This window comes from Prosthecobacter sp. (genome assembly GCF_044222565.1).
GTDB lineage: Bacteria > Verrucomicrobiota > Verrucomicrobiia > Verrucomicrobiales > Verrucomicrobiaceae > Prosthecobacter.
Genome location: NZ_JBGANA010000012.1, coordinates 1 through 115,343, shown reverse-complemented (window position 1 = coordinate 115,343; position 115,343 = coordinate 1). Strand labels below are relative to the sequence as shown.

General features: G+C 61.0%; 84 protein-coding genes and 1 tRNA gene. 31 read left to right on the top strand and 54 right to left on the bottom strand.

The window, feature by feature from the left end; translation table 11 throughout:
- Nucleotides 1–527 precede the first annotated feature (527 nt).
- From ACILSR_RS18360 to ACILSR_RS18325, 8 genes are all read right to left on the bottom strand, one after another.
- Nucleotides 528–4,217 carry a protein kinase domain-containing protein gene (locus ACILSR_RS18360; protein WP_395751253.1) on the bottom strand — a complete coding sequence of 1,230 codons (3,690 nt, stop codon included), beginning with the start codon at nt 4,215–4,217 and terminating at the stop codon, nt 528–530.
- Between the two features lie 190 nt (nt 4,218–4,407).
- Nucleotides 4,408–5,577 carry a transposase gene (locus ACILSR_RS18355; RefSeq protein WP_395751252.1) on the bottom strand — a complete coding sequence of 390 codons (1,170 nt, stop codon included), beginning with the start codon at nt 5,575–5,577 and terminating at the stop codon, nt 4,408–4,410.
- A gap of 96 nt (nt 5,578–5,673) precedes the next feature.
- Complete coding sequence (locus tag ACILSR_RS18350; protein ID WP_395751251.1) at nt 5,674–7,878, bottom strand: copper-transporting P-type ATPase; 2,205 nt, start codon at nt 7,876–7,878, stop codon at nt 5,674–5,676.
- A gap of 744 nt (nt 7,879–8,622) precedes the next feature.
- Nucleotides 8,623–11,778: a DUF1553 domain-containing protein gene (locus tag ACILSR_RS18345; protein ID WP_395751250.1), complete on the bottom strand. Its 3,156-nt coding sequence runs from the start codon at nt 11,776–11,778 to the stop codon at nt 8,623–8,625.
- 357 nt (nt 11,779–12,135) lie between these two features.
- On the bottom strand, nt 12,136–12,465 hold the full coding sequence (locus ACILSR_RS18340) for a hypothetical protein (RefSeq protein WP_395751249.1): 330 nt from the start codon (nt 12,463–12,465) through the stop codon (nt 12,136–12,138).
- A 39-nt stretch (nt 12,466–12,504) separates the two neighbouring features.
- Nucleotides 12,505–13,353 carry a pantoate--beta-alanine ligase gene (gene panC / locus ACILSR_RS18335; protein ID WP_395751248.1) on the bottom strand — a complete coding sequence of 283 codons (849 nt, stop codon included), beginning with the start codon at nt 13,351–13,353 and terminating at the stop codon, nt 12,505–12,507.
- Nucleotides 13,350–14,195, bottom strand: a complete 846-nt coding sequence (locus tag ACILSR_RS18330; protein ID WP_395751247.1) for an ABC transporter permease — start codon at nt 14,193–14,195, stop codon at nt 13,350–13,352. The genes panC and ACILSR_RS18330 overlap by 4 nt, the downstream gene beginning before the upstream one ends.
- A complete protein-coding gene (locus ACILSR_RS18325; RefSeq protein ID WP_395751246.1) occupies nt 14,192–15,085 on the bottom strand; it encodes an ABC transporter ATP-binding protein in 894 nt (297 codons plus the stop codon). The genes ACILSR_RS18330 and ACILSR_RS18325 overlap by 4 nt, the downstream gene beginning before the upstream one ends.
- Before the next feature lie 139 nt (nt 15,086–15,224).
- On the opposite strand from ACILSR_RS18325, the gene ACILSR_RS18320 reads away from it, so the two are divergent.
- The 3 genes from ACILSR_RS18320 (at nt 15,225) to ACILSR_RS18310 (ending at nt 17,681) form a co-directional block, all read left to right on the top strand.
- Complete coding sequence (locus tag ACILSR_RS18320; protein WP_395751245.1) at nt 15,225–15,947, top strand: sensor histidine kinase; 723 nt, start codon at nt 15,225–15,227, stop codon at nt 15,945–15,947.
- 134 nt (nt 15,948–16,081) lie between these two features.
- Entirely contained in the window at nt 16,082–16,867 is a 786-nt protein-coding gene (locus tag ACILSR_RS18315) for a hypothetical protein (RefSeq protein ID WP_395751244.1), read from the top strand.
- A gap of 73 nt (nt 16,868–16,940) precedes the next feature.
- The gene (locus ACILSR_RS18310; protein WP_395751243.1) at nt 16,941–17,681 is read left to right on the top strand and encodes a hypothetical protein; all 741 of its coding nucleotides are present in this window, start codon (nt 16,941–16,943) and stop codon (nt 17,679–17,681) included.
- A gap of 259 nt (nt 17,682–17,940) precedes the next feature.
- On the opposite strand, the gene rpmB is transcribed toward ACILSR_RS18310, so the two are convergent.
- From rpmB to ACILSR_RS18250, 12 genes are all read right to left on the bottom strand, one after another.
- A complete protein-coding gene (gene rpmB / locus ACILSR_RS18305) occupies nt 17,941–18,204 on the bottom strand; it encodes a 50S ribosomal protein L28 (RefSeq protein WP_395751242.1) in 264 nt (87 codons plus the stop codon).
- An 83-nt stretch (nt 18,205–18,287) separates the two neighbouring features.
- Nucleotides 18,288–19,532 (bottom strand): hypothetical protein, encoded by a 1,245-nt coding sequence (locus ACILSR_RS18300; protein WP_395751241.1) that lies wholly within the window; start codon nt 19,530–19,532, stop codon nt 18,288–18,290.
- Nucleotides 19,533–20,195: 663 nt separating this feature from the next.
- On the bottom strand, nt 20,196–21,245 hold the full coding sequence (locus ACILSR_RS18295) for an agmatine/peptidylarginine deiminase (protein WP_395751240.1): 1,050 nt from the start codon (nt 21,243–21,245) through the stop codon (nt 20,196–20,198).
- Nucleotides 21,238–22,104, bottom strand: coding sequence for a carbon-nitrogen hydrolase (locus tag ACILSR_RS18290; protein WP_395751239.1), 867 nt, complete (start codon nt 22,102–22,104; stop codon nt 21,238–21,240). Before ACILSR_RS18290 ends, ACILSR_RS18295 begins: the two co-directional genes overlap by 8 nt.
- A 284-nt stretch (nt 22,105–22,388) precedes the next feature.
- On the bottom strand, nt 22,389–22,811 hold the full coding sequence (locus tag ACILSR_RS18285) for a DoxX family protein (RefSeq protein ID WP_395751238.1): 423 nt from the start codon (nt 22,809–22,811) through the stop codon (nt 22,389–22,391).
- 338 nt (nt 22,812–23,149) lie between these two features.
- The gene (locus tag ACILSR_RS18280) at nt 23,150–25,996 is read right to left on the bottom strand and encodes a valine--tRNA ligase (protein ID WP_395751237.1); all 2,847 of its coding nucleotides are present in this window, start codon (nt 25,994–25,996) and stop codon (nt 23,150–23,152) included.
- Between the two features lie 219 nt (nt 25,997–26,215).
- Entirely contained in the window at nt 26,216–26,419 is a 204-nt protein-coding gene (locus ACILSR_RS18275; RefSeq protein ID WP_395751236.1) for a hypothetical protein, read from the bottom strand.
- Nucleotides 26,420–26,457: 38 nt separating this feature from the next.
- Nucleotides 26,458–26,928 (bottom strand): hypothetical protein, encoded by a 471-nt coding sequence (locus ACILSR_RS18270; RefSeq protein WP_395751235.1) that lies wholly within the window; start codon nt 26,926–26,928, stop codon nt 26,458–26,460.
- Between the two features lie 42 nt (nt 26,929–26,970).
- Nucleotides 26,971–27,843, bottom strand: coding sequence for an ABC transporter ATP-binding protein (locus tag ACILSR_RS18265; protein WP_395751234.1), 873 nt, complete (start codon nt 27,841–27,843; stop codon nt 26,971–26,973).
- 5 nt (nt 27,844–27,848) lie between these two features.
- Nucleotides 27,849–29,162, bottom strand: a complete 1,314-nt coding sequence (locus ACILSR_RS18260; protein ID WP_395751233.1) for a hypothetical protein — start codon at nt 29,160–29,162, stop codon at nt 27,849–27,851.
- Nucleotides 29,159–31,258: an ABC transporter substrate-binding protein gene (locus tag ACILSR_RS18255; RefSeq protein WP_395751232.1), complete on the bottom strand. Its 2,100-nt coding sequence runs from the start codon at nt 31,256–31,258 to the stop codon at nt 29,159–29,161. Before ACILSR_RS18255 ends, ACILSR_RS18260 begins: the two co-directional genes overlap by 4 nt.
- 46 nt (nt 31,259–31,304) lie before the next feature.
- The gene (locus ACILSR_RS18250) at nt 31,305–32,921 is read right to left on the bottom strand and encodes a formate--tetrahydrofolate ligase (RefSeq protein WP_395751231.1); all 1,617 of its coding nucleotides are present in this window, start codon (nt 32,919–32,921) and stop codon (nt 31,305–31,307) included.
- Between the two features lie 95 nt (nt 32,922–33,016).
- Here ACILSR_RS18250 and ACILSR_RS18245 point away from each other — a divergent pair, with 95 nt between their 5' ends.
- Complete coding sequence (locus tag ACILSR_RS18245; RefSeq protein WP_395751230.1) at nt 33,017–33,799, top strand: hypothetical protein; 783 nt, start codon at nt 33,017–33,019, stop codon at nt 33,797–33,799.
- Here the strand turns inward: ACILSR_RS18245 and ACILSR_RS18240 are convergent.
- From ACILSR_RS18240 to ACILSR_RS18230, 3 genes are read right to left on the bottom strand one after another with little or no spacing between them, the layout of a single operon-like run.
- Nucleotides 33,783–34,769, bottom strand: a complete 987-nt coding sequence (locus ACILSR_RS18240; protein ID WP_395751229.1) for an isoaspartyl peptidase/L-asparaginase family protein — start codon at nt 34,767–34,769, stop codon at nt 33,783–33,785. The two genes, ACILSR_RS18245 and ACILSR_RS18240, sit on opposite strands and share 17 nt — an antisense overlap.
- A gap of 5 nt (nt 34,770–34,774) precedes the next feature.
- Nucleotides 34,775–35,443, bottom strand: a complete 669-nt coding sequence (locus tag ACILSR_RS18235; protein ID WP_395751228.1) for a response regulator — start codon at nt 35,441–35,443, stop codon at nt 34,775–34,777.
- Nucleotides 35,444–35,457: 14 nt separating this feature from the next.
- A complete protein-coding gene (locus ACILSR_RS18230; RefSeq protein ID WP_395751227.1) occupies nt 35,458–37,422 on the bottom strand; it encodes a sensor histidine kinase in 1,965 nt (654 codons plus the stop codon).
- 93 nt (nt 37,423–37,515) lie between these two features.
- Here ACILSR_RS18230 and ACILSR_RS18225 point away from each other — a divergent pair, with 93 nt between their 5' ends.
- The 7 genes from ACILSR_RS18225 (at nt 37,516) to ACILSR_RS18195 (ending at nt 47,062) form a co-directional block, all read left to right on the top strand.
- Entirely contained in the window at nt 37,516–39,498 is a 1,983-nt protein-coding gene (locus ACILSR_RS18225; RefSeq protein ID WP_395751226.1) for a CapA family protein, read from the top strand.
- A 61-nt stretch (nt 39,499–39,559) separates the two neighbouring features.
- A complete protein-coding gene (locus ACILSR_RS18220) occupies nt 39,560–40,651 on the top strand; it encodes a hypothetical protein (protein ID WP_395751225.1) in 1,092 nt (363 codons plus the stop codon).
- A 54-nt stretch (nt 40,652–40,705) separates the two neighbouring features.
- Nucleotides 40,706–42,490 carry a hypothetical protein gene (locus tag ACILSR_RS18215; protein WP_395751224.1) on the top strand — a complete coding sequence of 595 codons (1,785 nt, stop codon included), beginning with the start codon at nt 40,706–40,708 and terminating at the stop codon, nt 42,488–42,490.
- A gap of 26 nt (nt 42,491–42,516) precedes the next feature.
- The gene (locus tag ACILSR_RS18210) at nt 42,517–43,422 is read left to right on the top strand and encodes a hypothetical protein (RefSeq protein ID WP_395751223.1); all 906 of its coding nucleotides are present in this window, start codon (nt 42,517–42,519) and stop codon (nt 43,420–43,422) included.
- Nucleotides 43,423–43,427: 5 nt separating this feature from the next.
- Nucleotides 43,428–44,357 carry an alpha/beta hydrolase gene (locus ACILSR_RS18205; RefSeq protein WP_395751222.1) on the top strand — a complete coding sequence of 310 codons (930 nt, stop codon included), beginning with the start codon at nt 43,428–43,430 and terminating at the stop codon, nt 44,355–44,357.
- A 39-nt stretch (nt 44,358–44,396) separates the two neighbouring features.
- Nucleotides 44,397–45,941, top strand: a complete 1,545-nt coding sequence (locus ACILSR_RS18200; protein ID WP_395751221.1) for a serine hydrolase domain-containing protein — start codon at nt 44,397–44,399, stop codon at nt 45,939–45,941.
- A 44-nt stretch (nt 45,942–45,985) separates the two neighbouring features.
- Complete coding sequence (locus tag ACILSR_RS18195) at nt 45,986–47,062, top strand: putative zinc-binding metallopeptidase (RefSeq protein ID WP_395751220.1); 1,077 nt, start codon at nt 45,986–45,988, stop codon at nt 47,060–47,062.
- An 11-nt stretch (nt 47,063–47,073) separates the two neighbouring features.
- Here ACILSR_RS18195 and ACILSR_RS18190 read toward each other — a convergent pair whose 3' ends face one another.
- The 4 genes from ACILSR_RS18190 to ACILSR_RS18175 all read right to left on the bottom strand — a co-directional run bounded on the left by ACILSR_RS18190 (nt 47,074) and on the right by ACILSR_RS18175 (nt 55,029).
- Nucleotides 47,074–50,169 (bottom strand): PAS domain S-box protein, encoded by a 3,096-nt coding sequence (locus ACILSR_RS18190; RefSeq protein WP_395751219.1) that lies wholly within the window; start codon nt 50,167–50,169, stop codon nt 47,074–47,076.
- 1 nt (nt 50,170) lies between these two features.
- Complete coding sequence (locus ACILSR_RS18185) at nt 50,171–50,623, bottom strand: response regulator (RefSeq protein ID WP_395751218.1); 453 nt, start codon at nt 50,621–50,623, stop codon at nt 50,171–50,173.
- On the bottom strand, nt 50,620–53,886 hold the full coding sequence (locus ACILSR_RS18180; protein WP_395751217.1) for a PAS domain-containing protein: 3,267 nt from the start codon (nt 53,884–53,886) through the stop codon (nt 50,620–50,622). Before ACILSR_RS18180 ends, ACILSR_RS18185 begins: the two co-directional genes overlap by 4 nt.
- A 336-nt stretch (nt 53,887–54,222) precedes the next feature.
- Nucleotides 54,223–55,029, bottom strand: a complete 807-nt coding sequence (locus ACILSR_RS18175) for a transglutaminase domain-containing protein (protein WP_395751216.1) — start codon at nt 55,027–55,029, stop codon at nt 54,223–54,225.
- Between the two features lie 146 nt (nt 55,030–55,175).
- Between ACILSR_RS18175 and ACILSR_RS18170 the strand changes: the two genes are divergently transcribed.
- Both ACILSR_RS18170 and ACILSR_RS18165 read left to right on the top strand, forming a co-directional pair.
- Nucleotides 55,176–56,708, top strand: a complete 1,533-nt coding sequence (locus tag ACILSR_RS18170) for a hypothetical protein (protein ID WP_395751215.1) — start codon at nt 55,176–55,178, stop codon at nt 56,706–56,708.
- Nucleotides 56,709–56,735: 27 nt separating this feature from the next.
- Entirely contained in the window at nt 56,736–59,480 is a 2,745-nt protein-coding gene (locus ACILSR_RS18165; protein ID WP_395751214.1) for a toll/interleukin-1 receptor domain-containing protein, read from the top strand.
- A gap of 12 nt (nt 59,481–59,492) precedes the next feature.
- Here ACILSR_RS18165 and ACILSR_RS18160 read toward each other — a convergent pair whose 3' ends face one another.
- Together ACILSR_RS18160 and ahcY are read right to left on the bottom strand one after the other, a co-directional pair.
- On the bottom strand, nt 59,493–60,596 hold the full coding sequence (locus tag ACILSR_RS18160) for a patatin-like phospholipase family protein (protein WP_395751213.1): 1,104 nt from the start codon (nt 60,594–60,596) through the stop codon (nt 59,493–59,495).
- Between the two features lie 863 nt (nt 60,597–61,459).
- A complete protein-coding gene (ahcY, locus tag ACILSR_RS18155) occupies nt 61,460–62,863 on the bottom strand; it encodes an adenosylhomocysteinase (RefSeq protein WP_395751212.1) in 1,404 nt (467 codons plus the stop codon).
- Between the two features lie 140 nt (nt 62,864–63,003).
- Here ahcY and ACILSR_RS18150 point away from each other — a divergent pair, with 140 nt between their 5' ends.
- Together ACILSR_RS18150 and ACILSR_RS18145 are read left to right on the top strand one after the other, a co-directional pair.
- Nucleotides 63,004–63,648 (top strand): DUF1080 domain-containing protein, encoded by a 645-nt coding sequence (locus ACILSR_RS18150; RefSeq protein ID WP_395751211.1) that lies wholly within the window; start codon nt 63,004–63,006, stop codon nt 63,646–63,648.
- 36 nt (nt 63,649–63,684) lie between these two features.
- A complete protein-coding gene (locus ACILSR_RS18145) occupies nt 63,685–65,151 on the top strand; it encodes a sulfatase (protein WP_395751210.1) in 1,467 nt (488 codons plus the stop codon).
- Nucleotides 65,152–65,166: 15 nt separating this feature from the next.
- On the opposite strand, the gene ACILSR_RS18140 is transcribed toward ACILSR_RS18145, so the two are convergent.
- Both ACILSR_RS18140 and ACILSR_RS18135 read right to left on the bottom strand, forming a co-directional pair.
- Nucleotides 65,167–65,295, bottom strand: coding sequence for a hypothetical protein (locus tag ACILSR_RS18140; RefSeq protein ID WP_395751209.1), 129 nt, complete (start codon nt 65,293–65,295; stop codon nt 65,167–65,169).
- A 73-nt stretch (nt 65,296–65,368) separates the two neighbouring features.
- Nucleotides 65,369–65,605, bottom strand: coding sequence for a hypothetical protein (locus tag ACILSR_RS18135; RefSeq protein ID WP_395751208.1), 237 nt, complete (start codon nt 65,603–65,605; stop codon nt 65,369–65,371).
- Nucleotides 65,606–65,753: 148 nt separating this feature from the next.
- Here ACILSR_RS18135 and ACILSR_RS18130 point away from each other — a divergent pair, with 148 nt between their 5' ends.
- Complete coding sequence (locus tag ACILSR_RS18130) at nt 65,754–67,157, top strand: sulfatase (RefSeq protein WP_395751207.1); 1,404 nt, start codon at nt 65,754–65,756, stop codon at nt 67,155–67,157.
- Here ACILSR_RS18130 and ACILSR_RS18125 read toward each other — a convergent pair whose 3' ends face one another.
- Nucleotides 67,158–67,760: a lysophospholipid acyltransferase family protein gene (locus ACILSR_RS18125; protein ID WP_395751206.1), complete on the bottom strand. Its 603-nt coding sequence runs from the start codon at nt 67,758–67,760 to the stop codon at nt 67,158–67,160.
- 71 nt (nt 67,761–67,831) lie between these two features.
- On the opposite strand from ACILSR_RS18125, the gene ACILSR_RS18120 reads away from it, so the two are divergent.
- From ACILSR_RS18120 to ACILSR_RS18105, 4 genes are all read left to right on the top strand, one after another.
- A complete protein-coding gene (locus ACILSR_RS18120) occupies nt 67,832–70,084 on the top strand; it encodes a heavy metal translocating P-type ATPase (protein WP_395751205.1) in 2,253 nt (750 codons plus the stop codon).
- A gap of 82 nt (nt 70,085–70,166) precedes the next feature.
- Nucleotides 70,167–70,328 (top strand): hypothetical protein, encoded by a 162-nt coding sequence (locus ACILSR_RS18115; RefSeq protein ID WP_395740516.1) that lies wholly within the window; start codon nt 70,167–70,169, stop codon nt 70,326–70,328.
- A gap of 45 nt (nt 70,329–70,373) precedes the next feature.
- Entirely contained in the window at nt 70,374–71,741 is a 1,368-nt protein-coding gene (locus ACILSR_RS18110; protein ID WP_395751204.1) for a tetratricopeptide repeat protein, read from the top strand.
- A 119-nt stretch (nt 71,742–71,860) separates the two neighbouring features.
- Nucleotides 71,861–72,763 (top strand): DUF475 domain-containing protein, encoded by a 903-nt coding sequence (locus ACILSR_RS18105; RefSeq protein WP_395751203.1) that lies wholly within the window; start codon nt 71,861–71,863, stop codon nt 72,761–72,763.
- A gap of 83 nt (nt 72,764–72,846) precedes the next feature.
- Here ACILSR_RS18105 and ACILSR_RS18100 read toward each other — a convergent pair whose 3' ends face one another.
- Nucleotides 72,847–74,409 (bottom strand): sialate O-acetylesterase, encoded by a 1,563-nt coding sequence (locus tag ACILSR_RS18100; RefSeq protein ID WP_395751202.1) that lies wholly within the window; start codon nt 74,407–74,409, stop codon nt 72,847–72,849.
- Nucleotides 74,410–74,566: 157 nt separating this feature from the next.
- Between ACILSR_RS18100 and ACILSR_RS18095 the strand changes: the two genes are divergently transcribed.
- Together ACILSR_RS18095 and ACILSR_RS18090 are read left to right on the top strand one after the other, a co-directional pair.
- Nucleotides 74,567–75,262 carry a succinylglutamate desuccinylase/aspartoacylase family protein gene (locus ACILSR_RS18095; RefSeq protein ID WP_395751201.1) on the top strand — a complete coding sequence of 232 codons (696 nt, stop codon included), beginning with the start codon at nt 74,567–74,569 and terminating at the stop codon, nt 75,260–75,262.
- Between the two features lie 111 nt (nt 75,263–75,373).
- Nucleotides 75,374–76,138 carry a hypothetical protein gene (locus ACILSR_RS18090; protein ID WP_395751200.1) on the top strand — a complete coding sequence of 255 codons (765 nt, stop codon included), beginning with the start codon at nt 75,374–75,376 and terminating at the stop codon, nt 76,136–76,138.
- Nucleotides 76,139–76,177: 39 nt separating this feature from the next.
- Here ACILSR_RS18090 and ACILSR_RS18085 read toward each other — a convergent pair whose 3' ends face one another.
- Nucleotides 76,178–77,335: a pyridoxal phosphate-dependent aminotransferase gene (locus ACILSR_RS18085; RefSeq protein ID WP_395751199.1), complete on the bottom strand. Its 1,158-nt coding sequence runs from the start codon at nt 77,333–77,335 to the stop codon at nt 76,178–76,180.
- A gap of 29 nt (nt 77,336–77,364) precedes the next feature.
- On the opposite strand from ACILSR_RS18085, the gene ACILSR_RS18080 reads away from it, so the two are divergent.
- Genes ACILSR_RS18080 through ACILSR_RS18065 form a run of 4 tightly spaced genes read left to right on the top strand, consistent with a single transcriptional unit; the run spans nt 77,365 to nt 81,818 of the window.
- Nucleotides 77,365–78,036: a DUF1080 domain-containing protein gene (locus ACILSR_RS18080; protein WP_395751198.1), complete on the top strand. Its 672-nt coding sequence runs from the start codon at nt 77,365–77,367 to the stop codon at nt 78,034–78,036.
- Nucleotides 78,033–79,160: a hypothetical protein gene (locus tag ACILSR_RS18075; RefSeq protein ID WP_395751197.1), complete on the top strand. Its 1,128-nt coding sequence runs from the start codon at nt 78,033–78,035 to the stop codon at nt 79,158–79,160. Before ACILSR_RS18080 ends, ACILSR_RS18075 begins: the two co-directional genes overlap by 4 nt.
- Nucleotides 79,161–79,165: 5 nt before the next feature.
- Nucleotides 79,166–80,692, top strand: coding sequence for a PQQ-dependent sugar dehydrogenase (locus ACILSR_RS18070; RefSeq protein ID WP_395751196.1), 1,527 nt, complete (start codon nt 79,166–79,168; stop codon nt 80,690–80,692).
- A gap of 28 nt (nt 80,693–80,720) precedes the next feature.
- Nucleotides 80,721–81,818 carry a DNA alkylation repair protein gene (locus tag ACILSR_RS18065; RefSeq protein WP_395751195.1) on the top strand — a complete coding sequence of 366 codons (1,098 nt, stop codon included), beginning with the start codon at nt 80,721–80,723 and terminating at the stop codon, nt 81,816–81,818.
- Between the two features lie 61 nt (nt 81,819–81,879).
- On the opposite strand, the gene ACILSR_RS18060 is transcribed toward ACILSR_RS18065, so the two are convergent.
- The gene (locus ACILSR_RS18060; protein ID WP_395751194.1) at nt 81,880–82,446 is read right to left on the bottom strand and encodes a c-type cytochrome domain-containing protein; all 567 of its coding nucleotides are present in this window, start codon (nt 82,444–82,446) and stop codon (nt 81,880–81,882) included.
- A 66-nt stretch (nt 82,447–82,512) separates the two neighbouring features.
- On the bottom strand, nt 82,513–83,397 hold the full coding sequence (locus tag ACILSR_RS18055) for a hypothetical protein (protein ID WP_395751193.1): 885 nt from the start codon (nt 83,395–83,397) through the stop codon (nt 82,513–82,515).
- Nucleotides 83,398–83,534: 137 nt separating this feature from the next.
- Here ACILSR_RS18055 and ACILSR_RS18050 point away from each other — a divergent pair, with 137 nt between their 5' ends.
- The 3 genes from ACILSR_RS18050 to ACILSR_RS18040 all read left to right on the top strand — a co-directional run bounded on the left by ACILSR_RS18050 (nt 83,535) and on the right by ACILSR_RS18040 (nt 90,765).
- Nucleotides 83,535–85,325, top strand: a complete 1,791-nt coding sequence (locus ACILSR_RS18050) for an NADPH-dependent assimilatory sulfite reductase hemoprotein subunit (RefSeq protein ID WP_395751192.1) — start codon at nt 83,535–83,537, stop codon at nt 85,323–85,325.
- Nucleotides 85,326–85,472: 147 nt separating this feature from the next.
- A complete protein-coding gene (locus ACILSR_RS18045) occupies nt 85,473–90,233 on the top strand; it encodes a PQQ-binding-like beta-propeller repeat protein (RefSeq protein WP_395751191.1) in 4,761 nt (1,586 codons plus the stop codon).
- A gap of 169 nt (nt 90,234–90,402) precedes the next feature.
- The gene (locus ACILSR_RS18040) at nt 90,403–90,765 is read left to right on the top strand and encodes a hypothetical protein (protein WP_395751190.1); all 363 of its coding nucleotides are present in this window, start codon (nt 90,403–90,405) and stop codon (nt 90,763–90,765) included.
- 431 nt (nt 90,766–91,196) lie between these two features.
- On the opposite strand, the gene ACILSR_RS18035 is transcribed toward ACILSR_RS18040, so the two are convergent.
- From ACILSR_RS18035 to ACILSR_RS18015, 5 genes are all read right to left on the bottom strand, one after another.
- Nucleotides 91,197–92,483 (bottom strand): DUF1552 domain-containing protein, encoded by a 1,287-nt coding sequence (locus tag ACILSR_RS18035; RefSeq protein ID WP_395751189.1) that lies wholly within the window; start codon nt 92,481–92,483, stop codon nt 91,197–91,199.
- Nucleotides 92,484–92,538: 55 nt separating this feature from the next.
- Nucleotides 92,539–93,993, bottom strand: coding sequence for an alkaline phosphatase D family protein (locus ACILSR_RS18030; protein ID WP_395751188.1), 1,455 nt, complete (start codon nt 93,991–93,993; stop codon nt 92,539–92,541).
- A 282-nt stretch (nt 93,994–94,275) separates the two neighbouring features.
- Entirely contained in the window at nt 94,276–95,148 is an 873-nt protein-coding gene (locus ACILSR_RS18025; RefSeq protein WP_395751187.1) for a hypothetical protein, read from the bottom strand.
- 49 nt (nt 95,149–95,197) lie between these two features.
- On the bottom strand, nt 95,198–96,634 hold the full coding sequence (locus tag ACILSR_RS18020) for a UTP--glucose-1-phosphate uridylyltransferase (protein WP_395751186.1): 1,437 nt from the start codon (nt 96,632–96,634) through the stop codon (nt 95,198–95,200).
- A 94-nt stretch (nt 96,635–96,728) separates the two neighbouring features.
- Nucleotides 96,729–97,454, bottom strand: a complete 726-nt coding sequence (locus ACILSR_RS18015; protein WP_395751185.1) for a c-type cytochrome — start codon at nt 97,452–97,454, stop codon at nt 96,729–96,731.
- A gap of 174 nt (nt 97,455–97,628) precedes the next feature.
- Here ACILSR_RS18015 and ilvD point away from each other — a divergent pair, with 174 nt between their 5' ends.
- Nucleotides 97,629–99,350, top strand: coding sequence for a dihydroxy-acid dehydratase (ilvD, locus tag ACILSR_RS18010; protein WP_395751184.1), 1,722 nt, complete (start codon nt 97,629–97,631; stop codon nt 99,348–99,350).
- A gap of 528 nt (nt 99,351–99,878) precedes the next feature.
- Here the strand turns inward: ilvD and ACILSR_RS18005 are convergent.
- From ACILSR_RS18005 to ACILSR_RS17950, 12 genes are all read right to left on the bottom strand, one after another.
- A complete protein-coding gene (locus ACILSR_RS18005) occupies nt 99,879–101,156 on the bottom strand; it encodes an SGNH/GDSL hydrolase family protein (RefSeq protein ID WP_395751183.1) in 1,278 nt (425 codons plus the stop codon).
- 214 nt (nt 101,157–101,370) lie between these two features.
- Nucleotides 101,371–101,937, bottom strand: coding sequence for a polysaccharide biosynthesis/export family protein (locus ACILSR_RS18000; protein ID WP_395751182.1), 567 nt, complete (start codon nt 101,935–101,937; stop codon nt 101,371–101,373).
- A gap of 26 nt (nt 101,938–101,963) precedes the next feature.
- Complete coding sequence (locus tag ACILSR_RS17995; protein ID WP_395751181.1) at nt 101,964–102,524, bottom strand: polysaccharide biosynthesis/export family protein; 561 nt, start codon at nt 102,522–102,524, stop codon at nt 101,964–101,966.
- Between the two features lie 22 nt (nt 102,525–102,546).
- The gene (locus ACILSR_RS17990) at nt 102,547–104,745 is read right to left on the bottom strand and encodes a GumC family protein (protein WP_395751180.1); all 2,199 of its coding nucleotides are present in this window, start codon (nt 104,743–104,745) and stop codon (nt 102,547–102,549) included.
- Between the two features lie 117 nt (nt 104,746–104,862).
- Nucleotides 104,863–106,068 carry an outer membrane beta-barrel protein gene (locus ACILSR_RS17985; protein ID WP_395751179.1) on the bottom strand — a complete coding sequence of 402 codons (1,206 nt, stop codon included), beginning with the start codon at nt 106,066–106,068 and terminating at the stop codon, nt 104,863–104,865.
- A 67-nt stretch (nt 106,069–106,135) separates the two neighbouring features.
- Nucleotides 106,136–106,660, bottom strand: coding sequence for a hypothetical protein (locus ACILSR_RS17980; protein ID WP_395751178.1), 525 nt, complete (start codon nt 106,658–106,660; stop codon nt 106,136–106,138).
- A 96-nt stretch (nt 106,661–106,756) separates the two neighbouring features.
- Nucleotides 106,757–106,827: transfer RNA gene (locus ACILSR_RS17975), tRNA-Gly, on the bottom strand.
- A 248-nt stretch (nt 106,828–107,075) separates the two neighbouring features.
- Nucleotides 107,076–108,521 (bottom strand): sulfatase-like hydrolase/transferase, encoded by a 1,446-nt coding sequence (locus ACILSR_RS17970; RefSeq protein WP_395751177.1) that lies wholly within the window; start codon nt 108,519–108,521, stop codon nt 107,076–107,078.
- Between the two features lie 44 nt (nt 108,522–108,565).
- The gene (locus ACILSR_RS17965) at nt 108,566–109,051 is read right to left on the bottom strand and encodes an 8-oxo-dGTP diphosphatase (RefSeq protein ID WP_395751176.1); all 486 of its coding nucleotides are present in this window, start codon (nt 109,049–109,051) and stop codon (nt 108,566–108,568) included.
- Nucleotides 109,052–109,061: 10 nt separating this feature from the next.
- Complete coding sequence (locus tag ACILSR_RS17960; RefSeq protein WP_395751175.1) at nt 109,062–109,958, bottom strand: DUF502 domain-containing protein; 897 nt, start codon at nt 109,956–109,958, stop codon at nt 109,062–109,064.
- Nucleotides 109,959–110,255: 297 nt separating this feature from the next.
- The gene (gene sucB, locus ACILSR_RS17955) at nt 110,256–111,365 is read right to left on the bottom strand and encodes a dihydrolipoyllysine-residue succinyltransferase (protein WP_395751174.1); all 1,110 of its coding nucleotides are present in this window, start codon (nt 111,363–111,365) and stop codon (nt 110,256–110,258) included.
- Between the two features lie 48 nt (nt 111,366–111,413).
- The gene (locus ACILSR_RS17950; protein ID WP_395751173.1) at nt 111,414–114,182 is read right to left on the bottom strand and encodes a 2-oxoglutarate dehydrogenase E1 component; all 2,769 of its coding nucleotides are present in this window, start codon (nt 114,180–114,182) and stop codon (nt 111,414–111,416) included.
- A 223-nt stretch (nt 114,183–114,405) separates the two neighbouring features.
- Between ACILSR_RS17950 and ACILSR_RS17945 the strand changes: the two genes are divergently transcribed.
- Nucleotides 114,406–114,624, top strand: a complete 219-nt coding sequence (locus ACILSR_RS17945; protein ID WP_395751172.1) for a DUF1016 N-terminal domain-containing protein — start codon at nt 114,406–114,408, stop codon at nt 114,622–114,624.
- A 309-nt stretch (nt 114,625–114,933) separates the two neighbouring features.
- On the opposite strand, the gene ACILSR_RS17940 is transcribed toward ACILSR_RS17945, so the two are convergent.
- The coding region (locus tag ACILSR_RS17940) for a hypothetical protein (RefSeq protein ID WP_395751171.1) at nt 114,934–115,343 on the bottom strand (410 nt) is incomplete at its 5' end.

Genomic DNA, 115,343 nt, shown 5'->3' with positions numbered 1-115,343 from the left:
GTTGTTGGCGATGGTTTGCCGGAGGCTGGGGGAGGTATGGGGTGGTAGGTGTGGCGGAGGGTTGAGGAGCAGGATGCTCCCTCTCCTGGGGTGGCGTGGGGGATGGGAGGCGCTGGGGTGTGGGAGAGGGGTGGGGGACTGAGAACTGGGAACTGAAAATTGGAAATTGGTCGGAGGGGCGGAGGGTGTTAGCGGGCGAGGTGTGAAGTTTCGAGGAAGGTGGGGACGCGCGCTGACTTGGGGGGAGGAAAATTCGTTTAAGATGATGGGGTCCAATGACTTGCGAGAACTTCGCTACAAAATGCCTGGCATTATTACTTTATTAATCCGCGGCGTTGTGGACCCGGGACGGCGGGGCCTGCCAGCCGTGCGGCACGCGCCCCGGCGTGGGGACGTGGTTTCAAATGCGCTTGGGATGAGTGCCGGAAACCGCACTCGGAGAGTGCGGACCACTTCACTGGCGGTCTTTCGGGAGACTCATGAGCGCATGATCGGTTCCCGGGCCAGTTGCGGCAAAACTGGGGTGCTTATTTGGGCAGGGAGGGGACGAGGAGCTTGGAGCGGTCGGCGGCGTCTTTGTCTTTGGGGCGGTAGCGGAGGAGCTCGCGGGCGGCGGCGGGGGAGCCGTTGTCTTTGAGGGACTTGAGGTAGTCTTCAAAGGGCAGCTTTTGAAGCGGGGAGATCGGCCGGGTCGATGGTGGGGCGAGGAGCCAGGTGGCCCAGCTGAGGGCGGTCTCTTCGCCTTTGGCGGGCTTTTTGGGAATGGAGGCGACGGCGCTTTCGTAGTCCTCAAGCGAGACGTCCTTGATGTTGCCCTCGGCGGTGAGGTGCCTGCGGGCGAGTCCTTCGGCGAGCCGGAGGAACCACTCGGGAAGGGAGACGTTCTGAGGGGGCATGTCGGCACTGAAGAAGCCGTGGCCGGAGACGCGGAAGAGAACGCTGCGGCCATCGTCTGAAACGCGGGCGACGACGATGCCTTGTTCATCGCTGTTGGCACGGGGAGTGTCGCGGATGCCGGGGGTGAGGCATTCGCCGGTGCGGATTTCCCAGACGCGGAGCTCGCCGTCATCGCTGACAGTGACGAGGCGCTGGTCGTCGGGGCTGAGGGCGATGACGGGGACGGTGATTTTGTGGGACAGGGTCTGAATGTTTTGACGGGTGGCGATGTCCCAGATGCGCACGGCGCGATCGCGACCGGAGGTGATGAGGAGTTTTTCGTCCTGCGTGATGGTGACAGCGCCGACTGCGGGCGGGTGGAGGATGGGCTTGCCGATGGGCTTGAGGGTTTTGGCGTCGTAGATGTAAACGGTGCCGTCGGGATCGGCGGCCGCGTAGAGTGACTTCTGGCGATTGGCGCCGCCGGCTTCGGAGTCGCGCAATTGCTGCGGTGAGTTGTCGGGGCCTTTGATGCGGGTGATGAGGTTTTTGTCGAGGATGTCGACGAATTTACGGCCGGCCATGCGCTCGTGAATGTCCCAGACCTGGACGAACGGGCTGCCGAGGGGAGCGAGGGCGAGGAAGGAGCCGTCGCGGGTGATTTTGGCGTCTTTTACGGCGTAGTCGATGTGGGAGGAGAGGAGGGCGCCGGTTTGAATGTCGAAGACGCTGACATCGCCATGGCGTGAGACGGTGGCGATGAGGCTGGTGTCCACGGCGGGCATGGCGGTGAGGATTTCGCCATCATGAGGGCGGGTGGGGAAGCGGAGCTTGCCGTCGCTGAGATTCCAGATGTGGACGTAGCCACCGCCATCGCCCACGACGATGGAGCGGCTGTCTGCGGTGAAGGCGAGCGAGGTGATGGCGGAGGGGTGAGCGATGGGAGTGAGGACTTCGCCGCCGTTGCGGAAGCTGCCGACGAAGACTTCGCCTTTCTGGGTGCCGAGGGCGACGAGCTCCTGGGTGGGCTCGATGGCGACATGCAGGAGGCCTTTGTCCACCTCGATGGGATCGCCAACGGCCTGGCCGAGGCGGAGGTCCCAGGTGGTGGCGGTGCCATCGGGGCCTTCGGGATCGATGGGGTCGCCGCTGTAGATGGAGGTGGCGAAGACGCCGTCATTGTCGACGGCGATCTCGCCGACGACGCCTTTTTGCTTCATGACGACGGCAGGGTCCTGGGGCTTGCGCAGGTCCCAGAGATGGATGGAGCCCATGCCTGCGGCATCGATCTCGCTGCCGGCGAGGAGTTTGGTGCCGTTGCCGGAGAAGGCGATGCATGAGACGAGGCTGGGCATGCGAGGCTGGAGGGTGCGGCGCTTGCCGTCGTTGAGGGTCCAGAGTTCGACGTTGCCATCGTCGCGCGCGATGACGGCCTGCTGACCGTCTGGGGTGATGTCGAGGCAGGTGATCTCGACGCCGGGGGGAACGGGGTGATCGGTGCGCTCGCCGGTTTTGATGTTCCAGGTGGAAATGACCTGACGGCGCTCCGGAGATTCGTCCGCCGAAGCGGCAGGCTTCGTCTTGGGCTGGAGGAAAGAAGCAGCCAAGACGGTGCCGGTCTCGCGGCTGACGGCGACTTTTGCAGCCTCTACAGCGCCCTCAGGCAAACTGAGAGGAGCGGTGTCTGGACGAATGAGATGAACATTGGCCAGCAAGGAGAGGAGGTAGGTGGAGGAGAGCTGGTTCGCGGGATCTGTGCGAAGCGAACGGGCGAGGTAGGCGACGGCGTCATTGTACTGGCCGCGCTCGCTGAACTGGCGTGCCATCTGCTGGTCTGAGTGGCTGAAGGATTTGCGGAGGTCTTCGCGACCAAGCTCGGCCTCTGCGCGATTGCGCTCTGCTTCGAAGTACAAGGCGGTGCTGGTGATGCCACCGGTGAGCACTGCGAGAGAGATGGCGATGGCGGCGGCGACCCCGACACGATGACGGCGGACGAATTTCGTGATGAGATAGCGCCTGCTGGGCGGGCGGGCGGTGATTGGCTCGAAACTGAGATAGCGGGTGATGTCGTCCGCGAGATCGTCGGCGCTGCCGTAGCGGCGATTGGGATCGCGTTCGAGAGCTTTGAGAGCGATCCAGTCGAGGTCTCCCTGAACGGCGGGCTCGATGGTGGAGGGCTTGGGGGGATCCTTTTCCGCGAGATCGCGAAGGAGGACGTGGATGGGCTTTGCCGCGATGTCCGCCGGGGTGATGAGGGCGCGGCCACAGATGAGCTCGAAGAAGACGCCGCCGAGGGCATAGACGTCTGAGCGTGTGTCCACATGCGAGCTGCCGTTTTCGATCTGCTCGGGGCTGATGTAGCCGGGGGTGCCGACGAGTTGATCGACGCCGGTGGCGATGGTGTGGCCGGATCCCTCGCCTTCGAGGACTTTGGCAATGCCGAAGTCGATGACTTTGGGCACGGCTTTGCCAGCCTCGTCCATGACCATGATGTTGCCGGGCTTGATGTCGCGATGGATGATGCCCTTTTGATGGGCATGGTGGACGGCGCGGCAGACGGGAATGAAAAGAGCGAGGCGCTGGCGGAGATCGAGGCTGTTTTGCTTGCAGTAGCTGGTAATGGAACGGCCTTTGACCATTTCCATGACGAAGAAAGGAGCGCCGATGTCCGTCTCGCCTGCATCGAGGATGCGGGCGATGTTTGGATGCTCCATGATGGCAAGCGTGCGCTGCTCGATGGCAAAACGGCCGAGGATGTCCTGGGAGGTGACGCCGGCCTTGACGATCTTGATGGCGACGATGCGGTGAATGGGCTTCACCTGCTCCGCGCGATAAACGACGCCGAAGCCCCCTTCCCCGAGTTTGTCGAGCAGCCGGTAGCGATCTGCGATCCAGCCGTCGTTGCCGGTGAGGGACTCCATGTGGGAGCGCGGCTTGGAGGTGGACCCCATGGAGGCCATGGAGCTGGCAGTGGCTGCGGGGAGCCCGCCGTGGCTAGGAAGGGTGGCGGCACCTGGCAGCGTGGCGGGTTTGCCGGTGGGAATGGCGATGGTTTGATCCTCCGGGCCCAGCGTGATCATGCTGGTGTCCGAGCGCGCGTGGGGCTGGCTCGCGCCCATGGTGGCGGCAGGGAGAGCGCGGCTGGGATTTGGGATGGCGATGGTGGCGTCTTCAGGGCCGAGGGTGACATTGCCGGTGGGAGTCTCCGCGGGAGGGGGATGCATGGCCACCTGGGCGGTGCTGACTTTGTCCCTCTTCTCCTGCTTGATGTTGGGGATGGCGATGGTGACGTCCTCAGGCCCCAGAGTGATCATGCCAGTGGCCGATTCTGCCGGGGGCATGAACTTTTCATCCTCGTGTGACGGGGCTGGTGGTGCTGGCTTGGCCGGATCTGGATTCACAGGAGGAAAAGAGAATTCAGGGTCAATGTTTCAGAGAACGCGGACACGGGCAAGCCTTGTAATGGGAGGGCGGAAGAAAAGATGGGCCGGCTTGGCAAATGAGAACCACCGCGGCGAAAGAACGGTGGAGTTACTCCAGAGGTCTTAGACGAAGCCTGCGAAGAGCATAGAAGGGCTCCGCGGATTCTGGAATGCGCCTGGCCCCCTGCCGGCGTTTTGGGCTGAACAACTCACGCTGGGACTCGAAGATGCCTTCCACAAACGTCTTGCTGCCGAGCACAAGACCATCGGTGAAGTAACGCACGCGGTGGCGCACCATCTCGGCGGGAGTCAATTTTCTGCGTGCTGCCGGGGTGGCGTGGTCTGACCCGGCGCTGAAGGCGGGGTTTGAGACTTGTTCATTTTGCGCGGCTTTGAGATCGTGGATTTGGTTCTCTTTGCAGTCGCGGCCTGTGTCTTCCAGAAGGTTTTGGTAGGCTTCGGCGGCTGCGGCTGTGCGCCAGCCATCCACCGGTTTGCCGAGGGCTTTGCACAAGCCGCGCTGCGCTCTGCGGCTGCCGCTGAGGGCCTCGGCGTAACCGCACCAGCGGTAGTCTTTTGGATTTTTTTCCAGGCCTGCACGGACGGGGTTGAGATCGATGTAGGCGGCCATGGTGCGGAGAGCTTCGCCTTTGCCTTCGACGAGCACGCTTTTGAAGCGATCCATCCATAGGGTGCCACGACGGCCGCGGCGTTTGTTGAACCAGCGGCTGAATCGTTCTTTGATTTCTTTGACGAAAAGGGAGAGATCGCAGAATCGTTTTTTGAGCGTCTCGATGCGCTGGTCGGCGAGTGTGGTCATGCCACGGGCGCGGAGGTCGGTGAGTTCATCGCGAAGGAGGCCGAGATAGGTGCGGCTGTAGAGGATGCTGAGGTGGTCGAAGAGTTTGTCTTCACCGGAGGGGCCGTCGAAGCGCTGCAACCAGGACTGGCGATGAGGGACTTCCGCGAGGAGGTGGAAATGGTTTCCCATGAGGCAGTAGGTGACGATTTTGATGCCGCTGAACTCGGCCATGCGCCAGATGATGCGGCGAAGCGCTTCTTTTTCGACGTTGTCGAAGAAGACCTCGCCGCCGCAGGTGCGTGACATGACGTGGTAGCAGTAGGACTCGAGGGGGCCGCGACCGAGGACACGGAGACGGCCGCCGGACCAGGATCGCGCGCCTGGGTAGAGGCCGGTTTTGGCATTGATGCCGAGAAGCTGGGCTTCGAGGGCCTCCGCCGCAGGGCTTTGAGGATCAGTGGCGTGGGTGGGATTCATGATACGGAAGAGTGGAAAGAGAAGGGTGGAAAATGCAAACTAAATGCCTGGCATTATTTGACTGCCGCTGCCGGGCTCTTGATGGGGGCTGGGGGGTCAGAAGCGGCGGAGGCGGAGGCTGTTGAGGATGACGGAGACGCTGCTGAGGGACATGGCGATGCTGGCGATCATGGGGTTGAGGAGCCAGCCGGTGAAGGGATAGAGAATGCCGGCGGCGAGGGGGATGCCGAGACCGTTGTAGAGGAAGGCGAACATGAGGTTCTGGCGGATGACCTTCATGGTGGCGCGGCTGAGGGCGAAGGCTTGATGGAGGGCGCGGAGGTCTCCCTTCATGAGGGTGACGGCGGCGCTCTGGATGGCGACTTCGGTGCCGGTGCCCATGGCGATGCCAACATCGGCGGCGGCGAGGGCGGGGGCGTCGTTGATGCCGTCTCCGGCAAAGGCGACGTGGCGGTCTTTGCCGCGGGCCTGATAGACGTGGAGGAGTTTTTCTTTGGAGGAGACTTCGGCGGCGACTTCGTCTATGCCGAGGTCTTTGGCGACGCGCTGGGCGGTGGCGAGGGAGTCGCCAGTGATCATCTGGAGTTTTAGACCGAGAGAGTGAAGCGCGGTGATGGCGGATGGCGCGGACTCCTTGATTTTGTCTTTGATGGCGATGAGGCCGAGGGGCTTTTCGTTGAGGACGACGACGACGACGGTGCAGCCTTCGGCCTGCATGCGCATGGACTGGGCGTGGCATTCAGCGCTGATGAAGACGCCGTTTTTCTTGAGGAAGGCCTCCTGACCGATGAAGACTTCACTGTCTCCCACATTGCCGAGGACGCCGCTGCCGGTGATGGACTGGAAGTCGGTGACGGAGGCGAGGGGGATGTTGCGCTCTTTGGCGGCATTGACGATGGCGGTGGCGATGGGGTGCTCGCTCACGGCTTCGACGGCTGCGGCACAGGCGAGGAGGTCGCGGGCGGAGAGGCCAGGAAGGGGGAAGATTTCGGCGACGGAGGGCTTGCCCTCAGTGAGGGTGCCGGTCTTGTCGAGCATGAGGATGTCGATCTCATGGAGGCGCTCGAGGGTTTCGGCGTTTTTGATGAGGACGCCAAGCTGGGCGCCGCGACCTAGCCCGACGGTGACGGCCATGGGAGTGGCGAGGCCGAGGGCGCAGGGGCAGGCGATGATGAGGACGGCGACGGCATTGACGACGGCGAAGGCAAAGGAGGGCTGGGGACCGAACTGCCACCAGAGGAGGAAGGTGAGCAGGGCGATGCCGACGACGGCGGGGACGAACCAGGCGGAGACGCGATCCGCGAGGCGCTGCACGGGAGCGCGGCTGGCCTGGGCTTTGGCGGTCATTTCGACGATTTGACTCAGGACGGTATTTGCGCCGACACGCTCGGCGCGCATGAGAAAGGTGCCGGTGGCATTGACAGTGCCGCCGGTCACTGCGGAGCCGGTTTCTTTCTTCTGCGGCATGGATTCGCCGGTGAGCATGGACTCATCGACGGTGGAACTGCCTTCGGTGACGATGCCATCGACGGGAATGCGAGAGCCTGGCTTGAGGCGGAGGATGTCGCCGACCTGGATGTCATCGACGGGGGTGTCGATTTCGTGACCGTCGCGAACGAGCAGGGCGGTCTTGGGCGCGAGGTTCATGAGCGCGCGAATGGCAGAGCCGGTGGCTTTGCGGGCGCGGAGTTCCAGAAGCTGGCCGAGGAGAACGAGGACGGTGATGACGGCAGCACTTTCAAAGTAGAGCACCATGCCGCCATGCGTGGCGGAGTGTGGCAAGAGGTGCGGTGCCACGAGCGCCAGGGTGCTGTAGGACCATGCGGCGAGGACGCCGAGGCCGATGAGCGTGAACATGTTGAAGCGCAGGGTCACGAGCGACCGGGCAAAGCGTACGAGCAGGGGCCAGCCCACCCAGAAAACGACGGGTGTGGCCCAGACGAACTGCATCCAACCAGAGGCTTCGTGGGGGATGTCACGAACGACGGGGAGGTCCATGCCCATGGAGAGCAGGACGACGGGAAGTGTCATGGCGGTGCTCCAGCGCACGCGCCACCAGAGATCGCGCACTTCGTCATCGCCGCCGTCGCCGCAGCATTCGGGTTCGTTGCGCTGGGCGAGAGGGTTTTTCTCCAAGGCCATGCCGCACTGCGGGCAGGCGCCGGGCTTGTCGGAACTCACGCCGTCGCACATGGGGCAGATGTAGAGAGCGGGGGGAGTCAGGCCTTGCTGCGAAGGAACTGCGGGCTTCTGCTGATCCGAGGAGCAGTGCGGACAGGAGGTCGGTGCGGTGGGTTCCATTGCAGCGGTAAAATAGCCGCACAAAGAACGCCATCACCAGACTATTCTTGGCGAAAGGTGAGTAGGAGCTGGGGTGGGCTGTGATTCTGCGGTGGGTGAATGGTGAGAATGCGCCGGGGGCGCTCTCGGTTCTCTGGTTTGGGAACGATGGGGCAGGCGAAGGTGTGTGGGATCAGGATGATCCCACTCCTGCCGGAACGGCTGCGCGGAGAGGTTTATCCTAAAAAGGGAGATGGCAGCCCACGGAATACACGGAACAAACGGAAAATCAGACAAAGCCCCAACCTTGATGGCTCACCTTTGGAGTGGTCGGCTGGGAAAGCCTTTTCCCCGAGTGTTCCGGGTGTTCGGGAGGCTATCCATTCTCGCCTTTTAGGTTTAGTGGTGAAGACGTGGAGCCGTTCACAAGGAAGGGTGATGCAACGCTGAATGCTGTCCTCGCGGTGCTGACTCGGTATCGGAATACCGAGCTACATCCAATCCTGCGATACGCAGTTCGAAGGCGTGAGAAGTGCTGGCTAGCCAGGAGCGGTTTTGCGCGATGAGCGGACCGCTGGGGTGAAGGTGTTGAAGGGGCTTGGGGTTGCACGACCAGAGCGGCATCGGAGTGCCGCGCTCCCGGCGTCGGAGGGTCCCATTCTTCGCTTTCCGCCCTTCGCTGAAACTTCCTCCTTCGATCTAGGAGCTACGGGGGACAAGACGGAGGACTGGGGAAGATTTGAAGGGCAAGCTTCGCTCGCGGCATCAGCCTTTGGTGATGCACTCGTCGAGATTGAGGATGGCGCTGGCGACGGCGTACCAAGCGGCGAATTCGGCAGGGGGGAGATTGTTGGGGAGTTCGAGGCCGGAGGTAAGTTCTTTCGTAGCCTTGGAGTCTGACTGAGCGGATTCAAACTGGGTTTCCCAGAGGGTTTTGAGGACGGCGAGTTCCTGCGGTTGTGGTGCTCTGGCCAAGGCGAGGCGGAAGGCGTGCTGGAGGCGGGAGTCGAGGTCGGTGCTGGGGGATTCGGTGACGATGCGTTTGGCGAAGGCCTGGGTGGCGGTGACGTAAACGGGATCGTTGAGGAGGGTGAGGGCCTGCAGCGGGGTGTTGCTGCGGGAGCGGCGCACGACGCAGGCCATGCGGGCGCTGGCGTCGAAATTCATGAAGCTGGGATAGGGTGAGCCGCGCTTGAGGACGACGTAGAGGCCGCGGCGGTATTGCTCGGCGCCGGGGCTGACGACGTAGTTGTACTGCTGGCCGCCGACTTTCTGCCAGAGGCCGTCGGGTTGAGGTGGGCGAATGGGGGTGCCGCCTTGCTTGAGATTGAGGAGGCCGGCGATGGCGAGGGCGTTGTCGCGGATGGCTTCGGCATCGAGGCGGAAGCGAGGGAAATGCCAGAGAAGAGTGTTTTGGGGATCGAGAGAGATGGCGGGGTTTAGAGAGGGGGAATTTATGATTTTTGATTTATGATTTATGATTTCCGGAGACGGAGGCGGGGTCTTCGAAGAAGGCGTTGATTGGTTCGGCAAATCGTAAATCGTAAATCGTAAATCATAAATGGAACTGCTCTGCTGGTAAGTGGCGCTCGTGACGATCTTCTTGAGGAGGTGTTTCATGTCCCAGTGGGAATCGGCGAATTCGGTGGCGAGCCAGTCGAGGAGTTCGGGGTGAGTGGGCGGGGCGCCTTTGATGCCGAAGTCTTCGAGGGTGGTGACGATGCCGGAGCCGAAGAGCTCGGCCCACCAGCGGTTCACGGTGACGCGAGCGACGAGAGGATTTTCGCGACTGACGAGCCACCTGGCGAGGGTGATGCGGTTGGGCGGACCTTTGAGCGGAGTGTTGAAAATGGCGGGGACCGCAGGGGTGACGGGATCGGCGGGATCGGTGTAAACGCCGCGTTTGAAGATGGCGCTCATGCGGGGCTGGGGGAGCTCGCGCATGATCTCGGTGGTGGGTGTGGCTGCGGCGGTGATTTGTTTTTGCAACGCGGCTTTCTGCTTTTCAAGCCTGGCGAGTTCGGGGTCTTTGGAGACCGGAGCGGGAGGAGCGGCTTTGCCTTTGCGGCCTTTGGCGGCGACCGGCGGCGCAGGAGAGGGTTCTTCGATTTCGGGCAGACAGGCGGCGACATTGCCGGAGATGCTGGAGATGCGAAGGCAGCCGATGACGAGGCCGTTGCCGAAGTTTTGCGCCATGCGGATGCTGAGCTTGGCGCCGGGGGTGATGGCCATGGGCTGCTTGAGCTCAAAGGCGGCCCAGTGAGGCTCATGGAAGCGCTGGCCGATGGCCCAACCTGCTTTGCCAGTCTTGGTGATCAAACTGGTGACGTTGTAATTTCCCTGCGAGTAGTCGGCGTAAGCGGCCTTGAATGTGAGTGGCTGGGTTTTACCATCGGGAGAGGTGAGGGTGCAGTCGAAGGAGTGGAGGACGAAGTTGGGGCGATTGGCCCCTCCCCTGCCCGGACCGTCTCCGGGGATGGAGGCGTGGGTGAGGGTTTCGAGCATGAGGCCGCTGAGTTCTCCGGCGGCGAGTTCGGTCTCGAAGGTATAAGTGTCTTTGTCGGGCGCGGGGCCGGTGAGGAGCACGCTGCCGTCGGGCTGGAGTTCGGACTCGGCATCGCTCTCGGTGATGAAGGCGGTGGGCTTGAGGGGTTTGACGGCCTCTGAGGTGGCGGCTTTGCTGGCGGCGGGAGTGGTGCTGCTCCTGCCATTGACTGTGGCGAGCTGTTTTTGATGTGCTGCGATCTGGGCATCCAGGGTCTTCATTTGCGCGGCGAGTTGCGCGCGTTTGGCATCGCCAGCGGGGTCGCTGATTTTAAAAGGGGAGCCTTTGAACTGGATGGAGCCGGGGGTGGTGGGATTGGTGCGCTCGGCTTCTTTCTCGGTGTTGTTGTAGTAGGCGAGGAGTGAGTAGTAGTCGCGCTGGCTGAAGGGGTCGTATTTGTGATTGTGGCACTGGGAGCACTCAAGGGTGGTGCCGAGCCAGACGGCGCCGGTGGTGTTGACGCGGTCGATGACCTGATTGATGCGGCTTTCCTCGGGCTCGGTGCCGGCTTCGACGTTGGTGGGGGTGCAGCGATGAAAGCCGGTGGCGATGATTTGTTCTGGCGTGGCGTTGGGCAGGAGATCGCCGGCGATTTGTTCGAGGGTGAACTGATCGAAGGGCATGTTGGCATTGAGCGCATTCACCACCCAGTCGCGCCAGGCCCAGACTTCGCGGAGGTCATCGCGCTGGAAGCCATGGGAGTCGGCGTAGCGGGCGAGATCGAGCCAGGGACGGGCCCAGCGGACGCCGAATTCTTTGGAGGCGAGGAGGCGATCTGCTAGATGCTCGATGCTGGATGCTGGATCCTGGATATAGGCTTTCGAGAATGCTTCGACCTCCGAGGGAGCGGGGGGGAGACCGGTAAGGTCAAGGCTGAGGCGGCGGATGAGAATTTCTGGAGAAGCGGGAGGCGAAGGAGTGAGTTGATTGGCTTCGAGTTTGGCGAGGATGAAGCGGTCGATTTCGTTTTTGGGCCATGCTTGGTTTTTGACGGGTGGCAAGGCGGGGCGCTGGGGGGGGATGTAGCTCCAGTGTTTGAGGGTTTCGAGTTTGTCGGGCCACTTGGCACCGGCGGTGATCCAGTCGCGGAGGTGGGATATTTCGGCGGGGGTGAGGCGGTCGCCGCGCTTGGGCATGGCGTCTTTGTCTTCCTTGGGAAGGGCGACGCGGCGGAGGAGATCGGTGCCGATTTTGAGGTGCTGGGGCGAGGCGGTGTCGAGGCGGAGATCGGCTTTGTGGTGCTCGGGGCCGTGGCATTCGAAGCAGGCGCGCTGAAGGACGGGATAGACGTCCTTGGAGAAGTCAGTGGGGGCGCCTTGGGAAGTGGCTGGGGCTGCTGCTGTGGTAAGCAGGGCGATGAGGGCGAGACGAAACATGCTGGTGTATGAACGAGGCGGGGAGGGCGGACTTTCGGCCTTGATGGGGCTCGGCTGGTGGGGGGATGAAGCGTAGCGCTGCGGGTTCGGAGACCCGCGCTCCATGCGGATCCGGACCGCACTCGGAGAGTGCGGTCCACTTCACGCTGGGTGGGCGGTGACTGAGCCGGGGAAGGCGGCGGATAGAGCGTTCATTGGCACTACGGGAGCGAGGGATATTTGCCGCATGCTCGGAGACGGGCGGGCTGTTGCCACACTCATCCCACATCCCCAATGGCGACTCCGACTGCTTGTGGTGTTCAAGAGGCGTTTCCAGAGCGGCATCGGAGTGCCGCGCTCCCAGGGCGCTGTACTGGCTTAGAGGAGGCGGCGGGTGTTGCGGAGGCCGTCGGCGGTGATGACGGCCTGGTTGCGGGCGGCGACCATGAAGTCGAGGTAGTTCTGCCACTGCATGGGGCGGAGAGAGGCGAGGCCCATGCTGCGGCGGCTGTAGCCGTAGTCCGCGATTTCCCAGCCGTAGTCGGAGTGGCGGTTGCGATAGTCGGCGCGGTGGATCCAGGCGCCGAATTCGTCTTTGCGCCAGACTTCGGGATCGTTGCCAGGGATGACCTGGGCGAGGGTCCAGACACGACGGACGACTTCGTGGTCGTAACCTTCGGTGGCGTGGCTGGAAAGGAGTTCGGACATGATGATGACGGGACGATTTTACAGGCAGGGCTGCCCGCACTACTTCAGCTCGATGTTGTCGATGAGGCGGGTGCTGCCGAAGAAAACGGCGACGGCGATGACGACAAGCTCGGTGGTGGCGGTGACGGGCTGAAGGGTGGTGGCGTCTGCGGCGGAGACGTAGTCGATGCGGCTGGACGGGGCCTTGTCTTGAATGGTCTGGGTGATGAGGCGCTCGAGAGCTGCGGGATCGCGCTCGCCGTTTTTCCAGGCATCGCGTGCGGCGAGGAGGGCGGTGCGAAGTGCGGGGGCCTGGGCGCGTTCTTCGGGGCTGAGATAGCGATTGCGGCTGCTCATGGCGAGGCCGTCGGCTTCGCGGACGGTTTCGACGCCGTGCAGCACGACATTGAAGTCGAGATCGCGAACAAGGCGGCGGATGATGGCGAACTGCTGGTAGTCTTTTTTGCCGAACACGGCGTCGTCGCACTGCACGAGATTGAAGAGCTTGGCGACGATGGTGCAGACGCCGTCGAAGTGACCTGGACGGCTGGCACCGCAGAGGCGCTGTGAGAGGCTGGTCTCCTGAAGGACAATGCTGCGATCTGTGGGGTAGAGGTCTTCGGCTTTGGGCGCGAAGATCATGTCCGCGCCGTTGTCGCGGCAGAGGCCGAGGTCTTCGATGAGGGTGCGGGGATATTTGGCGAGGTCTTCGTTGGGTCCGAACTGGAGAGGATTGACGAAGATGCTGACGGCGACATTGCCATTCTGGCCCGCGATCTCGCGCGCGGTCCTGATGAGTGCGGCGTGGCCATCGTGCAAAGCGCCCATGGTGGGAACAAAGACGCAGCGTGCTCCTTTGTTGATGGTGCTCCACGAGCGAAGCTGGCGGATGTTGTTGATGACGTTCATGATTTTAAGTCCCTGGATTCAAATACGGCGTAGCCAAGGGTGAAGAGTGTGATGTTTACTGCGAAGATGACAGCGTAACCGCGGCATACGAGAGGCCAGTCGATGGTTTCAGCAAGGACGCGTCCCCAGGCGGACATGTGCTTGGTGATGAGGAAGTGCTGATAGCTTTCCATAAAGCCACTGGTTCGTATGATGAAGTCCACGAGGATGTAGGTGAGTGCACCGATGGTGGCGGCAGCGGGCTTGATGCGGAAGCAGGAGAGAAAAAAGGCGATGCTGCTGATGGCCGTCATGCTGACCCCGAGATAAAGGGAGCTGAGGGCGTAGCGCTGCAGGCCAGCGCCCCAGTCGTAAAAGGCGACGACGGAAACTTCCGGCACGATGGCAAAATAACCGCCGCCCCAGCCGCGCAGGACGAGGCCGAGGAGAAAAGAGGTCCAGGCAAAGAACTGCACGAGAAAGAATGCGTAGCCACTGCAGGTGAGATACTTGAGAAGCAGGAGGCGGAAACGGCTGACGGGGCGTGCCAGGAGGAGGCGCATGTGGCCGTCCTCCCCTTCCTTTGCGACGATGTCTCCGGCGACGAGGCTGAGAAACAGCGCACCGAGCAGGAAGATGGAAAAGCCCATGATGGTGCTGGCGACGGTGAGCGCAGAAAAGTAGTACTCGAAGCTCTCCCCCGAACCGACGATGGCCTTCTGAATAGGGCCCATTCCGAATCTTTTGATGAGCAGGAGGAGAAGAATCTCCAGGGCGATGAATGCGCCAAAGCCGATGTAGGTGCGCCGGCGTGCGAACAGCTTCAGGAGTTCGCCATGCCATTGTTGGAAGAAGAGGATCATGATCTGGATGAGAGGCCCATGTAGAATTCTTCGAGGGAGCGGCGGTGGGGCTGCCAGGAGTTCACCTGGACCCGGCCGTTGACGAGTGCGGCGACGAGCTCGTAAGGCTCCATGCTGAGCGGGACTTCGACGATGCCGTGCTTGTCCATAGTGGCACCGCAGCGCTCCATCACCTCTCGAGCGAGGCCGATGTCACTGGTTTCCAGCTGAAACATGCGGCGGGATTTTTCCTGCGAGGGCACAGGGCCTTCGAAGACTTTTTTGCCGTCTTTGAGGATGACGCAGCGATCACACATCTGCTCGACCTCGCCGAGGAGATGGGAATTGAGCATGATGGTGAGGCCGTGCTGCTTGCGGAGGTGAAGGATGAGCTCGCGGAATTCGCGGATGCCTTCGGGATCGAGGCCGTCTGTGGGTTCGTCGAGGAAGAGGATCTTGGGCTGAGGGAGAAGAGCCTGGGCGAGGGCGAGACGCTGGCGCATGCCGTGGCTGTAGGTGGAGGTTTTCTGCTGGATGGCGCGGTTGAGATTGACCATCTGCACGACGCGCTTCACCTCGGCTTCATCCCACCAGCCGGAAAGGGAGCAGAGGACGCGGAGATTCTGCCAGCCGCTGAGGTAGTCGTAAAACACGGCGGCCTCGTAGATGGCGCCGATCTGCTGGAGGGCCTCGCCGCGATTGGTCTGCACGCTGCGGCCGCCGATGCGGACCTCGCCGGAGTCCGGCTTCACCATGCCGAGGGTGATGCCCATGATCGTGCTCTTGCCAGCGCCGTTGTGGCCGAGGAGTCCGAGGATTTCCCCTTCGCGCACGGAGAAGCCGACGTCGTCCAGAGCGAGGCGACCGGTGGGCCAGCGTTTGGTGAGATGTCGAACTTCGAGGAGAGCCATGCGGTGGGATAGTGGCGAGATGGCCCGGCGGATGCCAGTTTTTAGTCATGGAGCGCAGAAGAAGTCGCCAAATTCGCATTTACACCGCCGCTGGCCGACTGCATTACTCCGGCCTGTCCTAGCCCCCCTTTTTTTCGCCATGCAGTTTTATTTTCCCACGTCCCTGAATCTCGGCCAAGAACACAGCGAAGGCTTTCACCAGGAACTGCTGCGCGGACTGACGCACAAGCTGAACAACCTGCTGGCGGTGATCCAGGGCTTCAGCAGCCTGATTTTGATGACGGATGATCTGGACCCGGGCGTGAGCGAAAACATGCAGCACATCCGTGAGGCATCGGTGGGAGTGACGAACCTGAGCGAGCGCATCCGCTCGGCCGGTGGCTGTGCGAAGATCACGCCGCAGTCGCTGGGGCTGAACGAGTACCTGCCGGTGATCGAGGGCGCGGTGATGGAGCCGTTTCAAAAGGAAGGCGTGCCGCTGGAGGCGGATGTGCAGGCAGGGCTGCCGCCGATCCTGGTGGATCCGACGAAGTTTAAGGACATCCTGACGGAGCTGCTGAAAAACGCGGCTGAGGCTGCCTCGAAGGGCGGCGGGCGCTGCGCGCTGAAGATTTGCGGGCCGGGCACGATCACGCCGGCGGAACAGCGCCGGGTGGACATTCTGGTGAGCAACACGGGATCGCAGATCGCTCCGGAGAAAATCCAGGAGGTTTTTCGTCCTTTCCATGGTTCCAAGAACAGCAATCATCTGGGGCTGGGGCTGACGATCGCGGCGATGCTGAGCCATCAGATGAACATTCATCTGGGCGTGGCTTCTGAGAACAACACGACGACGTTCTGGCTGAGCTGCCCGATGGTGTAGCTCGGGGCGAAGCGACGGCTGTGCTTTTGAATAAAAGTGACGGGTGCAACGTTTTGAGGTGTGGACCTTTCTGCGATGCAACGGAGGCGCGCTTTCGTTGTCAGAGCTTTTATCATTCCTATTGGAGGCACCTCATGAAACGACCTGTTCTTTTCGCCGCCCTGCTGCTCAGCGTGTTACCGGCCAGCGCCGGGACGAAGAATTACGGCACGATCGTCACGCGAGCCGGGAAGACGTTTTACCAGTGCCAGCTGCTGCATGTGTATCCGGACGGAGTGACCTTTGCGCACCGGGATGGGGCCGCGAAGATAGCATTCAAGGAACTGCCGGCGGAACTGCGGGGGCAGTTTCACTATGACTCAAAGGTGGAGTCGCAATACCAGAAGGAAAAGGCGGCTGCACGCCAGGCGGAGCTGGAGCGCAAGAAGCAGCAGGAGATCGTGATGCAGGAGCAGATGATGCAGGCGCAGATGTCCGAGGCGAGCTACCTGGCTGCGGCGAGCCGGATCGACAATGCGCCGGCCCCGATTGCACTGACGCAGCCGGGTGAGAAGCCAACGACGACGGTGGCCTACCAGACGCCGTCATGGGTGGGAACGCCGATCACAGGTCCGGCGGTGAGCGGGCGGGGATATAACAGCGGAAGCTATGCGCGCTTTGGCTACCCCATGGGGTATTACGGAGCCGGATACGGCGGGTACTCGACGGGGATCAGCTACGGCTACCCTTATTACGGCGGCTATTCCTACGGGGGGTACCCGTACTATGGCGGAGGCTACTCATATGGCAGCTACCCGTACTACGGGGGAAGCTACGGGCCTGCGGTCTATGGCTCATGGAATGTGGGCCATGGCATCCATGTGGGGGTCGGCCTGGGAGGATTTGGGGGTTTTGGCGGGTTTGGCCATCACCACCATTGAGTCGGATGCTTCGGTCATGCGAAGCAATAAGTGCTGGTATTATTGACGTTATAGAGCGATAGACTCAGCAATTATGAAAACGCTCTCACTTCTGATTGTCGTCATTCAATTGGGGTTCGTTGTTGCAGCGAAGGCCTATGAGCCCACCACGATCGAAACAGCGCACGGGAAAAAGTATCTGCAGTGCAAAATCATCAAACGTGATCCCGATGGTGTGTCCTTTACCCACAGCCGCGGGACGGCGAAGGTGCTGTTTTCCGAGATGTCCGAGCCGATGCGCAACGCATTAGGCTATGATGCCCGGAAAGAGGATGATTATGAAAAGGCGCGGCTGGAGTCACGCAAGGAAGCGGAGCAGGCGCGACGCGCGCGCGATGCGAAGATGGCGGAAGCGATGGCCGCGGCGCAGGCGAAGTATGCGGCGCAGCAGCCGGTGGTTTATGTGCAGCAGGCGAACGGAGGTTATATGCGGAGCCTGGCTCCGGTGCTGGGCCTGGGGCAGATCGGGAATGGCTTTTATGGCTCGGGCCACTTCCAAGGACATCATGGCTACGGGGGATTCCAACAGCGTGGGTGGAGTCCGACGGTTTCCTCGATCGGTGCGGGCAGCGGCGGGGTGTATGTGCCGCAGGGGCATGGGCTGAATTTTTATGGATTTCCGGGCGTGAACTGGAGTCCGACGCTGGGATACACGAATGTGAACAACAACATGCCGGTAATCTTTGGTCCGCTCGGACAGTCGAGCACGAGCGCGGGCGTGGTGCCGGGCGTGGGAATTCCAGGGCATACCTCCCTGCCAGCGCATCATCATTGAATGCTCGTGGAGCGGCTGTGATGGCTGCTTTGGAGGAACCTGCGGCGCTTGGGGAGACGACCGGCCTGCTGAAAACGGTCACTGCGCGACCTCACTCCAAATGGCGCTGGGTGTTTTGGCGTCGATGGAGTGAGCGGGAGGGCTGGGCTCATCTCGCGGAGCGAGATGGCTACTATCCAGAGCTCTGCGGGAGTACGAAAAAAAGGCGGATCTGGGTGCAGATCCGCCTTTGGGAATGGATGAGCGGAAAGAGGGCTGATTAGATCAGGCCGGCCTTCTTCAGGGTGGCGTAGGCGCCGTTCTTGTCGAGGGTCTTGAGAGCGCGGGCGCTGAGCTTGACTTCGACGAACTTGTTCAGTTCTGGGACGAAGATGCGCTTGGAGCGGAGGTTCGGGAGGATCACGCGCTTCACACGCTTGGTGATGTGACGACCGATACCGCCTTCTTTCTTGGCTTTACCGCTGCGATGGATGTGGTGGCCGCGGGTGACGCCGACGCCGGTGATTTGACAGATGGTAGCCATGATGAGTTCTGGGGGAAAAAATTGGGGGCGCGATACTAGCCGAGGACTGGAAGGCGTCAACTGAAAGTCTGGGGTTCCGCTCTTCAACGGGTGGGGCGGCCCACCATGAGGCAGGTGGTGGCGGGGTTGAGGAGGTAGCCGATGCCAAAGTTGAGGGGTTTGACGGGGTAACGGCCGGAGGCATAGGCATCCACTAGATCCGGCTGCTGGCAGCCGGGGAAGAGGCTGAGGGTGCTGCGGTAGTTGCCATAGAGCCAGAGATTCCAGCCGTAGCGGCCGAAATCGCGGTAAGGGATGCCGGAGGGGTCCTGGACGATGGCGCTGCTGTGGCGGAGGAGGTAGTCGCGGATGTTGGAGAAGCCGCTTTCGTGCATGAGGTAGGAGGCGCTTTTGAGGAAGGCGGGAACGCGGCCGAGGCGGGAAACGAAGGTCAGGAAGGGACCGCCGGAACTCACGCCGCTGTTTGACAGGTCCTGGCGGAAGTAGAAGACGCGCTTCGAAGCGCCGAAACCGCTGCGGCAGCGGATCATGAGGCCGGTGTTTCCCGAGGAGCCGGAAAGGGTGACATTGCCTGCGCCGTCCAGGCGTACGGTATCGACGGATTCGACTGTGTGGCCGGTGCGGGCCATGAAGGCCATGAGGAGGGGCAGGACGCCGCGGAAGCGAGTGGCCTGGAGATTGCTGCGCATCTCCGTGGTGATGAAGTAGCCGCTATGCATGATGCTGGAGCAGGCGTTGTGCAGGCCGGTGAGGCCGGAGTCGATTTCGGACTGGGAGAGATCGCTGAGGCGCGGGAGAGGCTCGGCGGGTTCCAGACCAGCGAGGATGTAGGTCTCGGCGGAGGGGAAAAGGGCGCTGGCGAAGAGAAAATCCGGCCCGCTGAAGGGGTAGAACATGGCGTTGGCGTTTTTGATATCGCCAATCTCGGCGCCGGCCCAGGACTGCAGGGGATTGCGGTAGGCGTTCACATGGGTGGCCCAGAGAGTGTCCATGCGGAGTTTGTGAGCGGCCACCGCCGGGGTCTGGCTGTGGGAGGAGTCCATGCCGGCGAAGAGGCGGGCGATGTCATTGATGGAGCCCTCATGCCGGGGCACGCCCATGGATGCCGCGCCGTTGTAAAGGGGGCCGTGGCCCGCGCTTTCGGCCCGCTTGACACTGCTGCCACCGATGGCGTCCAAGACGTTATTCCAGCGGTTTACCCGGGTGGCTGCGGAGTAATTTCTAAAGGCGTCGTCTGGAAGTGCGCAGGCTGAGATGAGCAATGACACCAGCAAAGCCGCAGCGAGGCGGCAGAAAGTTGAGACATCTTTATTTCGTAGAGCCATCATAGAAGCCACGAAGGTACCCGACGGCGATGGTCCTCCAAGTAAGTCTTTAGAAAGGCACGGAGGTTTATTTGCAGATCTGCCTATTAATTGTGGAAATTCAGAGGGAGTTTTTTGGGATGATGAATAGTCAAGGTCATGGGCCGCCCGAAGCCGAGGGAGAAAGGCGATGGCGTTTGACCCGCTATCTGACAATCTTGTTTAGTGGTTCAGGCGACGGAGGAGGGGGGGCGGTGAGAGCGCGCCTCGCTTTGAGAACTGGTACAGAGCTCTGGGAGAGCTGATGGTTGCGAAGCCGATGGGTTACCCGAAGAGCATTTGATGATGTGTTGTTTTTCAGGGGCGGGGAGAGGGAGATTCGCGTTGTCCTCGCTAGCCTGCCCTTCTCACATTCCCAACGTTGAAGGACGGCGAAGTGAAGCGGAATGCCAATTCCGCGAAGGTGCCGACTCGGTATCGGAACACCGAGCTACACCCAAGCGTGCAACACGCTGTGCGCAGATTCCTAGTGATGTGAGAAATGCAGGCTAGATCGTATCGACTCTGAAAATCTTGTCCCATGGCCCGGACAGCGGAGGAAGAGACGCGAAGTACGCCAAACACGCCCGACCAACGCAAGGGCGCGGGCGGGCGTGTTTGGGTGAGCTTTTGCGAAGTGGCCTGGCCTTACTTCGGCTGATGCATGGCGATGCAGTGGAAAGCGCCACCTTCGGTGACGAGATCCTTGGCCATCATGGAGATGATTTCGCGGCCGGGGAAGCATTCGGAGATCTTGTCTTCGGCGGCGGCGTCCTTCTTCTTGTGACCGAAGAGGGGGACGAGCACGGCGTTGTTCATGATCAGGAAGTTCGCGTAGCTGGCAGGGAGACGGCTGAGGCGCCAGTCCTTCATTTCGATGGCCTGGGGCATTTCGATCTCGATGATCTCAAGCTTGCCGCCGTCAGGAGCGCGGACGTCGTCCAGTTTCTCGCGGATTTCCTTGAGGACCTTGTGGTTCGGGTCGGAGTCGCGGGGCTCGACCATGCAGATAACGGCGTCTTCACGGATGAAGCGCACGACGTCGTCGATGTGACCGTCGGTGTCGTCGCCTTCGATGCCCTTCTTGAACCAGACGATGTCTTTGACACCGAGCATGGCTTTGAGTTCTTTTTCGACTTCGGCCTTGTTGCCGGGTTTGCCGCCGTGGCGGTTAGGATTGAGGAGGACGGCCTCGGTGGTGAGGAGGGTGCCTTTGCCGTTGGTTTCGATAGCTCCGCCTTCGAGGATCATCTTGGAGGTGAAACGCTCCATCTTGAGAGCGGCAGCGGCTTTCTCAGGGATGGCGTTGTCGAGATCCCATGGTGGGAACTTGCCGCCCCAGGCATTGAATTCCCAGTCGGTGATGGCGACTTTGCCGGTCTCGTTGTGCTTGATGAAGATGGGGCCGTGGTCACGGCACCAGACGTCGTTGGTGTTGTTCTCGTAGATGTCCACCTGGGAGAGATCGCCTTCGTTGTCGGCGATGCTGAGGCGGATGTTCATGTGGCTGAGCATCGGGGCATTGATGCGCACGCGCTCGTAGCGGGAGATGACGCTGGCGATCTCGCCGAACTTGTCCTGGAGCTTGTGGTAGGTCTTGGGGCAGCTTTCCTTGTTGGAAGGCCAAGAAAGCCAGATCGCCTCCTGCGGCTCAAATTCGGCAGGCAGACGGTAGTTTTGGGGATAGGCGTTACTCATCGATGTAGCGTTTGGTCAGGGGAGCGTAGGTGTCAATGCGGCGATCACGGAAAAAAGGCCAGATACGGCGGAAATCTTCCACCGCAGAAAGGTCACACGGCACGATCAAAATCTCTTCATCGCTCACGGAGGCCTTTGCAACGATTTCTCCATAGGGATTTGCGACAAAACTCTGGCCCCAGAATTCGCTCTGCTGCTCGGTGCCGACGCGGTTGACCGCGGCGAGGTAGCAGCCGTTGGCGACGGCATGGCCGCGCTGGACGGTCTCCCAGGCGCAGTGCTGGGCGGCGCCGAGGGCAGCTTTTTCACTGGGGAGCCAGCCGATGGCGGTGGGGTAGAAGAGGATCTCCGCACCCATGAGGGCGGTGAGGCGGGCTGCTTCGGGGTACCACTGGTCCCAGCAGATGAGGACGCCGATGCGGCCGAATTTGGTGTCCCAGACGCGGTAACCGAGGTCTCCGGGGGTAAAATAGAACTTCTCCTCGAAGCCGGGATCCTGCGGGATGTGCATCTTGCGGTACTTGCCGAGCACAGCGCCGTCGGCATCGATGACGGCGGCGGTGTTGTGGTAGAGGCCAGGGCCGCGTTTTTCGAACAGAGGGACGATGATGACGACGCCGAGTTCTTTGGCGAGGGGGGCGAGCTTTTCGGTGGTGGGGCCGGGAACGGTCTCGGCAAGATTGAAGAGTTCGGTGTCCTGCGTGATGCAGAAGTAGGGGGTGTTGAAGAGCTCCTGGAGGCAGATGATCTGCGCGCCACGGGCTGCGGCATCACGAATGAGACGTTCATGCTGCTGCACGCTTTCTTCCTTGCTTGAAAATGCCCGGCTTTGCACCAGGCCGAGAGTCACCTTTGCCATAAGACGCGGACGGTTCACTGTACGAGGAGGGAATGCAAGGGAAGCTGTGTTCCATCCTTCTCACTTCGTGCAAAGGAGGGCTCGCTTCGTTCGGATGCGGGATGCTGATGAGCTGTTTGGATGGGTGATTGTGTCGAAGTTGGGGTGAGTTGCACATCGAGGGCGCTGCCATGCGCTCGCAGACGGGCGGACTGTCGCCACACTCATCCTACGATCACGAATCGCGCGAATAAAAAAAGCCCGGCAGTTTGGTGCCGGGCTTTTGGGATTGAGGAGAGATGAGATTACTCGCGATCCACGGAGAACTTGCCGGGGCCGGTGAAGAGGAGGGTGACGTAGGCGACGAGATAGACCATGGCGAGCTCGCCGGATTTGATGTTGCTGGCGGCGACATCGACCAAGGCGGACCTGTGTACGAAAAAGAAAGCGACGCCCATGGTGATGGCGAGCATCAATGCGGCGAAACGGGTGAATAGGCCTGCGATGAGCAAGGCGGAGCAGACGACTTCCGCGAAGATGGCGAGGCTGAGGTTCACATTTCCTGGGAGGAAAGGCAGGCCGGGGAACTTTTCCGCCATGGATGAGAAGCCAAGGATTTTGACGCGGCCATGGAGCAGGAGCATGGAGAAGCCGAGGGTGACGCGGAGGATGAGGAGACCGTAGTCGGGAGACTTGGGCAGGAAGGACAGTTTCAATATCTTGAGCATGAGTGTGTTGGGTGCGGGTTGGCGGGGATTTTGCGCGAGCATGGTCATGCACGTCTCCCGGAGACAAGCCTAAAATTTAACCTGAAAATGCAGGAAATGGGGACGTTGTGACGTAGGGGCGGCGCAGCGGGAGAGCAGCGCCATCGGCATTGCGGCGGTCTGTGTCACCGCTACGCGTTTTCAGGAAACGTCATCGCGTGGGGTGTCGTACAACCGTGGGCTGGCACCCACGGTTACGGGGTGGCAACGCTACGCGCGTTCGCGAATGCCGCGGTGCGACATGCGATGCGAGGTGCGGGTGGCGAGCGCTGGGCTCATCTCGCGGAGCGAGATGGCTACTATCCCAGAGCGGACATCATTTCTTTGAGCTTGGCGAGTTTTTCCTGCCAGTCGGTTTTGCGCTGCTGGTGCTCATCGAGCACTTTTTGCGGGACCTTGGAGGTGAACTTTTCGTCGGCGAGCTTGGCGGTGACCTTTTCCAATTCGGATTCGACTTTGGCGACTTCTTTGCCGATGCGGGCGCGCTCGGCTTCGACGTCGATGAGGCCATCGAGGGGGAGGAAGAGGGTGCCTAGGGGAGTGAGGGCGCTGGGGGTGCCTTGGGTCGGAGCGAAGGAGGCATCGACGTCGAGAGGCTCGGCATTGAGGAGGATGCGGAGGACTTCGATCTCGTGGGCGGGGAGTTCTGTGTTCGGTTTGAGGACGAAGCGGACGCGCTTGTTGATGTTGAAGGCGCTCTTGAGGCCGCGGCCGAGATTGACGGCTTCGTATTTGTCGTTCGCGGTCTTTTCGTCCTCGGGAAGGATGCCGAAGTAGGCGAGTTCATCGGCATCGAGCGGCTTCGGCCACTTGGCGAACATGATGCTGTTGCCGCCCTGATCTGCGGGGAGATCGGCATTGAAGGCCATGCCGTGCCAGAGCTCTTCGGTGATGAAGGGCATGAAGGGATGGAAGAGGCGCAGGGTGTTGCTGAGAACGAAGTCGATGACGGCGAGCGTGTTGGCCTTGCGCTTGTCGTCGGTGCCTTGAAGCACCGCTTTGCTAGCCTCGACGTACCAGTCGCAATACTCGGTCCAGAAGAAACGGTAGAGTGCTGCGGTGGCGTCGCTGAAGCGGTAGTCTTCGAGGGCGGCGGTGATTTCGGTGATGGCCGCGTTGAGACGGAGCAGAATCCATTTGTCGTCGCTGCTGAGGAGGGCGGCGCTGATCTCGGTCTCGGTTTCGCCGCCCTGCATCTGGCGGAAACGTGCGGCGTTCCAGAGCTTGGTGCAGAAGTTGCGGCCGAGCTCGACATTCTTTTCGTCGTAGCGGATGTCCTGGCCCAGCGGGGCGCTGCGCATGATGCCAAAGCGGAGGGCATCGGCGCTGTATTTGGCAATGAGTTCCAAGGGGTCCGGCGAGTTGCCAAGAGACTTGGACATTTTGTCGCCGTTCTTGTCGCGGATGATGCCGGTGAAATAGACGTTCTTGAAGGGGAGTTCGCCCATCCATTCGTAGCCGGCCATGATCATGCGGGCGACCCAGAAGAAGATGATGTCCGGGCCGGTGACGAGGTCGGTGGTGGGGTAGAAGGCGCGGAGTGTTGGATTGGTGGAGTCTTGGGATTTGTTGCCGGTCCAGCCCATGGTGGCGAAGGGCCAGAGCCAGGAGGAGAACCAGGTGTCGAGGACGTCGGGGTCTTGGGTGAAGCCTAGAGCCTCAATCTCTTTGATGTAATTCGCTTGATCGGAATCTCGGGATTCGTCAGGGGCAATGGCGACAAAGATTTGAACAGGCTTGTCAGTATTGTCCGGACCGATCAGATCTGGATCAATTTTTTGAACGATGAAGTCCTTCCGTTGCGCTGCAATTGCGCAGACTTTTGCGTGGTCGCTATTGCATGCCGATGTCCAGCCAGAATACTGCTTGCTCCACACGGGAATGCGATGGCCCCACCAGACTTGGCGGCTGATGCACCAGTCTTGGAGGCCGGTCATCCAATGGTCGTAGACTTTGGCCCAGCGGTCGGGGTGGAATTTCATTTCGCCGTTGGCGACGACGTCCTGGGATGCTTTGACGCTGGGGTATTTGAGGAACCACTGTTCGCTGAGGCGTGACTCGATGGGGACGTCGGCGCGTTCGGAGAAGCCGAGGTTGTTTTGATAGGGCTCTTCTTTGACGAGGCTGCCGATTTCCGTGAGAAGCTCGGCGGCGCGTTTGCGTGCGGCGAAGCGCTCCATGCCGGCGAGGTCTTTGCCGGCGAGATCATTGAGCACGCCGTTCGGGTGCATGACGTCGATCACGGGCAAGTTGTGGCGCTGGCCGATTTCGAAGTCGGCCTTGTCGTGCGCGGGGGTGACTTTGAGTACGCCGGTGCCGAAGGTGAAGTCGACATGCTCGTCGGCGATGATGGGGAGGAGTTCCTGATTTTCGACGGGAAGCGGGCGGCGGACGTGCTTGCCGATGAGGTGGGTGTAGCGCTCGTCCTTGGGATTCACGGCGATGGCGGTGTCGCCAGGGATGACTTCAGGGCGGGTGGTGGCGATGGTGAGCCAGGTGCCGGGTTCTTCGACCACTTCGACTTTGAAGTGGTACATGATGGCGTTCTGGGGCTTCATGACGACCTCTTCATCGCTGAGGGCGGTGAGGGAGGAGGGGCACCAGTTGACCATGCGTTTGCCACGGTAGATCTGGCCCTTTTTGTAGAGGTCCACGAACACGCGCATGACGCAGGCGTTGTAGTCGGGATCGAAGGTGAAGCGCTCGCGGCTCCAGTCGCAGGAGGCACCGAGTTTTTTGAGTTGCTCGATGATGATGCCGCCGTGCTTTTCCTTCCACTCCCAGATCTTGGCGACAAGGGCTTCGCGGCCGAGGTCGTCGCGGTGCTTGATGACGCCCTGCTTTTTGAGGGTCTTTTCGACGACGTTCTGCGTGGCGATGCCGGCGTGGTCGGTGCCGGGGAGCCAGAGGACTTCTTTCCCGAGCATGCGGGCGCGGCGGGCGAGGATGTCCTGGATGGTGTTGTTCAGGACGTGGCCGAGCGTGAGGATGCCCGTGACGTTGGGCGGGGGAATGACGATGGAATAGGCCGGGCGGGTCTCGCTCACACGAGCGGGGTCGGCTTCAAAGCATTTGTCATCCAGCCAGCGCTGATACCAGCGGGCTTCGACTTCCGCGGGCGTGTAGGTCTTGTCGAGTTCGGGCATAAAGGGCGGCCAAGATGGGGGAAAGCCGCCGCTTTGCAAACTTCCGATCAGAGTTCCAAGTTGAAAGTTGGCCAGAAATGGGCGTTTCCGGGAAAGTCATTCACGGGACGTTCGGCGGAGGCTGGGGACCAGCCTCCCTGCCTTGCGCTGGGCGTTTAGGGGGGAGGCGCAACGGCTATTGACGCTGTCGAGAGCAACTGGGACGGTTGGGCTACTGGCTTAGCGCATGGGCATGGCGAGGGGGCCCATGGGGGGCATGTCTGGGCGGGGATCGCGGAGGGTGTCCGGGACGGTGTGGGTGCGGCGGGCCTCGTCCTCCATTTCGCGCGCGGTTTTGGGGGGAGATTTGTCCGTCAATGCACCGCAGGAGGAGAGCGAGGCTGCTGCAAGGACAGGGATCAGGGAGGTGAGTGCTCGGTTCATGGCGAGAGAAGTGGCTGGTTTGTGCCAAGGGAATGAGATCACTTTGGCATGCGGGCGTTCAAATCGTCCACGTACTTGCGGTCCTCGGCGCTGAGGCGTTCGAGCGGGATCTCCACGGGTTTTTGACTGACCAGGAGACGGATTTTTCCTTCGCGGATGAGGGTGGGCTTTTCGGGCATTTTGGGAGGCGGGGCCTTGGCGACGGCCTCGCGGGCGGCGGCGGGGTTTGCCGCATCCAATTCGATGACGGCATCCTCGAAAATGATGATGGTGCCGAGGAGGGATTTGCCATCGGTGCTCTTCCACTGGCGCGGCTCGCCAACGGTGAAGTGGGAGGTGAGCTTGGCCTTGGTGGAGGGCGCAGGCTGGGAGGTGTTGTTGATGCTGACGCCGCTGTTGCCGCCGCTGCCATTGATGGTGCGGGTGTCGAATTTCTTGCCGGTGGTGGGCAGGATCACCTGCGCGCTGAGCGATGCAGTCATCGCCAGGAGGATGAGCCAGGCTTTCATGCCGGGAGGCTAGCATGAGGCAGGGGCGGGGCGCAATGGGGATTATGCCTCGAGCGCGGAGTAGTCGATGGCTTTCAGGCGGGGCTGTTTGGGGCCCATGCGGGGGACGCAGTCCAGCAGGGCCTTGGTGTAGGGGTGCTGGGGATTGCGGAGGATTTCATCGACGGGGCCGGTCTCGACGATCTCGCCACGGAACATGACGGCGACGCGGTCCACGACGCTGCGGATGATGCCGAGATTGTGGGTGATGAGGATGATGGACATGTCGAGATCACGGCGCAGCTGGGCGAGCAGGTCCATGATCTGCTTTTGAATGGTGACATCGAGAGCCGTGGTGGGCTCGTCGGCGATGAGGAGCTGGGGCTGGGTGCAGAGGGCCATGGCGATCATGACGCGCTGCTGCATGCCGCCGCTGAGTTCGTGCGGGTAGGCACGGAGACGTTTGCGGGAATCGACGATGCCGACTTTGTCGAGCCACTTCACAATTTCATCATCGCGGCCGGCTTTGGGAACGTCCGGACGATGGAGGGCGAGGGCTTCGCCGATCTGAGTGCGGATGGTGAGGACGGGATTGAGGGAAGTCGTTGGCTCCTGGAAGATGTAGGCGATCTCCTTGCCACGAATAGCGCGCAGCTCGCGCTCGTTCATCTCGAGGATTTCGTGGCCGTTTAACGTCATCTGGCGTGCGGTGATGGCGGCGGGAGGCTCGGGGAGGAGGCGGGCGAAGGAGAGAGCGGTGGCGCTCTTGCCGCTGCCGCTTTCTCCGACGAGGGCGATGGACTCGCCGCGTTTGAGCTCGAGGCTGATGCCTTTGACGGCTTTGACCGGAGCTGCATCATGGCGGCTGAATTCGATCTGCAGATCGCGGATGCAGAGCAGCGGGGCGTCTTTGGAAGGAGTGGATTCGGCGGACATGAGGCTCAGGAGAGTCGAGGGTGAAGGATGCGACTGACTTGGATCAAACACAAGGCGGCAAGCGCGATGCCGCCGCCGGATTGAAGGAGAGCAGTGGGATCGGAGAAAGTCTGGGACGCTTCCTGCACGGAGGCGATGGCGAGGGGGCGGTAGAGGCTGGCAAGGGGTGCGGCGAATTTTTCGATGAGGCGGGGCTGCAAGGCACAGGCTGCCGCCAAGCCCAGGAGGGTCTGGGCGGAGACGGAGCACAGCCACGAGGCGACCATACGACGCTGCACGGGGGCGATGTGCAGGCGCCAGGTCATTTCCTTCGAGGAACCGAAAGCGCGGGAGACCTCCAACGGCAGCCGGGCTTTCGCCTGGTTCCAGGCCTGGAGCCAGCCGGCGCTGCTGGAAAGGAGCGCGGCGAGTCCGAGCCCGGGGATCCACAGCAGGGATGACCATGAAAGAAGGGGAAGAAGGCCGAGAGCCCAAAACAACCAAGGCTGCGAGGCGAGTGTGGAGACTCTCCCCCTGGAGGGCTGCCAAGAGCCCGGCAGCAGGCAAGCCGTGGCGCAGAGGAGAGACATCATGGCCGCGCCGGTGGCGAAGCCGAGCGCGATGGCCTGTGCGTCCGCGGCATGCATGCTCTGGGCCATCCAGCCGCCCCAGCCCATGAAATGCAGAGCGTCCTCTATGATGATGAGATAGACCGGCGCGACGAGGCTGAGCGATTGGAGACGCACACGCAGCAGCGGCAGCAGCTGACGGAAATGGTGAAGCCAGAGACGTGAGGACGCGGGAACGCCGCGAGCGCGCAGGGAGAAATCCAGATTCTGCGGCACCCTGCCATCCATGATGACGGCGTGAATCATCTCGCCGCACAAGGGCAAAGCCAAGATGAGGGAGGGGGCAAGATGCAGCCAGAGAGCCTGAGCGAACCAAACGCGGCCGGAGGCGTGGGTGTCAGGGAAAGGCGCAGGCATGAGCGACTCAACAGGCCAGCCGAGCGAGCCGATGCAGCCGCTGACGAAGCCCCAGGCCAGCACCACGATGGGCAGGCAGGCGAGAGCGCGGCCGAGAAAGGCGAACAGTCTTTCCGCATGTGAGCCCCACTGGCGGGCATGCAGGCCGACGACGAGGCCGATGCAAAGCGCCAGCAGCAAGCTGATGACGAGAACGATCATGCTGGAGGTGCAGAGGCGCCAGAGATCGGGCGTAGCAGAAGGGGCGGGATGATGAGGAAAGAGATACGCCATTCCCGCCGCTGCCAGGCCGCCGGCCAGCAGGCGCAGAGGCAGCCAGCGTGGGGATGAGGAGAATGGCTGCTGGGTCGTCATTCCGGCAGGCGCATTTGGGGTTTGATGCCGGGGGCTGGCGGCGGCTCTTCATCGCGGGAGCGAAGCTGGAGCTTGATGGCGGGGGCGGATGGCGGGCTCTTCGCTGAGAGCGTCAGCGTTTGCAGTGTCCAGTCTGAGACCGGTCCGGGGGCGGAAACTGGCTCGCGCAGCGTGGGCATGGCAGCGGCTTCGTCATGCGTGGTGAAAAGAGTGAGCATGGGGTGCATGGGCAGCAGGCTGGCCTCCAGCTCACGCACCCGTTTTGGCACTTGGTCGGGGTCAAACTCGGCGGCCAGGGCGTCTAGCTTGAGATCAATCTGAGGATCGGCGATGCCGCAAAAATTGGTGCCTCCGGGCTTGGCAAGGGAGGAGTGCCACCAGGGACGCTGATCCCATGAAACTTCGAAACGCTGATCGAGCAGCACGGCATCAAAACGGTGCTCGTGGAGGCGCTGCGAGAGGGTCAGGGCATCGGGCGCGAATTCGACCTGCACTTTGGCGCCGAGCCGGCGCCACTGTGCCACGAGGAGATCCGCGGCACGGGTATGCAACTCGTCTCCGCCGGGCACGAGCAGCGTAAACTGGAGCGACTGCCGCGCGCTGCGCGCGATCCCTTCGACATCGCGCGGCCAGCCGGCATCGGCGAGAATCTGGCGGGCATGCTCGAGCTGAAACGGCTGACTTTTTGCGTGGGTGCTGAACCACAGGCCAGGAGCAAAGAGGCTGGCATCCGCACGGCCTAGACGCCCGGGCAGGGAGCGAATGAGTTCATCGCAGTCAGTGGCGAGGGTGAGAGCCTCTCTGCAAAAGGGGTGCTGCAATACCTCATGCCGGGTGTTCCACAGTACGACGAGGCGCTGACGCGGAGGGGTGTAGCGCAGCTGCTCCTCACGGGTGCGATCCTCGGCAGGCCAGAGGATATCCACCGTGTGAGTGCGAACGCCGATCTGCGTCATCAGCGGAGAGGCGATGAAATTGAACAAGAAGCGCGGGAGATTTTTGTCCTTCTGCACGGGTGTGAGCAACAGGGTGCGGGAATCCCGAACGGCGATGCGATGGGTTCCGGCACCGGGTGGCGCATGGGCGACGAAATCGGAGTCCTGGGGAGCTGGGTGCTGGCGCAGCCAGGCGGCGGGCAGCATGGGCAGATTGACCAGCACGCAGAGCGCGGTGCCCTGGCGGCGGCGGAAGGAGATGTGCAGGCGCGAGCCATTTTCCTGCGCCTCTGTGGTCTGGATGTTGCCGAGCGCCTCGCGGTTTGGCAGGGGCCACTCGTTGCCACGAAGAAAATCGATCGTGGCTCGGGCGTCTTCGGCGGTGACCGGAGTACCGTCAGCCCAGTGCTGGCCAGGGCGGATGTCGAGATCGAGCACTGGTTCGCTCAGGGCGCCGACTTCGCCGAGCGGATTGATGGCGGCTGGTTCAGTGGTGCCGGAGTCCAGGAAATGGTGCAGGTCCTCGAGCAGGCGCGGCGACTCTCCTGCAACGACGATTTCGCAGGCATTGGCACCATCAAACCAGACGCGCTGAACAAGGCGGGCCTGGGACGACTCGGCCATGAAACGTTCCCAGGATTTGCGCAGCGGAGAAGTGCGCTCGATGCGCCAGAAGACGACTGGCTTGAGATCCTGTGAGGCGATGAGTTCAAAGGCCTGGCGCACACCCGCGGAGTTGGGTTCGGAAAAGCTCAGCAGCAGGCGGTTTTCCAGCACACGTGCGGAACTGAGGCGCCACTCGGCCCAGCGGTTTTTTTCGCCGATCTGAGCCTGCAGAAGCTCCTGCGCTTTTTTGGCGGCGGCTTCATCCACGAACCAGCAGGTGACGTCCTGGGTCCAGCGCCAGTACTCGGCGAGTCCGGGCTGGAGCGTGCCCTCCGTGCCGAGCCGAATCAGGGGCTCGTGAACGAGTTCTGCGATCTCCCGCTCGACTTCTGTGGCGGGGAGAAAGGGATGCAGCACGGGAGCGGTCTGCGGGAGCATGACGACCACGCCGTCAGTGCGGTCCGCATGGCTGCGGCGGGATTCCTGCACCGACCACCAAGCCACCGCCGCGACGAGCAACGGGAAGCCAAGGGTTAGGATGCGGGGCAAAATCATGCGCAGGGCAAAGCTAGAGCGTGCGCCTCACGGCGGCAAGACATCCCTAGATGCCACTCATGATGCCGTCATCCGTGACCTGGATGCGCTCCGCGGCGGGGACCTTTGGCAGGGCGGGCATGCGCATCATGGTGCCGGTGAGGGCGACGAGGAAGCCGGCGCCGTTGGCGATTTCGAAGTCGCGCACGGTGATGGTGAAGCCGCGCGGACGGCCGCGCTTTTTCGCATCGTCCGAGAGAGAGTCCTGCGTCTTGGCCATGCAGAGCGGCAGCTTGTCGAAACCGCTGCGGGCAAAGAGCGCCAGCCGGACTTTCGCCTCTTCGGTGAGCACCACGCCATCGGCTCCGTAGATTTTGGTGGCGATGGCGGTGAGCTTGGCTTCGACGCTGTCTTCGGGCTGATAGAGGAAGGGGAGCGGCCGGGACTCCGCAGGAATGGCGGCGAGGACTTTTTCGGCGAGTTCGACCGCACCATCTCCGCCTTCGCCAAAGACATTGGCGGTGGCGCTGGGAACGCCACGGGAACGGCAGAACTCGTGCACGAGAGCGAGCTCATCCGGGTGGTCGTTGGTGAACTGATTGATGGCGACGATGACGGGGCGCTGGAACTGGGCGGCGCTGTCCAGATGAGCGGCCAGATTATCCAGGCCGCGGCTGAGAGCAGCGGTGTCGGTTTGTGTCAGCTGATCAAGAGCGACGCCGCCATGCATCTTGAGAGCGCGCACGGTGGCGACGATGACAATGGCGGAAGGCGCGAGTCCGCTCTGGCGGCACTTGATGTGCATGAATTTTTCACCGCCGAGATCGAAGGCGAAGCCGGCCTCTGTGACGGCGTAGTCGGCATGGGCGAGGGCCATGCGGGTGGCGAGCACGGAGTTGCAGCCGTGGGCGATATTGGCAAAGGGGCCGCCATGGAGGAAGGCGGGCACGCCTTCGAGGCTCTGCACCAGATTGGGCGGCAGGGCCTCGCGAAGGAGGGCCAGCAATGCGCCGGTGACGCGGAACTCCCTGGCATAGACGGGATCGCCCTCAGCGGTGAAGCCGACGACGATGCGCTCGAGACGACGGCGCAGATCCGGCAGTGACTCGGCGAGGCACATGATGGCCATGATCTCGGAAGCGGCTGTGATGTCGAAGCCTGTGGCGCGTTCGGTGGGCTTGCCGACGGCGGTGCGGACGCTGCGCAGGGCGCGGTCGTTCATGTCCATGACGCGCTTCCACAGGACGCGATCGGGGGAGAGGCGCGCATCGCCGAGAAAGAGATGATTGTCGATGACGGCGGAGAGGAGATTGTGCGCGCAGGTGATGGCGTGGAAATCTCCGGTGAAGTGAAGATTGATGGACTGCGCGGGACGGACGGAGCTTTTGCCGCCGCCGGTGGCGCCGCCTTTGCGGCCAAACACGGGCCCCATGGAAGGCTGGCGCAGGGCGAGCGCGACGCTCTGGCCGATCTTCTTCAACCCTTGCGCGAGGCCGACAGAGACAGTCGTTTTGCCTTCGCCAGCAGGAGTGGGGGTGATGGCGGAGACGAGGATGAGTTTTCCGCGCTGCGGCTTTTCATGCAGTGCCTTGAGGCTGACCTTGGCCATGTGGCGTCCGTGCAGAATGAGGTGCTCGGGATCAATACCGAGGTCGGCGGCGATGGGGGAGATGTCCGGGTGCATGCGGGATGGAGGCGCGCAGAATGGCAAGGGCTGGAGTGAAGCAAAGGGTTTTTCCATCGCAAGGATGGGCGAGCAGGCGCTGTTTTCAGCAAGGCATGTCCCCTTTCCTGACCTTTTCACTTTCCCGTACTTGCCTGTTCATCGTCCTGAGTGCAAGCGCGCTGCCTGGGGAGGAACTGCAGCCGCTCATCACCACAACGGGCAAGGCGCTGGTGAGCGAAGATTTTTCGGGGGCGGAAATGCCGAAGGTTTTTCGCACGCTGGAGAGCGGGGAATCGTTCAGCATCGTCGAGGGGGCCTTGCAGGCAGTCTCGCGGGCAGGACAGAAGCAATCCACGCATGGGGTGATCGTGGCGAAGGCGCATGATCTCACGCTGTCGTTCGCGGTGAAATTCATCAAGCCAGGGGCGCTGTACATCGGCGTGGACGGCTACAAGGAGCAATACAAAGGGAACACCCATCTGGTGCGCTTTGAGCTGACGCTGGAACGCATGGCGTGGGATCAGCACCGCGGCGGGCCGGAGTCGAAGCAAGCGGTGGGCGAGGCGATGAAGGCTGCGCGTGCCGCAAAGAAGGAGATGCCGAAGGCGACGCCGGAACAGCTCGCGGACCCGAACTTTTTCCGCATCGAGGCGCTGGCTTCAAAGGAGATCAAATGCGCAGTAGATGAATGGCACGAGGTCATGATTGAGGTGAGCGGCAATGAACTCGTGGCGCAGGTGGATGGTGAAAAGCTGGCTGTGACAGCCGAGTTTGCGGACGCTATGAAGAGCCGGCTTGGCTTTGGACTGACCAAGGGTGGGACGGTGCTGATTGACCGGGTGCGGATTTATGAGAACACGCCGCGGAAGGGAACCGAGGCTACTCCTCAAAAATAGCCACGTGGATGGTGCCGTCGGCTTTGATCCATGCGTGAAACATGCCGGGGGTGTTGAAGGGGGTGGAGATGTTTCCGGAGGAGTCGAGGGCGATGAGGCCGCCTTTGCCTTCATGTTTGGGCAGCACTTCGTGGATGACGCGGCGGGCGGCGGTGGCGACATCGCTTTTGGCATACTTCATGTGGGCGGCGACATCGTAGGCGACGACGGAGCGGATGAAGGATTCGCCGTGACCGGTGCAGGAGACGGCACAGGCGCCATCCTCGGCATAGGTGCCGGCACCGATGAGGGGTGAGTCGCCGGCGCGACCGGGCCGCTTGTTGGTGAGGCCGCCGGTGGAGGTGCCTGCGGCGAGGTGGCCGGCTTTGTCCAAAGCGACGGCACCTACGGTGCCTGTGCGCAGAGTGAAATCGGTGATGGGAGTGGCGGAGGCCTGCGCCTTCTGGACTTTGCGCAGGCGCTTCTGCTGCTCCGGTGTGATGAAGTACTCCATCGGCTCAAAGGGGAGCTTGCACTCTTTGGCAAAGGTCTCGGCCCCCTGCCCTACCAGCAGGACGTGCGGTGTGCGCTCCATGATGAGGCGGGCGAGGCGAACGGGATTGCGCACACCGGTGACGCAGGCGGCGGCACCCGCAGTGTGCTTCTGGCCGTCCATGATGGAGACGTCCATCTCGACGGTGCCCGCAGAGGTGAGGGCGGAGCCGCGTCCGGCATTGAAGAGGGGCGAGTCTTCCAAAATGATGATGGCGGCCTGAACGGCATCGAGACTGGTGCCGCCTTCACGCAGGATTTTGTGGCCGCCTTGCAGGGCTTCTTCGAGCACCTTGCGGCACTCCGCCTCTTTCTCTGCTGACAAGTCCGCACGTGCGACACCCGCACCGCCGTGGATGACGAGGGTGATGGGGGCATCGGCGGCGAAGGAGACGGCATGAAGCGCGAATGTGGCGAGGATGAGGCGCAGGGTTTTCATGAGGCTTAACGGGTGGTGGGGACGAGGTGTTCGCGCAGGGCGCGGGCCACGGCGGCGGCGCGGCTGTGGACCTTGAGCTTGGCAAAAAGATTGCGCGTGTGCGTGCCGGTGGTGTGGATGCTGACGCCCATGCGGTCGGCGATTTCCTTGGCGGTGAGGCCTTCCACCATGTGCACGAGAAGCACGCTTTCGCGCGGTGAGAGAGCGATGGGCGCAGCCACGGGCTGTGTGAGCTTGGCGAGCATTTTGATGACGCTGCGGGCCACCTTGGGAGACATGGGCGAGCCGCCTTCGAAGGCTTCGACGATGGCCTCGGCGACTTCTTCGGCAGCGGCGGTTTTTAACAAATAGCCACAGGCGCCGGCACTGACGGCCTGGCTGATTTTTGCCTCGTCCTCAAAGACGGTGAGGATGATGACGCGGCAGTCGGGAGCGAGGCGGTGGACATCGCCAATGATCTCCAATCCGCTGCGTCCTGGCAGACCGACATCGAGCAGCATGACGTCCGGGTGTTCGGTGCGCGGCGCAGCACGCAGCGCGGCGAGCATGCTCTCTGCATCGGAAAACGCGCAGGCCTGGGCCATGGCGCGGTCATCGCTGCAGAGGCGCTGCAAGGAGCGGCGGAAGACGGCGTGGTCTTCGATGATCCAGACACGGATGGGTGGGGTGCTCATGCTCATGGCTTGATTCAGCGGGCGGGCCAGCGGTGGGTGCGGGGCAGATCCAGGCGGATGCGCGTGCCACCACCGGGTGACGAGGCGATGTCCAATGTGGCATGCATGGCGCGGGCGCGCTCGCGAAGATTGTTCAGGCCGTGGCCGCCGCTTTTTTGCGCGGAGTCGAAGCCGATGCCATCATCGCTGATTTCGATGCGCAGGCCGTCGGCGGCTTCGCCGAGATGGAAGCGCACGTTTTGGGCGCGGGCGTGGCGGGCGATGTTGTGCAGGGCTTCCTTGCAGAGCAGGTAGAGTTCACGGCGGGTCTCCAGATCTGGCTCTTGTGTGGCGGAGAGGGTGCAGTCAAGCGTGTGGCCGCGGAGCAGGCGCTCGGCGAGGCCGCGCAGGACTTCGAGCCAGTCCTGCTCTCCGCCGTGCTTTTGCGGAATCATGAGGCGCACCATGTCGCGCATGGAGTCGGCGCTTTCCGCGGCGACGCGTTCGATGTCGCCGAGATCCTCCCGCAGGGTTTCGAGGGTCATGCCGGACTTGCGAGCGAAGGAGCAGATGAGGCGGATGCTGCCGAGATTGGAGCCGATCTCGTCGTGCAGATCTCGGGCGAGTTTTTCCTGCAGACGCCGGGCATCCCGCAGGCGGTGGCGGTGCTGCCGCCAGACGATCATGCAGGCGAGCAGGCTGATGGCGATGACGCAGGCCACGCTGCCGTAAACGAGAGTGCGCTGGGCGCCCGCGATCCAACGCGAGCGTGCGGCGATGAGGCCCGCACGCTCCTGCTCCAGCAGGCGGCGCTGGTCGAGCTGTGCGAGCCATGCGGGCACGGAGATGAGGCGGCCGCTTTCGGTAAGGCCGTCGGTGAGAGCGGCGGGAGACCAAGCGGCATCGTCCAGGACATCACTGGCCTGCACGCTGGCTTTGAGCGCGACGTTTTCCCCTTTGGCAAAGGCCTGCACTTCGGCGATGGCGAAGACGAAGTCCTCATTGCGTTCCCAGAGCTGCGTGGCGGTGATGCGCAGGTAGCGGGCAGGAGTGTGGCCGGCGTGAAAGCTCACCAAGTTCATGCCATACACGGGCGGGCGACGCGGGAGAATCTCATGCAGCAGTTTGGCATCGCTGAAATCGGGCTGCGTGGCGGCCTCGATCTTGCAGCGCATAGGGAAACCGTACTCGAACCACAGGGGGGCTTCGCGGCGGCGCACGGGCACGAGGCAAACTTCATCGAGTGGAACGATTTCCGGGAAGGTGAGGGTGACCCATTTCACCTCATCGGCTTGCCTGGCGACGGCGCTGTGGAAGCCGAGGCGTCCGCCTGCCGACGGTGCCACGGGAAGGCCAAGCGGCGTGATCATGTCCACCAGATTCAGCCGAGACCAGGAGCCAGGGTATTCGTGAGTGCTGCTGGCGGTGACGGCGGCCCCGGCCGCGACATTGCGATCTCCAGAGAGGACCATCAGCTCCGAAAGAGCGAGGACGTGGGAGCCATCCCGGTGCCATGGCTGAGTGGCGGTGAAGCGTACGCGTTTGACGGGCTGCGGGCTGAATTTGGCGAGGACGGGATAGCCTCCGGTATTGGGGTAGTCCTGTGCGGTGGCATCCAGCACGAGATGGCAGGTGCCTTGTTCGTCGAAGGTTTCGAGCCTGAAGCGGGTGGGGAATCCGTAGCCGGAAATCATACCGCTGGGGCCTTTGGCCAGTGGCGGCACAAGCACGATGGTGTCTGCCTCCTCCGTCTGAGGCAGGGTGACCTCGACCCAAAGCTGCTCTTCTTCTGGCGTGTAGGCAGTTTTGAAACCGGCGGTGCCGCCGCTGTTGATCTGGGTGAACTCAGGCAGGGTGCGCAAGGTGTCATCAATGACGGCGATGCGCTGCTCCGTGCGGCGGAGATCCGCGTGCAGCCAGAAGGCGAGGCGCTCGGCCCATTGCGAATCGCTGCTCTGGGCGAGCATGGCGAAGGCAAAGAAGGATGCGTAAAACTTCATCGACGGCGCGGAGTGTAATCGGGAACAGCGCGGCGTCGTTTCACTAATTTTAGTGAAAGGACAATCTGCCACTGCTGGCCCAGAGTCCGCGCCATGAAAGCCTACCCACTCCTGCTGGCGACTGCCATGCTGTTCGCGACCCCGGCACAATCTGTGGAGATGAAGCCGGGGGCGGGCCGGTTTGATTTCACACAGGCCGGCAAAACGCTGCCGGTGTGGTATTACCTGCCAGCCGATGCCAAGCCGGACACACAGGTGCTCTTCGTGATGCACGGGGTGAAGCGCGATGCGGAACGCTACCGCGACGAGTGGCTGCCGCATGCCACGGAGCGCGGGTTCATCCTGGTGACGCCGGAGTTTTCCGAAAAGGATTTCCCAGGCAGCGGTGGCTACAACACCGGCAACATGGTGGATTCAAAAGACAGGCCGCTGCCACGCGAGCAGTGGTCATTCAGCTTTCTTGAGCCGATCTTTGACGCGGTGAAAAAGGCGGCGCACAACCACAATGAGCGCTACTCCATTTACGGGCACTCTGCGGGGGCGCAGTTTGTGCATCGCTACCTGTTCTTCATGCCGGAGGCACGCGTGGCCCATGCGGTGGCGGCGAATGCCGGATGGTGGACGCTGCCGGATCTGAAGGTGGATTTCCCCTATGGTCTGCGTGGCAGCATTTTGAACGAAGACAGCCTGAAGGCCATTTTGCAGAGGCCATTGATCGTACTGCTGGGCACGGCAGACACGGATCCGAATCACTCCAACCTGCGCAAGACGGCGGAGGCCGAGGCGCAGGGGCCGTATCGCCTGGCACGCGGGCAGTTTTTCTATGCCTCCGGGCAGCGGGAGGCGAAAGCGCTGGGAGTGCCGCTGGCGTGGAAGCTGGCGACGGCACCGGGAGTGGGGCATGTGGACAAGGACATGGCGCCGTATGCGGTGGAGGAACTGTTTGGCAGGAGCACGACAAGCCGCGCGGTGACAAACACGATCAAGGACAGCACGGCGCATGTGAGAGTGCTGTTTGGCGGAGATACGAATCATGGCGAGAGCTACCAGGATGAGTATGGCAAGACCAGCGAAGGGAATATCTTGAAGAAGCAGGGCTATGAGCACGGCCTGGGCCAGCTCGGCAAGCTGCTGAGCGCGGTGGATTACCGCATCCTCAATCTGGAAACGCCGCTGACGACGAAGCATGAGAGCCCACTGGCAGGAAAAGATTATCTTCATTACAGCGACCCCGTGAAATCGCCCGCGGCGTTTCAGAAATATGGCCCGATCGCGTACTCGCTGGCAAACAATCACACGATGGACCAAGGCGCGGATGGACTGGCGGACACAAGCGCGGCGCTGAAGGCGGCGGGAGCGCAATCATTTGGCGCGGGCGGAACGATCACGGAAGCAGCGCGGCCTTTGATCCAGAGCTTCAAGCTGGGCGAGCACGCCTTCACGCTGGCGATCTTTGGCGCCTTTGAATATCGCAAAAATTACGACGAGGATTTTCACTTCTACGCAGGTGCCGACCTGCCGGGCACGGCCCCCGTGGACGTGGACATTGTGCGGAAAGCCATCGTGGAGGTAAGGAAGCGTACGCCAGCTGCCTTCGTCGTCTATTTTGTGCACTGGGGGGACAACTATGCGTGGAAGAGCGAGGAGCAGACGAAGACGGCGCATGCCCTGCGCGCAGCAGGTGTGGACCTCATCGCGGGGCATGGCGCGCATACGATGCAGGAGATCGAGCATGACACGCGGGGGTGGATTTTTTACAGCCTGGGCAATTTCCTTTTCAATGCACGGGGCCGCTACACCGCGCACAAGGCGCCTCCGTACAGTCTGCCGCTGGTGGTGGATTTTCACATGCAAAACGGCCGTCTGCAGGCGGGGCTGAGGGTTTATCCCATCGTGAGCGACAACCAGGTGACGGGCTATCAGCCGCAGTTTGTCTCGAAGCAGGTGCTGGGGGAAATTTACAGTCTGCTTGCTGACAAGAGCGGCTGGGACCCGGCCACGCGGGCCGAGGTGAAGCAGGGCGGCGATGAGATAGGATCTTACCTGGAGTTTCCGCCGGTGAGCGTGGCGAAATAAGGCTGGGCGAAGGAAAAGGCTCCTGATATAAAGACAGAACTTTCACGTCTTGATTGCCAACATGAGAATTCGTCCCTTTACCCTGCTCGCCGTCACCACCGCTCTGGGAGCCACATGGCTGATCGCCCAGGTCACCTCACCTGAGGGAAAAAAGGGAGGCATCGAAGCACGCCTCGCGATGGCGCTGAAGCTGTATCCGGATTCAGATGCCGACAAGAACGGCACGCTTTCGATCGACGAGGCGATGAAGTATCTGGAAGCGCATCCGGAGCTGAAAGCGGTGCTGGCTTCCAAGACCAAGTCCAATGGACCGAGCACCGGCAAGCCCGGTGAGAACACCACACCTGCCTCTGCAGGACTGCCCTCGGGCCCACGTGTGTTTGTGTGCGCTCACAGCTTCATGATTTTCACCGCAACGATGCTGCCTAAAATGACGGAGGCGGCGGGGATCGGATATCAGGATGCGGGGCGGCAGATGATCGGCGGCTCGCGTACGCAGCAGCATTGGGATGTGCCGGATGAAAAGAACCTGGCGAAGAAGGTGCTGCGGGAGGGCGGCGTGGACGTGCTGACGCTCTCCCCGCACATGCTGCTTCCGGATGAAGGCATCGACAGCTTCACGAAGCTCGGGCTGGAAAAGAATCCGAACCTGCGGGTGCTGGTGCAGGCCTCATGGCCGGCTCGGGATGGAAATCTGACCGGGGACTTTCACAACGCTCAGCGCAATGACGCCACGGTGGAAAGCCTGCGCAAGCTGCATGCGATGCAGCGCGAGCAGTGGAACACCAAACTCGAGGCCCAGGTGAACGCGCTCAATGCGGCCGTGGGCAAGGAGGCCGTGCACATCGTGCCAGTGGGAGATGCGGTCTGTGCGCTGCGCGAACGCGTGGTGGAGGGCAAGGCGCCCGGCATCGCCAAGCAGGCGGATTTGTTCAGGGATGATCTCGGACACCCTCAGCCGGCGCTTTCCGTGCTGGTGACGTACTGCCACTTCGCAGCCATCCATCAGCGCAATCCGGCGGGACTGCCAGTGCCCGAAGCCATCAAGGACAAGCCGCAGGCAGCGGAGCTGAACGCGCTGCTGCAGCAGATCGCGTGGGAAGCGGTGACGAAATATCCGATGAGCGGCGTGAAAGTGGCGGCGACGCATTGACGACTGGTCCTGGTCTCCGCACCTCAGAGAACCAGCACACCGTCCATGCATCCCATGCGTCTCATCCTTGTACTTCTGGCTTTGTCTTCGGGCACGGCACTGGCCGAATTCTTCGACACTGACTCGCGCAGTTTTTCGCAGACGGCGAAGGCGGTGGTGCATGCAGATTTGGCGAAGATGGAGCCGGCAGCTGCGCTGATCACGGGCAAGCGGCTGAAGGGGAAGTGGAAGATGATCCCCTTCTCCACGGAGGAGATGAAAGGCACTGCGCTGTCGATCTACAGCGGGACCAATCCACCGGTGGTGAAGCTGCCGCTGGAGGAGCGTGGCTGGCATGCGGTGTATGTGGGGCTGGCGACGACTTCGGGGGGCTTCAACATCGGGGGGAACGGCATCAAGGCGAAGCTCAGCGACGAGCCGGTCTACAAGCGAATGGCCAATAATCTGGCGCTGCTGAAGAACCGCCGCGCGGTGATTCAGGAATGCTTTCTCACGGTGGCGAATCTGAACGGCCAGTCGGTTGAGATCTCGCCGATGCCAGGGCTGCCGGCGACGGTCTGCTATGTGAAGACGGTGCCGCTGACGGAGGCGGAAGTGAAGAAGAGCCAGGCGCAATCAAAGCAGCGCACTTCCATCGCCACCTTTGACGGGCATAGCTGGATCTGGCCGTTCAAGCCCACGACGGCGGAGGAACTGGCGGAGGAGTTTCGCGGCTTTGAAACCACCGACATTGGCAAGTGGTGGTTTCAGGTGACGGGGTCTGACCTGGTGTGCTATCCGAGCAAAGTCGGGACTTATCCGGGAGAAGGCACGGTTGATTTTCCGAACGGCACGTATGCGATCTATACCAAGTCGCTGGAGACGCTGTTCAAGAAAGGGATGAATCCTCTGAAGGTGGCGCGGGATGCGGCGAAGGCGCAGGGGGCGGAGTTTCATGTGATGCTGCGGCCGGCGGGCTGGGTGGGATCGATGCCGTATGAGGAGACCTTCAACAGCAAGTTCTTCTATGCCCACCCTGAGTGGCGCTGCTACGACCGGGATGGCACGCCGACGTTTTTTATGAGCTACGCCAATCCCGAAGTGAGGAAGCATTTGATCGAGATTTTTCGTGAGACGCTGGAGCTGCAGCCGGAGGGGGTGGGCTTTGTGTTCAACCGCGGGATGCCGCTGATGCTGTGGGAGGATGCATTTTGCGAGCGCTTCAAAGCGATGCACAACGCAGACGCGAAAACGGTGGAGGACGATGATCCGCGCATCCATGCGACGCGTGCGGCGATCATGACCGACTTCATGACGGAGGTGCGGGCGCTGCTGGATGAAACGGCGGCGAAGCAGGGGCGCAAGGAGCCGTATAAGATCTCGCTCGGCACGTTTGCGAAGGAGGCGGACAACCAGCGCTGGGGGCTGGATCTGCCGAACTGGATTCAGAAGGGACTGGTGGATGACCTGGCGACGACGTGGTTTGCCTATCACACCTCCTTTGAGAAGACGCCGGGGCAGATCGACATGGAGTATTACCGCCGCATCACCAAAGGTACGAAGACGAAGGCGTATCCGATGGTGATCGCGTGGAAAACGGGCGCGCCGAAGGAGCTGTGCAAGAAGGCTGCGGGGTATCTGAGCGCGGGAGATCCCGGCGTGGCGATATGGGATCCGCAGGTGATGAAGGGATGGCCGGACAATTCCCCCGGCAATGTGTTTGATGTGCTCGGCAGGCTCGGACACCGCGATAATCTGCTGCGCTGGGCCAAGGACGGCATGCCCGAGCCGCTGACGATTCCACTGACACGGCTGGATGAAAACTACTTCAGCCGCTGGTTTCCGAACACGGGATTCTGAGTTTGTTTGCACCCACCAACCCAACCATGAAAAAGAGCCTTCTCCTCGGCGTGCTGCTGGCATGCTCCGCCACCGCCGCCGACTTTGTGCCAGGCAAGAGTGTCTTCGGCGAGCAGAGGTACATCGAGTACATCCCCGGTGACCTGCCGCTGGTGGTGTGCTCCCCACATGGAGGACGCGAGACGCCGGAGAGCATTCCCGACCGCAAGGAGGGCGTGGTGCAGCCGGATGCCAACACGCAGGAGCTGGCGCGTGCTTTTGCCGATGCCGTCCATGCGCGCACAGGGCGCCACATGCACCTCATCATTTCCAATCTGCACCGCAAGGAACTGGATCCGAACCGTGAAATTGTCGAGGCCGCGCAGGGAAGCCCCATCGCTGAAAAGGCCTGGAACGAGTATCATGGTTACATCGCGCAAGCCTGTGCCGCAGCGGTAAAACAGCATGGCGTGACCTTCTTCATCGACCTGCATGGGCAAAGCCATCCGGACGTGCGCATCGAGCTGGGGTATCAGCATTCGGCCAAGGATCTCGCCGCGAGTGACGCACAGCTCAACGGCCCGTCCTTCGTGGCCAAGAGCAGCATCCAGCTCATCGCCATGCAGTCCAAGGAGTCGTATTCCCAGATCGTGCGCGGTCCGGCCAGCCTGGGGGCGCTGCTGGAAAGGAGGGGCTACTTTGCCGCGCCGAGTCCGCGCATGCCTTCACCAGAAGAGCCTTTCTTCACCGGTGGCTACACTGTGCGGCGCTATTGCGTGGCCAAAGATCATGTGACCGGACTGCAGATCGAGACCTACAAACCCAAACTGCGTGACACCAAGGAGAGCCGTGAAAAATTTGCAGCAGCTCTGGTGGATGTGCTCGCCGAATACCTGCCCGCAAGGCTGGGGCTGCAGCTGGACGGCACACGGGCCTCTTCAAAAGCGAAATAATCACCATGATCATTAAACCTGTCCTTCTAATGCTCCTCACGGCCTCCATGGCGAGTGCCGAACCATTGGTACAAAATCTCTGGCCCGGTACGCCTCCGGGTCCGCTGCCTCAGACGCAGGGTGAGGAACGTGACCTCACCAAGCCGGAGGACAAGCTCATCGCGGGACGTCGCATCATCAAACTGGGACACGTGAGCACGCCGCAGATGCAGGTGCACCTGCCGCCCAAGGAAAAGGCGAACGGCGGCGCGGTGCTGGTGTGCCCGGGAGGTGGATTTTCGATTCTGGCGTGGGACCTGGAGGGCACCGAGATCGCGGAATGGCTGAACACATTGGGCTTCGCGGCGGTGGTGGTGAAGTATCGTGTGCCCACCGGCATGCTGGAGAAAGGGGTGGATGAGTCGGGGATGTCCACAGTCCGTGCGCTCGGTCCGCTGATGGACGCGCAGCGGGCGGTGAGCCTGACGCGGGCGCATGCAAAAGAGTGGGGCATTGATCCGACGCGGATCGGCATCATGGGTTTCTCCGCGGGAGGAGAGACGGCGGGGCTCTGCACCCTTCACGGAGACAAGCGCGCCTATGCGAAGATGGACAGTGTTGACGAGCAATCCTGCGCACCGAATTTTGCGTTGCTCATCTATCCCGGAGGTTTTGTGGACAAGGAGACGGGCGCTTTGAAAACGCACCTGAAGGTGACCAAGGATACCGCGCCCGTGTTTTTCGTGATGGCGGAGGACGACCACGTGGACTGTGACAACTGCACCGTGCTTTTTAATGCGCTGAAACATGCCAGCGTCCCTGCGGAGCTGCACATCTACACCCACGGCGGACACGGCTACGGACTGCGGCCCACCGATCTGCCGGTCACCCGCTGGTCCGCCCGTGCGGCGGAGTGGCTCCAGGACATGGGCCTGAACAAGAAGGCCGCTCCGTAAGGCTGTTGCGATTCTACCGTGCCTCACCCGATCTCATTTATGACAACTTCACGCCGCTCATTTCTTCGCTACACCGGCCTTGCGCCGTTCAGTCTCTGGATTCCGAGGTCTTTCGCGGAAGAGACCGGCTACTCCCTCGCACGCAGCACTCCTGAGGCGGAAGGCGTGGCGGCCCAGGGGATTCTGGATTTCATCGATGCGGTGGAGCGGGAGAAGTTTGAGCTGCACAGCTTCATGATGCTGCGGCATGGCAAGGTGCTCGCGGAAGGCTGGTGGAAGCCGTACGGGCCGGAGTTTGTGCACACGATGTACTCGATGAGCAAGAGCTTCACCTCCACGGCGGTGGGGTTTGCCGTGGCCGAGGGCAAGCTGAAGGTGGAGGACAAGGTGGTGTCGTTTTTCCCGGATGATCTGCCGGAGAAAGTGAGCGAGAACCTGGCGGCGATGACGGTGAAGGACCTGCTGACCATGTCCTCCGGCCATGAAAAGGAGCCAACCGGCGTGTGTGTGAAGTCGGAGAACTGGGCGCGCACGTTTCTGGCGCAGAACATCGCGCACAAGCCAGGGACGCAGTTCATGTACAACAGCGCGGCGACGTACATGTGCTCGGCCATCGTGCAGAGGCTCACTCACCAGACGGTGCTGGACTATCTGACGCCACGGCTGTTTGCGCCGCTGGGCATCAAGGGCATGCGCTGGGAAACCTGCCCGCATGGCATCAACACAGGCGGCTGGGGACTGAGCATTCAGACGGAGGGGCTGGCAAAGTTTGGCCAGTTCCTTCTGCAAAAGGGAAAATGGAAAGGCGAGCAACTGCTGCCCGCTGCATGGGTGGAGGAAGCCACGCGCTTTCACATCCAGCAGCCTGGAGGTGACAAGCCCGACCGGCCCAAGACGAAGAACGACTGGATGCAGGGCTACGGCTACCAGTTCTGGCGCTGCCAGGGCACGGCCTTCCGTGGTGATGGTGCCTTTGGCCAGTTCACCATTGTGCTGCCTGAGCAGGATGCGGTGATCGTGATGACGAGCGAGAACAAGAACATGCAGGGGCAGCTTGACCTGGTATGGAAACATCTGCTGCCGGCGATTGGTGCGGAGACGGCGCTGGGTGGAGATTTGAGCAGGCTCAAGACACTGGCGCTTGCACCGCAGCAGGGCAGCAAGACTTCGCCGGCCGCTGTCAGCAAGAAGTTCCAGCTCGAGGCGAATGACCTCGGGTTTAGAGATGTTTCGTTCGAGTTCCGCGATGATGCCTGCGTTTTCACCTCCGGCGAACACACCGTGACATGCGGACTCGGATCATGGCAGCGTGGTGAGGCAGCCTTCCCCGGCACACCGCCACGGCTCATCTCCGGCGGCATGCCGAAACAAACGCCGCGCTCCAAAATCGCCGCGAGCGCGGCGTGGACGGATGACAGCACGCTGGTGATGCAATGGCGCTACTACGAAACTCCGCACAGCGACCAAGTGACCTGCAAGTTCGACGGCGGCGAAGTCACGATCACTTTCCTCAGCAGCATCACCGCAATGAATCCGAAGGCGAAGGATGCGCGCGCGCCGCTGAAGGGACGTTCATCCGTGTGAACATCGCATGACAAAAGCACCATTTGCGTCGAGGAGACAGATTCATGCAACGATTTACCTGTGAGTGCGGCAATGTGCTTTTCTTTGGCAGCTCACGCTGTTTGAAGTGCGGCAGCGATGTGGGGTATGATCCGCAACGGGGCGTGATGCAGCGGGTGCGGCCGGGCAGCCCGATGAAGCGCTGCCAAAACGGTGTGAAGCACAACGTGTGCAACTGGCTGCTGCCCGCCAGCGCCGTAGCAGTGCTCTGCGTGGCCTGCCGGATGAACCGCACGATTCCTGATCTGGGCACGGAACGGAACCGCATGCTGTGGGCTCGCATGGAAATGGCGAAACGGCGGCTGATTTACACGCTGCTGCGGCTTGGCATCGGCCCGCCTTCGAAAAAGGACGACCCCAAAAACGGCCTGGCTTTTGACATCGTAAGCACGCTGTCTGATCCCAAGGTGACCATGGGCCATCTCGACGGGGTGATCACGATGGACCTGGAAGAGGCGGATGACACTTTCCGCCAGGTGAACAGACAGCAGCTCGGAGAGAGCAGCCGCACTTTGCAGGGACATTTTCGTCATGAAAGCGCGCACTACCTGTGGAAGCGCCATCTGTCCGAATTAGCGTGGGACGATCCAATGAGGCTGGCGTTTCGCGAACGCTTCGGGGAGGAGTGGACCGATTACGCAACGGCGCTCAGCAGCTACTATCAAGCCGGTGCGCCCGCAGACTGGGGGCAAAACTACATCACCGCTTACGCATCCTCCCATCCGTGGGAGGACTGGGCGGAGACGTGGTCGCATTATTTGCAAATCCTCGACGGACTGGAGACCTGTGAGAGCCTGGGCATCCAGGTGCAGCACATAGCCCTGCCGCTTGTCATTCTTCCGGTGGAGTCAGGCACACTGCCGGCGATGCTGCCTTCGGCGCCTGCTGAGGATGGTGAGTTTCTCGCGTGGTTGCAGCGCTGGATGTGCCTCTCCTCCGTGCTCAACGAAATCTCGTTCAGCCTTGGAGAGCCGCCGCTGTATCCCTTCGTCATCTCAGTGAAGGCGGCGCAGAAGCTGCGGCTCGCGCATTACTATGCCCATGCATGGGGTGTGCGTGGCAGGAAGACAGGCGAGGCTTGAGGGAGGACGCATCATGCGTGCCCGCTGAGCACTTCGTGCAAGGCGGTCAGAATGGTCTGGGCGGTGAAGGGCTTGGGCAGGAAATGCTTCACCCCCATGGCCGTGGCACGTGCGGAGCTGCCATCATTGGCGAGACCGCTGGCAGCGATGATCTTGACCTCGGGATTGAGGCGCTGAAGCACCTGGATGGTGGCCTGACCGCCCATGACCGGCATCATCATGTCCGTCACCACGACAGCGATCTCATGGCGGTGCATCGAGTAGAGCGCCACAGCTTCCGTGCCATCCGCCGCGACCAGCACCCGGTAGCCATAGTTTTCCAGAGTCTGCTGAGTGATGGCACGCACGGCAGCCTCATCATCCACGATGAGGATCAGTTCATCGCCGCCCCGCGGGTGGGTGTCATGCTGCGCCCTGGCGGTCACAGCTTCTGAACCCTCCAGGGCGGGGAAGCAGACGCTGAAGGTGGTGCCATTTCCGGGCTCGCTGTACACATTGAGAAAACCGCCATGGCTTTTGACGATGGAGAGCACCGTGGAGAGACCGAGGCCTGTGCCTTTCCCCTGCTCCTTCGTGGTGAAAAACGGGTCAAAAATCTTGTCCACCACCTCCGGGGGGATGCCGGTGCCGCTGTCCGTGACCTTGATCATGAGGTAGCGTCCTGGCTTGGAGCCGGGGGTCATGCCTGCGTAGTTGTCGTCCACCTGCAGGCAGGTGGCGGAGATGGTCAGGGTACCACCATGGGGCATGGCATCGCGGGCATTGACGCACAGATTCAGCAGCACTTGATGCAGCTGCGTGTGGTCCCCGGAGAACAAAGGCAGCTCCTTGTCCAGCTCCGAGCGGAAGACGATCTCCTTCGGGAAGGTGTCCTGCACGAGATGCTGCATGTCCTGAATGACGTGGCGGACATCGATGAGCATGCGCTCGCCTTCGACTCCGCGGGCAAAAGAGAGGATCTGCTTCACCATTTCCGCACCACGTTTGGCACTCGTCTCGATGGTGGCGAGAACGGTGAGGGCGCGTTGATCCCGGCTGGTCAGACGCAGCAGCTCGATCGACATCATAATTGGCGCCAGCACATTGTTGAGATCGTGCGCGATGCCGCCGGCCAGCGTGCCGATGCTCTCCATGCGCTGAGCGCGAAGAAACTGCTGCTCCAGCTTTTTCTTTTCCGTGATGTCACTGTTGATGGCGAGCACGGCCTGCGGACGGCCCGCGTCATCCCGCACCAAAGTCCAGCGTGCCTCGATCAAGACAGTGGCACCAGATTTCGTGACATGCTGGATCTCGCCGCTCCATTCCCCTTTGCTGAGAACAGCGGTGATGGCGCGTTCATACCCGGCCATGTCCCGGTAGAGAAAATCGCCGGTATGACGGCCTCTGACCTCCTCCGCAGTCCAGCCATAGAGCATCTCGGCGCTCTTGTTCCAGAAGGTGATGCCATGGTTGAGATCCCGCACCAGGATGGCGTCACGCGCCTTGTCCAGCAGAGAGGCCTGCTCCTGCAGCCGGTCCCGGGAGCCTTTGTGCTCAGTGATGTCCTGCGCCACACCGACCACACGATAAGCCTCCCCATGGCCATCGTGAACGGGGAAGGCCCGGTCGTGGATCCACCGCAGCGAACCATCCGGACGGATGACGCGGTACTCCTCGTCGTAGGTGCCGTCAGCCTGCTTTGTGACTGCCGCATGCAGCACACGGTCGCGGTCGGCGGGGTGAATGGCTTCCAGCCAGTTCTGCGGATTGGTTTGAAGGCTTTCGCAGGAGCGCCCCCAGATGCGTTCATACGCCGGACTGACGTAGAGCACTTTTTGCTTGGAAGTATCGGTGATCCAGAAGACTTCCTGAATGGTCTCCGCGATCTGGCGGAAGCGCTCCTCACTCTCACGAAGAGCCTCCTCGGCCATCTTGCGTTCGGTGATGTTTTCATGGGCCACGACCACCCGCAGGGGACCACCGCCACAGAAACGGGTGACCCGCACGACGAACCACCGGGGTCCACGCGGACCATGGCAGGGATATTCCATGTGAAACTCCTGCCGGCTGCCCGCCATGACAGAGCGTATGCCCTGGGCCACCTCCACCGCCTCCTCGGAGAACCTGCCGGTGGAGCGGTCACAGAGCGTGAGATAATTCTCACCCACGCCGTAGCTGGAGCCTTTGAAATTGTTTTCGATGGCGAAATGATTCCAGGCTGTATTCACTTCAATGATGGTCCCATTCTCATCCAGGATGGCGATGTGGGTGGTGAGGGCATCAAGGGTGGACTGCAGAAAGCGCTTGGACTCCAGCAATGCCATGGCGGCTTTTTTGCGTTCGGTAATGTCGCGAAACGTCCAGATCCTGCCGTAATACTGCCCGTCACTGCCGACGACCGGGGACGAGTAGCGGTCCAGCACGGTGCCGTCCTTGAGCTCCACCTCATCACGGCCCACTTCGTCCCGATGGGCATAGAGATGCCTGACCCGGTCCACAAACGGCTCGGGATTGACGACCCTGGAGGTGATCCACTCAAGCTGGTTGCGGGCGTCCACATCATCCGTAATGTGCTGCGGGATTTGGAAGATTTCGATCATGCGCTGGTTTTGCAGGATCTTCCGGCGGTGCTCGTCCACCACCATGATGCCTTCGATGGAGGCGGCGACCTGGGCTTCGAGAAAGGCCGTCTTCCAGCGCAGCTCTTTCTCACTGCGTTTCAGGTCTTCGGTAGCTTTGGCCTTGTCCCGGCGCATCTGCCCCTGCGCCAGGGCCTGCCTGATGGAGACACCGAGCCTGACCAGGCGGTCTTTGAGAAGATAGTCCGTGGCGCCGAGCCGCATCATCTCCACGGCCACGTCCTCGCCGATGGTGCCGGAAATGATGATGAAGGGAATGTCATAACCGCTCTGCTTCAGCAGCTTCAATGCGTCCGGCCCGTTGAACGTGGGCATCTCGTAGTCCGAAAGAATGATGTCGAGGTCCGGAGTCAGCTCGTCGAGGTAATCGTTCTCCGTCTCCACCCGCTGCAAGGCGGGATCAAACCCAGCCTGGCGCAGGGCGCGCAGCACCAGCTCGGCATCATTAGGATTGTCCTCCGCCAAAAGAACTCGCAACGGCTGGCTCATGTTATTTGTCCAGTATTGGAGGTTGATTGATCAGGAGCCAGTACATGCCGAGCTCCTGCACCGCGGCGGTGAAACCTTCAAAGTTCACCGGCTTGACGATGTAGCTGTTGACCCCAAGCTGGTAGCTTCTGATGACATCCACCTGCTCTTTGGAGGAGGTGAGAATGACGACCGGGATATGCTTGGTACGCGGATCGCCTTTGATGCGTTCGAGCACCTCCAGGCCATCGACCTTGGGGAGTTTCAGATCGAGCAGGATCATCTTTGGCGTGTCTTCAATCCTTCGCCCCGCATGCTCGCCTTCGCAAAAGATGAAGTCCAGGGCCTCCGCGCCGTCCCTCGCGATTTGAATGTGGTTGCCTAGGTTCGAGTTGCGCAGGGCACGCTGCGTCAGCTCCAGGTCTTCCAGACTGTCTTCGACGAGCAGTATTTCGATGATGTTGTTGTGATTCATGATGCTTTGTCTCCTTCGAGGGTGAAATAAAATGTCGCGCCTTTATCCACGGCAGCCTCCGCCCAAACCCGGCCGCCATGACGGTGAATGATGCGCTGAACGATGGCGAGCCCGACACCAGTGCCGTCATAATCCTCCGCACGGTGCAGACGCTGGAAGACGCCGAAGAGCTTGTGGGCATAGCGCATGTCAAAGCCGGTGCCGTTGTCCTTCACGAAATAGGCGTGGGGTTGTTCGTCCGTCTTGCAGCCGACTTCAATCACAGCGGAAGCACGCTTCTGGGAGTACTTGAACGCATTGGACAGCAGATTGATCCACACCTGCTTCAACAAGGCGGGGTCCCCTTCGCACGTGGGGAGACTGCCGACATGCACCGTGACATCACGGCCCTCGCGCTGACTTTTCAGGTCATCGAGGGCGTCCTGAACAAGGCTGTGGACGTCGATGACGCGCCTGGACATGGCGGCGCGGCTCAGCCGCGAGAAGCTCAGCAGGTCATCGATCAGGCTGCCCATCCGCTGAGCGCTGGTGCGGATGACCTGCAGATAGCGCTGGCCATCGGGCGGGAGCTGCGGTCCAAAGTCCTCCAGCACCGCGCGTGAGAAGCCATCCATCGCACGCAGGGGCGCGCGGAGGTCGTGGGACACCGAATAGGAGAATGACTCCAGCTCCTTGTTGGCGGCTTCGAGCTGCTGGTTGGCAGCCTGCACCTTCTGTGAGCTTTGGAAAACCTCCGCCTCCATCTGCACCATGCGGGAGTTCAGTTCCTCATCCTGGACTGCAGCTTTGGATTTTTTCAGCACAAACTCGGTCACATCCTCCACACGATGGATGATGTATTTCACCTCCTGGCCAGACCCCAGCACAGGAGAGTTGATCGGGCTCCAGTACCGCTCCTCAAACACGCCGTCAGGCCTCCGAATGTCATATTTCTGGATGGCCATGGTGTGCGGCCTGCGCTGCTCCAGCACATTTTTCAGTGACGCACGCAGGTTTGTCTCACCTGTGGCTCCAGGCTCCTCCGGATTGTCCGGAAAGACTTCGAAAAGCCCCCGGCCGAGAATGGCTTGCCGCTCAGTCATGGTGGCCTGAAGATAGGCGTCACTCACAGCCACGATCTTGAACTCAGGTGTAAGCACCAGGTAGAGGCCCGGCAGCGATTCAAAGAGGCTCTGCAGTTCTGCGCGGCTCTGGGTGAGTTCCGCATTGGCAGCCGCCAGCTGGGTGGTGCGCTCAGACACTCGCTGCTCCAGCACGGTGTTCAGCTGCCGGACCTCCTCCTCCGCCAGCTTTCGCTCGGTGATGTCCGTGATCACCGCGACGACCAGCTCCACCTCGCCTTCCGTCCTCCAGGGTTCAAAGATAAGCGAGTAATGGCTGATGCCTTTCAGGCCCTTCCGGGACGCCTCAAAGACCACATGCTCTCCGGCAAAGGCGCGGTCCAGTGCAGAACGCATCCGCTCATCCTGGGCATTGGGAATGACATCGTCCACACGCTGCCCGATGATCTCAGGCAATGGCTTTTCCAAAATCTCCGCATAGGTGGTGTTGGCATAGCCATAACACCGGTCTTTGTTGATGATGACCAGACCCACCCGGGCATTTTCCGTGACAATGCGCAGACGCTCCTCGCTGATGCGGGACGCCATTTCGGCGAGCTTGCGCTCATGCACATCCAGCAGGAATGCCGCCAGCCCGTCCCCGGTGGGGAAGAGCCGAATGTCCAGCCAGCGCCCGGCGATGGGAGAGAAGGCTTCAAAGGACATCGGCGTACGCTCAGCCATGACCCGCCGGTAATTCGCCTCCATGGGCGTGCCCAAGAGCTGGTAAAACACCTCCCAGATGGAGTGACCAAGCATCTGCTCGCGGCGATGCCGCAGCAACGTTTCGCTGCGATCATTCACAAACACAAACCGCCACCCAGCATCCAGGACGAAGCACGCCTCGGTCATGCCGTGCACCATTTCCGCCAGCCGGCGGTCCGCCGCATGCAGCAATGCGTCTTTTTCACGCAGGGCCACCTCCGCCTGACGGCGTCTCTCCATCTCTCCGGTGCGGTCCAGGACCACGGCCACATGAGTGGCCAGTGCAGTGAAAAACTCACGCTCCGCAGCATTGAGCGGACGCACTCCCTCATCGCCAAAGGTACCCGCACCAATGACGCCCAGTTTTCGACCGGACATCGAAACCGGCATGTTCACGATGGTGCGGCTGCCGAGTTTTGCCACGGTCTGTTTGTTGGTCCGCGGGTCCAGCCGGGCGTCCTCGACCACAACAATGTTTTCGGCGCCCGCGATTTCCTCGAGCATGGAATCGCCCTCGATCAAGACCTCCTGGTCTCCATCATCTGCCTGAGCAGCATCGTCACGTCCGTTCGCCAGCACCAGCCGCATGGAACGCCGGTCATCGGAGAAGAGGTAGAACCAGGCATGCTTGAAACCGAGGGTGGCCAGCAGCTCCGCCCCAGCGGCCTGCAGAATATCAGGAAGGCTTTCCACCTGCTCCAATCTGCGGGTCAGGCGCAGAAGCGACTGCGAATGCTCCTGCTTTGTTTTCAGCTCGTTCTGCGCGCGTTGACGCTCCGTGATGTCTCTCGCGATCTTGGAAGCACCGATCACCTCTCCCTGCGCATTCTTGATCGGTGACACGGTGACAGAGACAGCGATCTGCGCGCCCGATTTGGTCAGACGCATGGTTTCAAAATGCTCCATGCGCTCCCCCCTTCTGATCCGGGACAGGATGAGGTCTTCCTCGTCATGGCGCTCGGGAGGAATGAGAAGCGTGATGGAGCGGCCGAGCATTTCACCCGCCGAGTAGCCAAACATGCTTTCCGCACCCGCATTCCAGCTGGTGACAATGCTGTTTAAATCCTTGCCGACGATCGCATCGGCCGACGATTCCACAATGGCCGCCAGCAAGGATGTGGTTGCAGCCGACAGCTGCCGGCCAGACTGGATCAGCCGCTCATGCACCTGTGAGACCAGCACACCCATGCCCGTGAACAGGAACACCGAAAGAAGAGCGTGGCTGTCCTCCAAGGCGAACGAGAGACGGGACGGGATGAAAAAGAACCATACGATCAATGCGGAAAGAAACGTGGCCCAGAGTCCGCCACGCAGTCCGCCGATCCATGCACTGAAAAACACGGCCGGGTAAAACATGAACCATACGAGCGGCTGCAGCCAGGGCCAGCCAAGCCACTGCAAGACGAGCGCCGCCAGGGGCAGCAGCAAAGCAGAAGGTGGCGGAAAGAAACGCTGCATCGTGTCAGCAGTTGCTTGTCGGAGGGCCGGATTTTGTGGCATAAACCAACGCATCTTTCGGACCATGGCGGGTTCCCGGGAAGGGTGGTTGGAAAGATGTCAGCATGACAGAGAGATGACTATTGCTTCATGATCGGTGCTTCTAATCTTAACCAGTCATTTGAACAAGCAATGCGCAAGTGTAACCACTTGCTGCCTAAATGATTGTGAGACAGACCTGCGTGATAAATGATTATTTAGATATCATGCAAAACTCATCAGAGCGGTCGCGACAGTCTCATAAGCCATTTCCTTATCCAATAAAGAACACGGCTCGCCCCATGCTCGTTCATGCGCTCACCCGTACCGCTGGGCAAAAGAAGAGTTCACCACTTTGACGGTGATTTGCATGCTCTCGAGCGTGAAATTGCCAAACATGGTCGCCAGCGCCACGTCGGCCGCATCCCTCCCATAGGCGACAACGATGCGGTTGCCGCGAGTCTGATGCTCCATGGCGTCAAACGTGAACCACCGGCCGCCGATGAAGGCTTCAAACCAGGCGTGCAGATCCATCGGATGGAGCTCATGCAAAAAACCCACCACCATGCGGGCAGGAACATTGATGGCACGGCAGAGGGCAATGCCCAGATGCGCAAAGTCGCGGCACACACCGCGCCGCGTGTTCAGCGTCTCCAGCGCGGTGGTGAAGCTGTTGCTGGAGCCGGATTCATACCGGACGTTTTGGTAGATCCAGAGGCGGATTTGTTCCACCTGCTGCCAGGTGGGGTTCATGCCCGCCACCACGGACGCGGCCAGTCCCAGCAGTTCATCGGACTGGCAGTAGCGGCTGGGCAGGAGATAATGCAGCACCTCCGGCGGCAGGTTTTGCACCAGATTGATGGGGGCCGTGAGATCTGTATCCACATGGTCGGCCACCTGGACGCGGTACTGGACGGAAAGATGGAAGTGACCGGGCGGCATGACGGTGCGCTGGCAGAGGTTTCCATACACATCCGTGAACTCGAGCACCGGCACCTGGGGGTAGATGTGAAACTGCTCCCGCATGATCCACTGCGCCCAGCCACTGCGGGGGCGCAGCATGAAAATCGCGGGCACCTCCTCCGTCGTCTGGTAGTCCAGGTTGCATGAGGCATCGAGAATCATGCTTTCAAATCGCAGGTGCTGGCCAATGAGCAACCTGAAATCGAAACTGCGGCGCAACGATTCCGTCGACAGAGCAGCAGGCCGTCGGGCAAGAAAATCGCGGGACGGACTTGCGCAGGTGCAGGGAGATTGCTTCCTGTGGCTTCATGCTGAGAACTCGTCATCTGGTGGGCTTTTGCGGGCACCGCTCCCGTTTTTCAGAGGCGGCGGTGCGGCCTGCGCTGACGACCGCACTGAAGGATCTGCAGCAGCGTTCTGCGGAAACAGGAGGCGTGCTCGAGCTGTATGTGAGCGCAGCGGAGGGCACGGATGTGGTCTGCATCGAGGCTGCACGGGAACTGGGCATGCCGGTGCATCTGCTGCTGCCACTGGCGCAGGGGGAATTTGAAAAGGATTTTTCCACGCCCGCCACCTGGGCGCGCTCCAAGGCGCAGATGGACCGCGCGGCGGCTGTGCCGGGGCCGGATTCCCTGAGAACCGTAGAGGAAGAGTCCACACGGCCGGAGTGTTACTTCAACCAGGGCATTGTCATGCTGGAGGCGGTGGATGTCCTCATCACGGTGTGGGACGGCCAGCCGCCGCGAGGCTCCGGCGGCACCGCGCAGATGATCGCGCAGGCGCGGGCGACGGGCATTCCAGTGCTGCATATTCAGCCCGCGGACGGTGTGGCTGTGAAAGATGCCGGCTTTGACGAGGCCATCGGGCGGGATGGGATCGTGGATGAGCTGAACGAGATCGCCAAAAATGTCTGCAGCGGAGAGGCGGCGACCTCGGATGAACTGCAGCGCTGCCTGGACCAGATCGCGATGAGCGAGGCGGAAAAACTGCGCCCGTCGCTGGTGCGCATCATCCTTATCCATGGCATCGCGGCGATTCTTGCGGCGCTGGTGACCTTCAAGGTGATGGACAAGCAGGCGCTGTGGGAAAAGTACAAGTGGATCGTTTCATTGACCGAACTGGCACTCGTCTGCGCGGCGCTGTGGATGAATTTCCTTTTGAAACACCGGCAGGTGCAGGATCGCTGGCTGCGCTGCCGCTTTGCCTGCGAGCTGGTGCGCGGACTGCGTGCGAGCGTGCCGATCATGGATCCGCTGCACCCGGGGATCTCATGGCTGGATGCAGAGTGGCACCGCTTTGCCCTGAGCGCCGGGCTGCTCGTGCAGTCCCACCATACGCACCCGAACATCCTGGCCCAGCGTGACCACTACCTGGCCACGCGCCTGAGCGAGACGCATCCGGACGGCCAGATCCGCCACTACACCGCCATGAACCCGGCAACCGTGCGGTGGTGGGATTTCACGGGCAAGCTGGGCGACTGGTGCACGCGGCTGGCGCCACCCTTTGTGCTGGTTTCCGTGCTGAACAAGCTGAGCAAGATCTGGCTCCCACCTGATGGCTGGGGCTTGGAGCATGGATTCACCACGTGGATCGCGGTGGGATTTCTGCCCATCGCACTGCCACTGATGGCGGGAGTCAGCGCCAGCCTGCGACATGCTCTGGATGCGGGCCGGCGCAAGCAGCGCTACCCGCAGATGGTGCAGTCCCTGCGGAAACTCCGCAACGCCCTGCAAGGGCTCGAAACCGAGTCCACGATCCGCCACACCGTGGCACGCTGCGAGACCATCCTGCTGGACGAGCTGCGTGAATGGCGGCTGGCCGCCAGCTCGAGCAAGCGCTGATGGCGAAACACTCTTCCAAAACAACTCATGGCCGACCCGGCACCTTCCCCCAGCACTGATACCGACCGCCTCAAACGCGAGTACTGGTGCTTCATCAGCTACCGGCATGCAGACAACAAGGAGCCAGGCCGCCAGTGGGCCACATGGCTGCATCAAACGCTGGAGACGTATGAAGTCCCCGCGGATCTGGTGGGAACGAAAAATCAGCGCGGCGATGTGATCCCGGAGCGCATCTTCCCTGTGTTCCGTGACGAAGAGGAACTGCCGGCAGATGCGAGCCTGTCCACGCCCATCGAGGCCGCTTTGCAGAACTCCCGCTTCCTCGTGGTGCTGTGCTCGCCGAATGCGGTGCGGAGCAGTTTTGTGGCAGACGAGATTCTGCGTTTCAAGCAGCTCGGCAAACAGGACCGCATCCTGGCGGCGATTCTGTATGGCGAACCGACCATGGCCACCAACATGGAGCGCGAGTGCTTTCCGAAGCCGCTGCGGCATGCGATTGATGAGAGCGGACAGCTCATCGAAAAACTGGCGGAACCGATCGCCGCGGATTTTCGACTGCATGACGGCGGGCAGGGCTGGACCTCGCCGGCGGCTTACCGCGATGTGCTGAAAGCGGCGGGCATGCCGGACAAGGCGGCGAACGAGCAGGTGAATGTGTACATGCGGCAGCAAAACCTCATGCTGCTGAAAATCGTGGCCGGAGTGCTGGGCGTGCCGCTGGGGGTTTTGACGGCGCGTGACAAGGCGTACCAAATCGAGAAGCAAAAGCAGCGCGCCAAGGTGCTGCGCCGCTGGCTGACGGCGGTGAGCGGGCTGGCGGTGGCGGCGCTGATCGCCGGCGTGCTCGCAGTGCGCAATGCGAACGAGGCGGAAGCGCAGCGAGATCAAGTGGCCAAGAAATCACACGAGCTGTCCGACACTCTGGGTGTCGCCTACTTCCGTGAAGGCAGCGCCAGGCTGAAGGACCCGCGCACGGCATGCGAAGGGCTGGCCTATTTGGCAAGAGCGGTGCGCGAGCACGGGCATGCCACGGCTGCGAACAGGTTGCTGACCTTTTTGCAACAGCGTGACGTGTGGGTATGCGAGGACGCCGGAGCGGCACCCGCGCCTGCTCCCGTGAAGGAAGAGGAAAAGCCTGTCGTGCCTGCTTTTGTGAAGCCGCCGGTCATTGCGGACAACAAGGAACCGGGGAAGTTTGACCGCGTGGTCAAAGGACCCAACGGGCTCGTCGCTGTGTCCTGGTGCGAGGATGTGGATTCAACCGAAGGCTCCAATCATCCGGGTTCCGGGCTGCATCACTTCCGCGTGTGGGATGCGGATGGCAAACCGCTTTGTGACTGGATCCATGCCAATGCGGAGGCAGATGCGTGGGTGGGCAACATCAATGGCATGACGTTCTCTCCGGACGGCACCTGGCTGGCCGTGACGGTGGAACGCTGGCGCCAGCCAGCCTACCTGCAGATCTGGGATTTTCGCCGCGGCGCGCAGGTAGGAGATACCATGGATGCGACGGGAAAAGACCCGCACTATCAAAGCGCTGACTTCACGAAGCTGGTCTTCATGCCGGAGAAACAGGACGCGGAGAAACGGAGCTGCGCGCTGCTGATTGGTTCCTCGCGCGGAGATGCCTCCTGGGTGGTCATCCACCGGCCGCAGGATGCGGCGGAGTCTTATTTGCAGGATGTGGCCGTGGTTTCGCACCACTCGGCCATCCGCGCGATGCTGCTCCTGCAGGACGCACAGGAAACGTTTGTCACCGCCTCCGACGACGCGGAGGTGTGGTTCACGCCCAAGCCAGGCGACTTGGAAGTCAGCCCGGTACCGGTGCTGAAAATGGAGCAGCCGGTGGACGCCCTGCGCGCAGACACCACAGGCGGCGTTCTGCTGCAAGTGGGGGCACGTCAGCACCGCGCGCTCAAGATCCCTGCTCAATCCCTCGCTGGCAAACCACAGGCGCAATCACGCCTGTGGGTTTACACGAGTGAAGACCGCGAGATCCAGGTGGACCGTAAAAATGAAGGAGACCCGGAGACCATTTTCAAAGGCACAGTGGACGAAGCCATCGTCAAAGCCCATGCGCAGGAGGATCCTGCCGGGCTGAGCATTGAAGGCGCCGGAGGCGCGGTGACCGCCTTCCTGCTGCAGGACGGCAAGGCTCACATGGTGGCGGATGGACGCGGAAGCGAAATCGTGATCGATCCCGAAAAGGGCGCGCACAAACAGACGCTGCGTGGCCTGGTGGCAGACATGCGGCTTACGGCGGGAGGCAGTGCGCTTGTAGCGCTGACGCGTCAGTATGAGTATCAGGTTTTTGACGTGGCCACGGGAGCGCTCCTGTCCCGGCCTCTGGTGGAGTCGGTCTTTTTCACAGATGATCAGGCGGCTTCAGAACTGGAAGCGGCGATGCTTTCGCCGGACCGCTCCGTGCTGCTCACGCGCAGCCTCCACCATGAGCCGCCGAATGTGGATCTGACCTGGACCATGCTGTGGGACTGCGCCTCTGGCGAGCCACTGACCGACCGCATGCTGTATACCGACATCGGGATGGAAAAGCCGCAGATGCCACGAGACCCCTATCTCAACAACGACACCGCCAACATCGAAGGCATGGTACTCTTCCGCGCCAAACCCGCGCTTTATCCCATCCTCTCCGAACTGGGAGAATCCCTCGCTGGACTGCAACTGGACGCGACCGGCGAGCTGCGCGCGGTGAAGCAATCATCCGCACGAGTGAAAGAGCTGCTGCAAAAGCTGGTGGAGATGAGCCGGTGACTTGAGGGTTCCTCAAAGGACGTGCTCCAGTTTCACCTGCTCGCCAAACTTTTGACCTTCTTCAGTCAGGAAGCGGATCATGCGTAGATTGTCCAGGCTGAAGCCGCCGCCGTGGGCTTTCTCGGCCGCGAGCACTTCCGCGACGCTGAATTCGCGGTTGTAGCGCACGTAGGTGAACCGGTCCAGGCCGTGGATATCGGTGGCTTCTGTGTCCAAGGGTGCGCCATGCAGGGTGCGGCCCAGCGCGCGGCAGAGCATGTCCTGCTCCTTTGAAATGGAGTCCATCAGACCGGAGGGCACGGTGGCGGCAAAGCTCAGATTTCCCAGGATGCGGCGCAGAAACGCATTCAGCCGCGGACGAATCTGCCCGGTGCCGATGGAGACGAGGTGCAGGCGGTCAAGCCCGGTCGGCCAGACCACGCGATAGCAGGGCTGCGTGGCCGTGAGGTAGGCGATCAGCGCGGGGTTGTTGTACGCGGTGATGCCGCCGTCCAGAAACTCAAAAGTATGGCGCCCCAGCGTGATCTTTTCCGGCGGGAAATAGACCGGCGCGGCCGTGCTGGCACGCACAAGCTGCCAAAGAGGCAGGTTGAGATTGCGCTCCACATTGGGACTGCCGTCGGCGTTGAGCGCCTGGTTGTACATGGCGTTGGGATTGTTGGAAAGCGGCCACGCAGAACTCGTGGTGGCATTCCTCATCACGATCAGCAGCAGCGTCTTCAGCCGCGAAGTGCCGAGCAGCGCGGGCGTGCCATCCTCTTCAACGAAAATGCTGCGCAGCATGTCCGCGATGTTGCTGTCGCTGAATTTGCCCCGATGGAACTGCCACCACGGCGCGCGTGTGAACATGCGCTGCGCCTGGTCCGAGTAGAGCTGCCGGATGGCCTGCACCGACATGCCCCAGGAAAGAAAGGTGGCGATGATGGCCCCCGTGCTGGTGCCAGCGATGAGGTCAAAGTGATCCGCCAGCACCAGGTCCTTGTTGCCGGTATGGTCCCGCAGCATCCCCTCCATGCGCCCCAGCACCTCAATGGTGAAAACACCGCGAATACCCCCGCCATCGAGTGCTAAAATTCGACGCCTGGGTTTGTCCTGGGTGAGGTGTTCGAGGGTCATGAGCGGACTTTTACGGTGGGGCCTACGGAAGACAAATGCGGATGTCTTTTTACTGGAGCGGCTGATGGGAAGGATGCCCCCGCGGGGAGGCCCTTGGCCCTTGGGGGTGTTTTGCAGGTGAGGGGCGTCGTGCTCATCTCGCGGATCGAGATGACTACTGTGCGGAGCGGGTATTGAAATGTCGCCCGGCTCACCTTGCAAGGCGGCGGCAGCTCTGCCATACTCTTTGCGTAACCAACAACGCTCAGATCATTATGGCCAAAGGCAACAACGCTCACAAAAAGGAAGTCAAAAAGCCGAAGAAGGAAAAGCCCAAGCCGGCACCAGCAGGCCGGAAAAGCTAATGCCGCCCATTTAAGAATGGGATGAAGTTACCCATTGCTTAAAAGCTGCACAGGCTGTCTGGATGATGTCATGTCGCAGCTCTTGACAGGTTTTTCCTGAGCGGTTCGGTGTTGCCGAAACGCATCGCATTTCTGGGTGATTACTTGCCCGGTTTATGAGGAATCGTGACTTTCACCCATGATCTGGCCGAGGCGGTGGCGGGTGCTGCTCCAGGAGCTGTTTGCTTCGTAGGAGCAGTGAATGATCGAGTGAAAGGTCATCCTGACTTACGCCATGAGCGACAAGGCTGCTGCCATCGCGAGTGTGTCTTTGGAGAAGCAGCTGGTGGCGTTGAAGGCGTAGCGTCGCCTTGTGAATGGAAAAACATCGCACACGGAGTGCGCGGACCACTTCACGCTGGATTCGCGCCGCGTTGAACCTCCCCGTGACGAAAAAAAGAGCGGCCATTGCTGGCCGCCCTCGTGGTTCTGGGGGTTGTAATTTTCAGAGGCGGAAAAGAGTGTCCGCGCTCCTCTGCTTTAGTAGCGGTAGTGGTCCGTCTTGTAAGGGCCTTCGACGGGGACGCCGATGTAGTCGGCCTGGTCCTTGGAGAGGACGGTGAGCTTGACACCGATCTTCTTGAGGTGGAGGCGGGCGACTTCTTCGTCGAGCTTCTTCGGAAGCACGGTGACGCCGATTGGGCGGGTGTCCTTGGTTTCCCAGAGTTCGATCTGCGCGAGGGTCTGGTTGGTGAAGCTGTTGCTCATCACGAAGCTCGGGTGGCCGGTGGCGCAGCCAAGATTCACGAGGCGGCCTTCCGCCAGCATGAAGATGCTGTTGCCAGCCGGGAAGGTGTACTTGTCCACCTGGGGCTTGATGTTGAGGCGCTTGACGTCCGTGCGGGCGTTGAGCTTGTCCACCTGGATCTCATTGTCGAAGTGGCCGATGTTACAAACGATGGCCTGGTCCTTCATCTTCTCCATGTGCTCAAGGGTGATGATGTCCTTGTTGCCGGTGGTGGTGACGTAGATGTCTCCGGTGCCGAGCGTGTCCTCGATCGGCATCACGCGGTAGCCTTCCATGGCGGCCTGCAGGGCGCAGACGGGGTCGATTTCCGTCACAATGACCTGGGCGCCCATGCCGCGGAGAGCAGCGGCGCAGCCTTTGCCCACGTCGCCGTAACCGCAGACGACTCCGACCTTGCCGGCGATCATGACGTCCGTGGCGCGCTTGATGCCGTCCAAGAGGGACTCGCGGCAGCCGTAGAGGTTGTCGAACTTGGACTTGGTGACGCTGTCGTTCACGTTGATGGCAGGGAAGAGCAGCTTGCCAGCCTTGGCCATTTCATACAGGCGATGCACGCCGGTGGTGGTCTCTTCGGAGACGCCCTTCAGGTCCTTGACGATCTTGTGGAAGATGCCGGGCTGGTTCTTGGCGATGTCCTTGAGCAGGTCCTTGATGACCTTCACTTCGTGGTTGTCGGAGGGGGTCTCGACCCACTTGTCGCCGTTTTCCATTTCATAACCCTTGTGGATGAGCAGGGTCACGTCGCCACCGTCGTCAACGATGAGCTGCGGGCCGTTGTCGCCGGGGAAGATGATGGCCTTCCAGGTGCACCACCAGTATTCTTCGAGGGTCTCGCCCTTCCAGGCGAAGACAGGGGTGCCGGAGGCAGCGATGGCGGCAGCGGCGTGGTCTTGGGTGGAGAAAATGTTGCAGGAGGCCCAGCGGACGTCAGCGCCCAGTTCCTTCAGCGTCTCGATGAGCACGCCGGTCTGGATGGTCATGTGCAGGGAACCCGTAATGCGGACGCCGGCGAGGGGCTTCTTGGGGCCGTACTTCTCGCGGGTGGCCATCAGGCCGGGCATTTCGCTTTCGGCGATGTCGAGTTCTTTGCGGCCGAAGTCAGCGAGGGCGAAGTCTTTTACTTTGTAGTCGGACATGAGGTGTGGGTCGTGGGTTCAGGTTTGGGTGGAAAGGAACAAATCAACGTATCAAGATACGATGATATGTTCCAAATAGATGCCTGAATGTCAAACGAGGATTTATCCGGCTTGGAGCGCCCGTTTGTTGCTGACCTACCATGAAACTCGTCTCCTTCCTCCCGCTCCTCTGCCTGGCCCTGTCCGTGACCCTCTCAGCGGAAGACCTCCACCCCGCAGCGGACGCCGCTGGCTTCGTCCCGCTCTTCAACGGCAAGGACCTCACCGGCTGGAAAACGACCGGAAACTGGGTGGTGGATGCGGACGGCAGCCTCACGCTGCACCCACGTGAAGGCGAAAAAGGCTGGCAGCGCTACGACGCCTACATCGCCACCGAGAAACAATACGGCGACTTCGTGCTGGACCTGGAATTTAAAATCAACCCCAAGGGCAACAGCGGTGTCTTCATGCGCGTGGCGGACATGAAGGAGCCGGTAAAGACGGGCTTTGAAGTGCAGATCCTCGACACCTACGGCCTGGAAAAACCCGGCCACCATGACTGCGGCGGCATCGTGCACGGCATCGGCCCCTCCAAAAACATGGTCAAACCCGCCGGCGAGTGGAATCGCTACACGATCACGGTCAAAGGCCGCAGCGTGAAGGTGGTCTTCAATGGCGAGGAAGTCATCAACACCACCCTCGAAGACATGAAGATGGCCGACCGGCCGAACGCGGGGCAGATCGCTTTTCAAGATGAAGCGCTTCCTGTGTGGTACCGGAATGTGCGGATCAAGGAGCTGAAGTAGGAGGATAGGCGGAACGGCCTGCGGCGTTTAGCGCAGATGCGCCTCACGTACCTTTTGTTTTGCCTCGCCTTTCCCCTGGCAGCCGCCTTTTCGTCTCCGCCCAACATTCTATTCATCGCCAGCGATGACATGCGCCCGCAGCTGGGCTGCTACGGGGACACCACGGTGAAATCCCCGAACATCGATGCGCTGGCAAAGCGCGGGATGGTCTTTCAGCGCAGCTACGTGCAGCAGGCGCTGTGCTCCCCTTCCCGCATCTCCATGCTCAGCGGGCGCTATCCGGCAACGACGGAGATTTTTGAGATCGGCCGCACGCTGCGCACCACCATGCCAGACATCACCACGCTGCCGCAGCATTTCAAAAACAACGGCTACCACACCCGCAGCCTGGGAAAAATCTACCACGTGGGAATTGATGACGACGCCTCCTGGACCGTGCCCGCCTGGCACAGCCAGAAACCGCGTACCAGCGCCGCGACACAGGAAGCGGTGAAAAAATTTATGTCCGAGGCAAGGGCCAAGGGTGTGGAGATTCCGAAAAACGGCAAAGGCAGCCGCAACAACGCCATTCCCGCCTTTGAGGCCGTGGATTGCGACGATGCCGATTTGCTGGACGGTGACACGGCAGTGAATGCCATCGCCCAGCTCAAGGAGCATGCGAAGAACCCGGCGCAGCCGTTTTTTCTCGCGGTGGGCTTCGCGAATCCACACGTGCCCTGGATCTCGCCGAAGAAGTATTGGGACCTCTATGATCGCAGCGCCCTCAAGCTGGCGACGAATGAGTTCCTGCCCAAAGGCGCGCCACAGTTTGCCGCCACCTCAGGCAATGATTTCCGCGGCTATGCCAATGTTCCGCAGGGAGATCTGCCGGAGCCCTTCAAACGCGAGTGCCTGCACGGCTACTATGCTGCCATCAGCTACGTGGACGCGCAGGTGGGCCGGCTGCTGGCCGCGCTGGATGAGACCGGTCTGGCGAAGAACACCATCATCGTCTTCTGGAGCGACCACGGCTACTACATGGGCGAGCACACCTGGTGGGGCAGCAAGCACAACAACTACGAAGGCGCCACACGCAACTGCCTGGTCATCGCCACGCCCGGCATGAAGCACGCCGGCGAAAAAACGGATGCGCTCGCGCAGTCCGTGGACCTGGCCCCCACGCTGACCGAACTCTGCGGCCTTCCAGCCAGCACCGGCTTTCAGGGACGCAGCCTGAAGCCCGTGCTGGATGATCCCAACGCCACCGTCAACGACGCAGCCTACAGCTGGTATCCCAAAGCAGGCTACCTCGGCGTCACCATGCGCACGGACAAATGGCGCTTTGTCGAATGGACCAAGCCGGGTGCGGCCACCGAGCATGAACTTTACAACATGGTCCACGACCCGCAGAACAACCTCAACGTGGCCGCGAAGCCGGAACACGCCAAGATCATCGAGGCTTTCAGCAAGCGCCTGCGCGAGAAGTTTCCGGTGCAGGAGTTCAAGAACCCTCAGGCAAAATGAATCTCGCAATGACGTCTATTTGACGGCCTTGGGCGAAGGGCGCCAGTCAAGGATCACTGTGGGGACTTCGTCCGGATCCAGCGGCGGTTGATTGTCGGTGGGTTCGGCAGTTTGCGGCTTCAGGGTGGTATCGGCGGCATTCATGGCGGGGGAGTGTCTTGAGGTATCTCTTATGCGGAAAGTCGTGCGGGCGGTTTGCTCAGGGCGCGTGCGCGAATTACTCTTCACCCAGATCTTCTTCGTGATCTTCCAGGTCTTCGTCTGAGATGGCGGCGCCGGTTTCACTGTCATCTTCCACTTTGTCATCAATGCCTTCGTCACCGGCGGTTGTGTCCACGCGTTTCGTGGCGTCCGCAGCCTTTCGGTCGCGGATCACATCGGGGATTTTTTCCGGTTCCAGAGGCGGCGGCGTGATGGGCGGCACCGCTTTTTCGGGTGGGGCTGAAGTATTCATGGAACGAAAATAAAACAACGCTCTCAACCCACAACCCTACCGCCCCCTGTCCCGAACCTCAGGGGAAGCCTGAGGGGCAACAACGCTGCACATGGGCGAAGGATCGCCATCCGCCGGTTCGTTCTGCGACCCACAGCATTCACCTGCCATGCGCCTCCCAGCCCTCCTGATCCTGTCGTTTCTCACGCTGTCTCCGGCACTCGCCGCGGACACTCGCCCCAACGTCCTCCTGATGATGGCGGACGATCTGGCGGCCACGCTGCAGTGCTTTGATTATTCCCAGGCGAAGACACCGAACCTGGATGCGCTGGCAAGGCGCAGCGTGGTGTTCACGCGCACCTACTGCCAGTTTCCCCACTGCAATCCGTCCCGCTCCTCGATGATGAGCGGCCTGCGGCCAAACACGACGCGCGTGACCAACAACGAGGACAATCTGTACACCAACATTCCCGACGTGCTGACGCTGCCGCATCACTTTCGCAACAACGGCTATGCCACGGCGCGCTGCGGAAAGATCTTCCATCTCGGCGTGCCCACGGGACTCGAAAGCATGGACGATCCTCAGGCCTGGGACTTCGGCACGCCCTTCAAAAGCGAGCTGCCCTACCCGCTCAAACGCGAGAGCAGTGTCAAGGTGAAGACGGGCAAAAAGCAGGGTCTCCCCTGGCAGGAAATCCCCGGTGGTGATGACCAGCTTGTGGATGGAAACTTCGCCAAAACCGCCATCGAATGGCTCGGCAAACGCGACAAGAGCAAGCCGTTCTTCCTCGCCGTCGGCTTCCATCGCCCGCACATGCCGCTCGTGGCTCCGGCGCAGTATTTTGACATGTATCCCCTCAAGAACATCACTCTGCCTGAGGCTCCCGCCAATGACGAGGCGGACATCCCCGCGCCTGCACGCAATGGCGCCGTGCCCGGCTACGCGCTGGAGTCCACGCCCGAGCAACGCCGCGCCGCCATCCGCGCCTACCTGGCCTGCGTGAGCTACGTGGACGCCCAGGCCGGGCGCCTGCTGGATGCGATCAAGCAGATGGGACTCGATGACAACACCATCATCATCTTCACCAGCGACCATGGCTGGCATCTCGGCGAGCACGGCCTGTGGCACAAACGCAGCCTGTTTGAAGAATGCGCCCGCGTCCCTTTCATCATGCACACGCCCGGCATGCAGACCGGTGGCAAGCGCAGCCAGAGCCTTGTGGAGCTGCTGGATGTCTATCCCACCCTCTGCGAGCTCTGCGGCGTGCCCGCCCCCACACACCTCCAAGGCCTCAGCCTCACCCCCGTGCTGCGCGATCCTGCGGCATCCATTCAGGACGCAGCGTTCACGCAGGCCCGCCGAGGTGCTGATGCTGAATTCTGGGGACGCACCATCCGCACCGCACGCTGGCGCTGCACGGAATGGGACGAAGGCAAAAACGGGATCGAACTCTACGACCACGACAAAGACCCGCAGGAGTACAAGAACCTTGCCAACGATCCGCAGCACGCAAAGACGCTGAAGGAACTGCGCGCCCGGCTGGCGGAAAAGCTGCCGCCCATCGTGAAGTGATCAATGCTGCCTCAGCCGCAGCACCGCTTCGCGGGCACGGACCAGAAAGTCCACCTTGGACTCCCCCTCCTCCAGCCGGATCGGCTCGCCAAAGGTGACGCTGCCGAGCACGGGCACCGGAAGGATCTCGCCTTTGGGTAGAATGCGGTTGAGGTTCTCCATCCACACGGGAACGAGCTGCACATCCGGGCGTTTTTTGGCGAGATGATAAAGCCCGGGCTTGAAAGGCTGTGGTTCGGGACTGGTCTGGCGGCCACCTTCGGGAAACAGAATGAGCGAATGGCGGTCTCCCATGGCATCCACCATTTCGACCAGCGGATTCGCCTCGGGAGTGGGCTTCTTGCGCTCAATGAGCACCGCGTTAAAAACATGGCAGGCCAGAAACGGCCGCACGCGCCCGACTGACCAGTAGTCCCTGGCGCCCACCATGCGCGTGAGCGCGCGCACCGGCGGCGGCAGCGAGGCCCAGAGCACCGGGCCGTCGAGATTGCTGGTGTGGTTGGCGAAGTACACTCGCTGCACCGGTAATGGAGCACAGCCCTGCCAGCGCGCGATGGAACCGGAAAACACACGCAGCGATCCGGCGATGAGACTGCGAATCATGTGCAAATAGTGCATGTGGAAGATCGGGTTGTCACGCGTCTTGCTCATCCGTATGGATTCGATTCCCACTTATGCCGAATTCCACACCCGCCCCTCCCGATTCATCCCACTGGATGGATGCGCTGGCGAATTTCCTCCTGGATGAACCTGCGGTGGAATCCATTCGGCTAAACCCCGACTCCAAGCGGGTGGAAATGGCCACCCTGGGACGGGTGGATGGCGAACTGCTGCAGGCAAAACTTTCCGAAGTGCTGCGGGCGGTGGATGCCAAATGGCTGAAACAAAACGGCCAGGTCCCGCAGAGCAGCGGCATGCTGGATGTGCAGCAGCAGGCGGACGGCGCGCTCGTGCTGGAAAAACCCTCCTGCCCCACCGCCCCGAAATTCTGGCAATGGCGTGACTTTGCCTGGCCGGAGCCGGATGAACTGGAGCAGGCCAGCGATGACGAGTGGCGCATGCTGGCGCTGCAGGCGGGCATCTGTGCTGGGGCGCTGGTGGCGGGCTATGTGACGGAGCGCTTCTTTGCCGCCCCGGCCTGGCTGCCGAAGACGCTGCTCTCCATCTCTCTGATCGCCGGCGGTTGGGACGCCGCAAAGGACACCTGGGAAAACCTTCGCGAGCGGCGTCTCGACGTGCATTTCCTCATGCTGGCCGTAGCCTTAGGCGCAGTCTCCATCGGCGCATGGGAGGAAGGCGCGCTGCTGCTCTTCCTCTTTTCCACCTCCGGGGCGCTGGAGCATTTTGTGATGTTCCGCACGCACCGGGAGATCAACGCACTGACCAAGGCTGCCCCCAAATTTGCCCACGTGCTGCAACCGGACGGCACAACAGCGGACCGCGGCGTGCAGACGCTGCAGGTGGGAGACGTGATCGTGGTCAAGCCGGACGAACTCTTCGCCGTGGACGGCACCGTGATCGAGGGCTCCACGGCGGCAGATGAATCGACACTCACCGGCGAGGCTGTGCCCATCGAAAAAGAACCGGGGGCATCCATCTTCGGCGGCACTCTAAACCAATGGGGGCTGGTGCAGGTGCGCGTGGACCGCCCGGCCACTCAAAGTGCCCTGGCTAAAATCATCTCCCTGATTCAAACCGCGCAGCACCTGCGCGCCCCCAGCCAGCGTTTCACCGACCGTTTTGGCACACGCTATACTCTGCTCACGCTCGGCGTGGTGGCCTTGATGTTTTTCGTGTGGTGGTTCGCGTTTGGCATTCCACCGCTGGAAAACACCGCGGCATCGAAGTCCGCCTTCTACCGCGCCATGACGCTGCTCGTGGTCATGAGCCCCTGCGCTCTCGTGCTCTCCATCCCTTCGGCCATCCTGGCCGCAATCGCCTGGGGCGCACGGCGCGGAGTGCTGTTCCGGGGCGGCGCCGCGATCGAGAAACTGGCCGAGGTGAACGTCATCGCCATGGACAAGACGGGTACGCTCACGGAAGGCGAGCTGAAGGTGGCAAAGATCGAGAGCTTTCCCGCCGGCCGTGAGCAGGACGTTCTGCGCATCGCGGCCAGTCTGGAGGCGAATTCAAATCATCCCATCGCACGCGCGATCACGCAATATGCCAAGACCCAGGGCGTGGTGATGGACAAGCTGGCGGAATTTCAGTCGATCACCGGCCAGGGCCTGCGCGGGCGCAGCGCCGGAGGGCTGAGCTACGTGGGGCGGCGCGAACTCGTCAAAGACAGCGCCCTGGGGGCCGTGCTGGCCGGGGTGCCAGACGCACCCTTGGGCTTCAGCGAGGTCTGGGTGCTGCATGAGCAGATCGTGGGGCGGGTGCTGCTGAAGGATGAGATCCGCGCCGGCAGCCGGGCCGTGCTGGAAAAGCTGGCCGCTGACGGCGTGCGCACCATCATGCTGACCGGAGACCGCCGCGCTGCGGCGATCGAGGTGGGCGAAAAACTCGGCATCTCCGAGGTGCGTGCCGGTTTGCACCCGGAGGACAAAGTGGCTGCCATCCGGGAGCTGACGCAGTCCGGTCACAAGGTGGCGATGATCGGTGACGGCGTGAATGACGCGCCGAGCCTGGCGGCCGCCTACGTCTCCGTGGCAATGGGAGCGCGTGGCAGCGACGCCGCCCTGGAGCAGAGCGATGTGGTGCTGATGCAGGACAAAATCGAAAAACTGCTCTCAGCGCGGCGCATCAGCCAGCGCGCGCGCCGGATCATCAAACAGAACCTGATCATTTCCCTGGGCAGCGTGATCATCATGGCGGTGGCCTCCCTCTTCGGCTGGGTGCCGCTGACTCTGGGGGTGCTGACGCATGAGGGCAGCACGGTGGTGGTGTGCCTGAACAGCCTGCGCCTGCTGTTTGAGAAGGAGTAAATCCGGCCGCGCATTTTCCTTCCGCGCAACTCCGTGCTGGACGATTCCCACCTTTTCTTCATAAAGTAGGCAAAATTTCGGCATGCGCATTCTCTCCAAAGTCCTCTGGACCATCGCTTTCCTCGTCGCCACCTTTTTCTGGATGGTGCTCTTTGAGCACGGATTCAGCATGAAGGGTCTGACTGAAGGAACAGGTGCCGAACTGCATGGCATCGCCGCCTGGTTCGGTGGCGGGAAGAAGTAGCCGCCGCAATTATTTCATTCAACCAAGACAGGACCCCCAAGCACTATGACCGTTCAGGAAGCCGATCTCGACCCCAAATACCAAGCCCTTTGGAAAAAAGCCCTCATTTCCGCCGAGCGGAAAAACTGGGAGTATGTCATTGACCAGGTCATGCCCATCGTGACCGCCAACGTTGGCTTTTTGGACGGCCGCAAGCTGCTGCGCAGCGCTGAAGGCGAAGTCGTCGGCAGTGGCAAAAAATTCAGCTTCGGCCTCGGCGGCCTGAAGCCCAGCTCCAAAAAGGACCCCGCTGAAACCATCGCGGACATGGAGGAAAACGTGTTCCGCAAGGACCCCTTCAACCTCAGCGCGAACGATCAGCTTTTTGATCTGGCCATGAAGATGAACTACCCGGAACTGGCGTCCTTTGCGCTGGAGACCATCCGCGGCGGTCATCCGGAGAACACCAAGAACATGCACAAGCTGGCGCGCCATTACATGGAGCAAAAGCAGCCCGACAAGGCAGCCTCCACCTACGCCGCCATCGTCAAGATCGATCCGCGCGACATGGAGGCCAAGCAGGGCGAAAAGAACGCCGCAGCGCAAAGTTCCATCCAAAACCAGGGCTGGAACTCCGGCAACTTCAACGAAACCAAGAAGAACTCCGCCGAGGCTGAGGAGATGGAAATGTTCAACCGCCAGGGCATGACCCAGGAGCAGATGGAAAATCTGCTGGCCAGAACCATCGAGCAGTACAATGCAGACCAGACCAACATCGTCGTGGTCAAGCGCATGTCCGAACTCTACGAGCGCCTCAACCAGCTCGATACCTCCCTCATGTTCTTTGACTACGCCCTCACCCTGAACCCCGGGGACGTGGCGCTCCAGCGCAAGGTGGAAATCCTTCGCGACAAGGTGCAGGACCAAAAAATCGCCGATTACGAGCGTGAGATCGAAGCCGATCCGGAAGCGCCCGACATCGAGGACAAACGCGCACAGCTCGCGGAAATCCGCCGCCAGCGCGCCAGCGTCGTCATCAACGAAGCGAAGACCCGCGTGGACCGCAATCCCACGGACAAGGCCCTGCGTTACGAACTGGGCCAGGCCTACTTCAATGCGGGCATGTATGGAGAAGCCCTCCCCGAGCTGCAGCAGGCCAAGGCCAGCCCGAACCTGCGCATCAAGGCGATCCTCATGCTCGGCCGCTGCTTCGAGCGCAAGAACATGAACGACCTGGCCAAAACCTCCCTGCTGGAGGCCTCCAAGGAGCTCCTCGTCATGGACGCCACCAAGAAGGAAGTCCTCTACGAACTGGCCAACGTGCTGGAAAAAATGGGCGACAAGGCAGCCAGCCTGGAAGCTCTCAAGGAAATCTACAACGCCGACTACGGCTACAAGGACGTGGCACGGCGCGTGGAATCCTCCTACACCTAATCAAGCTTACGCCATCTGCGCCTGAGACACCCCGTTTTCGCATTCCGAAAACGGGGTGTTTTTCTTTCACCTGAATTGGTACTGGAAAGCCCTGTGCCCGTCCGCCATCTTGCAGGCTGATGATACACGTATTTCTCGCCGCCACGGACACATTGACCATGATCAAAGAAGGCATCCCTGTGGTGCTGGCTCTGATCTTGATCGAGGGCCTGCTCTCCGTGGACAACGCGCTGGCGATTGCCGCGATGGCTTCGCACTTGAACGAAGAGCAGCGCAAGAAGGCGATGAACATCGGCTACGCCGGCGCCTACGGCTTCCGCATCATCGCCCTCCTGACCGCCAGCCTCATCATGGGGAACCATTGGCTGATGCTCCTGGGCTCTCTTTACCTCGTGTGGCTGATGTGCTCCCACTTTGCCGACCAGGACGACGACGATGAGACCGGTGAGGGCAAGGCAAAGAAAGTGCCCCAGAGTTTTGCCTCCACGATCGCCATGATCGCCCTTCTGGACCTGAGCCTGAGCTTTGACAATGTGGTCGCCGCCGTGGCCTTTGCGCGGGACAGCAAGGTGCTGGTGTACATCGGCGTCACGCTGGGCATCATCACGCTGAGGCTGGTGGCGGGCTACTGCATCAAGCTCCTGGAACGCCAGCCTTGGCTGGAGCACACCGCGTTTCTCCTCGTGGGCTTCGTGGGCCTGCTGCTGGGCCTGGAACTTTATTGGGACCAGTATGTCAAACACGTCGTCGAACCCGGCGGCTTCAGCCTCATCAGTGAAGGAGGCGGGCACTACCACATCGCCAAATCAGTAAAATTTGCCGGCATCATTGGCATCCTTTTGCTGCATCTTGCGTATGAGAAAAATGCCGCCGTCAAAGGCGTGCTGCGTCCTCTGCTCCGCCTCTTCCGCCTGCCAGTGAAGATCGTGGCCAAAGTCGCAGGCGCGGTCTTCGGTTTGATCGCCTGGCCCTTCAATGCCATCTGGAAAGCCGTGAGCCGGAAGTCCGCGAGCAAGGCATAGACTTGGTCTAAAAATAAAATCCCCCGGCGGTGATGCCGGGGGATTCAGATCGTCGGGTGATGTGATGTGACTTGATGCGTCGCTTACGGCTTCGGCTTGGTCAGCATCTCGAAGTCATCGCTGCGAAACGGGGTCACCGGCAGACCATCGGCACTGTAGAGGTTGCAGACCGGATTGTCCGCCCAGGCGTAGCGGACGGCGATGGGCTTGGCAACTCCCTTGGCACTGACCACGACCGTGTCCTTGCCGGCGATCTTCGCCTCGGCCCAGACCCAATTCTTGTCCTCACCGCAGACGGCAAAGCCCTTCACTTCGCTGATGTCCACTGTGCGCAGTGTGCTGCCGAAGGTGTCGAGCGTGACGGTGGCCTTGTCACCGTTGAACTCGACCGCTTTGAACTCGGGGCTGCGATAGGGCAGCTTCATGCCATAGTCCTTCACCAGTGCCCAGCGGGCCAGGCGCTCGGCCACATCGCGCTTGTTCTTCGGGTGGATGTCATTGGCATCGCCAAGATCGATGATGACGGCCTGGCCGCCGTTCTTGATGGCGTTCTGCGTCTTCGTCTGGCTCTCGCGCAGTTCGGCCCATGAGCTGGTGACGGCCTGCCCCGCGTCGGTTTTCTCTCCCATGAAGTCAGCCAGCTGCACCCAGTAGAAGGGAAAATCTCCCTGCTTCCATTCATTGCGCCAGTTCTGGATCATGAAGGGGAAGAGGCTGGCGTATTCATAAGCGCGGCTCGCGTTGGTTTCGCCCTGATACCAGATGGCTCCTTTGATGCCGTAGCCGATGGTGGGCAGCAAAGCGCCATTGTAGATATTGGCAGGACGCGCATTGCCCTTCAGCCATGCATCTGGCGGGTTAGGGGCACGTTCAGCGAAAACTTTATTGGTCTTGAGCGCCTCTTCCTGCCGTTTCTTCCAGGCAGCGAGATCCCTTTGGTATTTTTCGATTCCGGCGGCACCTTGAAGTGCAAATTCATTCTTCTTGGTGTTGTCCATCAGCAGCTTGAAGCGCGGATCTTTCTCCAGTTCACCACGGTTCACCCAGGCCTCGCAGGCACTGCCGCCCCAGGCGTTGTTGATCAGGCCCACCGGCACATCCAGCATCTTGTGCAGCACCCGGCCATAAAAGAAACCGACTGCGCTGAAGCCGCCCACCGTGGCTGGGGAGCACTCTTTCCACTCGCCCTTGAAATCCTTCTGCGGCTCCTGCGTGCCGACATTCGGCACAGTAATCAGGCGGATGTTGGGAAACTTCGCCGAGGCGATTTCCAGATCCGAGTCCCAGCTGGAGCTGACGCTCCACTGCATGTTGGACTGGCCGGAGCAGATCCACACCTCGCCCACGAGCACGTTTTTGATTTCCTTCACGCTGCTGCCTTGGATGGAAAGCGTGGCAGGCTTGTCGCTCGCGGGCACGGGATCGAGCTTCACCGTCCACTTGCCGTCGGCGCCGGCCTTGGCGGTTTTGGTTTGATCGCCAAACTTCACCGTCACCTCCGTCCCGGGTGCGTCCCAGCCCCACAGCGGATTGGTCTGCTTCTGCTGCAGCACCATGTTGTCGCCAACGATGGCGGGGAGTTTAAGTTCAGCGCGGGCATTGAGCGCCAGCGCGGCGAGGAGGGTGGTAAGTGAGAGGAGTCTCATGGTTCAAATAGAGGGGCAAAGAAACGCAGCGGGACAGGCGATTTTCAAAGTCTTTTCGTTCCTCCCCGGCAGCATCCCTCCCTGTGAAACCTGGCGCATCACAAGTCAGCGCTTGAAACGGCGGCTCTTCCCTCTCATTTGAAGTTCTTCTTTTCTGATGATCGAACAACGCCCGCCAGCATCAGACAACTTCCTGCCGAAGATTGTCAGCCAGCCTGTGAAGTCCGGCCATGGCATGAAGATCGGCATCTTCGCCGGCATTCATGGCGATGAAGAAGCAGGCACCCTGGCCACCCACGAACTCATCGCCTGGGCTTCTGGAAAACCGGAGGAACTGCATGACTACGAGCTGCATTTCTTTCCGGTGTGCAATCCCACCGGCTGCCACCTCGGCACCCGACACAGCCACAGCGGGCTGGATCTGAACCGCGAATTCTGGTGCGGCTCCGTCGAGCCCGAAGTCATCTTCCTCGAAGCCGAGCTGCGCCGTGAAAGCTACGATGGCATCATCTCTCTGCACTCAGACGACACCTCAGATGGCTGCTACGGCTTCGTCAGCGGCGCACTGCTCAGCGAGCACCTGCTGGAACCCGCGCTGCAGGCCTCGAGCCAGTTTCTGCCACGCAACGAACAGGACATCATCGACGGCTTCCGCGCCTCTCGCGGCATCATCAAAGAAGGCTACCTCGGCATCCTCCGCGCCCCACCCGAGCAGCGACCACATGCCCTGGAGATCGTGTTTGAAACACCCGCGCTCGCGCCCATGGATGCTCAGGTGAAGGCGACGGTGGCGGCGGTGAAGAGGATTTTGGCGGAGTATCGGGAGCTGCAGGCGTATGCGGCGAACTTGTAGCAACTGCCGGCCATTACCACATGCAGATTCACGAGTTGCTCTGCCTCCACCCGATAAGTCGGTCTATTTGCTCGACAAAATTGTCCTGACCTACATTTTTGCTTCAACCATATGAACAGTCGTCAGCTTATCGTTCCAGTATTGCTGGTCGTACTCTCAGCCAGTGTCGTGGCCGAGTCAGCCATCCCGGAGAAGGTGTCGGATTGGATTCCGACTGACATAGATTTTGCTGCGATGCACCCGTTTTATGGAGCGGCTAATCGCGTCGGTACAGTTTGGGATGTGTATAAAAGTGCCGGAAATGTGAAAGTTCGGAAAAATGCTTGGAAACAGGACTACCCCTCAATCGAGGTCGCAGGAGGCAAGCTGCTTTGTGCTAACGATGGAGAGTTCGGATCAACTGTTTTCTGGCAACCGGGCAAAGCCGAGAAGGTCGCGATATCGCACGACCAAGTTCAAGAATTTTTCAGTGTATCGGATCACATCTACGCATTATCTGGAATCGCCCATGGGGGCACGAATGTTGGCGAGGTTCTCTCGTTTGTACGCGCAGAAAAAACGTGGGCTATATCGCGGCTCTGCAAGCTAGCCGATGAGCCTCAAGTTGCAGTTCCTGAAACCACCAAGACTTTTCTTGTCCTAACCTATAGTAGCTTGTGCCGGGTTTCTATTGATGGCTGGATCCAGCTGCTCGTTGTGTCAGCTCGGTGGAATGGCCTACACCCACGATCGCTGGTCGTTGGAGATGATGGTTTTGCTTATGTAGGGTTTAGCCAGCGTATTGCCAAAGTAGATTTGAAGACTGGCGACACTACCTACCTCATCCCATATGAAGGCATATTCGAGGACGACGTGAAGATTGACTCTGTCAAATAGTACAACAGGGCGGTGTTCGCCGCGAATCACCACTGCAACTTACCTCCCCTGCCTCACTCTCAGCAGCTTCTCCCCGGCCGCATTCAGCGTCTCCAACTGCTTCGCATAATGAAAGCGGATGAAGCGATGCTCGGGTTCCCGGAAGAAACTGGAGCCTGGGACGCCGGCCACGCCGACTTCTTTGACGAACCATTCGGCTGCCTCGGTATCCGTTGGGAACTCGAGCGATGAAATGTCCATGAGAACGTAGTAGGCCCCATGCGGTTCGGTAAACGGCAGGCCCGTAGCACGGAGGTGATTGAGAAAGACATCACGCTTCTCCCTGTAAAGATTGCGCAGGCCCTGATAGTAGCTGTCCGGCAGTTCGAGACCAGCGACAGCGGCCTCCTGCAACGGCGCAGCGGCACCGACAGTGAGGAAGTCGTGCACCTTGCGCGCCTGCGCGATGATGTGCGGCGCGGCCTGCACATAACCCAGACGCCACCCGGTGATGGAGTAGGTCTTTGACAACGAATTGCACACGATCACACGCTCCGCCGCTCCAGGCAGCGAGTGCATGTACACATGCTCATGCGGCGCATAGACGATGTGCTCGTAAGGCTCGTCCATGATGACAAAAGCATCGTGCTTTTCCGCGAGATCGAGGATCATCTGTAATTCTTCGCGCGTGAAAACCTTACCGGTGGGGTTGGACGGATTGCAGACAATGATGGCCTTCGCCCCCTGCGCAAAGGCGCGCGCGAGTTCATCGGGATCAAAGCCAAAGTGCGGCGGACGCAGCGGCAAATAGATCGGCTCGGCGCCGGAGAGGATGGCGTCCGCGGCGTAGTTCTCATAGAAAGGCGAGAACACGATCACCTTGTCCCCCGGTTCGCAGCAGGTCATCATGGCACACATCATGGCCTCCGTGCTGCCGCAGGTGACGACGAGGTTTTGGTCCGGATCCACCGGCACGCCGGAGAAATGCGTGATCTTTTTGGCCAATGCCTGCCGAAAGCGCGGCGCACCCCACGTCACCGCATACTGATGAAAGTTGCCGCGCGTCGCGCGCTCCAGCGCGGCGAGGATTTCCTCCGGCGGATTGAAGTCGGGAAAGCCCTGGGAAAGATTGATCGCGCCATGCTGGTTCGAGAGGCGCGTCATGGCACGAATGACCGATTCAGTGAAGGCGTGGAGGCGGCGGGAAGTTGCAGGCATCCTTGCGATTTGGGCGAGAAGCCGCCACCATGCAACCAACCAATCTGCCCCACATGCTGCGCCACCTTCTCCTGCTCGCCTTGCTGCTCCCCCTTTCCTGCCGTGCTGCCGAGGAGTGGCAGACCCTCTTCAATGGCAAGGACCTCACCGGCTGGCGTGCCAACGTGATGCCCGAATCCTTCACCGTCGTGGACGGCGCCATCCGCGCCCATGCCACCAAGCCCAGCGCCCACATGTTTTATGCGGGCGATACCAAGGAAGGCTTCGTGCCGTTCAAAAACTTCATCTTTGAAGCCACCTGCCGCGGCGAGCCAAACTCAAACTCCGGCATTTTCATCCACACAGACATGACCACGCGGGACAGTGCGCTCCATCTCGCAAAAGGCTACGAAATCCAGCTCAACAGCACCGCCAAGGAAAAGCGCAAAACCGGCAGCCTCTATGCCGTGGTGGATCTCGCCCAGTCACCCGTGGATGAGACCCAATGGTTCCAAGTGCGCATCACCGTGAACGGCAAGCGCATCCAGATCCACCTCAATGACAAGCCCGTCGTGGACTACACCGAGCCGGACAACGTCACACGCCCGCCTGAGCGCGCCGGGCGCCTGATCAATCCGCAGGGCGGCGGCATCGCGCTGCAGGCGCATGATCCGGGCAGCGTGTTATATTTCAAAGACATCCGCATTCAGCGCCTGCCATGAAGCTTCATCTTCCTATGTCTCCCGCCATCCTTCGTATCCCACTTCTCGGCCTCGCGCTGCTGCTTCACGCCACGGCGTGGGGCCAGAAAGCCGAGGTCAAACCGCAGCCGCCTGCCGCGGCCAAGCCGCAGACGATCAAGATCGCCATGCGCGACGGCCTGCGCTTTGACCCGCCACGCTTTGAAAGCAAGCCAGGCGCGGATGTGGTCATCAGCCTGGAGAATCTCGATTCCACCGATCAGATGCACAATTTCGTGCTCGTAAAACCAGGCAGGCGCGATGCCATCGTGAACGCCTCTCTTCAACTGGCAGACAAAGGCCCTGCCCTGCAGTTCGTGCCGCCAGGGACGGATGTGCTGGCCGCCTCCAAACTGCTGGCTCCGGAAAAGAAGGATTCCCTGCGCCTCTCGCTGCCGAAGGAGCCGGGCATCTATCCCTTCGTATGCACCTTCCCCGGCCATGGTCTGGTGATGTATGGCGCGGCCTATGTGGGCGTAAAAATGCCACCGCTGAAACAGGACAAAAACATTCCGGCCACCGCAGCGCAAACCTTCATCGCCGGCGGCGGCAGGCGTCCCTTTGTGCAGCGCATCTTCATGCCCAACAGCGGCCCCGCTGCCATCGCGATCGCGCTGCCGGGAGACTTGAACGCCTGCTGGGATGCGGGCCAATGCCGCATCCGCTACGTGTGGAAAGGCGAGTTCATCGATGCCACGAAGAACTGGGCGGGGAATGGCCGCGACCTGCCCAAGCTCGGCGATAAACCCTTCTGGACCGCCGAACCCGATGAAATGGCGATCCGCTTTGGCGGCGCCACCGCCGCAGCCCCGCAGGCCAAATTTCTCGGCTACACGCTCGACCAAGGCTTCCCCACCTTCCGCTACTCACTCGACGGCATCGAGGTGAAAGAAAAGATTGCGGTCAACAAGGCTGGAGAAGTGACGCGCGAATTCAAAATCCCCAAGGCCACCAGCGATGTGTTCATATCCGTTGGCGACAATCCCAACGGCGAAGGCTTCGCCGCCTGGCGCTCCCCTTCCGGAAAACGCGATGGTGGCACCTTGCATTTCACCCAGGAAGAAGCGGCGGCCTTCACACTCACTCTCGCAACCATCAAACAATAAGCCTCATGCACCGTCTCCTCTCCATCTCTCTGGGCTGCGTGATCCTGGGCACTGCGAGCCTGCCTGCGCAGAAGGCCAAGCCGGAACCCGCAGACAGCTTTTACTCCATCGGCAAACTCATCATGCCCAATGGCGTCGCGCCGGAAATCGGCGGACTCGGCGTCATGCCGGACGGCCGCATCGCCGCATGTTTCCACCATGGGCAGGTCGCGATCTACCAGCCGAAGGACAAGACATGGAAAACCTTTGCCGAAGGCCTGCATGAGCCGCTGGGCCTCCTCGTGGAAGATGCGCACAGCATCCTCGTCATGCAGCGCCCTGAGCTGACCCGCCTGCGCGACACCGACGGCGATGGCGTGTGCGACAGCTACGAAACACTCTGGGACGGCTTTGGCATGAGCGGAAACTACCACGAGTTTGCCTTCGGCCCCGTGCGTGCGCCGGATGGCAGCGTGGTCGTATCGCTCAATCTCGCTTCTCAAGGTGACACGATTTTCAAAGAAGTGCGCGGCCAGTTCAGCGACATCGGCGTGCCACGCGCGCAGTTCTATGAGGGATGGAAAAAAGTGAGCAAAGATGTGGGCCGCATGTACTCGCGCGTGCCGTATCGCGGCTGGGTGGTGAAGATCGATCCCACCACCGGAGCGGCGCAGCCATGGGCCTGCGGCTTCCGCTCACCGGATGGCATCGGCTTTGATGCCGCCGGCAATCTGCTGGTGGACGACAACCAAGGCGACTGGCGCGGCACCAGCGAACTCTTCGTGGTAAAGCAGGACGGCTTCTACGGCCATCCTGCCAGCCTCGTGTGGCGCAAGAACTGGGATGGCCGCGTGCCTCTGCAAGTCCCCGTGGCCGATCTGGAAAAGCTGCGCACTCCCGCCGCCGTGTGGTTCCCGCATGGTCATTTTGCCAATTCGCCCACGCAGATCGTGCAGATCCCATCCACCAAAGCATGGGGACCTTTCGCAGGCCAGACCATCGTAGGAGAAATGAACTCGCCCAAAATCCTCCGCGTGCTGCTGGAGGAAGTCGGCGGCGTCTGGCAGGGCGCGACTCTGAACTGGATCCAAAGCGAAACGCTCAAACGCGGCGTGCACCGCTTCACATTCGCCAATGATGTGCTGTATGTCGGGCGCACGCATCTTTCCTGGGCAGGAAGCGAGGGCATCGGCACCATCACCCCCACGGGCAAGGTGCCGTTTGATGTGCTGGACATGAAGATCACGTCCAAGGGCTTTCGCTTCACCTTCACCGAGCCGTTGGATGAAACCTCCGGCGGCGAGGACCTGTGGGCCGGCGAACACTACACGTACAACTACCACAAGGAATACGGCTCGCCGCAGATCGCCAAGGATGAGATTGAGGTCACCAAAGTCACCCTGAGCGCTGACCGCAAAACGGCGGAGATCGAGCTGCCAGACTGGGCGCTGAACCACGTCTATGAATTTCGTCTGGACAATCTCAAGTCGGACTCCGGCAGGCTGCTGCTGAACCCACGCATCGCCTACACCGTGCGGAAAGTGCCGCAGTGAAATAGCCGCCGCGAAATTCCTCCTGAACATGCCTCCCGAACCCGATCCCCCGCCCCAGCTCAAAGAATGGTTTGATGCCGCCCGCTACCGCAGCATCGCGAAGGAACTCGCCTTCATCTCACCGAAGTTTGACACGGAAACCTTTCTCAAGTCCTCGCTTGATGGCCTCGAAGCCCGCAGCCTCATGCAGCGTGTGCATCAATGTGCAGTCGCTGTGAATGCGGCGCTGCCGGGAACCTATCAGCAGAAAGTCCGCGCCTTGCAAAAGCTCGCGCCACGCATCGACCATGAATTCGTCACCATCTTCCTCGGCGACTTCGTGGCCACCTTTGGCCTGCATGATTTCGACTTCTCCATGGAGGCCCTGCGTTTTTTCACCGTCTTCGGCTCCGCAGAGTTTGCCGTACGCCCCTTCATCGTGGCAGATCAAAAGCGCGCGCTGAAAACGATGCATGCGTGGACCTCCGATCCCGATGAAAAAGTGCGCCGCCTGGCCAGCGAAGGCTCACGCCCGCGCCTGCCCTGGGGCATGCGCCTGACCGCACTCGTGCGCGATCCCGCCCCCACCGCTGTCATTCTCGATGCGCTAAAGGATGACGCCTCGCTTTTCGTACGCCGCTCCGTGGCCAATCATCTCAATGACATCACCAAGGACCATCACGACTACGTCTTGCAGCGCCTCGAAGACTGGGATCTGGAGCGCGAGCATCTGCGCTGGATCGCCAAGCACGCCTGCCGCACGCTGATCAAGCGCGGGCACCCGCAGGCACTGACGCTCTTCGGCTTTGGCAAAAAAGCAGAGGTCACCGCAAGCCTCACCGCTTCTCCCGCGCGACTCAAACTCGGAGAGCGTCTCACGCTGACCGCCGCTCTCACCTCCACCTCCGGCAAGACACAGCGCCTCGCCATCGACTACGTGGTGCATTACGTCAAAGCCAGTGGCGGCAGCGCCGAGAAGGTCTTCAAATGGACCGAACTGGACCTGCCCGCACGCGCTGAAATCGAACTCGTCAAATCCCAGGTCGTAAAAGACTTTACCACCCGCAAACATTACTCCGGAAGACATCGCGTCGAGCTGCAGATCAACGGCCAGCGCGTGGCCGAATCGGAATTCGATCTGCGCTAAAAGAAAACGCCATCGGCCGGAAGACCAATGGCGTTAAAAAAACGAGCAATGTCAGCCGCCCTTACTTTTTGGCCGCCTTGGCCTGCGCCTGGCTCTCAGCCGAGAGCTTGCTCAGAGGCAGGATGTGCGTGACACCCGTGGAGGGAATCTTCAGAAGCACGCTGTCGCCTTCCAAGCCCATGAACTCGGCGTCAATGGTTTTGCCTTCGGCGTTGGTCCACTTCTGCACGCCACCTGCGGCGGCAGGCATGGCTGCTGCGGGCGCAGGTGCCGCGCCGCCACCGGTGAGGCTGGCGCCTTCGTCGATCCAGGCCTTCAGCGTGGCGAGCTCCGCATCGGTCAGCTTGTTCTTGCCTTCAGGGGGCATCACATCAGCGTCATCATTCGGCAGCGTGCATTTCACGTACATGTCGCTCTGCGCGCCTTTTCCGGGAATGATATTTTTCCCATCGCCGATCTGTTTCGGCAGCTCGGCGTCGTCCAGCGCCAGCTTCCCTTTCACCTTCTTCGTGACGCTGTGGCAGGCGTAGCACTTGTTGCGGAAAATAATGGCGACCTGAGACTTGTAATCGACCGCAGAAGCAGCGGTGGTGGTCAGGGCAAGGGCGAGGAGAAGGCTGAATTTCATGGTTGCGGGTGACATGGAACGCTCAAACGTGGTATTTGCCTAGCTTATTTTGTGGATTCCTTAGGTTCATCGTGCGGACGGATCCAGATCCCGCAGCTGCTGGAGGGTGGCCAGGATCGCATTGCGCTGCACCTGCAGCCGGCTGATCCCCAGCACAGCGCGGCTGGCGGAAAGGGTGTTGAGCAGTGGGCTGGCCTCCGGGCGCGTGGAGTTCCACTCCGCCCCGCGCAGGCCGGAGGGGTTCTTGGCCGCGAGCGCCTCGTATTCGGTGTTCAGCTGCTTACGCTGCGCGGCCAGCTGCGTGCGCAAAATCTCCACCACATTCCGCGCGGGCGCGACCGCCCCGGGGCCCGGCATTGGAGCGGCCCCTTCGGCAGCAGGTCCTTTTCCCGGGGCTGGCAGGCCACCAGGTTCCCGTGCCGCAGTCAGGCTTCTTTCTCGGGCCTTGTCCCTGGCCTCCACCGGGTCATAGCAGGCCTCCCAGCGCAGATCCGGGTTCGTGTTTGCCAGCGCGACCTTGATGGCGCCATCGGCGTGCCGGATCGAAACTTCATCCGCACTCACCGCAGTGATCTCCGCCAGGCGCAGGGACTTCCCGTCATCCAGGCTCAGCAGCGGAAACTTCTTCCCCACCATGGCGCTGCGGCGCTGCGTGCGGAACTGCTCAAACCGGGTCTTCAGCGCCGCAAACTCGTCCTGCGACTGCTTCAGTTCCAGCTGGGTCTTCTGCAGCTGGGTCTGTACCGTCAGATATTGCTGCATCTGTACCTGCACCGCTGACAAATCCGCTTGTGATTGCACCAGGAGATGGTTCGTCTGGTCCACGCGCGTTTGCAGTGTCTGATTTTCGACCTGCAGCGCATCATACTCGCTTTTTTTGACACAGCCGCTCAGCAGCGAGAGCAGCAGGGCTGCTGTCGCTCGGAGAATGCGTGTAGGGTGCCTGCTCATCCCAAAGGACAATGTAACCGCCTTTGTCTCCGTTTGTCACGCACCCTGACCACGATTTTCAAAACCACGCCCCAGGCTCAAGCACTTGCAATCAAGTCATACTAGCCGACACTGAGAGCCCCCAAAATCCCATTCCTATGAGCAAAGCCTCCGTTGAAGACCTCAAACTCGCCTCAGACGGCCTCCGTGGCCACCTGGCCGAGCAGTTCGCTGACACCAGCACCCCGAATATTCCGGACGACTCCAACATCTTGCTCAAACACCACGGCTCCTACCAGCAGGATGACCGCGACGTCCGCGCCGAGCGCACGAAGGCCAAGCTGGAAAAGGCTTGGAGCTTCATGATCCGCAGCAAGATGCCTGGCGGCCGCATCACCGCCAAGCAGTGGCTCATCCATGACGATCTCTGCTCCAAGGCCTTTGGCAACATGCGCCTGACCAATCGCCAGGGCATTCAGCTCCACGGCGTGCTCAAAGGCGGCCTGAAGGAAGTCATTCACAATGTCTGCCACAGCGGCCTCAGCACCATGGGTGCCTGCGGCGACGTCGTGCGCAATACCATGGGCCCCGCCGCCCCCATCAAGGACGCCATTCACGCTGATACTCAGAAGCTTACGGAGGAAATCAGCCAGCGCTTCCTGTGGCGCTCCAGTGCCTATGCCGACATCTGGCTGGACGGCGAAAAGCTCGAGCCAGACTGGATCAAAGACCCGGAGGTGAACCCCGCCGTGCGCGAGCAGACCAAGGCCCCCGAAGGCGACGACCCCATCTACGGCAAGGTTTATCTGCCCCGCAAATTCAAGATCGGCGTGGCCATCCAGCCCTGCAATGACGCGGACATCTACTCCCAGGACGTCGGCCTCGTGCCCCACGTGGTGGACGGCCAGGTCGAAGGCTACACCATCACCGTCGGCGGCGGCTTTGGCATGAGCCACGGCCAGCTGACCACCCGCCCCTTCCTCGGTCAGCCTCTCCTTTACGCCAAGCGCGCCAATGTCGTCGACGCCATTGAGGCCGTCGTCACCACCCAGCGTGACCACGGTAACCGCACCGAGCGCAAAAACGCCCGTCTCAAGTACACCGTGCAGACCATGGGCCTCGACGGTTTCCGCGCCGAAGTCGTCCGCCGCCTCCCCGGCATCGAAACCTTCCCGCCCAAGGAACTCCAGTTCGACAGCGTCGAGGACAAACTCGGCTGGCATGAGCAGGGCGACGGCAAGCTCTACTGCGCCGTCCACGTCAGCATGGGCCGCATTGTGGACCGCGAAAACGGCCCTCACTACCGCAGCGCCTTCGTCGATCTCTGCAAAGAACTCGACCTCCCCCTGATCGTGACGCCAAACACGAACATGATCATCGCCGACGTCGCGCCTGAGCAAAAGGACGCCGTTGACGCCATCCTGTCCAAGCACGGCGTCATCCACGCCGACGGCATGACCCGCGCCCGCAAGGTCGCCCACGCCTGCGTCGCCCTCCCCACCTGCGGCCTCGCCCTCAGCGAATCCGAGCGCGTCCTGCCCGGCTTCATGGACAAGATCGACGAATCCCTGCGCGAACTCGGCCTCGAAGACGAGCCGATCCTCTTCCGCATGACCGGCTGCCCGAACGGCTGCGGCCGCCCCTACAATGCCGACTTCGGCTTTGTGGGCCGCTCCCCCAACAAGTACGCCATGTTCGTCGGCGGCAGCATCCGCGGCAACCGCCTCGCCGGCCTGGAATTCAAAACCGTTCTCGGTGAAGAAGTCCCCGGCAAGGTCCGCGCCTTCCTTGAAGCCTTCAAAGCCGAGCGTAAAGACGGCGAAATCTTTGCCGACTGGTTCGCCCGCACCCGCACCACCGGTGAAGCCCCCACGCCCGAACAGTTCCATATCGAACTCGCCGAACGCGCCGCCAAACTCGCCGGCGCCAAAGCCTCCGAAGAAGGCTGATCCTCCAAAAAGCACCCCATTCCAAGGCGGTCCGTGATAAACGGACCGCCTTTTTTGTGCCCCAACCCGCGGTCAATTCCTCCAAAATGACCTCCCAATCCTCCAAAACCATTGCCAAACCTCCAATAAACCGCTTTCATCCTCCACATGAGCCTATCGGTCACCTTGTTCGGCGACTCCCTCCGGGATGCAGCAAAGCCTTGGCTGGAGGAACTCGGAAAATCCGACCGCGACCGCCTCCAGAAGCTCCTCAACCTCTCCCTCACCGACAAAATCCGCCTCTCTGAGGCACTCGCCAGACTCTTCCCCGGCGAGGACACCCAGACCGCCCTCGCCAATCTGACCCGCCTCCGAAACCGCCTCAATGAAGTCGGCCTCCCCCTGAGTCTAAGCTGCAAGGTGGACAACAAAAAGAAAAGCCCACCCGAGGAGCGCGCCTTGTGGTTCACCGGCCCGGACGAGGCCGTGCTCCGCGCCACCCGCTTCTCCCAGGACGCCACGGCAGACATCGTCGGCAGGCCCTTCGTCCCCTCCAAGGGCATCGCCACAACACGCACAGCGTTGGAAGAGAAGAAAATCTTTGTCCGCTTCTTTGTCTCCTATGCCCGTGCCAACAAGGACCTGGCGGATGATTTGATCGCCGAATTAAAGAGCCAGTTCGGCTGCTCCAAGCGCTACGAAGTCGAGCTTTGGATGGACCAGGACATGCACCTCGGCGACCGCTGGCATGAGCGCATCCAGACCGCACTGCAGGCCTCCGGTTTCGGCCTGCTTCTCATCGGGCCGGAGTTTCTAAACCGTAAGTACATCAAGGAGCATGAACTGCCGCATTTCATGCAGGACAAAAAGCCCATCCTCCCGGTGGGCCTGATCAAGGTGGACTTCGAGCATCAGGATCTGCTGGGACTGGAGCAGCGCCAAATCTTCCGCCTGCCTGGCAAAAACGACGTCGCCCGCTTCTACGAAGAGATGTCCGGCACGGCCAAAAAACGCGAGTTTGTCCACCAGCTCTTCCGGGCCATCCAAAAACGCCTCGATGCCACCTATGAAGCACGCTCCCCAAGTGATGCGGGCACTCCTGCCCGCAACGAGGAGGATGAAACCTGCGAGTTGCCGGCAAAACTCCCCGCACCACCTCCCGATCCCGATCTCCAGCGCTTCATGCCTCCCCCGGAGGAGACGCGCCATTTCCAGCGCCCGCGCGGCTACATGCACCACCTGGCGCAACGGGAGGCGATCGATCCCACACGCGCCAATCTCGGCGATGCGCGGGATGCCTTGAACGAACTCGAAGCCTGGGCCCTGCGTGAAGAGGGACCGCCCTTCTTTGCCCTGCTCGGAGAAGTCGGCATCGGCAAAACCACCACGCTGAAGCAGTTCACCCGGCATTTGATCGAGAAACGCACCCAGGAGCCAGCCCGCTACCCGCTGCCCATCTACATCGACCTACGCGACTACATTGGCGACAAGTCCGACACCGTGCCCACGATTGAGGAACTGCTCACCATCGTGATCCAGCGCTCCTGGCGCATCACCGACCGCAAGGTCACAGCGGCAGATCTGCTGCGCCTCGTGCGCGAAGAAGGCGCACTCATCATCTTCGACGGCCTCGATGAAAAAATCGTCCACCTCACCCAGAACCGCGCGCGCGATTTCATCCGTACCCTCTGGTCCGTGCTGCCGCAGGCCATGCTGAAAAGCAGCGCAGCCTCATCCGGCAAGCTCCTCATCTCCTGCCGCAGCCACTACTTCCGCGATGTCTGGAGCCAGAACGCCATGCTCACCGGCGAAGACCGCGAAGGCATCGACCGCAGCCAGTACCCCGCCTTCTGCCTGCTGCCCTTCGATGAGGCCCAGATTCGCGGCTACCTCACTTCCTTCCTCGGCGATGAAAAACGCGGCGGCGAAGCCTTCGAACTCATCGCCTCCATCCACAATCTCCGCGACCTCGCCGAGCGCCCCTACCTCCTCACCCTCATCAGCAGCCGACTCGGCGAACTCGAGGCCTTGCAAATGCGCGGCGAGACCGTCAATGCCGCGCGCCTCTACGATCTCGTCGTCCGCTCCTGGCTCGGCCGCGACGACGGCAAGCACCACCTCGACCCCATGCACAAGCGCCGCCTCATGGAGGCCCTCGCCGCCGCCCTCTGGCGCAGCGGCGAAAAGCAGTGGGACGTGGACCGCCTGGAGGAATGGTTCGACGAATTCCTTCACCAAAACCCCGCCATCGCCTCCGCCTACGCCAGCAAAGACCGCTCCCTCCTCAAAGAAGACCTCCGCACCGCCACCTTCGTCCTCCGCCCCGACACCGAAGAAAAACACTTCCGCTTCGCCCACACCTCCCTCCAGGAATACTTCCTCGCCAGCCACCTCTCCCGCGCCCTAGCAGACCAGGCCGATGCCCAGTGGGACATGCCCATGGCCTCCCTCGAGACCCTCGATTTCCTCGGTCAAATCCTCGCGACAAACAAATCCAACACAGCCATCGCCTCCCTGGAACGCATCCTCGGCGGCGGGTGCCTGAATGCAGCAGTGCTGGCCTTCAAATATTGGCTCGAAGCCATCAAAAAGGGCCATTCCGAGCCACAACCAAGATATGTGAATCTCGCGGGTGCGAATTTCGATGAATGGCAGATCCAAGGCTATAGCAAGGGACGTCTGCTGAATCTGTGTGGTTCGAATTTACGCGGCGTGCAGTTCAACCGTGCCCGCGTTGAGTTTGTGGATGTCAGCGACGCAGATCTGAGAGAGGCGGAGGCACGGCAGGCCTTGTTTTTACATGTCAATGCGACTCGTTCGAAGCTGATCAATGTCGATGTAGCGGGGCTGCAGTGGCGGCATGGCAGTCTGGACTATGCTCTGACCGGGGGAACCGCTCTCGAACTCGCCGAGACATTGAAGGTTTCCACAACTGGACTGCCTTTGCCATCCACACCGCGCCCTATGCAGGGTATGTCCCAGCCACTGACGTATTCCGGACATCGCAATTCGATCAACGCCTGCGCCTGGAATCCTAGAGGCACGGCGGTGGCTTCCGCGTCAGCCGACGGCACCATCAGACTCTGGGATGCCGCTAACGGCAGGGAACTCCTCCGCATCAACGCTCATGTACTTGCTATCAGATGCTGCATCTGGAGTCCTGACGGCTCACGCCTGCTCTCCGGCTCGGAGGATAATACCCTCAAGCTCTGGGATGCCACCACGGGCAGAGAACTCCTCTGCCTCAATGCTCACGCGCGAGCTGTCAGGTACTGTGCCTGGAGTCCCGACGGCTCGCGCCTGCTCTCCGGCTCCGCTGATCACACCCTCAAGCTCTGGGATGCCACCACGGGCAGAGAACTCCTCTGCCTCAATGCTCACACGCGAGCTGTCAGCTGCTGTGCCTGGAGTCTCGACGGCTCGCGCCTGCTCTCCGGTTCCGCTGACAACACCCTCAAGCTCTGGGATGCCACTACCGGCAAGGAACTCCTCTGCCTCAAAGCCCATACGAATGTCGTAAGTTGCTGTGCCTGGAGTCCCGACCGCTCGCGCCTGCTCTCCGGCTCCGCTGATCACACCCTCAAGCTCTGGGATGCCACTACCGGCAAGGAACTTCTCCGCCTCAATGCCCATCCGAATGTCGTAAGTTGCTGTGCTTGGAGTCACGACGGCTCGCGCCTGCTCTCCGGTTCCGCTGACAACACCCTCAAGCTCTGGGATGCCGCCACCGGTAGAGAACTCCTTTGCCTCAATGCCCATGCGCGCGCTGTCAGGTGCTGCGCATGGAGTCCCGATGGCTCGTTCCTGCTCTCCGGCTCCGAGGACAATACACTCAAACTCTGGGATGCCACTACCGGCAAAGAGCTCTTCACCCTCTATGCCTATGAGCTTGCTGTCAGATGCTGCGCCTGGAGTCCCGACGGCTCGCGTCTTCTCTCTGGTTCCACTGACAACACTCTCAAGCTCTGGGATGCTACCACCGGCAGAGAACTTCTCCGCCTCAATGCTCATATGCTTGCAGTCAGGTGCTGCGCATGGAGCCCCGATGGTTCGCGCTTGCTCTCCGGCTCCGCTGATAACACCCTCAAAATCTGGGACGGCACCACCGGCAAGGAACTCCTCCGCTTCAATGCCCATGTACTTGCCGCTCTTTGCTGCGCCTGGAGTCCCGATGGCTCACGCTTACTCTCCGGCTCCGAGGACAACACTCTGAGGCTCTGGGATACCACCGGTAAGGAACTCCTCTGCATCAATGCCCATACACGTGACATTAGATGCTGCGCCTTTAGTCCTGACGGCTCGCGCCTGCTCTCCTGTTCCACTGACCACACCCTCAAAGTCTGGGACACCAACACTGGCAAGGAACTCCTCCATCTGAATGGGCATGCGCGTGACACCCTCTGCTGCGCCTGGAGTCCAGATGGCTCACGCCTGCTCTCCGGCTCCGATGACAACACACTCAAACTTTGGGATGCCGCCACCGGTAGCGAACTCCTTTGCCTCAATGCCCATGCGCGCGCTGTCAGGTGCTGCGCATGGAGTCCCGATGGCTCGCGCCTGCTCTCCGGCTCCGATGACAACACACTCAAGCTCTGGGATGCCACTACCGGAAAGGAACTCCTTTGCCTCAACGCCCACATGCGCGCTGTCAGTTGCAGCGCTTGGAGTCCCGACGGCTCCCACCTACTCTCCAGTTCCGCTGACAACACCCTCAAGCTCTGGGACGCCTCCTCCGGCCAATGCCTCTGGACCGCCCACAACCTCCCCGAAAACCAATCCGCCGTGATCAACGGCTCCAGCACCGAAATCCTCCACGCCACCCCCGAGGCCTGGCGCTGGCTCGGCTGGGAGGAGCGGGATGCGAAGGGCCGCTTCATCCGCCGCTTGCCCGCGGAGGCCTTTGGTCCGATCCCGGGGATGGAGGATTGAAAAGTAGCCTTGTTCCTGTGGAACAAGGATTGGCTACGCAACCACCCAGCAGGTGGGACCACCGTGCCCGCCCAAATGCAGCGGAGCGTCCCCCTTGTTCCACAGGAACAAGGCTACTTTGAACATCCCGGCACTTGTGCGCGGCGTGGGTCTGGGCCACAGACTGCGCATGTCTCTCCCCGTTTACCACTTCCTGCATCTCATCGGCCTCATCCTCGTCTTCATCGGCATCGGCGGCCTGCTTTCCAGCGAAGGAGCCAAAAAGGCCATGATGTGGCACGGCATCGGCCTCGTCATCAGCCTTGTCTCCGGCTTTGGCCTGCTCGCGAAGTACAACAAGCTGCTTCCCGAAGGCGCACCTTCGTTTTACACCTACCACTGGATCTGGGCCAAGTTCGCCCTCTGGCTCGTCCTCGGCTTCCTCCCCGTCCTGGCCAAGCGCCGCGTCATCGCCGCCCCGCTCGTCGTCCTCATCGCCGCCATCTGCGGAGCCGGCCTCGCCGCCCTCGGCTACTTCAAGCCGCAGTTCTGAGCGGAGGATAGGCCTCTGGCCTGTCAATGGATCGAGGCGTCCCGAACGTTTATCCGGAAAGCTCAAGGCGAGACGCCTCAGTCCATGGTCAGGCCAGAGGCCTGACCTACGGTTACACGCCCCCAAGCACCGCACATCCAGCCGTAGGACGTTCGTGGCGATAGCCCGCCCGTCTGCGAGCGCCCTCGCAAACACCAAGGCATACAGGCCCTCCCACAATCGTCCAACTTAGCGAGGCAAGCGTCAAACTTCGAGCTGCCTCCACCCAAGTCTGATCGGAAGTACGATAGACACTCCTGTCTGTCGCTCAGCGCCCTCGCAAACACACCACCCACCCGCGCTGCCACATCGGCCAGAGTCCAGCAATCACTGAACCACCGACCGCTCTCGCCCCTCTTCACCGCTCCGTCCCGCGGCCCTGCCCCTTCCCATCACACCTGGTTGATGTCCAGCACCCCGGTGCTGAACCCAAATTTGTCCGCCTCAGCCCCCATCCGCTGCGCCATCGCGACCAGCAGGTTCGAGAAGACATGCTTGTCCTTTCCTATCGCGATATGTCGCCCGTGCTTATACCCGCCTCCCGCGAGCACCAGCGGCAGGTTCGCCGTGCTATGCGCGCTCGCGTTGCCCAGATTGGACCCAAACAGAACCGCCGTGGAATCCAGCAGCGCGCGCCCATTGTCCTGCGTCTTCTTCAGCTTGCCGAGGAAATCCGCAAAGGCCGTGAACTCCGCTCTCTCGATCACCTTCAGCTCCTCGATCTTCGCCGGGTCCTGCCCGTGATGCGAAAGATTGTGCCAGTCGTTCTTCACCCCGGCGATTTCCGGCACCGCATTCATGCCGCTGAGGCGCAGCGTCACAGCACGGGTCGAGTCAGTCTGCAAAGCCAGCACAATCAGATCCTGCATCAGCTTCATCTTGCCGATCGCATCCGTGCGGCTCTGAATGTCCGTCGGCGGCTTCGCCTCCACCTTTGGCTTCGGCCGCTGCGCCCACGCCTCGTTCTGCACCAGCCGCCCTTCGAGATCACGCACCGCGGAGAAATACTCGTCCAGCTTCTCCTGATCCCTCTTGCCCAGGTCGTTGTGCAGCTTCTTCGCCTCTCCCATCACGGTGTCCAGAATGCTGCGCCCGCGTTTCAGGCCGCGCACCTGCGCCGCCACCTCGGCAGGAGTTCCATCCACAAACAACTGCTGAAACGCCTTCGACGGCGATGACTCCGCCGGCAGCGGCACCCCGCTGGCCGACCACGACAGCGACTCACTGCCCGTCCCGAGAATCAAACTCGGAAACCGCGTCTGCGCTCCAATCTGTTCCGCAATCAGCTGGTCGATCGAGATTGTGTTCTTAAATCCCGCCAGCCCGGGATGCTTCGCCGACGTCAGCCACGTCATTTCAGACGTATGCCCGTTGGCCCCGTTCTGCTCCTCATGCTGCAGACCGGAGAGCACCGAAAAATCTCCCTTCAGATCCTTCAGCGGCTCCAGATAAGGCGTCAGCGCATAGTCCGCGCCCGTCTCCTGCGGAAACAAAAAAGGCGTGTGAAAGCCCAGCGTCGCGCACATCGCCAGAAACCGCGGCGGCGGCTGCCCCACCGCAGCCTGCGCCCGCGTCGCAAACGCCGGTACCATGGCCTCCAGAAAAGGCAGCGAAAGCACAGTTCCGGTGCCCCGCAGAAATGCACGGCGGTCGAGATGACGTTTGGCGGCGATGTTCATGACGAGGTATCAATTGAAACGACTGACCGGCACGAAGTCTGTCAGTTCCACCGCATCAGCCCACCCCCCTCTTAAACTTCGCCTCATACCCCACCGCGCCATCCACCCCTCGAAGCTGAAACGCGATCTCGCTTTCCTTCCCGCTCGCCTTCAGCTCCACGCAGAGAAAGCCACCCTTCACCCGGTGAAATTTGTGATACGTCTTGTCCTCGCCCGGTGACCCACTCGCATGCGAATTGCTCGCGGGCCCCACGCTGAACTCCTGCACGCCCGCCGTCGGATGCACCGAATGGTACTGCCAGTGCCGGTCCCCGCACACCACGAAGAAATTGTCCGGCACATTCGCCTTCAGCCACGCGCGGATCTCATCTCCCTCATGCGTGAATCCCTCGTTGCTGTGGTTGTCGTTCTTATTCCCGCGATCCGGCCCCACCAGCGGCGTCGGACTGATGAGCACCTTCCACGTCGCCGTGCTCTCCTTCACCGTGCGCTTGAACCACTCCTTCTGCTCCGCTCCCCAGATCGTCTTCTCCGGCCCGTCCTTCATCGTGTTCGGCGACCGATAATCCCGCCCGTCCGTAAACCACACCTGCAGATCACGCCCCCACCGAATCGTCCGAAAATCACGCTCTCCAATCGGCGTCTGCTCACGAAAGATTTTGATCCCTTCGCCAAACGTCAGCTCACCCGCCTTCATCCCCGGCCACGAGTCATTCGTCAGCGTGTCATGATCATCCTTCAGCCAGTACGTTGAAGTACTGCGCGTCGCCTCCATCAACCGTGGCAGGCTGAACATCCGCTCCCAGTGCAGCCGCGCCAGCGCAGGCGACACCGCACGCGGCGGATTGCTGTCATAATAAACCAGGTCTCCCGTCATCACGATAAACCTCGGGTCCAAAGCTGTCATCGAAGGATAAATCGGATGCCCGTCCGCGTGATCACGATCCTGATACCCCTGACACGTCATCACGCAAAATCGCAGCGCCGTCGGTGCCGCAGGCTCCGGCGCCGTATGAAACTTCCCTTTGAAACTCGTGCTCGCCACCGGATGCGCACCCGCCGTCTCAGCGACATAATGATACGTGCTGCCCGGCTCCAGCGCACTCAGCTTGAACTGATGGATGCCATCCTTCTCCGCGCTCACCTCCGCCCACGGCGTCTCCACCGCATCGCTCAGATCCTCCTTCAGACCGTAGCGCACCCGCACCTTGCCCGAAGCCGCCGGGCACGCCCCTTCGATCTCACGCACCGCAGGTACCTCCTGCACCTTTTCCTTCACACCCTTCACCTTCTTCTGCTTGTCAAAACTCACCCCCGCATTGTTGCGCACCTCCGCCTCCGTCAGCCGCGTCCACACGATCGCCGTCGTATCCGTCACCTCCCCCACCCGCGTCCCCGTCGCCTGAAACGGCCCGCTCGCAGCCGCCTGCGCAGCCCAAGGCGTGGCAAGTGCAGCCGCAGCAGTGGTTTGAATAAAACGACGACGATCAAGAGAAGATGCCTGGCTCATGGTCCAGCCATCAACGTCATCCTCTCACATTTCTGTCTCTCTCCATCGTTCCTCGTCCAAATATGCGCGCTCGTGCATCCCCATGGTGCCCGACAATATTCAGCCCTGAAAGGGCGCTGGAGTCAGCCCAGGGCGCCGCGAGGAACGAGCAAGCCCTGGGTTGTCTGCATCACCTCAGGAAAGCAAACCCATCGTCTTCTTCTCACCCCGCACTCACCAGCAGCGTCCTCTCGCCACTCCGCCGCACGCAAACGCCCCCGCTTACACCCATCACTCCCTCCCTCACAGCCTCAGCTTCTTAAACATCCCTTCCTTCTCCTCCGCACTCATCGGCTTATACTCCACCTTGCACTTCGGCAGCGCCGCCTTGATCGCCTCCACATCCGCCTCCGAAATATCCACCGTCTCAATCTTAAGCTTCGCCAGTTTCGACAGCGCCTGAAGCTGCGGAATGATCTTCGCGCTCAGCTTCGCCTCCGTCAGCTCCAGAGACTCCAGCGTCTTCATCTGCGCAATCACCGCCATCGTCGACTCATCAAAACTCACCGGCGTGTCCTTTCCCCAATCCGGCAGCCGCTGCCCCATCCTCAATCCCCTCAGCCTCGTCAGCTTCAGCAGCGCCGCATTTCCCGCCTGCGTCTGCGCCGTGTGCCATGTGCGGAATTCCTTCAACTGCGCCAGTTGCCCGATCGCCTCCATCGCCGCATCCCCCGTCGTCGATCCCGCAAACGTCAGCCGCTCCAGATTCGGCAGCTTCTTCAGCTCCACCAAACCGCTCCCCGTAAAATCCTTCGACCGAAACGCCGGGTGAAAAAACGCCAGCGACTTCAGCTTCTGAAACGCCGCAAAATGTTGATACCCCGCATCCGTGAGCTGAATGCCGTTCGTGCTCAGCATCTCCAGCTCCGTCAGTCCCGTCAGCAACCCCATCGTCTCATCCGTGATCGTCTTGCCGCTGATGCTCAGATTCTTGATCGACGTAAAACCGCCCAGCGTCCGGAAATCCGCCTCGCTAAACTTCTCACAATCCACCTGCACCTGCGTCACCACCCCTCCCGCCTCCGTCACCTTCGCCCCCAGTTTCTGCAGCGCAGCCACATCAGCCGCCCACAGACCACCACAGCACAAACCAAAAACAGCGAGAAAGAATTTCATGCCCCCATCTCAAATCATAAATCAAAAATCGTAAATCATAAATTTCATCTCACCCCACGCTGATCTGCCCCTCATGCACCCCCGCCCTCAGCTTCACCGGCGCATGCGTGTGATTATGGATCACCGCATCCCCCTTGAAGACCACTCCCGCACCGCACTCCACCGGCCCGTGCACCAGCAGGCTGCGGCAGTGCAGTAGGCTCGGCGTATGCGGGAAATTATGCTCCAGTCCGTCCACCAGCTTGCACAGCTTCTGGTCCAGATGCAGATGCGGCGGCTGCCCGTTGCGGCTCGGGTGCAGCCGCAGGCAGAAGTCCTCCGTCAGCTCATACGCATCTGACCTCACCGCCAGCAGATCACTCGTCGTCTTCACCGGCGCAAACCGCACCCGTGAGACCTCGATCGCCCCCGCTCCTTCAAAGCATTCAATCGCCGCCCCCATCGCCGTCTCCAGTTGCACCACCGCAGGCGAGGCGCTGTCACGCGGATCCACCGTCTTCTTGTTCATGATCGGCGGCAGCGGGATCAGCCCGTCATTCGCCTCCAGCGCAGCCTTCAGCGCCTGCAGGTCGATCCACAGGTTGTTCGTGTTGAAATATCGGTGCTGGTCGATGTTCTGAAAATGCCCCTCGTCCTCCTTCGGACACTGCGCCGACTCCCGCAGCAGAAAGCGCCCGTCGCTCAGCCGCACTGCCAGGTGCCCACCCTTCTTGTCAGACTCCGTCCTCCGCGTCACCTCCATCACAAACGGCATCCCGCTGTCCGCAAACCACGCCAAAATCGCCGGGTCCAGCGTCGCGCCCAGGTTGTCCGAGTTCGACACAAACGCATACCTCACCCCACTGCCCAGCAGCTTTTCCAGCCACCCCGAACCCGCGAGACACGCATAGATGTCCCCATGCCCCGGCGGACACCATTCCGCATCCGGGCTTGCAGCCCACGTCGCCGGCTCCAGCGTGCTCGCCAGCACCTTCGGCACCTTGTTCTGCATCAGCTCCCACGTCTCCGTCCCACCCAGCTGCGGAAACCGTTTCGCCAGATGCGCCGCCGAGTCCGCAGACGTGCTAAAGCTGTTCATCAGCATGAACATCGGCACCTCGCCTCCCGTCTGCGACCTCAGCAGCAAAATCTGCCGCGCGATCAAATCCAAAAACGTGTCCTCACCCCGCACCGGCAGCAGCGACTTCGCCTTCTCCAGCCCCATCCCCGTGCCCAGCCCGCCGTTCAGCTTGAGAATCACCGTCTGCTTCAGCAACTCCGCCGCGCGCTCCGTCGCCGGCGCCTTCAGATCATCCGCACGCGGCAGATCCTTCGCCGGAGAGATCGTCGCCTCAGGAATCATCCCCGTCTCCCCCGCCAGCAGCGCCGCATAGCTCCCGCGAAATGCGCGTATGGCGGACTCGCTCAGCCCTTCGGCCTGCATTTTTTGACGAAACGGGGCGAAGGCGGCTTCGATGCTCTCAGGACTGCGGGAAGATTGGCTCATGCGTCCCCAACGCTAAAGTTGACCATCAGCCGAGGCAAACAAACATTCATAAGACATCCCGCAGCCCTCAGAAACTCCCCACTCCTGATGCTCTCTACAGCACAGGCCCCGATGGCAGCCGGATGCTCAAAACGTAAGCGATCACATCCCACCGCTGCTCCTCGCTGAGCACCTTCTCAAAGCTCACCATCGGCGTCCCGCTCAGCCCCGTCGCCAGCACCCGAAACAAATCCTCCGGGCCGTCTCCACACCGCGGATGCGGCTGGCGTAGATCCGCCGGAGCCGCAGGCAGCCCCCAGATGTCCTTCAGCGTTACCGCCGCCGCCCCCTTCCCATCCGCCTTCTCTCCATGGCAGGCCGCACAGTTCGTGGCAAAAAGCTTCTTTCCTTCCAACGCATGCGTCTTCACGGCCTCCGCCGTCTTATACCACTCCGGCGCCGCCGGAAATTCCATCGTCGGCGCATAATTCTCCGGCTTCCGCCACCTTCTCGAAAACGACTTCACATACGCGATCACCGCCTCCACCTCGTCCGACTGCAGATGGCTGAAGGCCCCCATCGCCGTTCCGCTCAGCCCATGCGTGATCGTTCTTCGCAGATCATCGTCCGTCGGCAGCATCCCATACGGCGTCGTGCGGAATTTGAACATCCCCTCCCGAAACGACCTCGGCTTTGGCTTCAGCGTCGGGCTCATCTCCCCGTTCCCATCCCCGCGCTGCCCATGGCACACGATGCAGTTCCTCTCATACACAAACTTCCCCTGCATGTACAAATTGAAGTCCAGCGGCGCCACCGGGTCCGCCGCCAGAGCGCCTGCCATGGCCAGAAAAACAAAGATGCATCGGAAATACATGTTCACCCTTTCCATATCGCTCTTTGCACGCCGGAAACCACACCGCCTTTGCCATTTCCTGCGCCTGTCCTGCCCTCAAAGGCAGCTTGCTTCACCGGGCATGTCTGCCATTTTGCGCGCTCTTTTTAATCCTACCCAGCCATGCCCAAGAAAGCCTCCGCCGCCGCCAAGTCCGACCTCCATCGCAAGCACAGCGCCATCGTTGTCGATGGGGTGGACCGCGCCGCCTCTCGCGCCATGCTGCACGCCGTCGGCTTCAAGCGCGCTGACTTCCAGAAGTCCCAGATCGGCATCGCCTCCCTCTGGAGCATGGTCACCCCGTGCAACATGCACATCGACCGCCTCGCCCTTGAGTCCGCCAAAGGCGTGGACGCAGCCGGCGGCAAGAGCATCATCTTCAACACCATCACCATCTCAGACGGCATCTCCATGGGCACCGAAGGGATGAAATACTCCCTCGTCTCCCGTGAAGTCATCGCAGACTCCATCGAGACCGTCGTCGGCTGCGAAGGCATGGACGGCTTCGTCGCCATCGGTGGTTGCGACAAAAACATGCCCGGCTGCCTCATGGCCATGGCCCGCCTCAATCGCCCCAGCGTCTTCGTCTATGGCGGCACCATCCTCCCCGGCTGCGTCGGCCCCGAGAAAAAAGACGCCGACATCGTCACCGTTTTCGAAGCCGTTGGCAAGCACGCCAACTGCCTCATCAATGACAAGGAGCTCATCGACATCGAAGAGCATGCCATCCCCGGCGAAGGCTCCTGCGGCGGCATGTACACCGCCAACACCATGGCCTCCGCCATCGAGGCCCTCGGCATGAGCCTCCCCAATTCCGGCGCCCAGTCCGCCGTCGGCACCGACAAGCTCATCGACTGCTTCGACGCCGGCGCTGCCGTCATGAACATGATCAAGAAGGGCATCACCCCTCGCGACATCATGACGAAGGAAGCCTTCGAAAACGCCATCACCCTCATCATCACCCTTGGTGGTTCCACCAATGCCGTCCTCCATCTCATCGCCATGGCCCACAGCGCCGGCGTGAAGCTCGGCATCGAAGACTTCGTCCGCATCGGCAAAAAGACCCCCGTCCTCGCCGACCTCAAGCCCAGCGGCAAATACTTCATGAACGACCTCGTCAAGATCGGCGGCACCGTTCCCCTCATGCGCATGCTCGTCGCTGAAGGCCTCATGCACGGCGACTGCCTCACCGTCACCGGCAAGACCATGAAGGAGAACATGAAGAACTCCAAGATCGTCTGGCCCAAAGATCAGAAGATCGTCAGCCCGCTCAGCAATCCCCTCAAGAAGGACAGCCATCTCGTCATCTTCAAAGGCAACCTCTGCCCCGGCGGTGCCGTCGGCAAGATCTCCGGCAAGGAAGGCCTCAAGTTCGAAGGCAAAGCCATCGTCTTCGAATCTGAAGAGACCGCCCTTCAGGCCATCCTCAATGACAAGGTCAAAAAGGGTCACGTCATCGTCGTCCGCATGGAAGGCCCGAAAGGCGGCCCCGGCATGCGCGAAATGCTCTCCCCCACCTCCGCCATCATGGGCAAGGGCCTTGGCAAAGACGTCGCCTTCATCACCGACGGCCGCTTCAGCGGCGGCAGCCACGGCTTCGTCGTCGGCCACGTCACCCCTGAGGCCTTCGTCGGCGGCCCCATCGCCGTCATCAAAAACGGCGACCCCATCACCATCGACGCCGAAAAGCGCGCCATCACCCTCGGCATCCCCGCCAAGGAGCTGAAGACCCGCCTCTCCAAGTGGAAGCAGCCGAAGCCCCGCTACACCCGAGGCGTCCTCGCTAAATACGCCAAGCTCACCACCAGCGCCAGCGAAGGCGCCGTGACGGATCTGGGGCTGTAAGCAAAGCACACTTCGAATAAATCAAAAAGACCGCAGAGAGCCTGATTCAGCAGGTCTTCTCTGCGGTTTTTTATTGGCCCTCACGCCATAGAATGACTGGCCATGATTCCTGCCTCATCGTCTGGCTCATACGCACCGCAGTCCGCAGCGTACGTATTGTAGTACCTGCTTTAGCAGGTTCCGGGCGCACTACCCAGCGTCCACGGCCGCGCGCCAAACCATGTGCTGAATGCAGCCCCGACACGCAAAGCTGTGACACCTCCACCGCAGCCCTTCAGTCAATACCACCATTCCATTCTACCCGGGCGTCCTCGAAACAGCTCGGTATTTCTCATGCGGCCTGAAGGGCCGCCGGACTCAGCCCAGGGCGCAGTCGCGCAGCGACAAGCCCTGGGTCTCGCCACCCCAGTTCACCGTCGTCCCAGGTCGCGCCCTGAAGGGGCGCGGGAACACTCTCTTTCCTGCCAGCAGATGCACGCAACAGCAGACTTCGTCGTTGAGTGAATTCCCAAAACAAGCACCCCCCCCTCACTCCACCCTCCTCACCTCAAACCTCACCTTCACCGGCTTCGCATACCTCCGCTGCAGCACCTCCAGCTCCTTCAGCACCTTCGTCGTCTCCTCTCTCAACTCCCCCACCCCTGGCTGCTCCTTCAAAAACATCTCCCGATAACTCTCCGATCCCACGACCTCCATCCGCGCATCCGTCACCATCTTCAGCGCCGCCGCCTGTGCGTCCCACGGCCCGCCCGGCTCCCACCCATTCGACGTCATGGAAGAGATGTTCATCCCTGCCCCCAGTTGCCCGGCGGTAAACTTCCCCAGCAGCCTCCCACCCGCCCTCAGTTCATACTTCCCTGCCGCCAGCCCCTTCACCGTCAGCAGGTAACCGTTCAGTTCCGCAGGAATCGGCACAAACAAAAAATTCAGCGCCCCCAGCGCCCCAAAGTTGATCGGCAGCCCCTCATCCAGCCGGTCAAATTCAATACCGTCCTTATCCACCTTCACACCGGAGACCTCACACCCATCCGTCGCTTCCACCCTGCCCTCCTTCGCATCCACCACCGCCGATGAAACCTCCGCAGGCGCACCCAGCCCCTTCAAAATCGCCACCGCCATCGCCAGTTGACCGAGATCGTTGAGATGCACCCCATCCTCCACATGCAGCGTCGTCGGCTTGGAAGGTGCCTTCTGCTTTTCGTTCACCTCCAAAACCCGCCGCTGCACCTTCCGCATGTATCGCTGCACATCGATCGTCACCGCCCCCAGCCCCTTCGCCACCTCCAGCCCCTCATCGCACATCTGCTGAAGGAACCCCTTCTCCGCCCGCTCTGGATCCTCATTCGTGATCGCTGCTGAGCAGATGAAAACCCGCACTCCATGCTCCTTGCAGCGCCCGATCAGCTTTCTCAAGGACTCCAGATACGCCGCCTTGTGCTCCGCATCCGCCTTCATGCCCCAGCCGATGTCATTCACCCCAAACGCCACCGTCAGCACCGTCGCCCCACGATCAAACACCTCCCGCTGCAGCCGTTCCAGCGCCCCCGTCATCGTGTCCCCACCCCTGCCCGCATTGAAAAACGTCACCTTCCTCTGCGGAAACCGCAGCAGCGTGTAGTTCTCCACAATGCGGTCATACCGCCTCGCCGCCGTGATGCTGTCACCGAGAAAGACGACCGTATCACCATCCTTCAGCGCAAACTCAGCCATCGCCGAAGCAGCCGCCCCGACGAAGCACATGGCAAACAGCAGAATCTTCATCCTGCCTAGAACGCCCAACGCCCCTTCGTCATTCAGCGAGGACATTTTTACCTCAAGCGACTGAGTTTATCATTCCTGTTGCAACCCTGGGTTATGGCAGGCAATCCGGAAAACGAACCCATCATCTTCTTCTGCGCCAAGATTTTGGAGAGCTTGTCTAAAAAACTCTGCTCCCTCTGCCTCTCCGCCCCTCTGCGGCCAAACCGAACATCCCCCCCCGCCTCCATACTCTTCACGGGTCACTCGCCACTCTCATCCCTCACTCCTTCACAATGACCTGATCTTCCGGCTCCAGCTTCATGTCTCGGTTAGGCTCAGACCCCACGTTGCTGAGATCGACAGCGATGCTTTTGCCATCCCGAATCACCTTCGTTTGACTGGGTTTCGCGAAATCAGAAAAACCTCCGGCCACGCTGATCGCTTTCAGCAGCGTCAGCCCGGCATTGTAGGCCACCGGCCCGTTCTTTTTGCAGCCGCTCACCACATAGACCAGCCTCGCAGGCACCTCTCCACCATCAATCGTCACCGTCACTGTCGGACTCTTGTACAGCTCCTGCTTGACATACGCCTTCTCCACGACGCGCTGCAGTTCTGAAGGTTTGAACCCCACCGCCTTCACCTCTCCCACATGCACCAGGTTGATCGTGCCACCATCACCTATCGTGTACACTTTGCTGATCTGCGCGGCATCTTCCGCCGGTATCCCACCGATCGAAAGCGCGATGCGGTCTCCCGCCTTCAGGGCCATCTCCGTGTTCTGTGCCTCCACAGTGGCATTCAGGTACATCAGCACGGAAATCACAGACACCAGAAAACGCGTGGTCATGGTCAGCAAAGGTAAACGTTCCAGCCTCAATCCGGCACAATGATCTGATCTTCCGGCTGCAGCTGAATGTCCCGCGAGGGATCCGCGCTGATGTCCTTCAGATTGATCTCCGTGGTCGTCCCGTTGCGCAGCAGCTTCGTCTTGCTCGGTTTGGCAAAGGGCGTGAATCCACCGGCTGCTGAGATGGCTTTCAGCACCGTCAGGTTCGGAGTGTACGGCACCGAGCCGTTCCCCTTGATGCCGCCCACCACATACACCATCTGCTGCGTGGTCGCGCTGTCATTGGTCGTCACCGTCACCGTGGGCCGCGTGTAGATTTCACGGTCCTTGTAAGTCTGCTCAATGCTGCGCTGCAGTGTGGAGGGCTTCAGCCCCACGGCACGCACCTCGCCGATGTGCAGCAGGTTGATCGTGCCGTTGTCGCTGATCGTGTACACCTTGCTGATCTGCGGCACTTCATTGTCGGGGATGCCGCCGATGGAGACCGAGATTCGCATGTTGATCTTGAGGGCCATTTCGCCGTTCTGCGCATGGGCCGTTGCCAGGGTGCATGCGGCGAGAATGCAGGTGAGAATGCGTGTGTTCATAAGCGTGCGTGATCAGGTGAAATTAAAAAACATCATCGCCGTCCAGCCTTGAGACAGCATTCGAGGTGCCAAGCGCCGGGGCGGTCGTCTCCGCCTTGATCTTGCGGCGGCGGGTCTTCCCTCCCTGTCCGCCGTTCGGCGAATTCGTCGGCGAGTAGTAGGTGTAGTAGCTCGTGTAATACTGGTACTGGGCGTCGCTCCGCAGATCCACGTTGTTCAGCACCACGCCCAGCACTTTGCCGCCCACCTGCTCCACGTTCTGCTTCACCCGCATCAGCATGTGGCGCGGCAGTTTCCGGTGCTGCACCACGATCATCGTCATGTCCGCCAGGTTCGCCAGCACCGATGCGTCGCTCACGCCCAGGATCGGCGGCGAATCAATCAGCACCAGGTCAAACCGGCTCTTCACATCGGCGATCAGGTCCATCATCCGCTGGGAGTTCAGCAGTCCAGCGCTGTCCGCCGGCAGCAGCCCGCTCGGCAGGAAAAACAAATTCTCCACCTGCGTGCGCAGCACCACATCTTCCAGCCGGATGTCCGTGGTCAGGTAGTTGGTCAGCCCCGTTGCGTGGCTCACATCAAAATGCGTGTGCAGGCTCGGCCGGCGCAAATCCGCATCAATCAAGAGCACATTGTACCCCCCCTGAGCGCACACATACGCCAGGTTCACCATCGTGGTCGATTTCCCCTCTCCTGCTCCTCCGCTCACCACGCTCAGGCAGTTCGCCTCAGGTGTCTTGCGGTTGAATTCAATGTTCGTGCGCAGAATCCGGTAAGCCTCCGCATCCGGATTGAAACCGCTGCTGCGGTGCAGCACCCCCACATCCTTCGGCACCACCGCCAGCACCGGCACGCCCAGGTAGCCTTCCACGTCATCCAGGTTCTTCACCGTCGTGTCCATGTATTCCAGGAAGAAGGCCAGCCCCAGCCCAAACATCAGCCCCAGCACCCCGCCCAGCGCCAGATGAAGCGCCACATTCGGCTTCGCAGGCTTCCCTTCCGGCTCCGCTTCAGAATAGATCGTCGCAGGAGACTTCACCAGATCCGCACCCACCTTTTCCTCCAAATTTCTCGTGCGCAGGTTCACGATGATGTTGTCCAGCTGCGTCACTTCGTCCTTAGCGCTCTTGTACTCATTGTACAGCGCCTGCATGCCCATGATCTCCTTCTTGGCATCACCATTCCACTTCTCCAGTGACTCACGCTTTTTCTTGGATCCATCCAGCCGGTTCTGCAGTCCTTTGATGTGGGAGCTGGCTTCCCCAAGGATCAGCCTTTTGTATTCCTCGATCTGGCTGTCCACACTTTGCACCTGCGGATGCCGGTTGCCGCGGCCTTCGTTGGTCAGTCCCTGCCGTGCCACTTTGAGCTCCTGCATTTTCGACGTCATCGTGGCAATGCTCGCGTTCTCCAGCTTGAGACCTGAAGCCTGCTCAATAAGTTCATCAGGGGTCAGTTTTCCGATCTGGTTGATCTCCGTCTGCAGGGTCATGATGTCCTGGTCCGCCTGCATCAGCATCTGCTCGCGCGTCTGCTGCAGGCCTTCCTCTGCTGTGCGGATTTCGCTGCCCGGACTCAGCGAGTTGCCACCGCCCATGACCCATTCACCCACGATCCCAGCCTTGCGCTTCGCTTCCTGGGAACGGAGCTGGGCCTGGGCGCGCAGCCCCTCCTGATCATTGATCTTCTGTTCCAGAACCGTCAGAGCCTTGAGCTTCTTTTCATGCTCAATGTTTTTGCGCTGCTCCATGTAGCTCTTCGCCACTTCGTTCGCGATGGTCGCCGCCAGCTGGGCATCCGGATCGTAGTAGTCGATGGTCACAAAATCGGAGCGCAGCATCGACTGCGTTTCCAGATTGGCCCGCAGCTTCGCCAGCGCCGCTTGCCGGCTGGGCAGTTCCCACCGCTTGGCCAGCTCCAGCTTTTCGATCACCGGATATAGCGTCGTTGGCTTGGTGATCGTTTCGAACTGCGTCTTGAGGTACTCGGGCGAAAAGCCGGCGCTGTCACTGCGATTGTTCGCAAACACATTGATGCCCTCGGTGATGCGCTCAATCGTCATCTCGACATGCCCGCGATATTTCCTCGGCATGATGTACGTCAGCACCGCCGCCGCTGCGAAGATCAGGATGAAGCACAGCGAGATCATCCCCAACCGGTTCTTGATCACCTGCCAGGTGTCCATCGCATGCTTCTGCAGTTCGGTGCCGGACTCGTTCATGACTGCTCAGGTTTGATTATTTGGAGGGGTTAAGAAACTGGTCTTGAAATGCCGCCAGCGGGAGATTCGTCAGTTCCGAATCGGCCCGCCGGCGGCGTGTTGTCTTGGCTGTTGGGACTAAAAGGTCGCCGTGGCTCCGACGGAGACACGGTTGCGGTTAAATTCGACGGCAGGGTTGTTGGACAGCTGCGTGGAGAAGGAGTAGTTCGCGTTCAGGTTCACGTTGTCCATCAGCTGGTAGCCAATGCCTGCGTTGATGAACACCGCGTCCTGCCTCTGGTCTGGCAGCGGTCCGCCGGAGAGCGTGGAGTGCGCATAGCTCGCTCCGCCGTTCAGGCTGAGACGCTTGCTCACATTGTGGTTCACTTGGATGCCCGTGTTCACACCGTAGCTGTTCGTGTAGCTGCCCAGCAGTGCGCCGTTGAATCCCAGCATCGTGAACCAGCGCAGCTGCGTCTGCTGGGCCACCGCGTAGTTGATCGCAGCCTCGGCATAGGGCTTCACCTTGCTCACCGTGGCGTTCTGGAAGAACTCCGCACCGGCGCGTGCCGAACCCGACAGGTTCTCGCTCCATGCATGATCCACCCCGCCCAGTGCATAATGCGAATGGTAGTTCTGGAACGCACTCCGGGTGTAGCGCGTCATCCGGTAGCGGTATTCCGCCGTCAGGCTCGTCTGCTGGGTCACCTTGTAGGCGATCTGCTGCGCTCCCAGGTGCGAATACCGGTCCTGCGAGCTGGCCACCGCCGAGTTTTCGTACGTGATTCCGTCAAACGTATACGAACTCGTTGTCGAGAGGCGCGGAGACCACGCATAGCTCACATTGAGGTTGTTGTAGCCGTAGAGGAACTGCCCGTTCCACAGTGCCGAGGTGGCGCCGTAGCCAAACGCGCTGTTCGGGTTCGTCCCGTAGGTGAGGTAGAAATTGTTGCTCACTTTAAAGCGTTCCGAAAACTGATGCTCAAAGTTGAACGTCGCACGGCCGTTGTAGAACGTGCTGCCATAGGTCGGCACACCCTTCACATATTCCAGCACGCTTCCTTCAAGGCTGAAGCTGTAGGGCGTCGTCTTGTCCGCATGCGTGTAGGCCGTTCCGGCTCCCAGCTGCGCATACCAGGACTCAATGTTGCCATACTGCGACGTAGGCGCCTTGTATTTCAGCATGTCATACCCGCTGTTGGCGCTCATCGAGAACGACAGCGGCTCCTCATTGCGGAAATCCGCCGAGTAGTTCTGGATCGCCACCAGCCCCTGCGCACGCAGCGCGGCTGGGCTGAGCACGGCGGCGACCGCCAGGATGAGCATTGCCAGTTTTGAGCGCATGGATTGGGGAATTCAGAAACAGTTTCGATTGGCTGAGGCGCGGGAAGTGACCTTCACGGAAGAAAGGTCACGGAATCGAGTTCGACGGAGACACCGGATTCGTGATGATCCGCGGCGGCAGCGGTCCGGACACAGGTGGCATCAGCAGAAACACTCCGCGGATCGAGGAGGGGATGAAGAAGTCTTCGCTTTTCACCGGCACCACAGGATTCTTATCCACGACGATCGGGTTCTTCCCGGGATTCTTTTCCGACGAGGCAGTCATGACCGGACGCTCCACATCAGGAGCAGGTGCCACGGACGCCAGTCCCGGAACCACGGAGAGTGCCGAATCATTGATCACACCCGCCATCTTCGGAGCCACGGACACCGCCGTCTTCACGATCTGTGACGCCAGGGCAGGATCTGCTTTCGAGGCGGTGATCGCTGCTTTCACAATCTCACCCGCGCAGCTCTCATTGATGACCAGTGCATCTTCCACAACCATCAGAACTTTGGACGGATCTTTTTCCACCGCCACGCGCACGTCATTGGTGATCTCTGCGCAGTTCCCCGGCGTTTGCGCTGAGCCGAGCGAAGCGCTTGCCAGCATAAGCACACAAGCTAAAGCACTCGCAATGCGAGAAGTAGAGACAGCTTTCATAAGCGGCAGGGGTTGTGAGATTTACAGATGTTTTCGTGTCTTCAGAGCGGGTAGTGGGAATCGAACCCACATGGCCAGCGTGGAAGGCTGGAACTTTACCACTAAGCTATACCCGCAATTGAAGTTATAGTAACACGAAACATCCTACTGCCGCAAGATATTTTTAGAATTTAAAGAAAAATTTTGAAATTCTAGAAATCCTGATGAATTCAAGATCCTAACTTTTCAGCCACTTTGCTTTTCAATTCAGCCGTTTATTTAGCACTCAATGACGTGCTGGCAAGTGGGTACTAAAAAAGGAAAACGTTCTCGATACTGAAACGCCTTCAAAACAGCAGCAAAGTCCCCGCCGACGCTCTCCCCGCTACTTCGCCGCCGCTTTCTCGCCTGCATAATCTTCTCCGTTCAGGCTCCGCGCCACGCTTTCCAGCCAGTCCTCCAGACTTTTTTGCATTTCCGGCACCCGCTCCGGCTGCTCCGCCAGCAAAACGGTGCTCTCGTCCGGATCACTCGCCAAGTTGTACAGCTCCCACTTCACATCGTGCGTCTTCTTGTTCTCGATCCGGTGCAGCTTCCAAGGCCAGTCCAGCCACGCCGCATGTCCCGGAAACTCTGTCAGCGACACTTTTTTTTCGATCTTCCCCGCCTCAGGCCGCACCCGCACCGGATCCGCCGGCTCCTCCCCCTTCGCCTGCGCCGCCAGCAGCTCATTCATCCATTCTTTCGAATTCACCCCGATCCCCGGCCTGCCCATGTCCCAAAAGCCGATCGGTCTCGATCGCTTCTGCTCCTGCCCCATCAGCAGCGGCATCAGGTCGATGCCATCCAGTGGCGGCTGCTTTTCCATCTTCACATCCGCCAGCGCCAGCACTGTGGGATAGATGTCCGAGGTCACGCACGGTGCCTTGATCACCTTGGGCTCATGGAATGCCGCCGGCCACTCCATCAAGCCAGGCACCGCCAGGCCTCCCTCATAGATCTGCCCTTTGTTGCCCCGCCGCCCGCCTGTCTCCCCCACCTTCGGCAGCGCACCATTGTCGCTGCAGTACCATAATAAGGTGTTCTCCCGCAGATCCAGTTCCTTCAGCTCCGCGCGCAGCCTGCCAAAAGCACGGTCCATCGCAGTGATCTCCCCATAAAAATTCTGCTCCTTCTCCGGCAGCCCCGCATACCCCGCGCGGTCCTCCTCCAGCGCCCGATGCGGATCATGCGGAGAGCCAAACCACACCACCGCGAGAAAGCGCTGCTTCTTCTCCCCGCACTTTCGGATGAACTTCAGCGCCTCATCCACCGTGATGTCCGAGCTGTCCCCTTGAAACGGCACCGCCTTTCCCTGCACACTCATCACCGGATTCAGGTCAAAATAATTCGGCGCTGAAACCCACTCATCAAACCCGCTGTTTCCAGGACTCACCGGACTCGCCTTCTGTACAGACCCCAGGTGCCACTTCCCAAAGTGCCCCGTCGCATACCCCGCCGTTTTCAGCGCCTCCGCCACCGTGATCTCCTGCGGCCTCAACGGATGACCCCAGGCAAAGCAGCCGTACCGGTTCGGCGTACGTCCCGTCATCACGCTGCCTCGTGTCGGCGAGCACACCGGCGCCGCCGCATGAAATTCATCAAAGCGGATCCCCTCCTTCGCCAGCGCGTCAAAATTCGGCGTCTTCAAATGCGGGTGCCCGTTGTAGCCCATGTCCCCCCAGCCCTGATCGTCCGCCATCACCAGCACGATGTTCGGCGGCTCATCCGGCGCCGCCATTCCAGCCACCTGCATACCAACGACCCCGCACAAAAACAAAAGGCATTTCATGCCTCAAAGATAGTCATGTTCACCACCGCTCTGAAATCAAAAAATCACAGCCAGCTCACTTCATGCGTCAGCATCGTGTCATCATCAAAGGCGAACCGTCCCAGAAATCTCCGCCGCTCCACCAGCGTCTCCGCCAGCCAGTGCACATCATCCGCCCACATCTCCTCAAACGGCAGTGCATCCAGCGCCGTCCAGATCGGCACCGCTTCCGGAGTTTCCTGCGCATCTCCCTCATGCTGCGTCGCCACATACACATCCACATGCATGCGCAGTCCGTCCACAAACTGAAACCACAGCTCCCCATGGTGCACCGGATCCAGCGCCGTCACTCCCAGTTCCTCCTGCGTCTCCCTCACCGCGCATTGCAGCGAGGTCTCACCCGGATCGATCTTCCCTCCGGGCCCGTTGATTTTTCCCGCGCCCAGTCCGCGCTTCTTCCGGATCAGCAGCACCTCCCTCTTCGCCTCATCAATGATGAACATCAGCGTCGCTCGGACGCCGGGTTGCCAGGAGTTCCAGTCAACGATCACCGTGCAAAGTTCAGCGTTTCTTCCACGGCAGCGCACGCAGCCAGCGCTTCCCGCTCTTGATGTCCATGGACTGCGCCAGGATCTCCGTGTCTCCCGCGTCAAAGTCTTCCGCGCGCGGCAGCCCCGCCGGCAGGTCCAGCGCGGGTTCCGGCACCGCTATCTGCTCGGGCAGGGGCGTCACCACCGGCTTCTGATTCAGCGGCACTCCCGCATTCAGCGGAGAGACCAGCCCTCCGGAGATGATCATCTTCATCGCCTCTTCGATCGTGATCGGCGCATCCGTGATCTTCTCCGAATCCACCACCAGCAAAATCCCCGTCATCGGACTCGGCGCCGTCGGCAGCAGCACGCAGGTCTGCGCCTTGCCCGTCTGCACATCACAATACTGGCCCGTCGCAAAGCCGATCATCCGCATCCCCGGCACCGGATACTCCACATACACCACCCGCTTGAAATTCTGCTTCGTCCCTCCCAGGCTCCGAAACGCATCGATTACCTGCTTCAGCGGCCGGTAGATTACCGCCACCAGCGGAATGCGCAGCAGCAGCTTGTCCACCGCCGTCACAATGTGCACCCCGATCACGTTCGTGGCCATGAAGCCCAGTCCCAGGATCGCCAGCACAGAAAACAAAAAGCCGATGAAATTCGTCAGGCTTTCCAGCTTCGGATCCTCAATGTTCAGCAGCGGCTCCTCGCTGAATTCGTTCACCAGGTTCACCACCTGCGCCAGCACCGGCTTGCTCCACGCATGCAGCAAATCGTACACCGTAAACAAGATCCACAGCGTCAGAATCAGCGGCAGCGCCAGCGCCAGTCCCGCCAGAAACTTGTTTCGCAGCCACACACCCCACCCCTTGGGCGCATGCGCCTCGCTCATGGAAATCGTATTGGGGGTTTCAACTGCCATCTAAAACATCATCCAGCTCAAAAATCAGAACGCACGCCGATGCATTTGTTCAGCAAAAACTTACTATATTGCAGATTTAAGCCGCTTCTCAAAAGGAATGTCCTGAGGTTTCCCCTGATTCACCCCTCATCTCACTAAATTTTCTCCCGAACAAAGAGACGCCGCAGGTGCAGTACTCATCTCGCTCCGCGGGTGCGCCCTGCGCTCCTTCCCACAAAAAAAGACCGCAGAACCCTGCCTCCAGGAATCTGCGGTCTCCAAATCACTCGCGACGAATCGTCGCGATCTCAGCCTCGCTTACGCACCCACCAGCATCCTTGCCGGATTCTCGATGCAATCTTTCACGCGGATCAGGAACGTCACCGCCTCCTTGCCGTCCACCACACGGTGGTCATAGCTCAGCGCCAGGTTCATCATCGGGCGGATCACCACCTGCCCGTTGATCGCCATCGGCCGCTGCTGGATGCTGTGCATTCCCAAAATCGCGCTCTGCGGCGGGTTGATGATCGGCGTGCTCAGCAGCGAGCCATACACACCGCCGTTCGAGATGGTGAACACACCACCCGTCAGGTCGCTCACCTGGATCTTGCCTTCCTTCGCCTTCGCAGCGTAGCCCAGGATGTCCTTCTCCAGATCCGCAAAGCTCTTCTGGTCCGCGTCACGCAGCACTGGCACGATCAGTCCGCGCTCCGTGCCCACGGCCACGCCGATATCGAAATAGTGCTGCTGCACGATCTCCTCGCCTTCCACGCGCACATTGATCTGCGGCACCGCCTTCAGCGCCTCCACCACCGCCTTGATGAAGAAGCTCATGAAGCCCAGCTTCACCCCGTTCTTCTTCACAAAGCTGTCCTGCAGCTTCGAGCGCAGCTCCATCACATTCGTCATGTCGCACTCGTTGAAGGTCGTCAAAATCGCCGCCGTGCGCTGCGCGCTCACCAGCTGATCCGCGATCTTCTTGCGCAGCGGGCTCATCTTCTTGCGCGTCACACGTCCTTCCGGAGCTGGGGCCGCCTTCGCCGCCGGGGCAGGCGCGGGCGCCGCTTCTGGCTTTGGCACCACTTTAAATTCCGTCACATTCGCCGGCTTCTCTTCCACCTTCGCCGCAGGCGCCGGTGCTGGAGCAGCAGGTGCAGGCTTCGCTGCCTCCGCTTTCGCTGCAGGCGCCGCCGCACTTTCATCGATCGATCCCACCACTCCGCCCACTTCCACATCGTCACCAGCCTGATTGCCAATGTGCAGCACACCGCTCGTTTCAGCCGTCACTTCTGCGGCGACCTTGTCGGTTTCGAGCGTGAGCAGGATGTCGCCAGTTTTCACGTAGTCACCTTCTTTGAAGTGCCATTTCGCGATCTGACCACCGGCGACGGATTCGCCGAGTGCGGGTATTTTGATGTCTGAGGGCATGACGGGATGGGGGGAGAAAAAAGAAAATCTACAGGGCAGGTTGAATCATCACACGCTGAAGGCCGACTCGACCAGCTTGTCCTGCTCGAGCGAGTGGATCGCCTTGGAGCCGGCTGCCGGGCTCGAGCTGCGTTCGCGGCCTGCATACCGCAGCTTGTGGTTGGAGAGTTCTTCCAGACGCGGACGGATGTAATAGAAGGCGCCCATGTTTCGCGGCTCCTCCTGGCACCAGATCCACTTCTTCTGCGCCCGTGGGTACTTCGCCACGATCTCCTTCAGCATCTCGTAGTTCAGCGGGTAAAGCTGCTCGATGCGGATGATCGCCGCGTTCTTGATCTTGTGCTCCTCGCGGAATTCCAGCAGGTCATAGTACACCTTGCCGCTGCACAGGATCAGGCGCGTCACGCGTTCCGGCGCCGCCAGCAGATGCTCGTCGTCCAGCACCTCCTTGAAGGTCGTCCCATCTGCCATCTCGCTCAGCTTCGAGACACACTTCGGATGTCTCAGCAGGCTCTTCGGCGTCATCACCACCAGCGGCTTGCGCGTGCTGCGTTTGATCTGCCGGCGCAGCGCATGGAAATACTGCGCAGGCGTCGTGAAATTGCACACCTGCATGTTCCCGCCGGCGCACAGCTGCAGGAAGCGCTCCAGCCTCGCGCTCGAGTGCTCCGGCCCCTGTCCTTCATACCCGTGCGGCAGCAGCAGCGTGATGTGGCTCGGCCGCTGCCATTTGCTCTCCGCACTCGCGATGAACTGGTCAATGATCACCTGCGCACCGTTCACGAAATCACCGAACTGCGCCTCCCAGCACACCAGCAGGTTGCTCGTCAGCAGCGAGTACCCGTAGTCAAATCCCAGCACCGCCGCCTCGGACAGCAGGCTGTTGTACACACAGTACCGCCCCTGCTCCGCCGCCAGATTGTTCAGCGGGATGTGCCGCTCACGCGTCTGCGAATCATAAAACACACTGTGCCGGTGGCTGAACGTACCACGCCGCACGTCCTGACCGCTCAGGCGCACCCCGTGCCCCTCCGTCAGCAGCGTCCCAAACGCAAGAGACTCCGCATACGCCCAGTCGATCCCTTCCCCGGCCTCGATCGCCTTCTTGCGCGCCGCCAGGAATCGTTTCGAAATCGTCGGGTGCAGGTTGAATTCCTCCGGCACCTCCAGCAGACGCTGGCCGATCTTCGTCAGCGTCGCCAGTTCCACACCCGTCTTCACCGGGTTGTAGTCATAAGCCGGCTGCGGCATCGCCATGCTCCCTTCGAAGGGATTGCCCCCCTCGTTGCCCTTGTCACGCTCCGCCAGAGTCTTCACGCCCTGCTCCAGGTCGTCCTCCAGCTCACGCTGCAGCGCCGCAGCGCCCGCCTCATCCAGCACCCCGGTGGCCGCCAGATCCAGACGGAACAGCGTCGCCGTGGACGGATGCTCAGCGATCGCACGCGCCATGTTCGGCTGCGTAAATCCAGGCTCGTCCGTCTCGTTGTGCCCATGCCGGCGGTAGCACACGATGTCGATGATCACGTCCCGCGCAAAAGTCTGGCGGAATTCAAAGGCCAGCCGCGTCGCATTCATCACCTCCAGCGGGCAGTCCCCGTTAACATGAAAGACCGGCGCCTCGATCATCTTCGCCACGTCCGTACAATAGTCAGAGCTGCGCGCATCCTCCGGCATCGTCGTAAAGCCGATCTGGTTGTTCACGATGATGTGCACCGTGCCCCCCGTCCGATACCCCGGCAGCTGCGAAAGGTTCAGCACCTCCGCCACCAGGCCCTGGCCTGCAAATGCCGCGTCACCATGAATCAGCACCGGGATCACCTTCTTGCGGTCCTTCGTATCGCCCAGCGCACGCTGGCGCGCACGCGCCATCCCCTCCACCACCGGGTCCACAGCCTCCAGGTGGCTCGGATTCGGCGCCAGCATCACTCCCACGGAGTCACCGCTGCTCGTCTGCCTCACCGTCTCAAATCCCAGGTGATACTTCACATCGCCATCACCAGAAACCATGTTCGGCACATAGTTCTCGCTGAACTCATAGAAAAGATACTCCAGCGGCTTGCGCAGGAAATTCGCCAGCACACTCAGACGGCCGCGATGCGCCATCCCCAGGATAATCTCCTTGCCCCCCGCCGCAGGCAGCGCTTCCAGCAGCGTTTCCAGCGCCACCAGCATGCTCTCCCCGCCCTCCACAGAGAACCGCTTCTGCCCCACAAACCGGCGATGCAGGAACCTCTCAAACGACTCAGCCTCAAGCAACCAGCGCAGCGCCTTCACCTGATCCTGCGCCACCGGCTTCGCATCCAGGTCCCGGCCCTCGATCCTCTCCAGCAGCCACGCCCGCACTTCCGGGTGGTGGATGTGCATGAATTCGAAGCCCGTCTTCCCGCAATACGTCCGCTGCAGTTCCGCCAGCATCGTCTTCAGCTTCATCGGCTGCCCGTTGCGGAAAAGGTGCGTCTTCACCTCCTCATCCAGCTCATCCGCCGTAAAGCCCAGACCCGCAGGCGTCAGCCCCGGCACCTCCGGCCCCGCCTTGTCCAGCGGATCCAGATGCGCCGCCGTATGCCCCAGCGCCCGGAAATTTTGCAGCGCGTTAGACACCCGCATGCGGAAGTTCAGAGTCTTTTCAGAAAGCGCCCCCCCCTCCGCACCGCCGCCCGCCTCACCCGCCTTCGTCGGCATCCGGGCCATGCCCAGTTCGAAACCTTCAAAAAACGACGACCACAGCGGTTCCACGGAACCAGGGTCTTTTTTCCAGTCCACGTATTTGGACTCGAGGAAATCCGCGTTCGCGCGGTACGGCAATGTAGCACTCATGAATGGGGGTCGGAAGAATGGGCGCATTCCCTCCAAGTGCAAATGCTGAAACCCACATTTCCCTCTCTTTTTCAAGGGTCGCTCTCCCTCCCTTCCCCGGGCTAGCCCAATTTGGTGAACCCCTTACCGCCTCCCCAGCAAGTCCCAATTTCCCGCCTTGATAAAAAAGCATTTCCGTCTTTTCCCACATGGCCCTCAAATCCATGATCGAGATCTTAACCCAATGAGCACCGGACTAACCCACTACCGAGGCCTTCTCGCGGACATCAAGACTCGCGTGCGCCAGGCCCAGCACAAAGCCGCGCTCTCTGCCAATGCCGAGATGATCTGCCTCTACTGGGACATTGGTCGGCTGATTGACGCCCGGCAGAAGCACAAAGGGTGGGGAGCGGGCGTCATACCCCGACTGGCGGCGGATTTGAAAAACGAATTGCCGGAATAGAAAGGATTCTCAGAACGGAACATCGGCCACATGATCCGATTTTGCGCGGGAATATGGCGATCCACCTATTTTGCAGCAGTCCACTGCAAAATTTGGGGAGGCGATCACGCCCCAATCCACCAACGAATCCTCAGCCACGCTAATTTTGCAGCAGCCTGCTGCAAAATTATCAATTCCGTTGGAACTGCTTCTTGGGCTTCCTTGGTTCCATCATGTTCTCCTCATCCAGAAGCTCAAGCACCTGCCCACCCGCCTCTAGTATGCCCGGCAGACCTTGGAGAACGGCTGGAGCCGGGACACGCTCAGCCTTCAGATCAAAAACCGCGCCCACGAGCGCCAGGGCGCGGCCGTCACGAATTTCTCATCCACACTGCCGGAGGTCCAAGCCAGCCTCGCCCGAGGATTGCTAGACCAGTTCTCGAAAAGATTGTCATTTTGACCGGCGAGCGCAGCGGCCCCAGTGGCAAGGCGGGAGCGCCGTCTGCTATTTGAAAATAACAGGCAAGCGACCAACGCAGCCAATGGGGCCGCTCCGCCGTCCGGGCAATGTGACAAGTTTTTTGAGAGTTGGTCTAAAGGTAATGCCGCTAAGCAATCGTTGTGACGGCGAAGTTTCTGGAGGTGGACGACGAAGAGGTGTTGATCATGCGTGGCCATTTGTCCACAGGGCGTCGGACTTTGCGCTGGCAGGATCTTGTTCGTCGTGGTGGCAACGCTGC

Bases quoted from the DNA above. Each gene is read 5' to 3' on its own strand.
- ACILSR_RS18290 (WP_395751239.1), bottom strand. From the start codon at position 22,104: ATGGCAAAGGTGACTCTCGGCCTGGTGCAAAGCCGGGCATTTTCAAGC.
- ACILSR_RS18345 (WP_395751250.1), bottom strand. From the start codon at position 11,778: ATGTTTCGTCTCGCCCTCATCGCCCTGCTTACCACAGCAGCAGCCCCA.
- ACILSR_RS18145 (WP_395751210.1), top strand. From the start codon at position 63,685: ATGCGCCTCACGTACCTTTTGTTTTGCCTCGCCTTTCCCCTGGCAGCC.
- ACILSR_RS18140 (WP_395751209.1), bottom strand. From the start codon at position 65,295: ATGAATGCCGCCGATACCACCCTGAAGCCGCAAACTGCCGAACCCACC.
- ACILSR_RS18265 (WP_395751234.1), bottom strand. From the start codon at position 27,843: ATGTCCGCCGAATCCACTCCTTCCAAAGACGCCCCGCTGCTCTGCATC.
- ACILSR_RS18160 (WP_395751213.1), bottom strand. From the start codon at position 60,596: ATGACCCTCGAACACCTCACCCAGGACAAACCCAGGCGTCGAATTTTA.
- ACILSR_RS18065 (WP_395751195.1), top strand. From the start codon at position 80,721: ATGCCTCCCGAACCCGATCCCCCGCCCCAGCTCAAAGAATGGTTTGAT.
- ACILSR_RS18080 (WP_395751198.1), top strand. From the start codon at position 77,365: ATGCAACCAACCAATCTGCCCCACATGCTGCGCCACCTTCTCCTGCTC.
- ACILSR_RS18315 (WP_395751244.1), top strand. From the start codon at position 16,082: ATGAAACGACCTGTTCTTTTCGCCGCCCTGCTGCTCAGCGTGTTACCG.
- ACILSR_RS17980 (WP_395751178.1), bottom strand. From the start codon at position 106,660: ATGCTGGCAAGCGCTTCGCTCGGCTCAGCGCAAACGCCGGGGAACTGC.
- ACILSR_RS18150 (WP_395751211.1), top strand. From the start codon at position 63,004: ATGAAACTCGTCTCCTTCCTCCCGCTCCTCTGCCTGGCCCTGTCCGTG.
- rpmB (WP_395751242.1), bottom strand. From the start codon at position 18,204: ATGGCTACCATCTGTCAAATCACCGGCGTCGGCGTCACCCGCGGCCAC.
- ACILSR_RS18025 (WP_395751187.1), bottom strand. From the start codon at position 95,148: ATGAAATTCTTTCTCGCTGTTTTTGGTTTGTGCTGTGGTGGTCTGTGG.
- ACILSR_RS18270 (WP_395751235.1), bottom strand. From the start codon at position 26,928: ATGAAAGCCTGGCTCATCCTCCTGGCGATGACTGCATCGCTCAGCGCG.
- ACILSR_RS18200 (WP_395751221.1), top strand. From the start codon at position 44,397: ATGACAACTTCACGCCGCTCATTTCTTCGCTACACCGGCCTTGCGCCG.
- ACILSR_RS18175 (WP_395751216.1), bottom strand. From the start codon at position 55,029: ATGATTCTCGATGCCTCATGCAACCTGGACTACCAGACGACGGAGGAG.
- ACILSR_RS18240 (WP_395751229.1), bottom strand. From the start codon at position 34,769: ATGAAAACCCTGCGCCTCATCCTCGCCACATTCGCGCTTCATGCCGTC.
- ahcY (WP_395751212.1), bottom strand. From the start codon at position 62,863: ATGTCCGACTACAAAGTAAAAGACTTCGCCCTCGCTGACTTCGGCCGC.
- ACILSR_RS18020 (WP_395751186.1), bottom strand. From the start codon at position 96,634: ATGAGCCAATCTTCCCGCAGTCCTGAGAGCATCGAAGCCGCCTTCGCC.
- ACILSR_RS18285 (WP_395751238.1), bottom strand. From the start codon at position 22,811: ATGCTCAAGATATTGAAACTGTCCTTCCTGCCCAAGTCTCCCGACTAC.
- ACILSR_RS18095 (WP_395751201.1), top strand. From the start codon at position 74,567: ATGATCGAACAACGCCCGCCAGCATCAGACAACTTCCTGCCGAAGATT.
- ACILSR_RS18055 (WP_395751193.1), bottom strand. From the start codon at position 83,397: ATGAGCAGGCACCCTACACGCATTCTCCGAGCGACAGCAGCCCTGCTG.
- ACILSR_RS17970 (WP_395751177.1), bottom strand. From the start codon at position 108,521: ATGAAATGCCTTTTGTTTTTGTGCGGGGTCGTTGGTATGCAGGTGGCT.
- ACILSR_RS18030 (WP_395751188.1), bottom strand. From the start codon at position 93,993: ATGAGCCAGGCATCTTCTCTTGATCGTCGTCGTTTTATTCAAACCACT.
- ACILSR_RS18190 (WP_395751219.1), bottom strand. From the start codon at position 50,169: ATGAGCCAGCCGTTGCGAGTTCTTTTGGCGGAGGACAATCCTAATGAT.
- ACILSR_RS18105 (WP_395751203.1), top strand. From the start codon at position 71,861: ATGATACACGTATTTCTCGCCGCCACGGACACATTGACCATGATCAAA.
- ACILSR_RS18075 (WP_395751197.1), top strand. From the start codon at position 78,033: ATGAAGCTTCATCTTCCTATGTCTCCCGCCATCCTTCGTATCCCACTT.
- ACILSR_RS18100 (WP_395751202.1), bottom strand. From the start codon at position 74,409: ATGAGACTCCTCTCACTTACCACCCTCCTCGCCGCGCTGGCGCTCAAT.
- ACILSR_RS18195 (WP_395751220.1), top strand. From the start codon at position 45,986: ATGCAACGATTTACCTGTGAGTGCGGCAATGTGCTTTTCTTTGGCAGC.
- ACILSR_RS18060 (WP_395751194.1), bottom strand. From the start codon at position 82,446: ATGAAATTCAGCCTTCTCCTCGCCCTTGCCCTGACCACCACCGCTGCT.
- ACILSR_RS18090 (WP_395751200.1), top strand. From the start codon at position 75,374: ATGAACAGTCGTCAGCTTATCGTTCCAGTATTGCTGGTCGTACTCTCA.
- ACILSR_RS18310 (WP_395751243.1), top strand. From the start codon at position 16,941: ATGAAAACGCTCTCACTTCTGATTGTCGTCATTCAATTGGGGTTCGTT.
- ACILSR_RS18210 (WP_395751223.1), top strand. From the start codon at position 42,517: ATGAAAAAGAGCCTTCTCCTCGGCGTGCTGCTGGCATGCTCCGCCACC.
- ACILSR_RS18000 (WP_395751182.1), bottom strand. From the start codon at position 101,937: ATGACCACGCGTTTTCTGGTGTCTGTGATTTCCGTGCTGATGTACCTG.
- ACILSR_RS17950 (WP_395751173.1), bottom strand. From the start codon at position 114,182: ATGAGTGCTACATTGCCGTACCGCGCGAACGCGGATTTCCTCGAGTCC.
- ACILSR_RS18340 (WP_395751249.1), bottom strand. From the start codon at position 12,465: ATGTCCGAACTCCTTTCCAGCCACGCCACCGAAGGTTACGACCACGAA.
- ACILSR_RS18255 (WP_395751232.1), bottom strand. From the start codon at position 31,258: ATGATTTTGCCCCGCATCCTAACCCTTGGCTTCCCGTTGCTCGTCGCG.
- ACILSR_RS18070 (WP_395751196.1), top strand. From the start codon at position 79,166: ATGCACCGTCTCCTCTCCATCTCTCTGGGCTGCGTGATCCTGGGCACT.
- sucB (WP_395751174.1), bottom strand. From the start codon at position 111,365: ATGCCCTCAGACATCAAAATACCCGCACTCGGCGAATCCGTCGCCGGT.
- ACILSR_RS18215 (WP_395751224.1), top strand. From the start codon at position 40,706: ATGCGTCTCATCCTTGTACTTCTGGCTTTGTCTTCGGGCACGGCACTG.
- ACILSR_RS18275 (WP_395751236.1), bottom strand. From the start codon at position 26,419: ATGAACCGAGCACTCACCTCCCTGATCCCTGTCCTTGCAGCAGCCTCG.
- ACILSR_RS18085 (WP_395751199.1), bottom strand. From the start codon at position 77,335: ATGCCTGCAACTTCCCGCCGCCTCCACGCCTTCACTGAATCGGTCATT.
- ACILSR_RS18205 (WP_395751222.1), top strand. From the start codon at position 43,428: ATGATCATTAAACCTGTCCTTCTAATGCTCCTCACGGCCTCCATGGCG.
- ACILSR_RS17990 (WP_395751180.1), bottom strand. From the start codon at position 104,745: ATGAACGAGTCCGGCACCGAACTGCAGAAGCATGCGATGGACACCTGG.
- ACILSR_RS18225 (WP_395751226.1), top strand. From the start codon at position 37,516: ATGAAAGCCTACCCACTCCTGCTGGCGACTGCCATGCTGTTCGCGACC.
- ACILSR_RS18260 (WP_395751233.1), bottom strand. From the start codon at position 29,162: ATGACGACCCAGCAGCCATTCTCCTCATCCCCACGCTGGCTGCCTCTG.
- ACILSR_RS18135 (WP_395751208.1), bottom strand. From the start codon at position 65,605: ATGAATACTTCAGCCCCACCCGAAAAAGCGGTGCCGCCCATCACGCCG.
- ACILSR_RS18355 (WP_395751252.1), bottom strand. From the start codon at position 5,577: ATGAATCCCACCCACGCCACTGATCCTCAAAGCCCTGCGGCGGAGGCC.
- ACILSR_RS18245 (WP_395751230.1), top strand. From the start codon at position 33,017: ATGTCCCCTTTCCTGACCTTTTCACTTTCCCGTACTTGCCTGTTCATC.
- ACILSR_RS18130 (WP_395751207.1), top strand. From the start codon at position 65,754: ATGCGCCTCCCAGCCCTCCTGATCCTGTCGTTTCTCACGCTGTCTCCG.
- ACILSR_RS18320 (WP_395751245.1), top strand. From the start codon at position 15,225: ATGCAGTTTTATTTTCCCACGTCCCTGAATCTCGGCCAAGAACACAGC.
- ACILSR_RS18250 (WP_395751231.1), bottom strand. From the start codon at position 32,921: ATGCACCCGGACATCTCCCCCATCGCCGCCGACCTCGGTATTGATCCC.
- ACILSR_RS18110 (WP_395751204.1), top strand. From the start codon at position 70,374: ATGACCGTTCAGGAAGCCGATCTCGACCCCAAATACCAAGCCCTTTGG.
- ACILSR_RS18350 (WP_395751251.1), bottom strand. From the start codon at position 7,878: ATGGAACCCACCGCACCGACCTCCTGTCCGCACTGCTCCTCGGATCAG.
- ACILSR_RS18325 (WP_395751246.1), bottom strand. From the start codon at position 15,085: ATGGCTCTCCTCGAAGTTCGACATCTCACCAAACGCTGGCCCACCGGT.
- ACILSR_RS18120 (WP_395751205.1), top strand. From the start codon at position 67,832: ATGCCGAATTCCACACCCGCCCCTCCCGATTCATCCCACTGGATGGAT.
- ACILSR_RS18230 (WP_395751227.1), bottom strand. From the start codon at position 37,422: ATGAAGTTTTACGCATCCTTCTTTGCCTTCGCCATGCTCGCCCAGAGC.
- ACILSR_RS17945 (WP_395751172.1), top strand. From the start codon at position 114,406: ATGAGCACCGGACTAACCCACTACCGAGGCCTTCTCGCGGACATCAAG.
- panC (WP_395751248.1), bottom strand. From the start codon at position 13,353: ATGAACGTCATCAACAACATCCGCCAGCTTCGCTCGTGGAGCACCATC.
- ACILSR_RS18185 (WP_395751218.1), bottom strand. From the start codon at position 50,623: ATGAATCACAACAACATCATCGAAATACTGCTCGTCGAAGACAGTCTG.
- ACILSR_RS17995 (WP_395751181.1), bottom strand. From the start codon at position 102,524: ATGAACACACGCATTCTCACCTGCATTCTCGCCGCATGCACCCTGGCA.
- ACILSR_RS18330 (WP_395751247.1), bottom strand. From the start codon at position 14,195: ATGATCCTCTTCTTCCAACAATGGCATGGCGAACTCCTGAAGCTGTTC.
- ACILSR_RS18040 (WP_395751190.1), top strand. From the start codon at position 90,403: ATGTCTCTCCCCGTTTACCACTTCCTGCATCTCATCGGCCTCATCCTC.
- ACILSR_RS18280 (WP_395751237.1), bottom strand. From the start codon at position 25,996: ATGCCCGAACTCGACAAGACCTACACGCCCGCGGAAGTCGAAGCCCGC.
- ACILSR_RS18115 (WP_395740516.1), top strand. From the start codon at position 70,167: ATGCGCATTCTCTCCAAAGTCCTCTGGACCATCGCTTTCCTCGTCGCC.
- ACILSR_RS18360 (WP_395751253.1), bottom strand. From the start codon at position 4,217: ATGCCCCCGGCAGAATCGGCCACTGGCATGATCACTCTGGGGCCTGAG.
- ACILSR_RS18295 (WP_395751240.1), bottom strand. From the start codon at position 21,245: ATGAGTAACGCCTATCCCCAAAACTACCGTCTGCCTGCCGAATTTGAG.
- ACILSR_RS18165 (WP_395751214.1), top strand. From the start codon at position 56,736: ATGGCCGACCCGGCACCTTCCCCCAGCACTGATACCGACCGCCTCAAA.
- ACILSR_RS18035 (WP_395751189.1), bottom strand. From the start codon at position 92,483: ATGAACATCGCCGCCAAACGTCATCTCGACCGCCGTGCATTTCTGCGG.
- ACILSR_RS18300 (WP_395751241.1), bottom strand. From the start codon at position 19,532: ATGATGGCTCTACGAAATAAAGATGTCTCAACTTTCTGCCGCCTCGCT.
- ACILSR_RS17960 (WP_395751175.1), bottom strand. From the start codon at position 109,958: ATGGCAGTTGAAACCCCCAATACGATTTCCATGAGCGAGGCGCATGCG.
- ACILSR_RS18045 (WP_395751191.1), top strand. From the start codon at position 85,473: ATGAGCCTATCGGTCACCTTGTTCGGCGACTCCCTCCGGGATGCAGCA.
- ACILSR_RS18015 (WP_395751185.1), bottom strand. From the start codon at position 97,454: ATGGCAGGCGCTCTGGCGGCGGACCCGGTGGCGCCGCTGGACTTCAAT.
- ACILSR_RS18050 (WP_395751192.1), top strand. From the start codon at position 83,535: ATGAGCAAAGCCTCCGTTGAAGACCTCAAACTCGCCTCAGACGGCCTC.
- ACILSR_RS18170 (WP_395751215.1), top strand. From the start codon at position 55,176: ATGCTGAGAACTCGTCATCTGGTGGGCTTTTGCGGGCACCGCTCCCGT.
- ACILSR_RS17985 (WP_395751179.1), bottom strand. From the start codon at position 106,068: ATGCGCTCAAAACTGGCAATGCTCATCCTGGCGGTCGCCGCCGTGCTC.
- ACILSR_RS18125 (WP_395751206.1), bottom strand. From the start codon at position 67,760: ATGATTCGCAGTCTCATCGCCGGATCGCTGCGTGTGTTTTCCGGTTCC.
- ACILSR_RS18235 (WP_395751228.1), bottom strand. From the start codon at position 35,443: ATGAGCACCCCACCCATCCGTGTCTGGATCATCGAAGACCACGCCGTC.
- ACILSR_RS18180 (WP_395751217.1), bottom strand. From the start codon at position 53,886: ATGCAGCGTTTCTTTCCGCCACCTTCTGCTTTGCTGCTGCCCCTGGCG.
- ACILSR_RS18005 (WP_395751183.1), bottom strand. From the start codon at position 101,156: ATGTCCTCGCTGAATGACGAAGGGGCGTTGGGCGTTCTAGGCAGGATG.
- ACILSR_RS18220 (WP_395751225.1), top strand. From the start codon at position 39,560: ATGAGAATTCGTCCCTTTACCCTGCTCGCCGTCACCACCGCTCTGGGA.
- ilvD (WP_395751184.1), top strand. From the start codon at position 97,629: ATGCCCAAGAAAGCCTCCGCCGCCGCCAAGTCCGACCTCCATCGCAAG.